The following is a 108,322-nucleotide window of genomic DNA, read 5'->3' as shown; positions in this document are numbered from 1 at the left end:
ACGATCTGAAAGTTCAGCTCGCTCATCAAGCGAATGTCTTCCAGCCAGGTTTGAACGGATTTCGCGGCCACGCGTTTCCCCAAAAGTCAGTGGAACCACAATGCTAGGCCAAAGTCCGGCGGCGCTGCTGCCACCGTCGTGTCAGCAAGCTGCGCAAGCCGGCAGGTCGGCCTGGCAAAGCTTCATGCAGTTTTCGCAAATCTAGGCTATGGTCGCTTGGCCTCGCTGACAGGAGACCGAAGCGTGAGACCCAACCCAGCCGAAGACTCCAGCGAAAGCCGATTCGCCCCCAGGAGGGCTTGTTTGCAGCGGCTGCAAGCCGTGCGCCAGCACACCACCGACTTGGCCGCAGCCCTTTCGGCCGAGGACCAAGCGCTGCAGTCCATGCCCGATGCCAGCCCCTGTAAATGGCACCAAGCCCATACCAGCTGGTTTTTCGAAACCTTGGTCTTGCAAGCTTGGGCGCCCGGCTATCAGGTCTTTGACCCGGCCTTTGCGCGATTGTTCAACTCCTATTACGAATCGCTGGGCGCCCGCCATCCGCGCCCACAGCGCGGCCTGCTGAGTCGGCCCTCGCTGGCCGAAGTGCAGGCCTACCGCGCGCACATCGACCAGGCGCTGCACGATTTCATCTTGCAAGTAGAAGACGACACCTGGCACCAAGCGCAAGCGCTGCTGGAGCTGGGGCTGCAGCACGAGCAACAGCATCAGGAGTTGATCCTGACCGACATCTTGCACGCCTTCAGCCTCAACCCCCTGGCGCCGGCTTACCGAAACGCGGCCAAAGCACCCCGCCCCGAACAAGCGCTGAACTGGCTGCACCACCCCGGCGGCCTTGGCCAAATCGGCGCCCCACCGGCGGGCTTCTCTTTCGACAACGAAGGCCCTCGCCACACGATACAACTGCAGGATTTCGAGATCGCCAACCGCTTGGTGACGTGCGGCGAGTACGCCAACTTCATCGGAGACGGCGGCTATGCCAAGCCCGGACTCTGGTTGTCCGACGGCTGGGCGCTGCTGCAAAGCCAAGGCTGGCGACACCCCCTGTACTGGCGCCCCCGCGAAGCCGCGCATGCCGGTGCGGACGAGTGGCAGGTGTTTGGTCTCGGTGGCCTGCAGCCACTGGACCGCCATGCGCCCGTCATGCACCTGAGTTTTTATGAAGCCGCCGCCTATGCGGAATGGGCCGGTGCCCGCTTGCCAACCGAGGCCGAATGGGAGCTGGCCGCTGCCAAGTTCGGCGCGCAGTTGTTGGAGCTGCAAGACCAGGCTTGGCAATGGACCTACTCGGGCTATCACCCCTATCCGGGCTACCGGCCCTGGCCCGGCGCCGTGGGTGAGTACAACGGCAAATTCATGGTGGGCCAGATGGTGCTGCGCGGTGGCAGCTTGGCCACACCGCCCGGCCATGCCCGGCTGAGCTACCGCAATTTCTTCCCACCGCAGACGCGCTGGCAGTTCAGCGGCCTGCGCCTCGCCCGCGACGTCAACACCGGAACACGGCCATGAGTGCAGCCCCCAGTCTGAAGCTGATTGAACGCCAAGGCTTTGCCGAGGACCTGCATCAGGCGCTCGGCCACAGGCCACGCAGCATTTCGCCCAAATATTTTTATGACGAGGCAGGCTCGGCCCTGTTTGAGCACATCTGCCAACTGCGCGAGTACTACCCGACGCGCACCGAGTTAGCGCTGCTGCAGCGGCATGCGGTCGACATCGCCGACCTGATGGGTCCGGGCGCGCAACTGTTGGAGTACGGCGCAGGTGCGTTGAACAAGGTGCGCTGCTTGCTCACGCACATGCGTCAGCCACACAGCTTTGTGCCCATCGACATCTCCGGCCCGCACCTCTTGCAGGCCTGCACCAAGCTGCAAGCCGAGTTCCCTGGCTTGACCATTGAAGCGCAGGTGGGCGACTTCACTGGCGCGCTGCCGCTGCCCGCGGCGCCAGCGCAGGGCGCGGGCCGGCGGATCGGCTTCTTCCCCGGCTCCAGCATCGGCAACTTCAGTCCCGAACAAGCCTTGGATTTCTTACGCTTGACCGCCTCGCAACTGCGCGGCGGCAGCTTGCTCATTGGCGTCGACCTGATCAAAGACCCGGCCCTGCTGCATGCGGCTTACAACGACAGCGAAGGCGTGACCGCGCGCTTCAACCTGAACATCCTGGACCGGGCACGGCGCGAACTCGGCGCCCGATTCATAGCCGACGGCTTCAGCCACAGCGCCTTCTACAACGCCCCCATGCAACGCATCGAGATGCATTTGTTGAGCCTGCGCAAACAGGTCGTCGAGCTGCAGGGCGTGGACTATGTCTTCGAAGCCGGTGAAACGCTGCACACCGAAAACTCCTACAAGTACAGCATCGCGGGTTTCCAAGCCTTGGCCGGCAAAGCCGGCTACCGACCGGGGCCGGTCTGGACCGATGCGCAACACTGGTTCAGCCTGCATTGGTTGCATGCGCCCATGGGCTGAGGCCCAGGCTCAAGAACGCAGATAGACCTCTGCATCCAGCCGCTCCATATAGCTCTGCGGCTTCGCCACCGGCGTAAAACCAAATTGCGCATAGAGCTGTGGCGCCGTGCTGGTCACCAGCACAAAGCGGCGCAAGTCTTGCAGCTCGGGGTGCGCCATCACGGCCCCCACCAAGCGCTTGCTATAGCCCCGGCCCTGGTGCTCGGGCAGTACGAAGACATCGCAGAGATAGGCAAAGGTGGCGCCGTCGGTAATGACGCGTGCAAAGCCGACCTGGGCGCCGCTCAGGTAAGCGCCAAAACACAGGGAGCCCTGCAGCGCCCGCTGCAGCTTGGCCAGCGAGATGCCCAAGGCCCAGGTCGACTGTTCGCTCAAGAAACGATGGATCAGGGGTATGTCCAGCCGAGCGGGGTCGGTGCTGATTTCAAGAACGGCGCTCATGGACAAACGGCTTGGGAGTTGAGGACGGAGCCATGCTACTTGAGCCCTTCAGCCACCAAGCGTCGCGCCGGCTCGCCATTCGTCGCAAAGCGCTGCCCGCCGCAAGCGCTGCCCGCGAAGATTCGCAGCACAGATCAAGCATCGATCTCAACCCAAGAAGCCTCAAGCCAAACACCATGTTCACATCAATTTCTCCATCCTCCCTCGCCTGGGGCCTGCTGCTCATCGCTGGCCTTTTGGAAATCGTTTGGGCCAGCGCCATGAAGGCCTCGGAAGGCTTCACCAAGCTGCCCTACACTGCCCTCACCTTTGCCGCCGCCTGGGGCAGCTTCTGGCTGCTGGGCCTGGCCTTGAAGACCTTGCCGGTTGGCACCGCCTATGCGGTGTGGACCGGCATCGGCGCCGTGGGCGTCGCCACGCTGGGCCTGCTCTTCTTCAACGAACCCGCCAGCCTGGCACGGATCGGCTGCATCGCGCTGATCGTGATCGGCATCCTGGGTTTGAAGGCCCTCAGCGCCTGAGCTCCGCATGCCTTGGCTTTGACTCTGATCCTCCAATCGCTCGAACACCTCTTTTTGAAAGGACTTTCCATGTCGACGACCGCTCCAACCGCCATCCTGCGCAGCCTCTGCCTGGCTTCGGCCCTGGCTCTGACTCTGCCCAGCCATGCCCAAAACATTCGCGTCTTGCCCAGCGCCGAAGTGCTGGCCGGCACGCCGCTGCGCATCAGCGTCGAACAGCTCAAGCCCGGCAGCGAGTTGCGCCTGCGCGCCAGCCGCAGCTTGCCCACCTTCATGGGGCCGATGGCTTTCGAGTCCGAAGCGCGCTTCAAGGCCGATGCGAACGGCCGAGTGGACCTGACGACGCAGGCGCCCATCGCGGGCAGCTACCAAGGCGTTGATGGCCGAGGCTTGTTCTGGGCGATGCAGCCGGTGCCGAAAAACCCTGCTTCGACAGAAGCCAAGCCCGCCGCCGTCAACAGCGAACAGGTGCAGCTGCAAGCCTTTGCCCTGGATGCCGCCGGCAAAGAGAGCTTGCTCAGCGAGCAGACCTTGATCTTGCGCCGCGTCGCCAACGATGTGGAGACTCGCGCTGCGGACGCCTTTCCCGGCGCGCAGTTTGCCGTGCAGAAAGGCGGCGGCAAGCGCGCGGCTCTGATCGTGCTCGGCGGGTCGGAGGGCGGCAGCTATGTCGCCAAGAGCATGGCGCCGGAGTTGGCCTCGCAAGGCTATGCGGTGCTGGGCCTGCCCTATTACTCGCCAGCCGGCTGGAGCCCCAAAGGCCCCACGCCCGCCGAGTTGCCGTCCCTGCCCGCTTCGTTCAAGAACATCGAGCTGGAGTTGCTAGAGAAAGCCCGTGACTGGTTGGCCCAGCAACCCGAGGTGGATGCACAGCGCATCGGCGTGTACGGCATCTCCAAGGGCGCCGAGTTCGCACTGAATGCTGCTGCGCGCATGCCTTGGATCAAGGCCGTGGTCGCGGTGGTGCCCACCGATGTGGTCTGGGAAGGCTGGGGCCCCGATGTCAAAGGCCTGGACAGCGCCTCGTCCTTCAGCTGGAAGGGTCAGGCCTTGCCTTGGGTGCCCTACAAAGGCTTTGCCGAAGAGTTCGCCAAGGCGGCGACGGGCCAGCCCATCATCATCCGTCGCCCGCAAGACGCAGGCCGCGCAGCCCACCCCGAGCGCGTGCCCGCCGCACGCATCCCGGTGGAAAACTACAAAGGCCCGGTGATGCTGGTCGGCGGCAGCGACGACCAGGTGTGGGACTCCGGCGGCATGGCCCGCAATATCGAAGCCAGCCGCGCCAAGCTCGGCCTGCCCACCCTCAGCCTGGTCTACGAAGGCGCCGGCCACGCCATCAGCGGCCACGGCTACAACCCCACCACACAAAGCAACAAGGGCCCGATGAAGATGGGCGGCACGCCCGCGGCCGACGCTCATGCGCAGGGTGATTCGCACCTCAAGCTGCTGGAGTTCTTGCGCGAGAGCTTGCGTTAAGACAGCGCCCGGCCGGCGCTAAAGAAAGTATCCAGCCGCTCTGAACGGGCGGCAGCAAAGTGCCCGGAACGATCATTACTCAGCTGTTCTTGCGCGCACTTGGGCTCGCCCCGCCGCCGGGCTCATGGTGCCCGGGCTGGCTCTGGCGAGCCAGCTTCCCTCGGTGCTCACTGCGCGGGTCAGCGACGGCAAACTCGCTTCGTTCGCCGAAGCTCACTGCGCTCAAACAAGTGCCGCCAAGTCAGATGTTGAAGTGCGCTGCGCGCGCTTGACCCGCTCCGCTGCGCTCTCGGCCGGGCACAAATCGCCCGGCGGCGGGCCGAACCCAAGCGAAGCGGGTGTTCGGAGCGGTTGTGAGGGTAGTGCGTTCGCGATGCAAGCGCGCGGTAGCCCGGGCCGTTGCTGGGCGATTTGTGAGGGGCTGAGCAGCGCAGCGACTTGGGGCGCGCGCGCAGCGCGCTTCCACCTCTAGCTTGGCTCCGCATGCTTGAACGGAACGAGCGCAGCGAGTGAAGTGAGTTCGGAGCCGGCCCCAAGTTGCGAGCAGCGCAAGGCAGTCGGCCCACCGGGGCCGGCCCCCGAGCCATGAGCCCAGCGACGGCCTGGGCTGCCGTGCCTCACGCATAAAACTAACTGTCCGCTCTGGGCACATCGCTGAAACCGAGAATTTGAGAGTCAAGCCTGCCTTGGTTCGAGACCACCAGCGCTCAAGGCCAATGAACCCATAGAACGCAGCCTGAGCTCAAGGCAAGGCCGGCAGCGCCTTCAAATACGCATGCAGCTTGGCAGCAATGGCTTCACGCTCCGCAAGCGGCAAACCTTCGGGCAGCGGCGGCATGCTGGTGCCGGGCTTGAAGGCCTGCGGGGTCAGCAGCCAGATGGACCAAGTTCGGTCGTCCAGCAGCTTGGCGCGAACGGCCAAATTCAGCGGCATCTTGTCGCCGCCAAAGCCGTTGATCTGATGGCAACTCAAGCAGTACTTCTGCGCCAGCTTGGCATGTTCGCCCCAGCGCTCGGAGGCGCCCTCCCCCAGGCCGGCCGGCAGCAGCGCGGCCGGGCTGTATTCGCGCAGGCTGATCTGCGTCACCTGATAGGGCCAGAAGGAAGCGCCCTCCACCAACAAGTCGGGCGCGCCGATGTTGTCCCACACCAGGTAGTAAGGGCCGAGCGGCACGTTCTTCTCGTTCTGGCCCTTGTTGTCCACGGTGAACGGTTGCGAGACATCGGCCAAGGCGAACACCAGCGATGCCTTGTAGCGGGCAAAGCGCTCGACTGGAATGCGCGAGACATAACCGTCCAAGGCCCTGAACTCGACTTCTTGCTGAGGCTTGCTTTGCCAATCCGACCCCAGCACCTTCCGCAGCACCTGCTCGGCCGGATAGCCGCGGTAGATGCGCCGCACCGGCGGCTCGCCTTTGACGCTCAGATGCGGCTCGACCACCTCCACCCGCTGCGGTGCGGTGCCCAATGATCGCTGCAGCGCCCCCGGCTCGGGCAGGGTTTGTGCCGCACAGGCACTGGCCATCATCCAAGCCATGGTTAAGAAATACCACGGCCTCATGCCATGTTGGAGCAATCCACTCTCGATTCGATGGGACACCATGCCAACCTCCGCAGCTCAGCAGCTCTGAGCGGCTTGATTGCAGCACAAGCAGGCCAGCGCCGATAGCGGACTTGCGCCAAGCGCCTCACCTCACCTCACCTCACCTCACCGCACCTCACCTCTGCTCTGCTCTGCTCAGGACAGCAAGCTGGGCACCAAACTGATCCATCGCTTGAGAGCGTGGCGGTAATCGCTGCGCTCGTAAAAGCCCAGCGACTGGGCCTCGCCCATGTTGCTGCCCCCTAGCATGAGCAACAGGTACAGCGCCACTCGGAAGAATTGTTAGCTGCGACTGTTGGCACGCGGGTAGGATCAGGCGCTGCGGCCTCTGATTTTTAGCCTAGGAGTCAAGTCCATGATCGACATCCACTGGGATTCTCGTTATGAGATCGGACACCCCCGCATCGATCATGAACACCAGGTGTTTGTCGATCTCATCCGCGCAGTCTCGCGCGAAGCTCTGCATCCCGTCGCACCGGAACGAGCAAGCCGGTTGCTGCAGGAGGTGAAAAAGTACGCCGAGTTTCACTTCGTCAGCGAAGAGAACATCATGATGGACGCGGATTACCCGGATACCGAAAGCCACCGAGAACAGCATGCTCAGCTGCTTTTTCAACTCGACGAGCGGCTGCACCGGGTGAGATTGGGTAGCCTGGATTTGCAAGCCGTGGCTGAATTCATGTTCCACTGGTTTGCGCTGCACACCACGCAGGAGGACAAAAAAATCGCGGACTTTCTGGCGACGCGTCCCGCGCCAAGCAGCCCTCGCTGACGCGATGTTGCCGCCGGAGTTTGCGCAGTCCGTCCTGGACGCGGTGTCCGCGCAGATCGCGGTCGTCGCCCACAGCGGTGAAATCATCGCCGTCAACGCTGCTTGGGCAGCCTCGGCACTGAAGAACGGTCCTCATCCGGCGTCGGGCAGCGGCATAGGCATCGGCAGCAACTACCTGGAGGTCTGTCGTGTGGCGCTGGCCCACGGCGCGACCGATGCGGCCCTTGCACTTGAAGGCATCCAGTCGGTTTTGAGCGGCAAGCTGACTTGTTTCGTTCACGAGTACCCCTGCCATTTCGGCATTGAGCAGCACTGGTTCTCGATGCGCGTGACGCCAATGCCGATGAATCAGGGGGTGGTGGTGGCGCATGAGGACATCACCGCTCGTTGCTTGGCGGAGGCGCGGCTTAAACGCTCACATGAGCAACTCGAGGCGAGGGTACGCGAAAGAACCCAGGCCCTGGAGATCAGCCATGAGCAACTGCGGGTGGCTGCCATGGCCTTCAACAACACCGTGGAGGCCGTGGTGATCAGCGACCGAGAGCACAAGATCGTTCGGGTCAACGGTGCATTCCTCCGCCTGACGGGCTATGGGCTCGAGGAGGTTTTGGGCAGGAGTGCTCGCCTCTACAGTTCGGATCGCCAAGGCGAAGACTTCTATCGATCGCGCCAATCCACCTTAGACGAAACCGGCAGTTGGCAAGGCGAGATTTGGAACATTCGCAAGAATGGGGAGATCTTTCCTGCTTGGGAAAGCCTCAGCGCCAGCCGCAACGCCAATGGCCAGATCACGCACTACGTCAGCGTGTTCTCCGACATCAGCACGGTCAAGCGCGCGGAAGAGCGGCTGGTCTTCCTCGCCCATCATGATCCGCTCACCGGCCTCGCCAATCGACTGCTCTTCAGTGCCCGGCTGGAACAGTCTCTGGAGCGCGCGCGACGCCACGGCTCCACCCTGGCGCTGATGTTCATCGATATGGACAACTTCAAGCTCGTCAATGACAGCTTGGGGCATGAAGTGGGAGATCACTACCTGAGGACGGTGGGGCAACGCCTGCAAAGCCATCTGCGTGCTGAGGACACCGTGGCTCGACTCGGCGGTGACGAGTTTGGTGTGATCACCGAAGGCTTCAGCGACAACGCCGATGTGATTGGGCTCGCGGACGAGCTGGTGAGCTTGCTGGCCCAGGAAATGCACATTGCAGGCCACGAGGTCGCCTCGTCAGCCAGCATAGGCATCAGCTTGTTCCCGGATGATGCGGACTCCACCGACACGCTGATGAAGGCCGCCGACGCGGCGATGTACCTCGCCAAAGCGGAGGGACGCAACACGGTGCGCTTTTTTCATGCCGATTTGAGAGCTCGTGCGCTCCAGCGCCTGGAGATGGAAAGCCGCCTGCGCCACGCGGTAGAGCGGCAAGAGTTGCTGCTGCATTACCAGCCGCTGGTGGACCTGGCGTCCGGCGAATGCATGGGCATGGAAGCCCTGCTGCGCTGGAACTCGCCTGATTACGGCTTGCTCTATCCCGACAGCTTCATCCCCATGGCCGAAGAATCCCGCCAGATCATCCCCATTGGGATCTGGGTGGCGGAACAGGCCTTGCGGGACTTGACTCATTGGCGCACGCTCGGGCTTGATCACCTGGAGTTGGCCATCAACGTCTCCTGGCGCCAATTCAACGACTCGCACTTTGTGGACCGTTTGAATGAGATGCTGGCCGCTCAGGGCGTGAGGGCCTCCCAACTCAAGCTCAACATCGAGGTGACGGAAAGCACCTTGCAGAGCAGCGTACAAGCGGTACGTGAACTGGAACGAGCGCGCCAAGCAGGCGTGCACGTGCTGATCGATGACTTCGGGACCGGCTACTCCTCGCTTGGCCAACTGATGCACATGCCGGTGGACGGCGTGAAGATCGATCGGCTCTTTCTCCGCGATGCCACGCAAGACCAGCGCAGCCGCGCCATCATTCATTCCGTCTTGACCTTGGCGCAGGGTTTGGGACTGAGCGTGGTGGCCGAGGGCATAGAAACTCCAGAGCAAGCAGCCCTCCTGAAAGATCAAGGTTGTCGTTACGGACAAGGTTTTCTGTTTGGTGCAGCCATGCCGGCATCCGAGGTGCCCTCTGCAGTCCTCGCACGTGCCAAGGCGGCCGGCATCGGACCCACAGCGCGATCATCCGTCTAGACTGGGAATTCGCGAGGTATCAGCAGGTAAAACTCTCAGGCCAGCAAGCTGGGCACCAGGCCGGTCCAGCGTTTGAAAGAACGCCGGAAATTGCTGCGGTCATGAAAACCCAGTTGCATCGCCACCACCTCGTTGCTGCGCCCTTGCAGCAACAGCAGGTAGAGCGCCACATGGGTGCGAACCTGATCCAGCTGCGCCTGATAGTGGGTGCCATGCTGGGCCAGATGGCGCTTTAGCGTGGCGCTGCTGACGCCGAAGCTGGCGGCTGCTTCTTCGAGACTGGGGGCTTGCCGGTAGCGCGGCAGCAGGTAGTCGTACAAGGCGGCCAGCAGTCCGCGTTGACGGGAGGCCGCTTCTGCCCCTTGCGCCAGGGCTTGCACGGCCATGCTGCCTGGCACGCCGCGCGGCCAGGGCTTGCGGGCCCAAGCCATGGGCAGGCGCATCGCATCCAACTGGCAGTCAAACTGCAAGTCCGCCCCCAGGTAGACGGCATGCTGGGAAAGATCGCGCGGCCGGGTTCGGTTGAAGCTGTAACGCCAGGGCAGACGCTCGCCGCCAAGCCATTGGCACAAGGCGGTCACCGCGCTCATCTGCATGTCGACGATAAAGCTGCGCTGCGCCGGCGCGAGCCCGCAAGCCTCGGTCCACAGCAGGATCAGTTCGTCGCCATGGTGCAGCAGGCGCGGGGTCAACAGGGGCGACAGGCGGGCGGCATGATCCACCAGCAATCGCAAGGCCTGTTGCAGGTCCAGCGCCTGCGACAGCGCGTGGCTGGGCAAGCCATAGTGACCCGGAAGGCTGAGCTGACCCAAGACGAAGGGGACATCCGCCGCCTGCAACTGGCGCTGCAGTTCGGCCAGCAAACCCAGCAATTGCTGAGGGCTCACGGGGGCCGCCGCAGTCACACCCACCGCCTGCTGCAAGACCGCCGGCTCCAGCCCTCGGCTGCGGGCGAACTCCAGCACCAAGACGGGCCAATGCTCCCAGGCCAAGCAACGCGTCCCCAGCTGATAGGGCTCCAGCGTGTTGTGCGCCGGTGCATTGGGGATGAGCGCCTGAATCGCCGTCTGCAAGACCTGATCGAGGCCCGCATCGGTGGGCGAGCATGCACTCATGCGCCGCCTCCCGACAGGCGCTGGGTCAGGTGTAGCAGTTGCTCCTCGGCCGGCTGGCGCTCATCCAGCAAGGCCCAGGCGCTGAGCGCAGGCAGTTGCAGGCGTTGGCCGCTGCGGCTGTGGTGGGCCAGGCTGCTCAGCGCCTGGCGCAGATGCGCGGCCTGCTGGCGCGCGCCTTCGGCATCGGCGTTCGGCATCAAGACGCAGAAGCGATCGGCCGCATAACGACACAGCAAGTCCTCGGGATGGAGGTTCAGCAGCAAGAGATGGCTGGCGGCCTGCAACAAGCGATCGGCCTCTGCCCAACCGAGCTCGCGAGCGACCCGATCAAACCCATCCAACCGCAGCATCACCAAAGCGCCCGATCGATGCATGCGTTGTTCCAAACAGATCTGCGCCTCCAGATAGCCGGCGTCCCCGAGCTGGGTGATGCCGTCCATGCTGCGATGCTCGCGGAACAGGCGCTCCCGTTTGAGCAGTTGCTCGGTCAGGGCTTTTTGCTCCTGCCGCCAGTGATGCAGGCCCAAGGTCAGCAACAGAGTCCCGCAGGGCACCAGCGTTGATTCCAACCAGTTGTCCCAGTAAACACTTTTGGGCAGCTGCCAGAACTCATCCAGGGTGTCGACCCACTCGCCCAAGAAGATGGCGGCCAAAGCCAGACACAAAAGGTCGGTCACCCGGCCGGCCGGCCGGCTCAGGCGCAGCTGAATCAACCAAACGAAGGCCATAACAGTCATGCCGCCCTCACCCGCGATATCGACCCAGCGCCAATGCGATGCCGGCTTCAACTCACCCCAGGTCGCAAAAGCCCAGGTCAGCACGGCCGCCAGCAAGGCCAGAAAATGACCAAAGTAGTTCATGCCCAGCACCGGCACCAAGGGGCTGGGTTGCCAAGCTTTGAAGACAGCGAAAACGGAAGAGGTTTGCATCGGTGTGAATGCTAGGGAGTGAATGTGACAGGCGTTGTCACAAAGCGCGGTTTGTGGCGCGATGGGGTTCGAAAAGCTCACGCAACAGCAGCGGCCTGCGCTCATTGGTCCCCTGTGCCTGCGGCAGCCGGCCTTGTCACGCAAGCGCCATATGGCCTGCCTAAGGTGCAACCCCATGGCCTGAGTCGGCAAACGCCGGACAGGCCGGCGCCGCGCAAACGGCGCTCATCGTGCCAACCCTCTCCTCTCCAATCCACCGAGCCCTCCTCCCATGACCTCGCACTTCAAAACGTCCAAGCCTTTACGTCTGAGCGCCCTCAGCCTGTGCCTGTTGAGCGCCTTTGCCGCACCTGTCTTGGCGCAAAGCAAGCCAGAGCCCGCCAACAAGGACGCCAGCAATAAAGCGGCCGCCCCCACCAAGACCCTGGACGCGGTGGTCGTGTCCGGCCAGGCGGCCAGCCTGCGCAGCGCCCTCGACAAGCAACAAGGCGCCCAAGGCGTGATCAATGTGGTGCACGCCGACGGCATCGGTCAACTGCCGGATACCAATGCTGCCGAAGCCCTGGCTCGCATCCCCGGGGTCTCGGTCGAGCGCGACCAAGGCGAGGGCCGCTTCATCCGTGTGCGTGGCTTGGGGCCCGACTTGAACGCCGTCAGCATCAACGGCACCCTGGTGCCTTCGGCCGAGGGCGACCGTCGCGCCGTGGGTCTGGATGTGGTGCCGGCCGGCCTGATCCGCTCGCTGGTGGTGACCAAAACCGCCACGCCCGATCAAGATGCCAACTCGCTGGGCGGCGCGATCGAGGTCAACACCCTGTCGGCGTTTGACCAGCCCGGGCGCTTCCTGACCGTGTCGGCAGGCGTCAATCATTCCCGCTTGACCGGCAAGTCGGGACCCACCGCCGCCTTGATCTACAGCGATCGCTTCTTCACCAACACCCTGGGCGTGGCCGTGGCGCTGAACTCGGATGAGCGCAGCTTCGGTTCCAACAACGTCGAGACCGGCGGCGAATGGGAGCTGGGCGGCGCGCAGCCCGGCCTGAGCGAGGTGGAACGCCGCAGCTACACCATCCGCCGCGAACGCCGCGGCGGCGCCCTGAATCTGGACCTGCGTCCCGATGCGAATCAAAGTTACTACCTGCGCAGCTTCAGCAGCCGCTTCACCGACACCGAAACCCGCCAGGCCCAGGTGCTGGCTTTCTCCTCGGCACTGACCGAAGGCAGCAAGGGCTCGGCCAAAGCCGCGCGCACACTGAAGGCGCGCGAAGAGGTGTCGCAGATCGACTCGATCAGCCTGGGCGGCGAGCGCCGCTTTGGCGACTGGAAGCTCTTGGCCGCGGTGGGCGCCGGGCGCGCCAGCGAAGACAAGCCCGACACCTTGTCGGGCGCCACCTACAAGAACTCCAGCGCCTTCAATGACGTCTCCTTCAGCAACAGCCAGCAACCGCTGATCAGCGGCCCAGCCGGCATGGCGAGTGCCTCGGGCTTCACGCTGGACAAGGTCAAGATGGAAAAGAGCTTGGCCACCGATCGCGAGCGCAACCTGAAGCTGGACCTGCTGCATGAGTTGAACGCCCAAGGCATGGACATCGAACTGAAGGCCGGCATCAAGTTGGCGCGTCGCCAGAAGGACAATGACACGCAGGTCTGGAGTTATGGATCCAAGGCGCTGGGCAAGACGCCCTACGCCTTCAGCAAGGACAAGCTGGCCATGTCCGCCGTGGTGGCCGAGGGTTCGCCGCGTTATCCCTGGGGCGATCTGGGCCCGAACCTGAGTGAAGCCGCCGTGCGCAACTTGATTGCCTCGCTCAAGCCCAGCGAGTTCCTGGCGGCCAGCGACTCCGCCGTCAACGACTTCAAGATCCGCGAGAACAGCGACGCGGCCTACCTGCAAGCAACCTTTGAGATGAAGTCCACCCAGGTCATCACCGGCCTGCGTCACGAGAAGCTCAGCCTGAAGGCCGAAGGCAGCGGCGACAAAGATGGTCAGCTGAGCAGCAAGTCCACCCGCTCGAGCAGCCATCACTGGCTGCCCGCCCTGCTGCTGCGCCATGATTTGATGTCGAGCACGCAGCTGCGCGGCGCCTACACCCAGTCGCTGGTGCGGCCCACATTCGGCCAGCTGTCCCCGGGCTTTGTGATCGAAGACGAGGACGCCGAGTTCGGCAACCCCGATCTCAAACCATGGCGTTCCAAGAACCTCGACTTCGGCATCGAGCACCGCATCGACCGCGATGGCGCCGTCTCCGCCTATGCCTTCCACAAGGACATCAAGGACTTCGTCTACCGCAGCAATTTGGCGGGCCAAGGCGCTTGGGTCGGCTTTGACTCGGCCCTGACCTATGCCAACGGTGACAAGGCCAAGGTCAGCGGCCTGGAACTGTCTTACAGCCAGGCGCTGCGCCGTCTGCCGGCACCGCTGAACGGTTTGATCGTCGGCGCCAATGCCACGCTGGTGTCCTCAGAGGCCACGATCGGCGGCTTCAGCGGCGGCAAATGGCAGCAACGCAAGCTCGCCCTGCCCAGCCAATCCGACCGCAGCTACAACTTCAGCCTGGGCTGGGAAGGCTACGGCTTCAGCGCCCGCGCGGCGGCCAATTACAAGTCGGCCTATCTGCTCGAGGTGGGCGATGTGCTGAATGCAAGCAAAGACATGTGGGTGGACGCCCAGACCCAGGTGGATTTCTCGCTGCGCTATGACATCAGCCCCAAGCTGCAACTCAGCTTTGAAGCCTTGAACCTGCGTGACACGCCCTACTACGTCTACGCTGGGCGCCAGGCCCTGAACTCGCAATACGAACAATATGGCCGCAGCTACAAGCTGGGTCTGAAGCTGGTGGTGTTCTGATGACTCGCTCCATTCACTCCTTGTGCCGCATCGCCGGCGCGGCGCTCAGCCTGGGCCTGCTGCTCGGCGCATCCGCCCAGGCCTCCGGCGCCAACACCGCGGCCCCGGCCACACAGGGCGCGCCTGCCAACAGCTTCAAGCTCGACAAGGCCGGCCTGCACCTGCTGGACCGCCAGGGTCGCGAGTTGGACCGCCTCAAGCTGCGCGCCAAGCGCTGGGATCAGCGCGGTGCCGGACCGGGCCAGCCCGAGTCGGTGGCGGTGTTGCTGGATGCCGACCGAGGCCGTCCGGTGCTGGTGCGCTCACAGGGTCAGGTCTTGCGCGCCCACGATCTGCCCGAGCCGGGCTTCCAGGTGGAGGCCTTGTGCCTGCATCGGGACCCCCAAGGCCTGCTGCATCTGTTCTTGCTCGGCGAGGAAGGCTTGAGCGAGCAATGGCTGATCACCGAGCGCGAGACGCGGGTCCTGCGCCGTCTTTCGACCGCCCTGGCGCCCGAATCCTGTCAGGTGGATGACGCCCGCCAGGTGCTGCAGGTCCAGGAGCCCGGCGTTGGCCACTGGGAGTACAGCACCGAGGTCGAGGATAAGCCGCAGCGCCGTTTGGTGAAGGTGAGCAAAGCCAGCACCGCCAAAGCGGCAGCGCCCAAACGCTACGACTGGCCGGTCTTGCCAGCCAGCGCCCAGACCGATCCGGTGGCACGCTTTGGCGATGCCGCCGACGATCCGGCCATTTGGGTCCACCCGCAAGACGGCAGCCTCAGCCGGGTGCTGGGCACCAATAAGAAGCAAGGCCTGCTGGTCTACGATCTGCAAGGGCGCGAGTTGCAACTGCTGGACGTTGGCCGCATCAACAATGTCGATGTGCGCCAAGGCATCCAAACCGGCGGCCGCAACCGCGATTTGGCGCTGGCGACACAAAGAGACGAAAACTCGCTGCTGCTTTTTGACATCGATGCGCAGGGCAAGGTCTCCGAGTTGGCCCGCCTGCCAACCGATCTGAAGGAGATTTACGGTGTCTGCCTGGGCCGCACCCCCGACGGGCAATTGGACGCCTTCCCGAACGACAAGGATGGTCGGGTTCAGCATTACCGGATCGAGCTCAACGCCCAAGGCCAATGGCAGGCCCGCCTGCTGCGCGCCTTCAAGCTGGCCAGCCAGCCCGAGGGATGCGTGGTGCATGAAGCGGAGCAGCGCTTGTTCGTTGGCGAAGAGAAGCACGGGATTTGGGCACTCGACGCGCGCGCCGACATTCCGGCCAAGCCTCAGATGGTGATGCCGGTGGGCAGCGCCTTGCAGGCCGATGTAGAGGGCTTGGCCATTTATCAAGGCCGGGACGGCAAGCCCAGCTATCTGGTGGCCTCTTCACAAGGCAATCACAGCTATCTGGTGCTGGACGCGCGCCCTCCCTTCGCCTTGCGCGGTGGCTTCCGCATCGGCATCAATGCCGGGCTAGGCATTGACGGCGCCTCGGAAACCGATGGTCTGGAAGTCAGCTCGGCAGACTTGGGCGGGCCCTACCGCCAAGGCCTGCTGGTCGTGCAAGACGGGCACAAACGCCTGCCCGATGGGCCGCAGAACTTCAAGTACCTGCCTTGGGCCGATGTGGCTCGGGCCTTGAAGCTGGACTGAGGAAGCCCGCCCCCAAGAGCCGGCCGCGATGAGCACGCGGTCGGCTCGCCGAGGGGCCTACCGGGCGGCGGCTGGCGTGAAACGCAGCTCGCTGCGGGTCTGCGCCATCACCTCCTCGGCCGCCAGGTATTGCCGGCGGTACTGCCCCGCGGCATGCATGCGCGCCTGATCGGCGTAGTGCGGGTCACCGTAAACACCGCTTTGCCCCACCGGGTTGATGCCCAGGCCCTTGGCCGGATCGGCCAGGTCGATGATGCGACGGGTGGACGGGCCGTAAATCACCGCCCAAGGCGCCGGACCGAGACGGGCCGCCATATTGTTGGGCGTCTCATGGCTGCCGGGCGCGGCAAAGGGGCCGACATTGAAAACCTTGTCGAGCGGCTTTTGCAGGCCCAGCGGATGCCCATGGGTCACCGTGTGTGCAACACCCCAGCGCCATTGCTTCGCATCCTTGCCCAAGCTGCTGCGCAGATGGTTCAGGGCCAGGCTCCAGGCCTCAGCCACCAGCTGGGCCTGGGTTTCTACAGCCGGCGTGCCGCGCTTGTCCCACCACGGTGAGGCGGGATCGGCCATCAGGCGTGGCACCGCATGGTCCAAGCTGCGGGTGCTGCGCAAATTGTCAAACGCCTTCTCGCCCAACTCATCCTGCAGGGCCAGCTTCAAAAGCTCGAACAGAAACTGCTGAAACAGCACCGGCGCACGGGCGTCGCTGCTGTAGGCGCCGTTCCAGGCCACCAGCTCGGCCAACAAGGCGCGGTCTTCATCGCTGAAGCGCTGGGCGTCGCTGAGGGCCGACTTCAGCAAGGGCAAGAGCGGCTTGAGCACCCGCTGGCTGTAGCCGTTACGCACATCCAGTTGCAGGGCGCGGGTGTTGGCGGGCGACCAGCGGATCGACGGATCACGCAACAAAGAGTCGATCCGCTCCGCCCGGTCCCACAGGTTGTAATAGCCCGGCACCGGCTCGGCCATGGCCGGCTGGTGATTGGCCGAAAGGATGTAGCCCCGCGCGGGATTTTCTTCCTGCGGGTTCTTCTCGAACGGCAACCAGCCGAGCTTGTCGGCCTCGCCGCTGGCGCCGTCCAAGATCAAGTTGGGATTCACGCCGGCCGGGCGAATCGGCAACTTGGCCGCAGCCCACCAGCCGATATCGCCGGCCGCATTGGCCCACACCACATTCAAGCCCGGCGCATGGATCTGCCGTGTGGCCGCGCGCGCGGCCGCCAAGGTATCGGCCCGGTTGAGAGCGTAGAACGCCTCCAACACCGGGTTCTCGGTTTCCAGGAATCCCCACCACAGGGCAATCGGCGTCTCGCCCACCGACCCCGCCAAGGCATCATTGATGATGGGGCCGTGGGGCGAGCGGCGCAGCTTCAAGACGATCGGCTCGCCGCCCTTGACTTCGATCGTTTCTTCCCGACTTTGCAGCGCCACCCATTGCCCGCCACTGGGGGTCTTTTGCCACACCTCATTGGCATTGGCCGGATTCAGCTTTTCGGCCACCAGATCAACATCGTCATTCTGAAACATGGTCAGGCTCCAGGCGAATTGCTGGTTATGCCCGATCAAGGCGAGCGGGTTGAGCGCCTGGAAATGGCCATACAGCTCGAAGCCCGGCGCCTTCAGATGCGCCTCGTACCAGACCGCCGGGGTGGCGAACTGAATGTGCGGGTCACCCGCCAGCAGGGGCTTGCCACTGACCGTGCGCGAACCCGAAACGGCCCAGGCATTGCTGCCCTCAAACAGCGGCTGGCCAGCCGCTTCCAGCGCGCTGTGGCTTAGCTCGGCCAGGCGGCCCAGGTCTTGCCAGTCGCCGGGGCGCAGGTTCTGGCGCAAGACGCCATCGGGCCGCCAGGCTTCGTCAAAAATCTTCAGATACGCAGGGCCAAGTTGGTCGCGGATCTTGGTCAACGCAGGCTCGGTGCGAAACCCGGCCGCGAAGCTATAGGCCAGATAGCCCCCGATGCTGACCGTGTCGGCCGGCGTAAACGGCCGCTTGGGGATGCCCAGGATCTGAAACTCCAGCGGCGCCGGGCGCGTCGCCTGGTACTGGTTGACACCGTCGATATAGGCCAGCAAAGCCCGCTTCGCCGGCGTGTCCACGGCCGCAAACTCGCGCGCCACATAGGCATCGGCATGCGCGCGGATGCCCAGGGTACGAAACAGCCGATCAATCTCCACCAGCTTGGGGCCGAGAATGGCCGCCAACTCGCCACGCGACAAGCGCCGCAACATCTCCATCTGGAACAAGCGGTCTTGGGCGTGGACATAGCCCAGCGCACGGTAGAGATCCGATTCGTTCTGCGCCTCGATATGGGGCACGCCCCATTCGTCATAACGTACCGACACCGCGGCTTGCAGGCCCTGCAGCGGCAAGTCACCCGAGCGCACGGGGCGCAGCGAGCGCAAATGCCAGGTCAAAACCGCTGCCAACACGCCGGCGCTGACCAGCAGGACCACGCCGCTGCGCAGCGCCCACTTCTTGACTTTCGATGGCTTGTTCATCATTCGGCAGTCTCCGACAAAGCAGCCCAGTTGCGACGGGCCAGCAGCAGCAAGACCACAGCGGCCGCCAGCGGCACCGCATAGATCAAACCTTGGGCCAAGGCCTGCAGAGCCGGCGTCGCCCAGCTACCCAAAGAACTCAAATACTTGCGCAGATAGAGCAGCAAGAGCAAGGGCGCCAGCCACAGGCAAACGCGGCGCAGCGAGGCCCCGGCTTGTGCGCCCAAGACCTCACGGCCAGCCAGCATGAAGAGCGCCGCCACCACAAAGACCAAGGTGAAGAAGGTGTTGAAGATGGCTTGGGCCGAGCCGGTTTCGGCGCGCCAGGTCCAAAACGGCAACCAGGCCAAACACAGCAAGCCCAGCACCAGGGCGCTGCGGCTGGCGCGGCCGGCGGCACGGGCATCGCCTATTTGTTCGGCCTCGCTGCCAGGCTTTTTCATCCAAGGCAACAGGGCCAGGCCGAGCAAACCGAACACCGCATCCACCGCCAGCGTGACCGGATAACCCCAAGCTTCAATGGCCAGGCCCTGCCAGGTGGCGGTGTAGGCAATCGCCACATTCATCAAGGCCATATAGGCCGTGAACTGGGTGGCGGCCACGCGGGGGTTGGTCACATCCATGAACAAGGCCGAGCGCACGCCGTACATCAGGCCCAGGAAGATATTGAAGCTGATGGTGGCCACCCAAAGCGCCGTCACCAAAGTCTGCGGCACCGCTGGCCCGCCGCTGCCGGGTTGGCGCGGCATCACATAGCCCGCTTTCAACAACTCCGCCATCAAATAGAGAACCGGCAAGCTCATCAAGGCGATAAAGATGGTCAGCACGCGGCGGCGCCCAAAGCGGTCCGACAAGATTCCGCCAATCACCATGGCCACCGCGCTGGACACGGTGGAAGCCAGTTGCAGCCAGGCCACTTGGTCGTCGTTCAGGCCCAGTTCCACCGAGAGATTGGACTGCAGAGCCAAACTCAAAGACATGGCGCCCGCCGGCAACAAGGCAAAGAAGACGCCGACAAAGGCACCACGCGTGCCCAGGAAGGAGCGGAACGCGGCCACGGCGAAGTCGCGCATGTCGGCGCCGGCCTGCCTCAAACCTGAACCGGCTTTCTTGGCCGTTTCGGCGCTGGCTTGAACCAAGGCCTCTTTCATCGGCAGCACCACCAAACCGGTCACCGCCAAGATGCACAAAGCCACAAAGATGAAGCTGGACTGGAAGCCCAGATACGGCATCAAGAACAAAACGCCGCTGCCGCCCACCGCCTGGCCAATGGCCGCGCCGGCAAACATCAGGCCATTGGCGAGGCCCCGCTCGTTCTCCTTCAAGACATTGCAGGCCAGGGAATCAATCGCCACGTCTTGAATGGCCGCAAAGCTGTTGTGCAGCAAGAGAATGGCGGTGAACAAGGCCAGTTGTTCAGGCAGCTTGAGGAAGACCAGCACCGCCAAGGTGGCGGCCATCATCAGCTGGGTGCCAATGATCCAGGCACGCCGATGGCCGAAGCGCTGCGAGCGGAACACATCCACCAGCGGGCCAAACGCCCACTTGAAAGCCCAGGGCAGATAAAAGGCCGCCACAAAAGCGCCAATCTCGGCCGGCCCCACGCCCATGCGGCGCAGTTGGGTGGCCACCGCCGTAGCGGCAAAACCGAGCGGTATGCCCTCGGTCATGTACAAAAAGAAAAAGGCCGACAAGCGGCCATTCTTTGTGCCCAGCAGATTGGGAAGATTCATCGGGTACCTAATGCGCCGGTGCTGCGCCATCTTTGCTCTTGGTTGCTGGAATTATCAGGGGCAGGGCCGGGGCAATGGACAGGCGGTTTACCCGGTCTGGGCGGCAGCAAAGCGGTGGCGCTGGGCCGTGGAGAGCTGGCGCGGGGCAGGCGCTGAAGCCCCGCCGCATGAGTCGTTTGATCGTTTGCGTCAAAAGCTGTATAAATATACAGTTAGTCGACTACCCAATTTTCAACTCAAAACGGACTTGCGTCCGTCAATCCCATCATGCTCGACCACATGACCTTCCGCGTGACGGACATCGCCCGCGCCAAAGCTTTCTACAGCGCAGCCCTCGCACCCTTGGGCTACAGCCTGACCTTCGAGGGCCACTATGGTTCCAACATCGTCGGATTTGCTTACCCTGACGCGGCCGAGCCCGAGGGCAAGAAGGCCGACGTCTGGTTCATCGACGGCCCCTCCCCCTACGGCGGGCCGCCCGCTACCACCGGCTGCCATCTGGCCTGGCGCGCCCAAAGCCGCGCCCAGGTCGATGCCTTCTACCAAGCCGCCCTGGCCGCCGGCGGCCGCGACAACGGCGCCCCGGGTCTGCGCCCCGACTACCACCCCAACTACTACGGCGCCTTCGTCATCGACCCCGAGGGCAACAATGTCGAGGCGGTCTGCCATTTGGCGGAGTGAGAGCTTGGCGGCGTTGCCGCCATCGATAACGCGCGGAGAGCCGCCGAAAGGCGTCCGTCGCCGTAATGGCTTACTGCCGCGCAGCCGGCCGCAAGCTGGAGAGAGTCTCCACGCGCTTGAGCAGTTCGCGGTCGTTCCAGGGCTTTTTGAAGATGCCATAGAGGCCTTGGACCTGGTGGACGCGGGCTTGCATCTCGTCATGGCCGGTGATGGCAATGATGGGCAGGTCCTCGGTGGCCAGGCTGCCCTGCACATCGGCAATCAGCTCAAAGCCGTCTTTATTGGGCATTTCCAGGTCGGTCACCATGACGGAGAAGTGCTGTTCTGCCAGACGCTCCAACGCCTCCAGCCCGTCCTTGGCCAGGGTGACACGGTAGCCCGCGGCTTCAAACAGCTTACCCAGCTTGGCACGGGCCACGGCCGAGTCGTCGACCAGCAGCACTGCCACAGGCGCTGGTGTCGGCGCGGGAGGCTCCGGAACGATCGGTGCCGCCGGTGCTAGCGGCGCTGAAGGTGCAGATGCTGGTGCCGGTGCGGGCTGCGGCGTCGTGGCCGGGGCTTGGGCGGCATCGCGGTGCAGCTTGCCGTCGTCACCCTCGTCCCCGCGACGGGTGCTGATCAGGAACACAACGATGGCCAGCGGTACCGCTATCAGGAGCGGCAGCAGGTAAGGGCCCAACAAGTCCGGCAGGTCAGAAAACATGGTGATCGGTCTCCAGCCCTGGGGTATCGCATGACCCGCAGGGGATCCAGCAATCTAACACCATGGCCCAAGGTCAAAAAACGAAAAAGCCGGCGCTAGGCCGGCTTGTCCCGAGGAGGCCGCAGCAGCGACCTCCTTGCCAGGCATCTGGACTCAGCGGTCGCTGCTGCCCACAAACTTGTAGGCCAGGGCGCCGATGATGGCGCCGATCACCGGCGCGACCCAGAACAGCCACAGCTGCTCCACCGCCCAGCCACCGACGTACATCGCCACAGCCGTGCTGCGGGCCGGATTGACCGAGGTGTTGGTGACAGGAATGCTGATGAGGTGAATCAGCGTCAGGCACAGGCCGATGGCGATGGGCGCAAAACCGGCCGGTGCGCGCTTGTCGGTCGCACCGAGGATGACGATCAAGAAGAAAGCCGTCAACACCACTTCAATGATCAGCGCCGACTGCATGGAGAACTTGCCCGGCGAATGCTCGCCGAAGCCGTTGGAGGCGAAGCCGCCGGCCAGATCAAAACCAGCCTTGCCGCTGGCGATCAGGTAGAGCACACCACCGGCGGCCAGGCCACCCAGCACTTGGGCCACGATATAGGGCAACAACTTGGACGCCGGGAAACGGCCGCCCACAAACAGACCCACCGACACTGCCGGGTTGAAGTGGCCGCCCGAAATATGGCCCACGGCATAGGCCATGGTCAACACGGTCAGGCCGAAGGCCAGGGACACACCGACGAACCCAATGCCCAGTTCAGGAAAGGCGGCAGCCAGCACGGCACTTCCACACCCCCCCAAAACCAACCAGAACGTCCCCAGAAACTCTGCGCCAAGTGCTTTCAATTTTTTCACCTCTCTGAATGTTGCTATCGACCCGGCCATCCTCTAACGCCGGATTGGGGCGCCATCATGCCGGAGAAATATGTCACGCCCAACACGGGCTACCCCCTAGTAAAGTAGCGTCCCGCAGTACCTAGAGGTGCAATTTTCGAGACCTGTAAACACGCATCCAGCGGCGGGCGACGATTCGGCACACTGCGCCGGCGCCTAAAGCGGGGATCACGAGTCCACGCTGGCGAGGTCCAAACCTGACGACTCATTCACAGGGAGAAACCGACATGGACAGACCCAGCAGCCAGCCCCATCCAAGGCCCACACCCGTCCGAGGCCGCAACCCAAGGCGCGCCGCCTCCGGCGCCCTGGCACTCACTTTGCTCTCCGGCCTGGCACTCAGCGCCTGCGGCGGCAGCAACTTCATCGACGAGTTTGTCGAAGACACAATTTGCGGCGTCACCAATTGCAAAGAGTCCGAGACCTTGAAGGTGGAAGACATCAGCCCCCGCTACAAGGTCACGCAAGACAATGGCGTGGTGAAGATTGACGCCCGACTGAGCCAGAGCGCCAATCTGATCACCGTGGTGCGCCCCAGCGGCTCCGACCGCATGTCGGCCAGCATCGGTGCGCTGCGCGTCGATCTCACCGACATCAGTGGCCGGCGCAGCGACTACAGCGCCAAGATTGCAGATGCCAGCGAGGAGCCGGTGGTCACCATCAACTTCCACCGCGGCGCGGAGGTCTACCCCAGCACCGTCACGATGCCCAAGCCCTTCAGCGTGCAGTCACCCACCGGTACGCCGCTGATTGCCCGCTCGACCGGGCAGTTCAAGGTGCAGATGACCCAACTGCCCAGCTCGAAAATGTCGCTGCTGGTCGCGGCGCAATGCAGGCGCGCCGACGGCAGCAGCTTCGAGAGCAAAGGCGAGCCAATGGGGGTGGCGCTGGATGGAGCCGCCTATCGCATCAGCACGCTGGATCTGGACTTGGCACTCAACCGAGCCAGCAAAGGCGTCGATCCGGCAACCCCCAACACTTCGCTGGTGCAAAGCTGCGACCTGAACTTCCAGTGGACCCTGAACAACGTGGGCAGCATGGCGCCAGGCCTGAATCGCTACGGCAGCATCGTGGCGAGCCGCAGCGCCGCGCACAAAGCCAGCTACGACGCCCGGCTCTGACCTCGGCTCTGAGTGCGGTTCACCGCCGCCGCTCAGAGCCCCGCGCCTGCGCCACCTGCAAGGCCGAATGCGGCAGCGGCGACTCGGGATTGGCAATCTCGGCGTCTGCTGCGTGTTGAATCCGAGTCCGAGTCCAAGGCTCAGCTGAACAAGCCCGTCGGCATGTAGGCCTCTCGCTATTGGCGTTCAGGGGCTCAAACTTACAAGGCCAGAGGAAAACTTCTGGTGGAGGCCGCGCTACAGTCTCACCGCCGCACTCTCCTCCCCTTTTCTGACCGCCTCCTGCCAGCGCCAACGCATGTCCGACTCCCCCTCTCTCAGCCGCAATCCTTGGGCCTGGGTGCCTTCGCTCTATTTCGCGCAAGGCTTGCCTTATGTGGTGGTGATGACGCTGTCGGTCATCATGTACAAGAACCTGGGGCTATCGAACACCGACATCGCGCTCTACACCAGCTGGCTGTATCTGCCCTGGGTGATCAAGCCGCTGTGGTCGCCACTGGTGGAGCTGTTCCACACCAAGCGCGCCTGGATCTGGGCCTTGCAGTTCTTGATTGGCGTGGCGCTGGCCATGGTGGCGCTGACCATTCCGGGCCCTAAGGCCTTTCAAATGACGCTGGCGGTGTTTTGGCTGATGGCCTTTGCCTCCGCCTCCCACGATATTGCGGCCGACGGCTTTTATCTGCTGGCCCTGCCGCAGCGCAGCCAAGCCGCTTTTGTTGGCGTGCGCTCGACCTTCTATCGCCTCGCCAATATTGGCGGGCAAGGCGGCTTGGTCTATCTGGCGGGCGAACTGCAAGAACGCACCGGCAGCGTGGAGACGGCATGGTCGCTGGTGTTCGGCCTGATGGCGGCCGCCTTCGTCATGTTGGGTTTCTTCCATCTGGCCCTGCTGCCCAAGCCCAAAGCCGATGTGCCCGGACCTGGGCGACGAGCCGCGGGCGGCTTGGTCGCCGAGTTTCTAGGGGTCTTTGGCGATTTCTTCCGCAAGCCCGGCATCGCCATCTGCATCGGATTCTTGCTGCTCTACCGCTTTCCCGAGGCTCAGCTGCTGAAGCTGGCCACCCCGTTTCTTTTGGACGGCAGCGCGCAAGGGGGCTTGGCCCTGTCGACCAAACAAGTGGGGATTGCTTATGGCACGGTCGGCTTGATCGCACTGACGCTGGGGGGCCTGCTGGGCGGATGGATCATCTCGCGCGTCGGGCTGAAAAAGGCGCTTTGGCCATTGGTGATGGCCATGCATGTGCCCAACATCATTTTCTTGTTCTTGGCCATGGCCCAGCCATCCAATCTGTGGCTGATCAGCGCCGGCATGGCGGTGGAGCAATTTGGCTACGGCCTGGGCTTCACGGCCTACCTGATGGTCATGATCTGGATCGCCGACGGCCCCCACAAGACCGCCCACTACGCGATTTGTACCGGCTTCATGGCCTTGGGCATGATGCTGCCCGGCATGTGGAGCGGCTGGCTGCAGCAGCAGTTGGGCTACACCTTGTTTTTTGCCTGGGTGCTGCTGGCCACGCTGCCCTCGCTGGCGATCACGGCGCTGATCAAGGTGCCCGAAGACTTTGGCAAAAAGGCTGAGGAAGCATGATGTTCGCGCGACGTGGGTTCTTGATCGGCACGGGCGGCGCGCTTGGCCTGGCAGCCTGCAGCGTCCCGACCTGGCTTCCCTCGCGGCCGCCGAACGGCCCATCCACCGGCACCTTCAGCGGCTCCGTGCGTTTGAAACCAGCGCACGAACTGGCTGTGCAGGCCCCCTCGGCGCCGCGGGAGTTCCGCGCCGCTTGGGTGGCCACGGTGGCCAACATCGACTGGCCCAGCCGCAAAGGACTGAGCAGCGAAGCGCAGCAGGCCGAGGCCATCGCCCTGCTGAACCAAGCCCAAGCCCTCAAGCTCAACGCCATCGTTCTGCAGATACGCACCAGCGCCGACGCGCTCTACCACTCGCGGCTGGAGCCCTGGAGTGAGTACCTCAGCGGCAGCCAAGGCCAGGCGCCCGAGCCTTTTTATGACCCGCTGAGCTTCTGGGTCGAGCAAGCCCATCAACGCGGCCTGGAGTTGCACGCCTGGTTCAACCCCTTCCGCGCCCGCCAAAGCCAGGCGACCTCTAGCCCCGACGCCAGCCACCTCAGCCGCAGCCAGCCGCAATGGGTCAAGCGCTATGGCGATCAACTCTGGATCGACCCGGGGGAGCCCGCTGCCGCCGAGCACACGCTGGCCGTGATCCAAGATGTGCTGCAGCGCTATGACATCGATGCGGTGCACATCGACGATTACTTCTACCCCTACCCGGTGCAAGACCCGCAAAGCAAGCAGGAGCTGGACTTCCCCGACGAGCCTTCTTGGCAACGCTATGTGCAAGCCGGCGGTCTTCTCAAACGGCACGACTGGCGGCGCCAGAACGTCGATCAATTGGTGCAGCGCATGGCTCAGCTGATTCGATCCACCAAGCCCGGTGTGCGCTTTGGCATCAGCCCCTTCGGCCTGGGCAAGCCCGCGCTGCGCCCGGTGGGCATTGCCGGCTTCAGCCAGTATGACAAGCTGTATGCGGATGTGGAACGCTGGTTGGCCGAAGGCTGGCTGGACTATCTGGCGCCCCAGCTCTACTGGCCGATTGCGCAGAAAGCCCAGGCCTTTGAGGTCCTGCGCGACTACTGGCAGGCGCAGAACCCGCAGCAGCGCCATATCTGGCCGGGCTTATTCACCAGCAAAATCACCGACAAGCCGGACAGTTGGCCCAGCGAGGAAATCTTGAACCAGATCGCGCTGAGCCGGGAGCTGCGCCCCAGCAACCCCAGCATCGGCCATCTGCACTTCAGCATGGTGGCGCTGAAGCAAAACCGGCGCGGCCTTGCCGATGCCTTGCATGCCGGCCCCTACGCAAACCCGGCACTGGTGCCGCCAACACCCTGGCTTGCCGAAGCCGGCGAGCAAACCTTAGAGCCCGCGCCTGAGGTTCAGTTGCTTCTTGCCGACCCTGTCGAAAGTTACACCATGCGCTTGAAGAGCAACAGCAGCAACAAGAGCGGGCTGCAACGCTACGCGGTCTGGCTGCGTTATGCCGGCTCGGGCTGGGTCTTCCGAAGCGGGTCAGAGCTCTTGATTGCCGCCCAAGGGCTGGAAGTCATGGTCGTTTCAGCACTCGACCGCATCGGACGCGAAGGACCGCGCAGCGCCTACACGCTGGCCTGAAGAGCGCAGCAGGATCCGAATTGCGAGAAAACCCTTAAGGCCTTTCCGCAGTTCGTCGCCGATTTCAGCTTCTCATCTCACAAAAGCCGGCGTTGGTCTTACGGCACTTGGTTCGTGCCAAAGCAACTCCTATTCTGAACCCAGATCAGCACTGTTTCACGCCAAACAAAGGGAGCGGAAGCGGTTGCATCTTGGCCCGATGAACACTAGGAGTAACTTATGAACCGCACGTCTTTTTCCAAGCTCGCAATTGCCGCCATTTTGCCCATGACTTTGTGCATGGGTGTCGCCCACGCCGAGTCACCCGTGACCATGAAACGGGTCGAAGTGGCCGGGCAATCGAACCCCGATATCGCCAAGCTGAATGTCTCCAACGCCTGCCCCGGTATCGAGCAAGCCATGAAAGAAGCCTTGACCCCGGTCTGGACTAAACACACCCAGCCTGGCTTGGTCAATGTGCAGTTCCGCCTGCAGGGCGACATGGTCAACTCGGTTGCGGCACGAGGCGGCCCCGATGTCTACCGCCAGCCCATTCGCACCGCCATGCGCCGCTTGAGCTGCACCGACGATAGCGGCAACAACCAGCTCTACGCCTTTGAACTTCACTTCAAAGAGAACGGCAACAGCGCCGGGGTGGAGACGGTTGCGATGCTGAGCAAGTAATCCTTTACTGCTGCGTTAAGACAACCACTGCAGCCATCGCCCATGCGGTTGCGACCAAGCCAGGGCGCGCTGTTGCAGCGTGCCCGACTTCGCCCACTGCAAGGTCCACAGCGTTGAGGCCGTCGCACCTTCAGCCAGGTCGGGCAATTCAAGCCCGGCCGGCCGCAGCTGCGGCGACTCGGCGCTGAGCCAAAACAGAGCGCCTTGTCGCATCAGCGCAGCAAGGCGCTGACGCATCAGGACCAAGGCCTCCTGCTCGACATAGTGCAGCACCCAACTGTTGAACAAGACGGGTTGCAGGCCGGCCGGCAAGGCTTGCAGCCAGTGTTCCAAGGCATCCAAGCAGTCGGCCGCCTCCACCACCGGACGCTGCTGCAAACGCGCCAACGCTACGGCCTGTTGCAAGCGCGATGCACGCTCGCGATCATGCGGCCAGAGACAAGCGGCCAGCCAGCGCACGGCGCTCTCGTCTTGCACATCGATGGGCGCGGGGTCCGCACCCATACGCTCGACCACCCGCCATGGGTGGGCAGGCATCGGCTTTGCGGAACCCAGCCACTGGCATTGAATCCAGGGCCGATGCGGCGCCGGTGCAGCACCCGCCTCAAAGCTGCCGGCGGCGGACTCATAGCGGTAGCAATACTCATCAAGACCCAGGTTCAAGCCGGCACTGCTGCCGAAGTCAAACAAGGCCAGGTCGGGCCGGCCACTCAGGGCTGCGATGTGTTGCAAGGCCGGCCACAGCACGGCGCAACGGCCGATCTCATTGGTCTGCGTGCTGCGCGTGCGCAGATGCGCCATCAGCGCAGCTCGCTCGTGCCGGGTGAAGTCCAAAAGCACAGCGGGCAATTCGGCATCCGGCATGCGTTGCCCACCGACGCTGGGGAAATAGGCCGCCAGCGCATGATCAACGCCGGCCAAGACCCGCTCGTGCAGGGCGGCCAGCAAGAGATTGGGACGAGCCTGAGTCGGCGGAGCATGGTCCAACAAGGCCAAGAGTTCGGCCGAGTCGGCCACCATCAAACAGAGCGCCGCATAGAGCGGATCCTGGGGGCATTCCAGATGAGCAAAGTGTCGAAACTCTTGGGCTCGAGGCGAATTCAGCAGGGCTTGGGCTTTCATGACGGCAAGCCTAGCGGCAGCGGCGCCCGCAAAATGTCGGACAGCCGACAATTGACGAAGAATGACGATAAGCGAGCCGCAACTAGAACTGCGCCAAGTACTGCTGGGAAACTTCCCAACGCTGAACTTGGCGAACGATGCATTGGCGCGAGTCGCGCCCTTGGTCCCCGTGCGCCAGTTCGCCACCGGTCGTACCTTGTTTGCCCAAGGTCAGAAGCCCCGGGCCTTTTATGCCGTGGTCTCTGGCGAGATCGAAGCGCGCTTGACCGGCCCTAACGGTGAAGTCTCCAGCCTCGAGCATGTGCAGTTTCCGCGACTGTTCGGTCTGGCGGCTTTTGCCTCAGACCAGCCCTCCAGCTACGAGGCATTGGCAAGACAGCCGAGCCGGGTCTTGGTGTTTGGCCCGGGGGCTTACACCCTGCTGATGGACGAGGTACCGGGCTTTGCGCGTGCGCTGCTTGGCGAGTTCGCGCAACGCTATGGAGGTACTTTGCGTCTGCTGGAGGCTTCACGCCATCGCTCGGCTGGCGAGCGCTTCAGTCTGGCGTTGACGCAGTTGATGAGGGAGCGCGCGGAAGGCCCGCCCGACGCCGAGGGTTGGCAGACCTTGCGCTCCAGTCAGGCCGAGTTGGCCGCGCTCGCCAGCCTTTCCCGGCAGACCACCAATCAAATGCTGGGCGCGGCGGTCGCTGAAGGCTACATCCGCTTGGGCTACCGCCGCATCTGGGTCAGGGCGACAGCGATGGGGCCGAGGCGCTGAAGCCGGCGTCGGTTCAGGCCCCCGGCGCCTTCAAGGCCGCTTCAATATCCCCACGCAGCTTCTGCGGCTCATCATTCGGCGCATAACGCTTGATCACCTGACCATCTCGGCCGACCAGGAACTTGGTGAAGTTCCACTTGATGCCCTGGGTGCCCAAGATGCCGGGGGCCTCGCCCTTCAACCATTGCCACAAGGGGTGCGCCTCGGCGCCATTGACCTGCACCTTGGCCATCATCGGGAAGCTGACGCCGTAGTTCAGTTCGCAGAACGAAGAGATCTCTTCATTGCTGCCCGGGTCCTGACCGCCAAACTCATTGCTGGGGAAGCCCACCACCACCAAACCCTGCTCGGCATAGTCCTTCCACAGCTGCTCCAGGCCCTTGAACTGCGGCGTGAAGCCACAGGCGCTGGCGGTATTGACGATCAGCAAGACCTTGCCGCGCTGGCTGGACAAGTCGGCCGGCTGGCCCTGGATTGAAACCGCTTGAAAGTCGTAGACACTTTTCGCCATATCGGATGCTCCAGATAGTCCTTTGAGATCAGGCAGCGATGGTAGCCCCCTGCGCGTTTTTCTGCCGCTCTAGGGCCGCCAGCAGCGCCGCAGCCAGAATGCAGACGCCGCCCAAGCCGGTCTTCAGGTCTAGATGGCCGCCACCGAGCCAGATCGCCGAGACCGCAGCCACCGGCACCTCGGTCAACATCACGATGGCAGTCACATTGGCCGGCAGTCGCCCGGCGCCATATTGCAGCGACAGGTTCGACAGAAAGAACAGCACCGCCATACCGGCCAGGGGCAAGAACCAGATCGCCCCCGGCAGGCTGGGCCACGCGACCTGGCCGAATCCTGCCATCAAGGTCGCCGACACACCCGCCACCAGCACGCCACCGCTGAACATGGCCAGTGCACGCGCATGAGCCCCCCGGTGCGCCTCGCGGCGCAGCATCACATTGTTCAAGGCGAAGGTGAAACCGCCCAGCAGGCCCAGACCGTCAGCCAGGCTGGATGGCCAGGGCAGCCCCCCGCCTTCGGGCGCCAGCACGATGGCGGCACCACTGAGCGCCAACACCATACGCAGGCCCGCCAGTGCGGTCAGTCGCTCACCCAGGATCAGGCGCGCCAACAACACCGCCCACAGGGGCATCAGATAGAACAGCAGCACCACGCGCACCACGTCGCCGAGCGCGACCCCCCAGTTGAACGCCGTATTGGTCACGCCGGCGGCCAGCATGATCAGCCACAGTGAGGGCGTCGCCAAAAACTCACGCCAGGCCCGCCACTGGCTCATGCTGATCACCAGCAGGGACAGGATGTACAAGGTGACGGTGGTCCACAAGGGATGCAAGCCGGCATCTGCGAACTGCCTGAACGGCCACCAGGAGAGCCCCCAAACCAGGGCATTGAACATCAGGGCAAGAACGGGCATAGGCATTGAGAGGCCGGGCAAGAGCGGAACAGGATGCGCAGCGCCTGCGCCAAGAAGAAGGACTCGTCCTCCGTTTGTGACAAAGCCGCGAGGCTCAACCATGAGCCACTTGGCGCAGCGCTGGCAAGTTCGCTGCGGCGCGGGCAAGACCTGACCCCATACAGGCGCAGATAAAGCGCAACGGATCGGCAAAATCCCAGGGTTTATAGCATGGTGAAAACTGACGACCCAGGACTACAAGGCTCAGTTTTGAGATAGGCTTGCGCGGCGCGCGAACGCAAGTTCCGCATTGGTTTTCGCACGGCTTCCGCAACGCTTGTCGCTTTTTGCAAAAAAGGGAGAGTCTCTCTTGGATCATCTGGCCTGCTTTACCCCGGAGGACCTGGCGTCCGCGCCGGCACCCGACCTGAGCAACTTCCGCTGGCGCCTGCTGGCACAGGGAGATTCCTGGTTTTCAACGGCAGCCGCGAAACTGAATGCGCATGCCAATTTGCTGCAAGAAATGGTGTTCAAACAGCCCGTTTGCGCCATCAATTGCGCCGGATCCGGCGAAGCGCTGAGCCATATGGTGGATCTGGAGTCCGCCCCCGACTTCGTGCGCCTGCTCAGCAGCGACGAAGCGCCCACCTGGGACGGCATTCTCTTGTCGGTCGGTGGCAATGACTTGATTGCGGCCGCGCAAACCCCGGCGCACACCGCCGATGGGCAAGATGTGCCGCTGCACCTGCGACTGCTGCGCCGACAAACCGAGTGGGGTCCACCTTCGGCTGGGGTCGCGCGTTACTTCTCAGAGCCGGGCTGGGCCACCTACAGCGACTATTTGCGCACCAATGTGCGGCACCTGCTGACGCTGCGCGACCAAGGGCCCTCGGCCGGCAAGCCGGTCTTCATGCACTGCTACGCCGTGCCCATGCCACGCCCCGCCGGCGCTGAAGACGCCGGGTTCGGTGCCAGCGGCCCCTGGCTCTACCCGGCCTTGAAGGCCTGCGCCCTGCCCGCGGCCGATTGGGCGGCGGTCAGCCGACTGATGGTCTTCCATCTGGCCTTGTTGCTCAAGAGCATGGCGGCCGACAAGGAGCAGTTCCCCGGCTTGCATGTGTTCGACTCCACCGCCGTGCCTTTGGCACCGGCCACCCCGGGCTCCAGCGGCAGCAGCGGCGACTGGCACAACGAGATCCACTTGAACCACAGCGGCTGCTTCAAAATCGCCCGCGCCTGGTCAGAGAACATCGAAGATGTGCTGAATGGCGTCAAACATGTCGAACCCAGCAGCGGCCGCCGTAAGGGCTGAACGATCCCCAGCGACGCAAGAATGAAAACGGCGGGAGGCTTGAAAAGCTCTCCCGCCGTTTTTTCATTCAAACCGCGACCCGCTCAATGGCAATCGTCACAGCGGGCCAAGGCCTGCAACCGCTCCACTTCAGCGCCGTGGTGTTTCAGATTGCTCTGGTGCCAGCGGTAGACCCAGTACATGGTCAGGGCCACGATCAGGCCGAAGATGGCAATCGCCGTGAAGGTGGAGAAACCAAATTTCGCCATGCCGGTGTAGAGCGCGCCCAGCCCCAGGATGCAAGCCTGCTCATTGAAGTTTTGCACCGCGATGGAGCGGCCCGCGCCCATCAGGTTGTGGCCGCGGTGCTGCAACAGGGCATTCATCGGCACCACCAAGAAACCACCGATCAGGCCCAAGACCACCAAGAAGGGCACCGCCACCCAAACATTGGTCACCAGATTGAGGCCGACCACCAAAACACCGATGCCGATGCCCAAGGGGATCACCTTGGTGGCCCCATCCAGCCGCATGATGGAAGCCGCAATCACCGCACCGGCCACCGTGCCAATCGCCACCACGCCCGCCAAATTGGACGCCTGAGTGGTCGTGTAGCCCAAGGCCACGGCCGCCCAGGGGAAGACGATGATGCGCATATTGCCGGACACACCCCAGAACAGCGTGGTCGTCGCGAGCGAGATCTGGCCCAGCTTGTCTTTCCACAGGCGTGAGTTGCAATCGGCAAAGTCACGCACCAGACCGACCAGCCCATGGCCCAGCGGCTGCAGCGGCGCATCGGTGCGGGGAATGTAGAGATTGAAGATCGCCGCGACGATGTACAGGAGGACGATGCTGGCGATCGCGGCCTCCGGCGGCGTGTTGATGCCGGTATCAATAAAGGGCAAATCCAGTCCCAGCAGCAAAGGTGCCAGATGCGGGCCAACCAATTGGCCGCCGAGCAAGATGCCCAGAACGACGGAAGCAATCGTCAAGCCTTCCATCCAACCATTGGCCTTGACCAGTTGCGAGGGCGGCAGCAACTCCGTCAAGATGCCGTACTTGGCGGGCGAATACGCCGCGGCCCCAAAACCCACCACCGCATAGGCCAACAGCGGATGGGTGCCAAAGAGCATCATCAAACAGCCGGCAATCTTGATCAAGTTCGAATAGAACATGACCTTGCCCTTGGGGATCGCATCGGCAAAAGCCCCCACAAAGGGCGCCAACACCACGTAAAACAAGGCAAACATCGGCGCAAGTGCCGGAATCTGCCAGGCCGGCGAGCCGGTGCTCTTGAGCAGTTCGATCGCTCCGACCAGCAAAGCCTGATCAGCCAGCGAGCTGAAGAACTGCGCTGACATGATGGTGGAAAAGCCTTTTTTCATGAACCCAATCGATACTGCGAGAGATTCGCGCCGGCACCCTTGCGGGGGCTGCTGGAGACCGGGCTCACAACAAGCGCTGCGCCGGGTTTATAGCATGCAGGGCTTGCGCGGGTTTGGCTGAAGTCACGCCAGTGCCCCAGGGCGGTGCCACAATTCGGCCCATGCCACGTCCTATTGAAGCCCTGATCCACGTTCCCAACCTGGCCCACAACCTGGCCCGCGCGCGCGCTTGCGCACCGGATGCGCAGGTCTGGGCCGTCGTCAAGGCGAATGCCTACGGCCATGGGATCGAGAATGTTTACGAAGGCCTGCGCGCCGCCGATGGCTTTGCGCTGTTGGACCTGGACGAAGCGCAGCGCATCCGCGCGCTTGGCTGGCGCGGCCCGATTCTGCTGCTGGAAGGCTGCTTCGAAACCCGCGACCTGGAACTCTGCTCGCGGCTCAAGCTCTGGCATGCGGTGCATTGCGAACAGCAGATCGACTGGCTGGCCATGCACAAAACGCACGAGCCGCACCGCGTGTTCCTCAAATTGAACAGCGGCATGAACCGGCTCGGCTTTGCGCCGCAGGCCTTCCGCGCCGCCTGGACCCGGCTGAACGCCCTGCCCCAGGTTGACGAAATCTCGCTGATGACGCATTTCTCGGACGCCGACTCGCTGCGCTTCGGCAAAGATGGCATCCAGCACCAGTTGGACATCTTCAACCAGGTCTGCGCCGACCTGCCCGGCGAACGCACGGTGTCGAACAGCGCCGCCACCCTGCGCCACACGGCGCGTGTGAACAGCGACTGGGTGCGCGCCGGCATCATGACTTACGGTGGCGTGCCCGACTACCCGGAGCATGGCCCCGAGCATTGGGACCTGCGCCCCGGCATGACGCTGCGCTCCAAGATCATTGGCATCCAGCATCTGCAGCCCGGAGACACCGTGGGCTACGGCAGCAGCTTTACCGCCAGCAAGCCCATGCGCATCGGCATCGTCGCCTGCGGTTATGCCGACGGCTACCCGCGCCATGTGCCCAGCGGCTCACCGATCCTGGTGGACGGCCAACGCACCACCACCGTCGGACGGGTGTCGATGGATATGTTGGCGGTCGATCTGAGCGCCCTGCCCGCCAGCGCCGGCTTTGGCAGCGAGGTGACGCTTTGGGGCCGCGGCCCCAAGGGTCAGGTCTTGCCCATCGATGAGGTGGCCCAGGCCGCCGGCACCATCGGCTATGAGCTGATGTGCGCGCTGGCCAAGCGGGTGCCGGTGATCGTCGAGCCGATCGCCGGATGAGCCTCAGGGGCCTGACGCCCACCCGACCAAGGGCCTGAGCGGTGAACCTGCACTGGACCCCGGCCGACTGGGAGCTGGACTTCAGCTTCATCCGCGCCAGCGGCCCGGGCGGGCAAAACGTCAACAAGGTCTCCAGCGCGGTGCATCTGCGCTTTGACATCCGGCGCTCGACGCTGCCACCGGTCATCAAGGAGCGTTTGCTGGCCCTGTCGGATCAGCGCCTGACCTTGGACGGGGTGATCGTCATCAAGGCCCAGGAATCACGCAGCCAGGAGGCCAACCGCGCCGACGCGGTCAGCCGCCTGGTCGAACTGGTGCAAAGCGTGGCCCACACGCCGAAAGCCCGCCGCGCGACCAAGCCGACCTGGGGATCCAAGATGCGCCGACTGGAGGGCAAGGCGATCCGCAGCCATGTCAAAGCCGGACGCGGCCGAGTCAGTGAGTGAGTCAGAGACCAACACTCCAGGGAATACCCTGATCTGAACCGACCATGCTGCCCCTGCTGCAGTTCATCGCAGACGGTTGGCGTCACTGCTCTGCGATCGGCACACTTGCCTGCAAGACAGACCTGTTTCCCCTGTCGGCAAGGAGTCCCTATGTCATTCAGCACCGAATTCGAACGTCTGGCCGAGTTGCATCAACGCGGCCACCTGAGCGATGAGGAATTCAGCCGCGCCAAGGCCCGTTTGCTGGGAGAAGCCGCCGATGCGGGCTCGCAAGCCGGCACAGCGAACGCGCCTCGACCCACCGGTCTGGGTGGCGCGCTGAACGGCTTGCAGCGCAGCCGCGAAGACCGCTGGCTGGGCGGCGTCTGCGGTGGGCTGAGTGAGATCAGCGGCACGGCCTCATGGATCTGGCGCCTGATCTTCGTCCTCTTGCTGCCCTGCCATGGCATCAGCCTGGTGGTCTACGCGCTGCTCTGGGCCTTGGTGCCAACGCGGGCGCTGCCAAGGGTGCAGATTCCGAACTGAGGCCTGCTGATGCGCATCAGCTTCGCTGCCCCCCTGATGCATCCGGCTTCAAACGCTGGGGCTCAGGGGGCTGGGGTCGGGCGGACGAACTTCTCCACATCCTTGCTGGCAATCGCCTGCGCGATACGCTGGCTCAGATTCAACACCGACAGCGCGGCCTGTTCTGGATTGGGCACCCCTCGTCCCGCCAACTCTCTGGCCAGAATCGCCTCCAAGGGATCATCCCCGCAGTAGTCGGTGTGCATGGCGCAGCGCATGGCCCAGCGCAAACTGTCGCGGTCCTGGCAGCGGTTCTCAAGAATGCAGGGGACGAAATCCTCGGCGACGGAAATCTCTGCACTTGAGCCAGAAAAAGTCGATTCGTCCTTGCGGTAAGGGTAGCGCTGGCCTTCAAACCACTGGCCCTGAACCGACAGCTGAAACAGTCGAAAGACTGAAGACTCGGAGGGGAAGTCCAAGATGTTTTTGATGACTTTGCGCTGCTCTTCGACCGAAAGGTCGATCAAGTGAACTTTGGGATTGGCGGCCGCCAGATAGGGGTCTTTCTGCGCGGCGCCGTCTTTGAGCAGCTCCGTCAAGAACGGTTTCAACACGGGCTTGCCGAACTCGCTATCGAGCATTTGATTGCAGCTGGCCTGCAAGCGGCTGTGCGCCATCTCACTGCGCTGCTGCAATTGCTGTTGATGCGGGCCTTGCGCAGCGTTCCTGATCTCGGGTCGCTGACTCAACTGACTGGAGAACTCGCATACCTCGCCCAAGCGCTGCGCGACCCAAAAGCCACCTTGCTCCGGCATGGCCCTGGCCAAGGTCCAGATGGGCCGCAAACTTTCGCCCGCTTTCACTTGCAAAGCCCGCAAACCCGGCTGACCGGCAAACAATTCGCGCCACTGTCGCGTTTGGGCGTCCGTCACGGTCTGTACCGCCGAGGCAGGGCGCGAGACGGGCTCAGCGATGCGGGTCGAGGCTATGGAAGGCTCGGGCGCCGCCTGAAGGGGCTCCGCCTGGACAGCCGGCTCGGTCACGAACGATCGATCCACGACCCAAACCGCACCCAAGACAAGCGCACACATGGCGCCCCAAGCAAGTGACCCGTTTCGCATCCAAGACATAAGCCCCCCTATGTTTAGCAAGGCCTGTACCGGCCCTATCGAAATGTTCCTCAGCCGCCAACAGAACAAGCCACGAGCCTGAGTTGGGCGCGGCTCCTACAGCTTACCCCTTGCCCACTTGACTCGGCCAAAAGCCAGCTTCTGGCGGCAGCACTATCAAGCAACACTCTAAACGGCACGGCCTCATTCACAGTGGGGTCAGACATCATCTCACAGCTCAAGAACAAGCAAGGCTTGACCAGGGATCTCGCGTTCCCGCGTTAGCATGGCAACGGGCGCCCAAGCCCGTGGCCCACACCGTCAACCCAGACCGAGCCCGCTGCATGAACTCATGGCTCAGCGCCTTTCGTCAACAGTCGCTTTCCCGCCAACTGCTCACGCAGTTGAGCGCCTTGGTTGTTTTGATGCTTTTGTCATTGGCCGGGATTGCCTATGTCTTGATTGCGCGCTTGGCCGATCAAACGGTGCCGCCCATCATGCAGCGCAGCGTCGCTTCGCAGGCGGCCGAACAGGGGCGTAGCTTTTTGCAGGCGCAGGACAGCGTCAAGCGGCTGGCCCAGGAATGGTTGCACCGCATCGACTTGCCCAAGGATGCGGAGATTGAGCAGCGCTTCCAGCAATTGTTCGAGCGTCAGGCCGATGGCCTGTGGCGCATCAAGCCCGAGCAGATTGACACGCAGCGTGCGCCGACCTTCTACCTGCAGCACGGCAGTTCGGGGCCTGATGCCTCGGTACGCCGTCGCGCCGTGGTGAGCTATCAACTGCTGGCCGAACAAGGCCCGGCCCTGGTGCCGCCCTACTTCTCGGCCTACACGGACTTTGTCGAAAAAGGCCTGATGGTCTTCTCCCCAGGCATTGACTGGGGCAAGGGCGCCACAACGGCGACCGACAACTTCAACTACCCGACCATGACCGGATCCGATCCGGTGCGCAACCCAAGGCGCCAGGTGTTTTGGACCCCGGTCTACTTTGACGACGAAGCCAAGGCCTGGATGGTGTCGGTGATCCAGCCCCTGGACTGGCGGGGCCGATGGGTCGGCACCCTGGGGCACGACATCACCATCGACGGCATGCTCAAGCAAATCGCCGAGGCCAAGGCCCCCTTGGATGCAATCTCCATGATCATCAGCCGCGATGGCCATTTGATCGCGCATCCCGAGTTGCGCGAACGCATCGCGGCGGCTCAGGGTCAGTTGTCGCTGATGGAATTGAAGGACCCGCTGCTGAGTGCGGCCTATGCGCTGATCAGCCAAGCCGAGGCTGGAACCTACAGCGCGCGCACGGCCGATGGGCGCTATCAGTTGGTCTGGGCGCCGATCCAGGGGCCCGGTTGGTGGTCGGTCCAGGTCTTGCCGCAGTCGAAGGTCGAGGCCTTGCTTGAGCAGTTGGTCGGCATCATGTTGGCGCTGGGCGGCGGCACGCTGATATTGACCTTGTGGCTCTTGCGCGGCGTGATTCGCCGGCGTCTGCAGCAGCCCTTGAATGCGGTCACGGTGTCCACCGAGGCTTTGGCTGTGCGCGTGCTGCGAGGCGAGGAGCCCGAGGCGCTGCCGCCACAGTCCTCCCGCGACCTGCACCGTTTGAATCAGGCGTTTGACACCATGGCCGCCGAACTGGCCGCCCACCGCCGCCAGGAACAAGCCGCTCTGCGCGCCCTAGAAGCTGAGGTCAAGGAGCGCCGGCAGGCCGAGGAAGAGGTGCGGCTGCTGAACATCTCCCTCGAAGCCCGGGTTCGGGAACGTACGGCGGCGCTGCAGCAGGCGCAAGAAGAACTGGTCCAGCGGGAGACGCTGGCGGGACTGGGCTCCCTGGTGGCGGGCGTTTCGCATGAGCTGAACACGCCCATCGGCAATGCCTTGATGGCCACCGACACCGCTGTCGGCGCCGTGGGCCAAGCCCGTTTGATGCTAGACGGGGGACCGGTGCGCCGCAGCGAGCTGCTTGCAGCGCTGGACACGGCGGCGGCCTCGCTGGACTTGGCGCTCGGCAATGTTCGCCGCAGCGCCGGCTTGGTGCAGGATTTCAAGCAAGTGGCGGTGGACAGCTCCAGCCTGCAACGACGACCTTTTGGGCTCAAGCAAGTCACCGAGGAAGTGGTGCACCTGCTGCACTTTGCGCTCAAGGCCCAGCAGCATGAGGTGCTGATCGAGTTGCCCGAAGACCTCAAGCTGGACAGCTATCCCGGCCCTTTTGGTCAGGTCCTGACCAATCTGGTGCAAAACTCTGCGGTGCATGGCTTTGAGGGTCAGCCCGGGGGACGTATCGAGATTCGCTTGCAAGCCGCTGATGCCGAGCGGGTGGTGATCACCATCAGCGACAACGGCCAAGGCATTCCGCCCGAGCATTTGGATCAGGTGTTCAAGCCCTTCTTCACCACACGCTTTGGCCAGGGCGGCAGCGGCCTGGGCTTGCATCTGGTCTACCACATGGTGCGCAATGTGCTGGGCGGCGAGATCGACTTGCAAAGCACACTCGGTGTCGGCACCACGTTCACGCTGACCCTGCCACGCACGGCGCCCAAGGACGCCACCCCTTGAATCAACTGGGGCGGGTCGCCCAATAGATGCTGCCCAGGCACAAGCCCATGCCGGCCACCGACAGCAGGCTGGGCACCCAGCCCTCCAAGGTAGCCGAGATCCCCAAAGCGATGACAGGAATGACCACGCCGGTCAGCGCGGCGCGGGCCGGCCCTTGCAACTGGGCCAGTTTGAAATAGAGCACGAAGGCCATCACCGAGCCGAACACCGCCAGGTACAGCAGGCTCAAGACATAGGGCGCGCGCCAATCAAAGTGCAGTCCCTGGCCGCTGAGCAGCGACATCAAGAGCAGAAACGCCGAGCCATAGCCCATGCTCCAGGCCAGGATGGGCACCAAGGCCAGGCCGCGACGGGTCAGCGTCAAGGTCAGCACATTGCCGATGCAGGCCGCCAAGACCGCCAGCAGGCCCAAACTCAAGCCCAGGGCCGCCGATGGCCGCGCCCCGGTCGCGGCAATCTCGGGCCAAAAAATCATCACGACGCCCAGCACCCCACCGCTGGCGGCCAGCAAAAAGCGACGCGTCACTTTCTGCCCGAAAAACACCCGACCGCTCAGCGCATTGCCAAACACCATCAAACAGAACAAGACCGCCACCAAACCCGAAGGAATGTGGCGCTCGGCCTCATAGACCGAGTAGTAGTTGCCGCTGTACTGCACGATGCCGGTGGCCAGCATCAAGAGATGGGCCGAGGCGGGCATCTTCATCGACTCGCGCCGCCACAGGGCCAGCCCCAGCAAGAGCAAGGCCGCGATGGCAAAACGCCAAGCCACTGAGTTAAGCACCGGCACCCCGCTGTCCAGTTGGTACAGGATCACATGCCAGGTGCTGGCCCAGATCAGCGTTGGGCCCCAGAACAGCCAGCGAGTAGAAATGGTGGGCATAAAAAACAAAAAACGCCTGTCTCAGGCGTTTGTCAGAGAAAAGAAGAAAAGCCGCTGCGGCGGGAACTCGAATGCCGCTTCAGCCTAACAGGCTCAGGCCATAGGCCCAAAAGACATAGGCTGCTGAGGCCAAGAGGGCAGCGAAGGTCATGGCCATGCCAGCGATGCGGAAGTTGTAGTTCTCGCGCGGCTGGCTGACGCCGTAAGCATGCGAGCAGCGGCCCAGCAGCAAGAGCGAACACAAGCCCAGCATCGCCCAAGCCGGCGCCCCCAGGCTCTCGGCAAAAAACAAGAGCAAGAGCGTGAGGGGCACATATTCAGCAAAGTTCGAGTGCACCCGCACCGCGCGCAGCATTTCGCTATTGCCCGCATCGCCGAGACCGATCTTCAGCCGATGCCGCAAGCGCAGCGTTCGCACACTGAGAGCGAAAAACAGCAAGGCCAAAATGGCTGCAAACAAGGGAACGATGGGCATGAGGATCTGTCCTTGAACCAAGGGGGCCAGCAATTCAGACGCCACGTTTGAAAGTGGCCAGCAATTCAGACGCCACGTTTGAAAGTAGCCAGCAAGGCGCCGGCGGCAACAAAAAGGGCGCCAAAGGTCCGGTTCATCATCTGGATGTGATGGCTGGAGCGCAGCGCCGACAAGACCCGCGCGGCCAAGGCCGTGTAGCCTGCCATCACCACCAAGTCGGTGAAGCAGAGTGTGGCGGCAATCACCAGATACTGCTGCGTCAAGTCGCCCTGGAGGTTCAGGAACTGCGGCACCACGGCCAAGAGGAAGACCGTGCCCTTGGGATTGACCGCATTGATCATCCAGCCGCGCAGCACCAGCTGCCGGCGGCTGACTTGGCGCGACTCATCATGGGCCGCCACCATCGGCGTGGCCGGGGCGCGCCACTGCTGAATGCCCAAGTAAACGAGATAGGCCACGCCCAGCCATTTGACGATGGCAAAACCCAGGCTGGAGGTGGCGATCAAAGCGCCCAAACCGGCGCCCACCAAGACGATCTGGGTCAGGATGCCCAGGATCAAACCAAAAGTGGTGAAGTAGCCGCGCTTGAAACCATGGTTCAGGCCCGAGCTCATGGCCGCAATGGCCCCCGCGCCAGGGGACAGGCTGATGGCCCAGGCGGCGGCGAAAAAGGCCAGCCAAGTTGAGAACTGCATGCGATTGACTCCGACCGCTCCACAAAGAGCTGCGAGCATTGTCTCTTGTCCCCCTTCACAGCGCATGGCCAGGGGCAATCAGCCGGCTTCGGCGAGTTGGCCGGGGCGGAGTCGGCAAGAGCCATGGACAATCGCCCCATGGCCAAAGAAAAATCGATCTACACCTGCTCTGACTGTGGCGGCATCAGCCCCAAATGGCTGGGCAAATGCCCCAGTTGCGGCGCCTGGAACACCTTGGTGGAAGGCATTGCCGAAGCGCCCGGCGCCGGCGGCAAAAACAACCGCTACCAGGCCTTGGCCAAAAGCCAGCCGGTCGCCACGCTGAGCGAGATCGAGGCCACCGACTTTGAACGCACCCCCACCGGCCAAGAAGAACTGGACCGGGTGCTGGGCGGCGGCATCGTCGCCGGCGGCGTGGTGCTGATCGGCGGCGACCCCGGCATCGGCAAGTCCACACTGCTGCTGCAGGCGATTGAAGACCTCTCGCACAAGCTGCCGGTGCTCTATGTGACCGGCGAAGAATCGGGCGCGCAGATCGCCATGCGCTCGCGGCGCCTGGGCTTGGCGGGCAACAAGGTGCGGGTGCTGGCCGAGATCAGCCTGGAAAAAATCCTCGCCACGCTGGAGGCCGAGAAGCCGGCGTTTTGCGTCATCGACTCGATCCAGACCCTCTACTCCGAGCATCTGAACTCGGCCCCCGGCTCGGTGGCCCAGGTGCGCGAATGCGCGGCCCAGTTGACCCGCACCGCCAAGGCCAGCGGCTGTTCTATCGTGCTGGTCGGTCATGTCACCAAAGAAGGTGCGATTGCCGGCCCGCGGGTGCTGGAGCACATCGTTGACACGGTGCTGTACTTTGAGGGCGACACGCACAGCAGCTTCCGACTGGTGCGGGCGATCAAGAACCGCTTCGGCGCGGTCAATGAAATCGGCGTCTTCGCCATGACCGAAAAAGGTCTGAAGGGCGTGGCCAACCCCAGTGCCATCTTTTTGAGCACCCATGGCGAGCCGGTGCCCGGCAGTTGCGTGCTGGTGACGCTGGAAGGCACGCGGCCGATGCTGGTGGAGTTGCAAGCCCTGGTGGACAGCGGTGGGCCCAGTCCGCGCCGCCTCTCGGTGGGCCTGGACCGGGACCGTCTGGCCATGTTGCTGGCGGTGCTGCATCGCCACGCCGGCGTGGCCACCATGGACCAAGATGTGTTCATCAATGCGGTGGGCGGGGTGCGCATCAGCGAGCCGGCAGCCGACTTGGCGGTGCTGCTGGCCATTCAAGGTTCGCTGCGCGGACGCGCGCTGCCCAAGGGCTTTATTGCCTTTGGAGAAATCGGCTTGGCCGGAGAGATTCGGCCGGCACCGCGTGGGCAAGAGCGACTGAAAGAAGCCGCCAAGCTGGGCTTCTCCGTCGCCATCGTGCCCAAAGCCAATGCGCCCAAGAAACCGATCGAGGGCCTGACCGTGCATGCGGTCGAACGGATTGAAGAAGCCATGGAAATGGCGAGAGGTCTTTGATGAGCAGCCACAACACCACCACACACCCCGGCCTCGCGCCCTTGTTCGAGACCCCGTATTACGCGGTGATCTTCACCAGCCAGCGCAACTCGGTGGCACTCGGTTACGCCGAGACCGCCGATCGCATGGTGACCCTGGCGGCCCAACAGCCGGGTTACCTCGGCGTTGAAAGCACGCGCGGTGCCGATGGCCTGGGCATCACCGTTTCTTACTGGCGCAGCCTGCAAGACATTGCCGCCTGGCGCCGCGAAGGGCAGCACCAAACGGCCCGCGACCAGGGCCGCGCCGATTGGTATGAGCATTACGCGCTGCGCATCGCCAAGGTCGAACGCAACTACGGCTGGGACCATCTGGACGGCAGCGCCGACCCCCTGTTGCGAGCAGGCAGTTAGCATTCGCCCCCATGAATACTTGGATTGGTAGTGCGCTGGCCCTGGCCGCGCTGATTTCGGGCGGCCTGCTGTATGGCTGGAAGGGCGTGATCCTGGCGCTGACCATCGTGGTCTTTTGGCTGCTGCTGCAGTTCGCCAAGCTGATGCGCATCATGCGCATGGCCTCAGACGCCCCGGTCGGCCATATCGAAAGCGCGGTGATGCTGAACGCCAAGCTGCAAGCGGGCATGAAGCTGATCGACTTGCTGCCGCTGACCCGCAGCCTGGGCCGCAAACTCAGCGATGCGCCCGAGACCTATGGCTGGATCGACCCCGGCGGCATTCAGGTCGAGGTGGTGATGGCCGGCGGCAAGGTGCAGAGCTGGAGCCTGGTGCGACCCGAGTCCTTCAGCGATGCGGAGACCGAAGCCAATACCGAGACCATGACTCGGCCGGTCGAGTCGGCCTGAGCCTTCGGCAAGTTCAACGCGCCGAGCGGCGCCGCGCCAGAAAGCCGATCACGGCCAAACCGGCCAGCATCAGGCCATAGGTCTGCGGCTCCGGCACGGCCGACACCGAATACTGAGCCGCATTCGACGAACTGCCCAGGTTGAAGGTGAACGTGTCGAGATTGCTACCCGCGTTGATCTTGTAGAAGGCCGTGCCCTGGTCTTGCCCGCCACCCTTGTGGATGCCCAGATAGCTCACGCCGTTCAGCGGCGTATTGAAGTTGAAGACGCTGTTGCCGTTCAGGTTCTCGATCTTTTCAACCCAGACGCCACCGGTTCCGGCCAGGCCCAGGGCCGTGAGATAGCCGTCCACCGCGAGTTGGTCTGTGGGGTTGCCGTTGATCAGATTGCCCGAAAAGTAACCGCTGCAGCCCAAAAAGGTCACGCCGGACAGGTCGCCGGCCCCACAAGCAGTCATCTGGCTTGCAGCCGGTTTGGCCGCTACCGAGAGACTGATCGACATCAACAAAATGGCCGAAGCAGCAAATTGTTGGCTGCGTGTTAGGGCGGGGATCTTCATGTCAGCACTCCTCTGGGATGAGACATGGCCACTCGTTTGGGCCGGAAGCTTCAAACCTAGCCATGACTCCACTATGAGCGGCCGGCGCACAACTGTGGCCCGCCGACACCCCCGCGCCTGAGGGATCGCCGGCGTGCAAAAGTCGCAACTCTCGGAAGCCCTAGCGCCCAATGCCCCAGATGTCACGAAGTGGCGCCCCGCTAGAATCGCCAGCCAGGAAGCGCCACCTGGCGCCGGGATGCGCCCTGCACCCGAAACCCTTGAGCACAAGCATTGAGATAGGCAAGGAGAGCCCCATGTCCCTGGACGACCGCGACGGCAAGATTTGGATGGACGGCGAACTGGTGGAATGGCGCGACGCCAAGATCCATGTGCTGAGCCACACCCTGCACTATGGCTGCGGCGCCTTCGAGGGCGTGCGCGCCTACAACACCGCCAACGGCACGGCCATCTTCCGCCTGCGCGAGCACACCGAGCGGCTGTTCAACAGCGCCAAGATCCTGCGCATGAAGATCCCCTTCACGCTGGAAGAGGTGATGCAGGCCCAGAAGACGGTGGTGCGCGAGAACAAGCTCGAGAGCTGCTACCTGCGCCCGCTGACCTGGATCGGCGACAAGAAGCTCGGCGTCAGCCCCAAGGGCAACACCATCCACCTGATGGTGGCGGCCTGGGCCTGGGGCGCCTACCTGGGCGAGGAGGGCCTGAAGCGCGGCATCCGCGTCAAGACCAGCAGCTACACCCGCCACCACGTCAACATCACGATGACGCAGGCCAAGGCAGTGAGCAACTACACCAACTCCATCCTGGCCAATATGGAAGCCACGGACGATGGCTACGACGAAGCCATGCTGCTGGACGCCTCGGGCTTTGTGTCCGAAGGCGCGGGCGAAAACCTGTTCGTGATCAAGAACGGCGTGGTCTACACCCCCGATCTGTCGGCTGGTGCGCTGAACGGCATCACCCGCAACACCATCTTCCACATCTGCCAGGACCTGGGCCTGAAACTGGTGGAAAAGCGCATCACCCGCGATGAGGTCTATATCTGCGACGAGGCCTTCTTCACCGGCACCGCTGCCGAAGTCACGCCGATCCGTGAGCTGGACCGCATCGAGCTGGGCTCCGGTTCGCGCGGCCCCATCACCGAAAAAATTCAGACCGCGTTCTTTGACATCGTCAATGGCCGCAACCCCAAGTACGCACACTGGCTGACCCTGGTCTGAGACCGCTTCAGCATCTGCCCTAGCCCGCAAAGAAAGCCCAAGATGAGCAATACCCAATCTGTTGTTGAAGTCACCGCCGCCGACGTGCAAGGCCCTGGCGTTGTGGCCTGCCCCAACCCCAAGATGAGCTTGTGGAGCAGCCACCCCAAGGTCTTCATCGACGTCACCCACGAAGGCGGCGGCAAGTGCCCCTACTGTGGCACCGTCTATCAGCTCAAGGCCGGCGAAGTGCTGCACAGCCACCACTGAAATGCAGCGCAGCAAAGCCCAAGCCGCCGCTCTGCTGTCCTCGCCCGAGGACACGGAAGCGCAGTTTTACGAAGCGCTGCAGCAGGCCGATTTGAGTCGGCTGATGGCCATCTGGGCCGAGGACGAGGAGATTTCCTGCGTCCACCCCGGCGGGCCTCGCGTGGTGGGCATGGGCGCGATTCGCGCGGCCTTTGAAGTGGTGTTTGCGCAAGGCGCTATTGCGGTCACGCCTGAGCGGGTGCGTCGCATCCACACCGGCGAAACCGCCATCCATCAGGTGCTGGAGCGCGTCATCGTCGAAGGTGCGGACGGCCAGCAAAGCGCCTGGGTGATTGCCACCAACGTGTATCTGAAGACCGCCTTTGGCTGGCGCATGGTGGTGCACCATGCCAGCCCCGGCACCGCCCACGACATCCAAGAAGTGGTGGAAGAGCCGGCCACCTTGCATTGATTCTTTCGGGGCGCTGATGGCGCCTCGCGCCCTCCCCGCATGCAGCGATCCGCCCGAGTGATGCAGTACCAAGCCCCCCGTTGGTTGCCCGGCGGCCATGCGCAAACCATCTGGCCCGCGCTGTTCTCTCGCCATAACGGCGGGCCTGCGCTGAGCTTCCGGCGCGAGCGCTGGGACACGCCGGATGGCGACTTTGTCGACGTCGACTGGCTGGACTACCCCGACCAAGGCGAGGTCGAGCGGCCCTTGCTGGTGCTCTTCCACGGCCTGGAGGGCAGCTCCGAAAGCCATTCCTCTCAAGCCTTTGCCACGGTGGCGCGCTCGCGCGGCTGGGCCTTTGCGCTGCCACATTTCCGCGGCTGCTCGGGCGAGCTGAATTTGGCGCCGCGCGCCTATCACTCAGGCGACTTTGAAGAAGTGGGCTGGATGCTGGCGCGCTTCAAAGCGTTGCACAGCGGCCCGCTGCTTGCCGCCGGTGTTTCGCTAGGCGGCAATGCGCTGCTGCGTTGGGCGCAAGAACACGGGCAAAGCGCCTCGGCCACCGCCCGCGCCATCTGCTCGATCTGCTCGCCGGTGGACCTGGCGGCGGCCGGCCACGCCATCGGCAGCGGCGTCAACCGCTTGTTCTACACCCGCATGTTCCTCAAGACCATGGTGCCCAAGGCGCTGAAAAAGCTGGAGCAGCATCCGGGCCTCTTCGACGGCGATCGCCTACGCGCGGCGCGCGATCTCTATGAGTTCGACAATCTCTTCACCGCGCCGCTGCATGGTTTTCGTAACACCGAAGACTATTGGAGCCGCGCCTCGGCCAAGCCGCACCTGAAGCGCATCCGCATGCCGGCCCTGGTGCTGAACGCCCGCAACGACCCCTTTGTGCCGGCCGACTGCCTGCCGCGCCCCCAGGACGTCAGCCCCTACGTGACCTTGTGGCAACCGGCGCATGGCGGCCATGTTGGCTTTGCCCAAGGGCGCCCGCCCGGCCATGTTTTTGGCATGCCCGAGCAGGTTTGCGACTGGCTGGCGCGCTCGCTCTGAAGCGTCACCCCCCTACACTGCGCACATGGATGCAATCGTCGAAGCGGCCCTGAAGAAATGGCCGAATGTGCCGCACTGCTATGGCTGGCTGGCCTTGGATGCAAGAGGCGACTGGTATATGCGCGACGATCGCATTCAAGCGGCCGGCCCCTTCCCGCAAGTCAAGGGCAGCCGCATCACCCACGAGAAACTGCGCCAATTCATTGAGCGCAATTACGCGGTGGACGAGCGCGGTGCCTGGTTTTTCCAGAACGGCCCGCAGCGGGTTTACTTGCAGCTGGAGGCAGCGCCCTGGGTCTGGCGGGTCGATGCCGCCGCCCTGCAGCCGGCCGGCAGCGTGCAAAGCCACACCGGCCTGAGCACCACCGTCAACGCCAGTTGGCTGGATGAGCAAGACCGCCTGTTCCTGAGCACACCGCTGGGCCTAGGCTTGGTGCACAGCCTGGACATGGACTGGGCGGCCCAGGCCGTCGAGCAAGGCTTGTGGTCGCCTGAGTTCTGCCCCCACGCCGAGCTGTTGCAGCGTTATGGCGTGTGCTTGGTCCCGGAGGCAGGCCGCTGACCGCTCGGCCCGGTATTTGCGCCGCTGGCCATGAAAGCGGGCGACAGGCGGCGGGCGGCTGGGCACAGTGAGGCCCGTCGACACCCAAGCCTCCTGAAACTTCCTGCTCGCATGACCATGCCCCAATTTGCCCTCGCCCTCTTCGCTGCCCTGAGTTGTTTGAATGTTGCCTGCACGGCCACACCCGAAGCCCCCGCCGCCACGCAAGTTGCCGCCAGGGCCACGGCCAGCCAAGCCGACTACCGCCCCGCCCTGTGGTCGGTCGAGCACCAGGGCCGGCGCTCCTGGTTGTTCGGCGCCCTGCCCTGGAGCGAGCCCGGCATCAGCGCACTGCCCGCTCCGGTGCAAGAAGCGCTGAGCCAAAGCGATCAGCTGGCCAGCGAGCTGCGCATGCCGGTTTCTCCCACCGAAGTTGCGCCCCTGCTGGCGGCGCTGCGCAAACCCGGCGCCTCCTTCCGCGCCGGCCTGCCCGCCGAACTGGGCACCGAGTTGGATCAGATGTGCCAGCAGCAAAGCCTGCCCTGCAGCGCGCTGGACAGCCTGCCGCCCTTCTTCGTGGTGGCCGCCCTGCACAAGCTGATGGCCCAGAAAGCCGGCCTGCAAAACCAGGAACCACAGAGCAGCATGGGCCTGGTGCACCGCGCCATGAAGGACAAGCCCTTGCTGGAGCTGGAAGGCTTGCAGGCCGGCTTCCAACTGCTGCAATCCATCCCCGAAGCTGACCAGCAGGCCCTGCTGCGCCGCCTGCTCGTCAGCCAGGGCCAGGACAGCGTGCAGAGCTATGCCGCCTGGCGCCGCGGCGATATGGCGGCCCTGCAGGCCAAGCTCGAGAGCTCGGCCTTCACGCCCGCCACCCGCGAGCGCGTCCAGCGCCAGCGCGACCAGGCCTGGAGCCTCAAGATCGCCCAGCGCCTGCGCGAAGGCCAGCGCCTGTTTGTGGCCGTGGCGCCCGGCCATCTGGGCAGCGAGGGCCTGCCGACCCTGCTGCAAGCCCAGGGCTTCAAGGTGGAACGTGTCGCGTACTGAAACCACGCATACCGCTGCCTCGTCGGCCTGGCCGAGCTGGCGCCAGACCGGCCTTTTGCTGTCCTTGTGCGGGCTGCAGGCGCTGTTGATCCTGCTGATTCAACTCGCCCTCTTCGGTGACACGGGCTTGCGCGTGAGCACGGTGCAGCGCGTCGGCCTGATGGCCCTGCTGCGCTGCGGCCTGCTCTGGCTGCTGGTCTGGCAAGCGCGACCGGCGCAGACCTGGGCGCGCCGCCTGCCCCTGTTGGGCGCACTGGCCGCCATCGACGCCCTGTGCATCCACACCCTGAGCCAACAGCTCGGCAGTGGCGTGCCCCTGGACCCCCAAGCCCTGAAACTGAGCCAGGAGCAACTGCGCTGGATCAGCCAGGGCGGCAGCTGGGTGGTGGCCCTGGCCCAGTACCTGTTGTTCAGCCTCGCCTGGCAAAGCCATTTGGACCGGCGCCAGCGCGCCGCCCTGGAGCAAGAAGCCCGCGCAGCCCAGCTGCAAGCCCTGCAGAACCAGCTCAAGCCACACTTTCTGTTCAACGCCATGAATACGGTGCGCGGCCTGATCTTCGAGAACCCCGAGCGCGCCGCCCATTTGCTGACCGAGCTGTCCACCCTCTTGCGCGCCAGCCTGGAGCAAAGCGGCAGCCTCTGCCGCCTCGACGAAGAATGGCAGCTCTGCCAGCGCTATCTCGCCCTCGAAAGCAGCCGCCTGGAAGCGCGCTTGCAGCTGGACCTCACGCTGCCGTCCGAGCTGATGGCCCAGCGCCTGCCGCGCTTTGCCCTGCTGGGCCTGTGCGAAAACGCGATCAAACATGGCATCGGGGCGCGCCGCGAGGGTGGCTGCCTGCGCATCCACGCGGCGCACGAGGCGGGCAGCCCGGTCTGGTGCTTGCGGCTTGAAAATCCCTTGGCGCAGCAAGTCAGCACGGCCACGGCGCCCGGCTTGGGCAGTGGCCTGGCGCATCTGCGCGAGAGCCTGCGGCTGCAGCTGGGCGCGTCAGCAGAGCTGCAGGCCGGACCGAAGGCCTCGGGCCAGTACCGGGTCGAACTGCGACTGCCCTGGCAGGACGGCGCAAGGCCATGACCCTGTTGAAGCCCCCTCCCTTGCGCCTGCTGCTGGTGGACGACGAGCGCCTGGCTCGGGCCGAGCTGCGCCGCCTGCTGGCCGCCCACACCGATGTCGAGGTGGTGAGTGAAGCGAGCAACGGCGAGGAAGCCCTGACCCTGCAAGCCGAGTTGCAGCCCGACGCCCTGCTGCTCGATGTGCAGATGCCCGAGCAAGACGGCCTGGCCGTGGCCCGCGCCCTGGACGCCCGGGCACGAATCATCTTCTGCACCGCGCATGCCAGCTTTGCGGTCGAGGCCTTTGACCTCAATGCGCTGGACTATCTGGTCAAACCAGTCGCGGCCGAGCGCCTGGCCCAGGCTCTGGAACGCCTGCGCGCCGAGCTAGCGCAGCGCCACAGCCCCTACCTGCCCGACGAGCACCGCGTGCTGCTGCGTCGCGGCGAACAGATGGCCCTGATCCGCCTGGGCGACATCGCCCTGATCGAAAGCCGCGACAACTATCTGGAACTGCACACGCCGCAGGGCGTCTTCCTGCTGCCCGGCAGCCTCACGCGTTTGCTGCCGCGCCTGGACCCGCAGCGCTACCAGCAGATCAACCGCCAAGCCCTGTTGCGCCTGGATGCCATCGCAAAGCTGCAACACAGCGCCGAAGCAGGCTTGCAGTTGCAACTGCACAGCGGTCAGTGGCTCGCGGTATCGCGTCGGCAAAGCCAGGCGCTGCGGCAGCGCTTCAGTTTGGGGGACTGAGCCGGTCGCCGCTGCGCTCAGCGCGCAAATTCCGCAGCTCAACGCCTCGGGCTGCCAGTCATCCCTCGGCCACTGCAGATCGCCCCTGCTCGCTCTTAATATGCGCGCATGAGCCACGAGCCCGAACCCACTTCAGCATCCGAGGCCCTGCTGCAACTGCGGCAAGCCAGCAAAAGCTATCAGCGCGGCGAACACCGCATCACGGCTTTACAGGACTTTTCGCTGCAACTGCATCCCGGCGAGATGGTCGGGCTGCTCGGCCCCAATGGCTCGGGCAAAACCACATTGATCAAGCTCTTGACCGGCTTGTGCAAGGCCGATGGCGGGCAGATGGCTTGGCGCCAGGGCCCCTGGATGGCAGCGGGAGAGCCTGGCCGCCACTTGCGCGAGATCGGCGCCTTGCTGGAGGGGCGCGGGGCGGCTTATGAGCGCCTGACCACCCTGGAAAATGCACGTTACTTCTGCGGCTTGCGTGAGGCTCGTTTCGACCCCGCGCATTTCAAGTCTTTGGCCAGCTTGCTTGATCTGCCCGATGTCCATGCCCCGGTGCGGCAACTCTCGACCGGCAACAAGCTGCGGGCCTCATTGCTGAGCGCCTTGATCCACAAACCGACGCTGGCCTTGCTGGATGAGCCCACCCTGGGCCTGGACCTGGACGGCGTGGAGCGCTTGCAAGCCTTGCTGCGGCATGGCGCGGCGCAGGGCATGAGCTTTCTGCTCAGCTCCCATGATCTGCATTTCATCGAGCGCTTGTGCGGCCGCATCGTCTGCATCCGCCAGGGGCAAAAAGTCTTCGATGGGCCGCGCCAACGCTTTGTTCAGCAGGAGCACCACTACCAGCTGCGCCTGCAAGCGGGCAGCGCCGGCCTGCCCGCTCTACCCGCCTGGCTGAGCGGCCGCCAGTGGCTGACTCAAGCCGAGGGCTTTGGCCTGCTCCCGCTGAAAGACCACGCCGAGGCCTGCGCTCTGCTCGATGCGTGGCGCGCCGAGTTGCCGGCCTGCAAGGCGATCGAACTGCGCCCCATTGATTTGCGCGAACACTATCTGCGCCTGCTGGAGTCACCGCCACAGAGCCTGGAGGAGGCACCAACATGAGCACGCCCTGGATCGCTCACCTCGTCAACGAAATGCGTCGCAGCCTCTGGCTGGCCCGCCGCTACTGGGTCGAGACCCTGCTCGGCCTGGGCTTTATGTTGTCCTTGTTCGGCGGGCTCTTGCTCGCGGTGCTGAAGGCCAGCGGCCAAAGTCTGGATCAGGGCGGCGCAGACGGGCTGATCGTTGGCTTCGCGGTCTGGCTGTTTGCCAGCTCGGCCACGCACGGCATTTGCAAAGACATTCAGGAAGAAACCGAGCAACGCACGCTGGAGCAGCTGAGTCTGGCGCCCCTGCCCTTGCGCAGCCTCCTGGGCTTGCGCTGCGCCTTGTCGCTGATGAGCAGCTTGTTGTTGACCGCCTTGACGCTGGCCCTGATCGTTTGGCTCACCGAAGGGCGGGTTCAATTCAGCGTCGAGGTTCTCGCCATGGCCTTGGCGGGCGCACCGGCCCTGGTCGGCGTGAGCTTCGCGCTGGCAGGCGCCATGTTGATGGTCAAACGGGGTGAATTGCTGATGGTGGCCAGCTACCCGGTGGTGATGGGCCTGGTGGCCTTGCCGGCCTACCCGCTCAACGCCTGGGCGCTGCTCCCTTATGCGCTCAGCGCCGCCACGGCGCGCGCCACCACCACGGGGGCCCACGCGGACTGGATCACCTGGGGCATCGTCGCCCTGAACAGCCTCGTCTACCTCGCGCTTGGCAGCGCCTTGTTCCAGCTTTTGCTGGCGCGGGCGCGAAAAATGGGGGTGCTGGGGCATTTCTGATTCGCTCAGACCCGCTGTTCCGCTTCAGCTAGCGCAGCCGGTACTGCGGTTTGTCGCGCAGTTGGCCGATCGCCTCCCACCAAGCCTCGATCTGAGTCTGGCGCTCGGCGGAAAGCCCGGGACGGGTACCCAGATAAAAGTCTCGGCTCAAGAGGGGTATCGGCGAGACTTTCAGTTCCAGTTGGGACTGTTCTGCCATATCGGCCATATAGGCCTGCGCCTCTTCCTGCAGCACCACGGCGATATCGATGCGCTGAGCCGCCAGTTTGCGAAACAGCTGCGGCACATCAAAGGCCGATTCATCGACACGCAGCCCCAGCGCCGTCAGGGCATCGGTGGCCACGCGGAAGCTGGCGCGCGTCCCCACCAAGAGCTTGCTCGGGTCGCCGCCTTGCAGCGTTTGGCCGTCCCATTCCAAGAGCGAATCCTTGCGCTTGATCCAAACCAGTTGCGCGCTGACGATGCGCCGACTGGCATCGACCACCGTCCCTCGCATCGGGAACTGAAACTCAGCCCTATTGCTCTCGGTGGCGGACAACGGCAGGGCGTCGGACTGGCCCTGAAGCATTCGCAAACGACAGCGCTTGGCAGGATAGACCTCGAAGGCCACGGTCAAACCGACCTGCTTGGCCGCATCCAGCATCAAGCGTTCGGCAAGGCCGGGCCGCTTCTCATCCAGGCTGATCAAGGGCGGAACCGGACCTGGCCCCAAGCAAACCCGCCAATGCCGGCTGGGCGGCGGAGCCGTCGACGGGCTGGGCTGGGCGGCAGCCAATTGACTCCCCAGCAGCAACAAGACCGCGCCCAGCGTCTTGTGCTGGCGCCTATCCGCTGCAAGCCTGTACTTCAAACTCCACATACGCGGAGCATAAGGCCCCAAGCGCCTGGCTTCAGGTGAAAAAAAACCGACCCCTGCGGGTCGGTTTCCTTGAATCAAGCGCCAGCCTGATCAGTTGGCCGCGGAAGCCGCAGCGGCAGGCGCCTTGGGCTCATCGAACTTGGCGCCGCCATGATTGGCCATGTAGACCACGGCGCGAGTGATCTCAAAGTCGCTGAAGTCGCCGCCGCCTTGGGCACCCATGGCGCCCTTGCCCTTCAGGGCGGAATTCACCAGCGCTTCAAGGCCGGTCTTCACGCGCGGGCCCCAGGAGGCCAGATCATCCAGCTTCGGTGCGCCGGCAGCGCCGGTCGCATGGCAAGCCGCGCATTGCGCTTGGTAGACCTGCTCGCCGGTCTTCAAGGTGGCGGCGTTGTTCAGATCCTTCAACTCGATCGCACCCACGGGTTGAATACGGGCCGCCACGGCCATCTCTTCCAAAGCCTGGGTGCCCGCCGAAGGCTTGGGCGCGCTGGTCACAAAGTTGGCCAGCAAGATGATGACGATGGTTGGCACCACGAAAGCGAAGAACACGGCCCAGGCCAATTGCTTAGGCGTCTTGATCGGGCCCTCATGAGCCTCGTCATGTGCGTGATCGTGCGCGTGGGCTTGGTCTTGGTTTGCGCTCATGAAATCCTCGTTGGCGTGTCGTCAGGGAGATGGCAGACAGATGGGCTGTGCCCCGCACAAACGCAGGGCGCAAAACCGACAGATTATATCTAGCCCAAGGGGCCGCTTGACTCAGGGGCGTTGGCGCTTTACCACCCGTGTTTCAAGTTCTGCTGGCCGGTAGTCGGGGAGAACCCTGCATCCCGGCCCAAATTGCGACTCCAAACGCTTGCAGCGCTCGGCAACTGCGGCCGGTGAAGGCTTCATCTCCGCCTCAGCCCCCGCTTGCGCCCAGGCCAACAGCGCCTCCAACAGAGCCGGATAAATGGGATCGCTCAGATAGCTGTGGTCCTTGTCATCGCTGAACACCTGCACCAAGCGCGCACCTTGACCGGCCTGGTTCATGGTCTTGCGGAACTGCGACTCCAACTCGACAAAAGCGATCGGATCGTGGACACCATGAATCGTCAGCACCGGCACGCCAATCCGGCCATCGGGATCGCTGTCCAGACCGAACTGCCGCACCGCTTGTGGATCCGCCGGATAGCGGGCCACGCTCGCATTCAAGGCCCGGTCGTCGTCCGAGCCGGTATAAACAGCGCCCACATTGCCCCAGGGGCTGAGCCCTCCGGTCCGTTTCTGAACCACGTCCTGAAAATGCCAGGTCGCCCAATTCAGATGACCCTGCACCGAGCTTTCAGGAATGCGGTTCACATCAAGCAGGGTCTTCAGCCGTTGGCGCTGCGCGGGCGTGCGCCGCTCGGCCGCTTGACGCAGGCCCAAGCAAGCATCGGCGCGCTCGGCCAAATCGGCACGGCTCAGTGTCGAATCCGGCGGCAAGCCCATCCAGAGCGGGTACTGCGGCTCATCCGGCTTGGGATGATTGGCGCACAAGGCCTGATAGACCACGCGCAGATCGAGCCTGAAGTCATACGAGCGCGTGCCGCCACCCAGCACGCCATTGCTGAGCAGCACCGCATCGAAGGCCGGCTTGGCGGCACCCGGCGCCGCATACATCTCAGCCGCCTTGGCCGCCACGCTGGCACCCCAGGACTGGCCGTGCAGAACCGTCGTCTTCGGCTGCGCCACATGCTGAACAAAGAGGCGCCGCAGTCGCTCGGTGTCTTCCGCGGCAGCGCGCACGGCGACACCCCCTTGCCGAAAAGTCGATCCCGCCCAGGCATGCCCGGCCCTGACCATGATGGCCCAGCGTTTCAAGTCCTCCGCGCTGCGTTCCGGCTTGGGCGGACCCAGCTCCGGCCCGCCATGGGCATGCAAGACCAAGACACCGCTCCAGACCTTGGGCATGGCGATCCAGTAGAAGGCGCCCGCCGAATCTTGGCCCGACAAACAACGCGTTTCAGGCGGCAGCCCCGCAGGACAGGTTTGCGGCAATGGCGCCTGCTCTTGCGTCGCCCCTTCCTTGCCGAGATGGCTGCATGCCGTCAGCAAGCTCAGGGCCACGGCCACGCTTGCGCCAGCACAAAGCCGCAAGCAAGCTACGAGGCCAGGCCTCTTGCATAACGCGGACTTACTTGACAACGCTTGCATCGCCACTCCTCTTGCTGCCTGCACTGTACGGCAGCCCATGAAGTCCAAGCCGAACACCGTCTAACTCATGGCGCGGCCGGGTTAGAATGCCGCTCCAACACGGCGACCGTGGTGAAGTGGATATCATTGGGCCCTCCGAAGGCTTAGGCGCAAGTTCGATTCTTGCCGGTCGCACCAGATTCGTGAATCAGGATGGTTCACAAAGCAAAAAGCCCCTCAGTCAATGAATGACTGAGGGGCTTTTTGTTTTTCGCGTGGAGCGACCGGGTCCGGCGACCTGAGCCGCCGCTCAGGGCATCGCGACCAAAGGAATCAGGGCCCCGGGACAACGTATCACCTGCGCCGCCAAGCGGTGCCCCTGGCGGGCCGACTGCTCAACGGATTTGCCGCACAAACGCGCATAAAGATAGGCCGCAGCGAAGGCATCGCCGGCGGCGGTGCTGTCCACCACCTCGGTCACAGCTTCGGTGGGCACTTGCTGCCAAACCGCCTGCTGCCCACTCGCCCGCAGCAGCGCAGGCTCGGCACCGCGCTTGATCACCAGCTCGGGACAGGGCAAATCCTTGGCGCGCTCAAGTGCCGCGTTAGAGTCATGCTGCAGCGCCCACAAGGCTGCATGGTCATCCAAGGACACCAGGGCCAGGCTGGCGCTGCGAAATGCCTGATCCAGCACGAGCCGGGCCTGCTCCACACTCTCCCACAGGCTGGGTCGGTAGTTGCTGTCGAACACCACCCAGGCGCCCTGAGCGCGGCGCTGGGCCATCAAGGCCAGCAGGCGCTCGCGCCCGGCCGGCGGCAGGATAGCCAGGCTGATGCCGCTGAGGTAGAGCACTTGGCAATGCTCGGCCTGCGCCTCAAAGGGCGTTGGGCTCGGCTGATCAAAATAGGAACGTGCGGCACTGGCCTGACGCCAATAGTGAAAGCTGCGCTCGCCGCGTGCGTCCACTTCGATTTGGTAGAGGCCAGGCAGACGGCCGGGCAAGCGGCGCACCTGATCCAGGCACAGGCCTTCGGCCTGCCAGCGGCTCAGCAGACCGGCGCTGAGGCTGTCTTCGCCCAGGGCGGTGGCGTAATGCACCCGCAAACGGCCTTGGCCGCAGCGCGCCAGATACACCGCCGTGTTCAGGGTGTCGCCGCCAAAGCCCTGCCGAACCGCGCCAAAAGCCGGCCCGCTGAGTTCCAGCATGCATTCACCAAACACGGCCACATCGATCGCGCTTGCCTGCGCGAGATCCAAGAGCACGGGCTTGGGCAAAGGCGCGCCGCTCATGACAGCGAGGGGCTGGCGGACAGGCATTCACCGGACTCGGCATCGAACACCAACAGCCCCGAGGCGGGCAATTGGATCGCCAGGCCCTGACCGATTTGACAGTCCGGCCATCCGGGCTGGCGCAACAACAAGCGCTGCTCGCCCCACTGCAAATGCAGCAAGCAATCGGCGCCCAAGGGTTCAGACAGTCGCAGCAAGGCATGCAGCCGCAGCGCCTCGGGCGTGCTTGGCTGGGCCGCATCACTGAGCCGCAGCAGCTCGGGGCGCCAGGCCAGCAGCAAGGAGCGGCCGATCAAGCGCTGGGCCGGCGGCAGCGTGCCGGGCGCGGGCGTCCAGTCCTGCGCTTCGGCGCCAGCGGGCTGCAGGCTCAGGCTCCCATCTGCACGCCAGCGCGCCGGCAGCAGGTTCAGGCCGGCATGCGCCATGAACTGCGCGACAAAGAGATTGACCGGCCGCTGATAGACCTCTTGCGGCGTGCCCATTTGCTGCAGCCGACCGGCGCGCATCACCGCCAGGCGCTGGCCCAAGGTCATCGCCTCGACCTGATCATGCGTCACATAGATAGCGCTGCGGCCGAGCTTTTGGTGCAGCAGCTTGATCTCACCGCGCATCTCGGTGCGCAGCTGCGCATCCAAATTGGACAGGGGCTCGTCAAACAAGAACATCTGCGGATGCCGGGCCAGCGCCCGCCCCATGGCGACGCGCTGCCGCTGGCCGCCGGACAGCTGCGCGGGCCGGCGCTCCAGCAGTGGCTGCAGCTGCAGCAGCTTGGCGACTTCAAGCACACGCTCGCTGCGCTTGGCCTTGTTCCAGCCCTGCATTTCCAATGGGAAACCCAGGTTCTCGGCCACCGTCATATGCGGGTAGAGCGCATAGTTCTGGAACACCATGGCCACGTCGCGCTCGCGCGGGCCCAGGGCGTCGATGCGCCGCCCATTCAGATGAATCTCGCCGGCATCGGCTTGCTGTAGGCCCGCTACCAGGCTCAGCAGCGAAGACTTGCCGCAGCCCGAGGGGCCGACCAGGGTCAACATCTCACCGGCAGCCAGCGTGATGTCAACGCCGTCAATCACCGCTTGCTGGCCATGCTTTTTGTGCAGGCCGCTGATGCGCAAGCCCTCGTCCCGGTGAATCACGCTTGCATCCATTTCAACCACGCCCCATTCCTTGTTGCATTCCAGGCTCTCAAACCTTCAACCCTTGACCGCACCGGCCACCAGCCCACGCGTGAAATGCCGCCCGGCAAGCAAATACACCAGCAGCGTCGGCCCGGCCGCCAGCAAGGCCGCGGCCATTTCGAGCGAGTAGGCGCGGGCGCCGGTTTCGGTTTGCGCCGCCAGCTGCGCCAGCGCCGCCGTGATCGGGCGCGCATCTTCGGGGCCAAACACCAAGCCAAACAGGTACTCGTTCCAGATGGTGGTGAACTGCAGGATCAGCACCACCACAAAAATCGGCTTGGACAGCGGCAACACCAGGCGCCAAAGCAGTTGCCAGAACGAGGCGCCATCCAGCCGGGCTGCTTGCAGCAACTCATCCGGGAAGGCCAGGAAATGGTTGCGGAAGAACAGCGCCAGCGGCAGGCTGTAGATCACATGGATCAGCACCAAGAGCGGCAGCGAACGGGTCAGCCCGAGCTGCGCCATCGTGATTGCGAGTGGCAACAGATAGACCTTGATCGGCAAGAAGAAGGCCAAAACCAGCAAAAGCCCCACCCAGCGCTCACCGCGAAAGCGGTACTTGCACAGCACAAAGCCATTCACCGCCGCCAACAAGGCCGACAGTAAAACCGTCGGCACCGCCATCAACAAGCTGGCACCAAAGCTGCCGTGCAGCAATTGCCAGGCCTGGCGCCAGCTCGCCCAGGTCGGGTTCTGGGGCAAGCTCAAGAAGCTGCCCTGCTGCAACTCCTGCGCGCCCTTGAGGCTGTTGGAGAACATCAGCAGCAGCGGCGTCGCCATCATCAAGGCTAGGCTGAAGGCGAGCAAATAAGGGATCGCGCGCCTCATGCCGACGCCTCCTTACGCACGCGGCTTCGCCCAATGGCGTAGGGCAACGCGATCGACAGCACCATCATCACCATCACCATGGCGCTGGCCGCACCCAGGCCCAAGCGGCTGCGCTCGAAGGCCATCTGGAACATATAAAACGCCGGCAACTCGCTGCTCTGCCCCGGCCCGCCCTCGGTCAACACCACCACCAGATCAAAGGTCTTGATCGCCGCCGGCAACAGAATCAATAACGCTGACAAGAGGCTGGGCCACAGCTGCGGCAGCAAGACCCTGCGGTACAGGGTCCAGCCGGAGGCGCCGTCGAGCCGCGCCGCATGCACCAGCGACTCATCAATGCCGCGCAGCCCGGCCAAAAAGATCGCCATCACAAAGCCGCTGATCTGCCAGACCGCCGCCACCACCAGCGCGTAGATGGCCATGTCTTCCTGCGCCAGCCAGTCCCAACGGAACTCGGTCCAGCCGAGTCGCCGCACGCCCTCGGCCACACCCTGCTCCGGGTCCATCAGCCAGCGCCAGGCGCTGCCGGTGACGACCATGGACAAAGCCATCGGATGCAAGAAGACCCAGCGCAACAAACCCTCGGCGCGCAGCCTTTGATCGAGCAGCACCGCCATGCCCAGGCCGATCAGCAGCGGCAGCACGACAAAGCACAGGCCGAAGCGCAGCAGATTCCACAGCGAGGCCAACCAGCGCGGGTCGTCCAGCAGGCGTCGGTATTGCTGCAAGCCGACAAACTCGTGGCTGGGCATCATGCCGGAGCGGGTCAGCGACAGCCAGCCGGTCCAGAGCAAAAAGCCGTAAAAGAACAAGGCCCCCAGCACCAGCAAGGGCAGCAGGCAAGCCAGCGCCCAGCGGCGCTCCATGCCCTGCGGGTTCACGCGCCATGGCCAACGCAGCTTCATCGCTTGTGCCCTCGGCGCAGGGCAGTAGCCAACACAGCAGCGCAAGCAATAAACGGACGGTTCAAAAGTGGCATCGAGTTCACCGGTTTAGTCTTTGCTGAGCAGGGCCTGGATCAAGCGCTTTTGCGCCTGCGCCGAGCTCATGCGATCACTGGCCCAATAGGCCGACAGCGTGTCGCGCAGCCCGCCATACGCGCCTTCACCCATGCGAGCGCTGAGGGCCAGAACCAGTTGGCCGCGCGTTTCTCCGCTGCGAAAGTCGGCCGCCGAGCGCAGCGCGCAGGCGTTGAAGCCGTCCAGCGCCGTGTCCCGCTTGACGGGGATGCCGCCCTTGATGCGCGCCAGCTGACTGGCGACCTTGGGCTCCAGCAGCAGGCTCGCCAGTCGCCGCTGTGACACCTGGGCCTCAGGCCCGCTGGCAAAGAAAATCAGCCGATCAAATTCGAAGTAATGCAGCGTGCCGTGGCCCGGCGCGGGCGTGCAGTCATAGTCTTGGCCCGCCGTCCAGCCGGCCTTTTGAAACTCGCCATTGGCCCAGTCGCCGGTCATCTGAAAGGCGGCCCGGCCTTGCAAGAGCAGCGCGGTCGCCGCCGCCCAATCGCGGCTGACCTGGCCCGCGTCGGTATAGCTCTTGAGGCGGCGATACTCCTCCAGCAGCGCCCGCATCTGCGCGCTCTGCAGCAATTGCAGATCGGCCTGCACCAAGGCCTTGTCGAAGAACTCTGGCCCGGCCCGGCCCAGCACCACATCCACGAACAGGCTCAACTTCTGCCCCGCCGAGCTGCCCAAGGCCAGCGGCAAAACGCCGCGCTGCTGCAGCAAGGTGGCGGTCTGGTGAAACTCATCCCAGTCGCGCGGCACGGTCAGGCCATGAGTCCGCAAGACCCGCAAGTTAGACCACATCACGTTCAAGCGGTGCACACTCAGCGGCACCGCCACCGGGCGCTGCTCGTGTTGCAACTCGGTCGCCACCGCGCGCGGCAATTGCCCGACCGCCACCGCCACCGCCGGCCCCAGGTCGGCCAGCGGCACCGCCTCGGCCCAGACCCGCACCGACTTGTCGGTCTGCGCCACAGCCGGCGCCTGGCCCGCCAAGAAGCGTGTCTTCAGCACCGTCATTGCGTTCGAGCCGCCCGCCACCGGCGAGGTCTTCAAGGGGATGCCGGCCGCATGGGCCTGCTCGCGCAGGGCGGTGGCCATGGCAGCCTCGCTGCCGGCCGTCCACCAATGCAGCAACTCAATCTCCTTGGCCGAAACGGCACTGGCCGAGCAGGCCAGCAGCCACGCCCCTAACGCTCTGAAACCACGCCTCATGCCCCCTCCCCATGCGCTGCCATCCGCGCATCCAGCCGCTGTTGAAGCGCGTTCACCGGAGCGGGCACCATTTCGTCCAACAAGGTCGCCGACGCATGCAACAGCCGCTGCGCCTGGGCCGCCTCGGCCAGCGAGAGCGGCGCCTCGCTGCGCCAAAGCATCAAGCCCAGCTGGGCCAAGGCCTCCAGCCGCGCAAGCCAAGCGGCCCCCAGCGGCAGCTGGCCCCAAGTCGGCAACGCCAACAGCAACGCGTGCAAGGCCTGCTGCCAAGCCTCGGCGTTATCCCCAAGGTCCAGCATCAGCGGGCTCTCGGCCGGCAAGGCGTCTGCCAATTGGTTCAGTGGCTCCTGCTGGGTGTAGCGACCCCGTGCTTTCTTGGCGTGTTGCCTGGCATAGCCGGCCCCCGGCTCCAGCCACAGAGCCGCTGCACGCAAGGGCTCCACGCCCTGGGGCGCCAGGCGATTCAGCAAGAGGCCTTGAGGGTCGGTGGGCACGCGGCCGCAGTCTTGCATCCATTGCCAGCCGCCTGCCAAGCGCAGGGCCAAGGTCTGCGCGTGTCGCCCCTCGACGTCGGGATCGCTCCACAAACGCTCGGCCACCGCCAGCAAGGCGGTGCCGGTACGCAGCGGCAGTTGCGGCGCCTCGATCAACTCGGACCACAGCGCAGCCTCACCCCCCAAGACCCCTGAAGGCTGGCCTCCTGGCAGCGCTGGCGTGGCTGCCGGCCATTCATCGGGCGCGCAGTCGGCCAGCGCCTGCCACTGGCAGGGCACACGCACATTGCCTTGCCGCAGCCAACCTTCGGCGGGCTGACTCGGCTCCGCGGCAGCGCCCAAGGCCGGCCCCCACAGCTCCAACTCGCCCAGATCGCTGTCGACGCGCAGCCGCCATTGGTGCAAGGTGTCGGGCACAAGTTGCGGCGCCAGACCTTCAGACAAGCTGCCGCTGGAGCGCAGCCACAAGCGTGGCGCCCCACCGGCTTCGTCAAGCCAGAGCTTGCCTTGCAGATCCCAGGTGCCGAGCCGCGCGCTCAGCACATAAGCCGAGCCTTCAGCGGGTGCAGCCACCTGGTCAGAAGGCTGCGGGCGCGCCCGCCAGCGCCAAGCCACCGGGTGGATCTGATCCAGGTAATAGCCGGCGCTGCGCAAACGCCCGACCGCGGCCGCAGGCTGAAAGCGCAGCGCACCCTCGCCCCGCCAGGCTTGCAAGACGCTGCCTTCGGGCAGGCTCGCATCCTCGCCATCTATGGGCTCGCCCATCTCGTCCCAAGCCACCAAGCGTCTGTCATGGCGGCGCAGCACGGCACCCAGCTCGGCCAGGTAATGCGCCTGTAGGTGCGCCACCGTGCAGCCTTGCGCCTGCGCGAGCGCCAGCCAGGCCTGCGGCGCCAACTCGTCGCCGCCCAGGTGTAAATAGCGGTCCGGGAACACCTGGGCCCACTCGCCCACCAACCCATCCAAAAAGGAATAGAGCCCTTCCTTGAGCGGATTCACCGCACAAGGAAAGACACCGAAACCGCTTTGCGCCCCTTGAGGCCTGGGCTCACAGACCAGCTCGGGGTAAGCCAGGGCCAAGGCCCAGCAATGCCCCGGCAGATCCACCTCCGGCACGACGCGGATGCCGCGCGCCGTCGCCTCGCGCACCAGGGTCTCGGCCTGACGCAAGGTGTAACAGACCCCGCCGCCACCGATCTGGTGCAAACGCGGGAAACGCTCGGACTCCAGCCGCCAGCCCTGGTCGTCCGTCAAATGCCAATGCAGCACGTTCAGCCGCGCAGCCGCCATGCTGTCGAGCAGGCCTAGCAGCGCATCAAAAGGCAAGGGGCGGCGCACCACGTCCACCATCAGGCCGCGCCAGGGGTAGCGCGGCGCGTCGCTCAGCAGCATGGCCGGCAGGTGCGTGAGACCGGCTTGGCGTGCCGCATGCAGGCATTGCGACAGGGCATGCAAGCCGTGGCTAAGGCCAACGCTAGCGGGCGCCTGCAAGTGCACCCGCTGCTCACTCAACTCAAGCTGAAAGGACTCATCCTCGCCCAGCGGGGGAGGCGCCGCGACGCTACTGGACAGCCATGCCCCCGAGAGCTGCAGCCGCGCCAGGCCTGCCTGAGACCCAGCCGCAGCCGGCAGCAAGCTCAGCGCCAGGCCGCGCCATGGTTCGGGCAGATCCTCCAGGCCCTGCAGCCCCTGCACGCTCGGCCCCAGCCCCGGCAGCGCCGTCATCGAGGCGGGCGGGAAGAGCAGGCGGTCTTGCAGCCAGGTGCAAGACGGCTCGGCGGCGTTCAATGGAAAACTCGTGACAGGCGACATGGCGCCATCATCTGGCCGCTCACCTTGCGCGAACATCAAGGGAAGCTAAAGCTTGTCTTAAGCGGGTTCGCTTGACCCGACAGGCTTGTAGGCAATCACCTCGATTTCCACCTTGGCCGCGATCATCAGTCGCGCCTCGACGGTCGAGCGCGCCGGTTTCGGGCCGGGGAAGTAGGACATATAGACGCGGTTGAAAGCGCCAAAATCACGCGCGTCCTCCAGCCAGATGGTGGTCTTGATGACATCGGCCAGCGTCGCGCCGGCGAGCTCCAAGGCGGCTTGCACATTGGCCATCACCTGCTGGGTTTGGGCTTCAATCCCGCCCTCCGCCACCACGCCTTGCGCATCGACGGGCACCTGACCCGACACATAGACGAAGTCGCCGGCGCGCACCGCCGGCGACAGCGGCCGAGGCTGACGGTCACTGGCCGTGGGTTCGCCGCCCAAAAATTGGATGCGTTCATTGCGCATGACTAGACACTCAAGTTGACTGAAGGGTTCGCAGTCTGGCGGCGTCGGCCTCTCAGGGCAAGCCTGCCCTTTAGATGATCTTGAGACTGGGCTGCGATCATGGGCGCATGCAAACAGAACAACACCATCCCCGCCACGAATGGTTAGGCCCCTGGCTGAAAGGCTATCCGGCCAAACAGCCGCCGATTCGACGCAGCGACATCGCCCAACAGGGCTGGACCCTGCAGGGCCAAGACCTGCCGCTGCCCTTGGCCGTGATTCGGCAAGCGGCGCTGGACCACAACCTGGCCTGGATGCAAAACTTTGCGCAGCAGCAGGGCGTGGCGCTGGCACCGCATGGCAAAACGACCATGAGCCCGCAGCTCTTTGAGCGCCAGCTGCAGGCCGGCGCCTGGGGCTTGACCTTTGCCACGGTCTACCAGCTTCGCCAAGGCCTGGCGGCCGGCGCGCGCAGGGTCTTGCTGGCCAACCAAGTGTTCAGTGCACACGATCTGTCGACGCTGTTGGCGCTGCGGCGCGAGCATGGCGGGGCGCAAGCGATAGAGATGGCTTTCTTTGTGGACTCGCAGGCGCAGCTGGACCTGATCGAAAGCCATTGGGCGCTGCTGGGCGCGACCGCCGCCGGGGAGGCACGGCTGGATGTGCTGATCGAGCTGGGCAGCTCGCGCTGCGGTGTGCGCCACAGCGCCGACGCGCTGGCCCTGGCACAGCGCCTGCGCAAGCACCCGGCCTTGCGCCTGCGCGGCGTGGCCTTTTACGAAGGGCTGGAGGCCAGCGGCGACAGCGGCAAGGATCAGGCGCTGCTGAAGGGCTGGCAAGAGCGGGTCGAGGCGCTGCTGGCGCAGATCGAGCAGGCCGGCTTGATCGAGACAGAAGCGCTGCCGCTGTGGGTCAGCGGTGGCGGCTCGGCGGTGTTTGACCTGGTGGCGCCGGTGCTGCGCGGCGATGCGCAGTCCCCGCCGCGAGCGTGGCCGCGCCTGGGTTTGCTGCGGCCCGGCTGTTATGTTTGCCACGACCACGGCTTGTACGAGCGGATGCGCCTGCCCATGGACGAACGCTTGGCCGCAAGCGCCCTGGGCCGCGCCACGCTGCAAGCGGCGCTGGAGGTCTGGACAGAAGTGCTGTCCTGCCCCGAGCCGGGTTTGGCGCTGCTCAATGCGGGGCGTCGCGATGTGTCTTTCGACCAAGGCTGGCCGCTGCCGGTTTGGCACAGCACCAGAACTAATGCGCCAGGTCAACGCACACGTCCGCAGGGCTGGCTGATCAGCGGCTTGAACGATCAACACGCTTATCTGCGCTGGGACCCGGCTCAGAGCAGCGGGCCGGCGGTCGGTGATTTGGTGGCGCTGGGCCCCTCGCATCCCTGCTCCACCTTCGATAAATGGTCTTGGATGCCGGTGGTGGATCAAGACGACCGGGTGGTGGACGCCATCACAACCCAGTTCGGTTGAGCGAGCGACCATGAGCGCTTCTTGCTTGCTTCGCCATGGCCGCATCGTGGACGGCAGCGGCGATACGCCCGCTTTCCATGCCGATCTGCTGATCCAGGACGGCCGCATTGCCGCCATCGGCGCGGACCTGCACCGCGATCTCGACCCGCAACTGCCGCGCGTCGATTGCCAAGGCTTGGTGCTGGCCCCGGGTTTCATTGACGCCCACAGCCACGACGATGCCGCTCTGATCGTCATGCCGGACATGCCCTTCAAACTGAGCCAGGGCGTCACCACGGTGGTGGTGGGCAGCTGCGGCATCTCGCTGGTGCCGCTGTGCACCGAAAGCCCGGCGCCACCGATGAATTTGCTGGCGAAGTCCGAATTCCGATTCGCAGACTTTGGCGCATGGCGGGAGGCGGTGGATGCGGCCCGGCCGGCCGTCAACGCCGTCGGCCTGATCGGCCACACCGCGCTGCGCATGCGCTGCATGCAAGACCTGAGCCGCCCGGCCAGCGCCAGCGAGCGCGAGGCGATGTGCGCGCTGCTGGATAGCGCCATGCAGCAAGGTGCTGCCGGCCTGTCATCCGGCACCTTTTACGCGCCGGCCTCCGCCGCCGATGCGGCCGAGTTGCTGGCGCTTGCCCAAGTAGCGGCGCGCCACGGCGGTGTCTATGCGGTGCATCTGCGAGACGAGATGGCGGGCGTGTTGAGCGCCATCCAGGAGGCTGCCGATTGCGCGCATGAGGCGGGGCTGCCGCTGATCATCTCGCACCACAAATGCGCCGGGCGGGCGCAGTGGGGGCGCAGCCTGCAGACCCTGGCCTTGATCGAACGCCTGTCGCAGCGCCAGGCGCTGGGCCTGGACGTCTATCCTTACCTAGCCGGCTCCACCGTCTTGCGCGAAGACCTGGCCGACGGGCTCACCCCCATCAAGCTGACCTGGAGCGAGGCCCATCCCGAGCTGGCCGGCCAGTGGCTGGCCGACATCGCAAAGCGCTGGCACTGCAGCGAGCCCGAAGCCGTGCGCCAGTTGCAACCGGGCGGCGCCTGCTACTTCCAGATGCATGACGAGGATGTGAACCGCATCCTGACTCATCCGCTCGCCATGATTGGCTCCGACGGTCTGCCGCATGACCGCTTCCCCCACCCCCGACTCTGGGGCAGCTTCCCGCGCGTTTGGGCCCATTACGGGCGCGAGAAAGGGCTGCTGACGCTGGAGCAGGCGGTCCACAAGATGACAGGTCTGACGGCCCAGCGTTTTCACCTGCAAGACCGCGGCTTGTTGCGGGTGGGCGCTGCGGCCGACATTGTTCTGTTCGACCCGGATCGGCTGAGCGACGAGGCCGACTATGAAAATCCGACTCGTGTAAGCAGTGGCTTGGAGGCGGTGTGGGTGAACGGCGAGTTAGCATGGGTGAATGGAGCGCCGGTCGTGCGCGCAGGCCGGGTTCTGTGTCCTCCGCGGTGATGGCACAACTCAAAGCTGCGACTGACTGGCCTAACAGACAAACGGGTGAGCGCCAAGTACCCGAAGCAGTCGCTCGCCCCCCTTTTCGGAAGCCGGTACGCAAAGCTTGCACACGCATCTTCTCGGGCGACAAGCGGACAGGATAGCGATCGAAGACTTGATCCCTGCCGCATCAAGGGGATGAAGACACCAGCCTAGTTGGCGAGACGCCTAACGCCTATTTTGATTGACTGCTGCTCTTCATTAGACTATTCGAACCGTTCAACAAGGTCGTAAGCCAAAGATGCCCAGCCTCAGAACCAAGCTGATGATCGCTATCGCCGGAGGCGCTCTGCTATTCGCTGGATACAAGGCGTGGCCTGAACGGTCCGAACAATCCACCGGCACGGCTGTGCAGCCACCAACGCTTGCGCCACCGGCATTGAGCGCCTCATCGGCTGCGGGTCAAAATGTTGCCGCCACGCGAGCGATGCCATTTGCAAGTTCCGCGCCTATGCCAGCCTCAATCACAGCGGTATCGCCTAGCATCGGCTCTGAAGGTTACGGGCCTCATATTGAGCGCGCCCATCAGGGCGATGACCCGAAGGCGGCTTGGCAGGCTGTCACTTGGCTGAATAAATGCGCCAGTCATTCTCAGGTGGAAGAAGCCTGGCAGGCGACCTTGGATCGCGGACTCCTCCCCAAAGACGCAGCGGCCATGTTGGCGGAACAACTCGCGAAACACCGAGCTGAAACTGGCCGGTGCCAGACCGTTGTCGCAGCTCATCAAGCACTGCTACCGGACTTGGCCTTGAAAGCGATGCGCGGCAATATTCCCGGAGCTGCTGCGGCCTATGCTGGCGGACGCAACTTGGGCCAACTTGATCCGGCCTTGCAGACCGAACTGCAAAGCGCGATCCGCGATGACGCGCAGGCGGGCGACATGCAGACACTGTTCAGTTCGTTCAGTTCCGATGAAAAATGGGGGCTTGGCTACACCGAACGTCTGGGCCATATGGCCGCCTGGATTGCCTTGCAGCCGCCCGGACACGGCCAAGCGGTCATCGAAGGGCAAGTCCAAAGTGGGCGCCTCAAGATGAAACCTCCCAGCGCAACCGAGTTGGCTGACGCAATGCTGCTCGCGCAAAAAATCTACGAGACCGCTGGCAAGGCTCGCAAGCCGTCTGGGGCGTAGGCCGGTAGGAAATCGGGGATCGCGGTAGCGCGCTGAGGGTCAGGTCTTGAATACAAAGGCAAGACCTGACCCTCAAACCATCAAGGTGCTAGGTGCATGCGCGCTGCGCAGCACCCACCGAGGCGACGCGCAGCGAGCCGTGTTCTTTGGAGTTCCCCTTCTGCTTGGGCGAGGCGCGCAGAATTTGCCGGGCGTCGCGCAGCGACTTCAAGCACTGATTTCGCGCCCCTTGTCTGAACGAAGCGTAGCGCAGTGAGTTGGGCGCGGCCCGGAAAATTCGAGCATCCGAGCGGACCCGCAGGGCCATGCGGCAGGGGCGGCTTCTTTGCCTTCTTTCTTGGCCGCCCAAGAAAGAAGGTCGGCCACCGGGCCGAACACCCGGCATCGTGCCGGTAGAGCGCAGCTGACCTAAAGGAACCTGCGCCGGGCCGTTGCGAGCGGGCAGAGGGTCAAGTCCTTAATCGTTAACCTCCGGTAAACGCAGAGGTTCGAAGAAAATGGCAGGGACTTGAGCAGCGGAGCTTGAGGGGCAGGTCTTGCCTGTCCTGCTTCGCGCAGCGAAAGCCCCCTTACCCGCTTGCGCAGTCGCTCACTTGCAAAGGGTGGCCGGGCTTTGAAGCAGGCTGGGCTAGCTGCGCTTGCGACGCAGCCAGGCAAGCATCACCAATCCGCCCGCCATCAGCGCATAGCTGCCGGGTTCCGGAACTTGGGTCACCGGTACCGTCGTGAAGGCCTCAGCCCAGATCTCTACCTTGGAGTCGTACTGAAAGCTGCTGAGGTTGGTCAGCGCCAACTGGCTGCCCTTAACAAAATCCAGCGCGCCAGTCTGTCCGACCCCCAATTTCACGGCCACGTAATTGGTCTGCCCCAACCAAGCGTTATTCAGTTCATCCCAACGCCGGAAGTCGACACGAGCAAAGCTATCTCCGGCATCTTGTGCCTTGGCGGTTTGGACATGGGACTCGCCGCTGAATACCAACAAACTGTTCGGCGTCAGGCTGTAATTCACGGTGAGAGAAGCCTTGCTGTCGGCCCTGCCATTGCCACTCACCGCATTGGCATACAGGTTCAGGTCAAGCCAAGCGCCCCCAACCGACGTGATCGAGGCCTCCGCGCTGGCGCCGGCATGCACCGACTGCACATGGCCAGTCAGGGTCCGAAACTCCTTGTAGGCCGCACCTCCAAACCCTGCGAGGCCGTGACCCGCGATCGACGTGAAACTGACTGCGGCCGTGATGCCGTCCGCCAAGTCTAGATCGATCACTTGGTAGTTCAAGCGGGTCAGCGTGGCGCTCGCACTAGCAGTATCTGCACTGGCACTCGTGGCCATCCCAAGCATCGCCGCCGCCGCGACGAAAGGCCGCCAAGCGCGCGGAGCCGTCGGGCGGCGTCGGCGCCAGATGGCGAGCAGCCCCAGACCGGCGACCATCAAAGCATAGCTGCCTGGCTCCGGCACCGCCGCCGTTGGCACTTGGGCGCTTGCATTGCTTGAAAATTGCAGCCAGCTGGTTTTTGAGTCGGCGCCGAAGTTCGGGAGAGAGAGTTCAAGTTGTTTGCTAAGGCTGCCTCCGCCCGCTGAATCCCACGGAGCATGAAGAGAGGCCGAAACAAGTGTCCCGGTTTGACCCTCGGGTGTGTGATCCCAGTACTGCAGTGCAGCCCCCGCCAGGCTCGAGCCGGCAGGCTGACCCTTGGTGGTCGCAAGTTCGGCAGTGGCGCTGAACACCAACAAGGTATTGGGCGTGACCGTGTAATTCAACGTCAGAAAGATGTCGGCCGAGATCTCCGCATTGCTGCTGCTGGCCGCCGCATTGAGAGCCCAATCCAGCCCTCCACTGCCTGTGGAGGTGCTCGACGTGCTTGCCGAACGGCCATGGCTGGACACCTGCGCGGCCCCAGGGGGCATAGAGACACTGCTTTCCAACACCCACTCACCGCTACCAAATTGCTGCCGGCTTCGAATCAAACCGACGCCACTGAGCGACAGGAAGCTGATCGAGGCACTGATCCCGTCGGTCGGGTCCAGATCGAAAACCTGCACTTTCAGGCCCGAAAGCGATGCGCTGGCACCGCCGGTATCGGCCTGCACAAAGCTAGCCACTGCCGCAAGCATTGCCGCGGCAAACAATCGAGGAAGTTGGCGCATGTTCCCCCCTTGAGGACATATCTACTTCAGGCTCCCATAACGACAAATTACAGGAGAGAAAGCGAGGCCTGTTTCAGTGCAAAAAACACCGCACCCTGCTTTGGAGAGTTACCAGGCCATCACAACCCTAACGCTCCATTAACACGAGCAATGCTAACGTCACACTCGCTCTCAGTGCCAAGTGTTTGTACTGATGCCAATCGCCCTACAGGCTCCTGCCGATCGACCACTGCTGCGCGGCCAACACCGCAGGCTGTATGACCTAACTCCAAGCTTCCACTTGTAGGCTGCCGCCACGCTGAGCGACACAAGATCGGCACACATTCGGCGCTGAGTACACACTCGCATCTGTCTCTCTTGGCTGGAACCGAGAGTCAAGTCTTGAACATAAGCCAGGACCTACCCGCGACTCTGCTGTTGGCATTGACAGTTATGCAACACCAGCGCGCTCAGCGAGAGCCTTTAGATTGCGCAGCGTGACCGAAGGGTGCAAGGAGCATGCGCACAGCGCAGCACCCATCGAGGCGACGCGCAGCGAGCCGTGTTCTTTGGAAGTCCCCTTCTGCATGGGCGAGGAGCGCAGAGTTTGCCGGGCGTCGCGGAGCGACTTCATGCACTGATTTCGCGCCCCTTGTCTGAACGAAGCGTAGCGAAGTGAGTTGGGCGCGGCCCGGCAAATTCGAGCATCCGAGCGGACCCGCAGGGCCATGCGGCAGGGGCGGCTTCTTTGCCTTCTTTCTTGGCCGCCCAAGAAAGAAGGTCGGCCGCCGGGCCGAACTCCCGGCATCGTGCGGGTAGAGCCCTGGAGGCAAGATTGGCGGCCTTCCTGCCGAAGCTTGCTTTAGAGCTACCCCGCAAGCGGCAAATTGCCACCGCTGCCAGCCAAGCGCGGAAAGCGCACCCGTACCCGCAGCCCCACACCGTCCGGCCCCGGCTCCAGACTCACCGTAGCGCCATGCTGGGCGGCGGCGCGGTCAACAATGGCCAGCCCCAGGCCGCTGCCCTGTTGTTGCTGGTCAGGGATGCGGTAGAAACGCTCGAAGACCTTTTTGTGCAACTCACTCGGGATGCCCGGGCCTCGATCCAGCACCTCAATCGTCACGGCGTCGGCCGCATCAACAAGGCTGACGGTAACGCAGCTGCCCACCGGCGAGTACTTGATGGCGTTGTCCACCAGGTTGTCGACCATGGCGCCCACCGACTCGCGGTTGACCCGCAAACGACATTCCTCTGGCGCTTGCAACTCCAGCTCAACACCGCAACTCAGGGCGGGCGGCGTGGCCAGCATCAGACGGTCGCTAACCAGGGCCACCAGATCATGGTCGAGTACGGACAAGTCTTGAGAATCGGCCCCCGACCGCGCCAGCGCCAGCAACTGATGCACCGTGTGGGTGGCGCGGCTGACGCTTTGATGCAAATGCTGAGCCGCTTCGTCACGCCGCACCGGGTCTGCACCGCGGTGCACCGCTTCAGCACAAAGCTTGACGGCAGCCAGCGGGGTCTTGAGCTCATGGGCGGCGTCCAGCAGAAACTCGCGCTCGCGGTCCAGGCGCTGCTGCAGCCGGCCCATCAGCGAGTTCACCGCGTTGACCAAAGGCGCCAGCTCCACATAGGGTGAATCGGGCAGCGGCGAGAGGTCGCTGGCCGAGCGTTGCGAAATTTGCTGGCCGATGCGCTGCAGCGGCGCAAAGCCCAGACGGAACAACAGCCACACCGGCAGGGCCAAGAACGGCAAACCATAGAGCAAGGGCCGTGCGTAGTAGCTGAAGCCGGCCATGCTGAAGTGCCAGTCGCCGGGTTTCTCTTGCCAGCGGCGCACGATCAACCCTTGGTCGGGATCGCTGGTCTCGGTATAGAGCCAGCGCTCATCGCTGGCGTATTCACTCTCGTTGGGCGGCAGGCGATCGCGGCCGCTCAGGTCGGGGTCGCGGCGCAGCAGCAGTTGATCACCCTGCCAGACTTGCAGCAAAAAGAAGGGCGGGCGATGGCCCTTGCGTCGCCACTCGGTGATGTGAAGGGTTTGCAGCTGCTGGACGGCCGCATTCAAGCCTTCCAGATCAAGGCCGTCCTGGAGGTACTTGCGGCTTTGCATCAAGGCCAGGTCGGCCCAAAGCATGTTCTCGGCCTGACCGTTGCGGCTTTGTAGCAGTTCGATATCGATCAGCTCGCGTGTGATCAGCGCCGTCCAGGTCAGCAGCATCACAGCGAACACCGCCCACAGACTGCGCTTCACCAAGGAGCGGTGAGCGGCCGGGCCGGCGGCAAGAAACTTCATACCGTCAGTCCTTTTGCTCGACCATGTAGCCAATGCCACGCACGGTGCGGATATAGCCTTCGCCGACTTTGCGGCGCAGGTTGGAGATGTGCACATCGAGACTGCGCCCATCGGTCTGGTTCAGTGCCGTGCTTTCTAGATGGCGCCGCGTCACCACGCGGTCATGAAGCTTGAGCAGGGTCAGCAGGATCGAGAACTCGGTGCGCGACAGGTTGATGCGCTCACCGCCGCGACGCAGGATCATGCGTTGCTCGTCCAGCACCAAATCTCGGATCTGCCACTGAAAGGGCGTGTCCTCATCGCCGTCGATGCCCGCACGCCTGGCCACCGCGCGCAGCCGGGCCAGCAACTCGGGGCCGGCAAAGGGCTTGACCAGGTAGTCGTCGGCGCCACTGTCCAAGCCGTTGAGCCGGTCTTCGATGCTGTCCCGCGCGGTGATCACGAGCAAGGGCAGCTTCTTGTCACCATGCCGCAGATGGCGCAACAGCTCCATGCCATTGCCATCGGGCAGGCCCAGGTCGAGGATGACCGCGTCAAAGCGTTGCTCCGAGGTCCAGAAGCGCGCGTCGGCAACGCGCCGCAACCAAATCACATCGTGTGCAGCCTCCTGGAGCAGCGCCTGCACCGCCCGGCCCAGCTCCAAATCATCTTCAATCAAACAGATACGCATAGCTCCGACTCTAGCAACGGACGCCTACCTCGGGTCTACCCCATCGTTAAGGTGGCCTTAACAGTCTCTTTGGGGACCGTGTAGGTGCCCCGTTGGATAGTCCCTTCGCTGCTTCCGCAATCTAGTTTTCAGCGCCATGACGATCCCCATGAACAAGTACTTTTTGTCGATGCTCACTGCCGCCTCACTCTGCGGCAGCGTAGCCGCTCAGGCTGCGGCACCTTCGACTGCGGGTGAACCCTTCCTGCCCAGTCGGGCGCAGTTCGACATCCTGTTCCCTGATCGCATCCCTTTCTACACCTACGAAGGCTTCACCGAAGCCGTGCGCCTGACGCCGGGCTTTGCAGACTGGGGCACTGAGGCGCAAAAGCGCCAGGAGATGGCCGCCTTCCTCGGCCAGATTGCCCATGAAAGCGACCAGCTGCGCGCCCAGCGCGAGTACAAGAAACAAAACTGGGACAACTACTGCCGCCTCAGCGACCCCTTTGGCTGCGCCAACGGCCAGCAGTACTACGGCCGCGGCCCGATCCAGCTGAGCTGGAACTACCAATACAAGCGAGCCGGCGACGCGCTGGGCCTGGACCTCTGGGCCGACCCCGACCGCGTGGCCCGCGACTCTACCGTCGCCTGGCGCACCGCGCTGTGGTACTGGATGACGCAGCCGGGCGAGTCCACGCAGACCTCGCATGCCGCTTTGCGAGCCGGGGCCGGCTTTGGCGCCACCACCCGCGCCATCAACGGACCCTTGGAATGCGACAAGCCGAGCGACCCGGATGCGCTGCGCAAGAACAACCGTCGCGCCGATTTTTATAAACACGCCAGTCAGTTGTTCGGCGTCCCCCTTCTTCACCCACTTGGGTGCTGATTCATAACGGAGAAAAACCATGAGAGACAGGACAGTGAAGTACGGCCGCACGGCCATCGCCGCCGCCACCTTGTTGGCATTGAGTTTGCCCGCGCAGGCGCAACAAGCGCCCGCCGCGGCCGCCAGTAAAGAGACCACCAAGCAGTTGGACACCGTGGTGGTCACCGGCATTCGCGCCAGCTTGCAAAAAGCCTTGGACGCCAAGCGCAATGCCGATTCCATCGTCGATGCCATCACGGCTGAAGACATCGGCAAACTGCCCTCCACCAATGTGGCCGAGGCGATCACCACGATTCCCGGCGTGACCATCGACAAGGCCTTCGGCCAGGGCGAGAAGGTCTCCATCCTCGGCACCGACCCGGCCCTCAACCGCACCTTTCTCAATGGCCAGACCGTGGCCTCGGCCGATTGGTTCATCACCGACCAGCCGGGCCGCACTTTCAACTATTCCCTGCTGGCACCCCAACTCGTCAGCAAGGTCGAGGTCTACAAATCGCCGGAAGCCTGGCTGGATGAAGGCTCGATCGGCGGCTCGGTCAATATCGTGACCCGCAAGCCCCTGGAAATGAGCAAGCCGCTCACCCTGGCCGGCTCGGTGAGCTATCTGCACAACAGCCGCATCGGCAAGGGCAAGCCCACGCTCTCGGGTGTTGTGGGCTGGCGCAACGAGTCCAAGACGCTGGGCGTGATCCTCTCGGCACAGCGCTCCGAAGAGCAAGTCCGTCGTGACGGTATTGAGTCCTACGGCACGGTCACGGGCAAGAACTACATCGACGGCAACGGCGGTGGCGGCTCCATCAACAACCTACCGACCGACTGGTCCGTCCCCGCCAACCCGGACGGCAGCCAACCGAAGAAGCCCGCCTCCTGCGTCGGCAGCTGCGCCACCACGCTGCTGGCCAACCCGAGCGCCGTAGGCCCCAACTCCATCAGCGCGCACTACTTCGAGCAGACGCGCGAGCGCGACACGCTTTCGCTGTCACTGCAGGCCCGCGCCACCGACAAGCTGGACTTCGAGTTCAACGCCCTCGACGTGAAGGCCGGCTACGACAACCGCAGCCACTCGATGTTCGCCTTCCAGGGCAATGCCTGGAACGGTCTCATGAAGATGACCGACCTGGCCGTGGATGGCGGCGTTATCACCAAGGGCACGTTCAAGAACGCGCTGATGGTGTATGACCTGATCGACCGCAAGGCGACGGTGGACACCAACGCCTACGACTTCAAGGCCAACTTCAAGGATGACCGCTGGTTTGCCTCCTTCCACGCCGGCAACTCCAAGGCCACGGGCGGCACCAAGTTGCAGGTCTTCGGCGAGTTCCTGAACTGGACCGACTACAACTACGACATCAGCAGCGGCACACCCAGGCTGGCCATCACTGGGGCCAACCCGCTGAAGGACCCGAGCGCCTTCCAGATCGACGGCGGCTGGGGCGCAGACCCCACCAAGCCCACCTGGAACCCCGGCTGGGGCGGCAACATCGTCTTCAAGCCGACGGAGGACAAGGAACAGTTCGCGCAGGTGGACGGCGGCCTGAAGTTCAACGACTCGGCGGTTCACCAGCTCCGCTTCGGCATCAAGCAACGCAAGCACAACACCTCGCAGACGATGGGCGGTGTGTCGCTGGCCTCAGTGAAGGGCTATGGCGACGCCAAGGCCAGCCAGTTCTCGCCCAATCCGCTGCCAAGCAACTACCTCAGCGGCTTCGGCAACGTCGGCGACCTGAGCAACCGCTTCACCATCGACGGTGAAGCGCTGGCTGGCTACATCACCAGCGGCAAGTGGCTGGCACCCTGGCAGAAGATGCCCGTGCCGAGCACCTTCGGTGACCCATCCTTCGCTGCCAACACCTGGAAGGTCGCCGAGAACGTCAATGCCGCCTATGTGCAAGCCGACTTTGCCCTGGACCGCCTGCGCGGCAACGTCGGTCTGCGTCAGGTGCAAACCGAGAGCACCAGCTCGAGCTTCGCCTGCACCGTCAACAAAGCCCCCTGCCCGGCCGACAAGTACGCCCCGGTAAGCGTGACCAAGAAGTACAACAACACCTTGCCGAACCTGAATGTCGTGTATGACCTGAACGACAAGGTGGTGCTGCGTGGCTCGGCCGCCCAGGTGATGTCTCGCCCGAACTACGGCGATATGTCCAGCTATCTGTGGATCGGCGACCAAACCCTGACCGGCGGTGGCGGCAACCCCGATCTGAAGCCGTACAAGTCGACCAATCTGGACTTCTCGGCCGAGTGGTACTTCGCCAAGAACTCCATCGTCGCCGGGACCTTGTTCCACAAGAAGGTCGATGACTACATTCTGGTCACCACCCGCAAGGAGACCCATTTCAACCAGAACCAGAATAAGCCGACCGAGTACGACATCTCGCGCCCCAGCAATGCCGGCAGCGCCACGATCAAGGGTTTCGCCCTGGCTTACCAAACCCAATTTGGTTACGGTCTAGGTCTGCTGACCAACTACACCCATGCCGATGCCAAGGCCTCGAACGGCAGCCGTCTGCCCTTCAACTCCAAGCATCAGCTGACGGTCAGCCCCTTCTTCGAGAACGACACCTGGAGTGCCCGCGCCACCTACTCCTACCGCTCCAAGTACTACACGCAGGCGGACCGCGGCAACTTCCTGGTCACGGATGACTACGCCTCGGTCGATGCCAACCTCACCTACAAGATCAGCGACCAGCTGAGCGTGAGTCTGGACGGCATGAACCTGCTGGACAGCGAGTACCGTTCCTATGCGGAAGTTCCAGGTGTGGCCAACACCGAGAAGCTGACCCGCGGCATCTACAAGACCGGCCGCCGCTATATGGCCACGCTGCGTTTCAACTACTGATGCGGGCCTGAGCTCGTAAAGCAAAGCGTTTGACCCCCTCCAAGCCCAGCGGGCCGTGGAGGGCTTGAAGCGGGCCAAGCAGGCACAGGATGCACTGCGAGACCCGCTTCTTTTTTTGCCCGCGCCACTTGTGGCCGAGTGATACTGCGTCGCGCTGATCTTCACCCCACGCTTCCAACCGATCGCTCTCGTGTCTCATGACCTCAACCCCCTTCACGCTCGGCAACGCCGGGTGCTGCTGCTGATGGCAGCACTTGGGCCTGTTGCGCCCCTTTCGCCTTTGCAGGCGCTTGCGGCCTCGGCGCCGGGAAGTCAATCCTTCACCGTCCACGTCGGCAGTTATGCCCCGCAGGGCGAAGGCATCTACAGCTTCCGGGCCGATGTGCAAACAGGGCGGCTGCAGCCGCTGGGCCTCACCGCCAACCCGCACAGCCCCAGCTGGCTGCAAGCCGACCCGGCGCGGCCGGGCCTGCTGTATGCCGCCAACGAGGGCGGCCACAGCGTGCATGTCTATCGCCAACAGGCCGACGGGCGGCTCCAATTGCTGCAAGCCTTGCCCAGCGGTGGGCAAGGCCCGGTGCACCTCAGCCTGCACCCCAGCGCGCCCTTCGCCTTCGTCGCCCACTACGGCAGCGCCGAACTGGCCGTCCTGCGTCGCGCCGCCGATGGCCAGCTCAGCCCAGTCGGCCTGCACCCCAGTTGCAGCAAGACTGTGAACGAGGACTGCCGACCCGGGCCGCAACGCGCCGTCTCAGCGCCACCCGGCAGCTGGGCCATCAGCGGCCACGATGCCCCGCATATGCACATGGCCTTGAGCACGCCGGACGGGCGCTATGTGCTGGCCAGCGATCTGGGCCGCGACCGCCTGGCGGTCTGGCCTTTCGATGCCCGCAGCGGCAGCCTCGGTTCGAGGCAAGACCTGGCCCTGAGTGCAGGCGCCGGGCCGCGCCATTTTGTTTTCCATCCCCGCGATCCGGCTCAGCTGTATCTGCTCAACGAAGAGGCCTCCACGCTGGTCTTCTTGCGGATGGATCCACAAACCGGCCGCCTGGAGGCACGCGGCGAGTTCAGCAGCCTGCCGGAAGGCTTTGTGGGCACCAATTTCGCTTCCGACCTGTGGGCTTCGCCCGATGGGAGGTTTCTCTACGCGCTGAATCGATTGCACGACAGCATCGCCATCTTCACCCTGGCGGCCGACGGCACGCCCAAGCTGCTGGCGCATGAATGGACGCGCGGCTCTTACCCGCGCAGCGCCCGCCCCTGCCCCTGCGGCCGCTGGCTCTACGTCTGCAACCAACGCAGCGACCATGTCGCCATCTTCGCGCTCGATGCCAAGAGCGGCCTGCCGCGCTTCAGCGGTGCCTATGCCGCGGTCCCCAGCCCGACGAGCGCCGAAATGCTGGGCTGATCAGGCTTGAGTTTTTCATACCTATACTCTCGCCCGGCGCCAGTCCCGCAGTTTCCGACTACAGGTGCTCAACACAAACAAAAGCCCCGGGGATCTGTTTCTCACGGGCATCGCTCGGAGAGAACGATATGTGGCGGACTGGATGCATGAGAGCGCTGGCTATGGCGCTGGTATTGGCGCTTAGCTCATTCGCGGGGGTGGCGCAGCTGCCGGCCGCAAGATTGGCTTCGCCGCCCGGCACGGCGGGAACGACGGGCACGCCAGGAGCAGCGCAGCAGGCGCTGATGCAAGACCTCGAGAAAATCCGTCACGACACCGGTGTACCGGCCTTAGGCGTGGCCGTGGTCGATGAAACCGGCGCCGTGTGGGCCTTCGGCCTCGGGCATCCCAAGCGAGGTCAAGCCTTGAAGTCCTCGGAACACACGCTGTTCAGGATCGGCTCCATTTCAAAGACCTTTGCCGCGCTGGCGGTGATGAAGTTGGTGGAGCAAGGGCGGCTGGACCTCCAGGCCCCGCTGAAGACGCTGGCGCCAGAGATCGTCTTTGACAACCCATGGGAAGCCACGCACCCGCTGCGTTTGGTGCATCTGCTGGAGCACAGCTCGGGCTGGGAGGACTTCCACAGTTCTGAAGCTGCCTTCGCCGCGCCGGACGACATGAGTCTGAAGGCGGCACTCGCCTTTCGACCTGCCACTCGCACCTCCCGCTGGATGCCGGGCACGCGCAGCAGCTACAGCAATGTCGGCACCTTGGCCGTCGCGTATGTGGTGGAAAAAGTGAGCGGGCGTCGCTATGAGGACTATGTCAAAGAGGCGGTGCTGCAGCCGCTGGGCATGCAGGACAGCGGCTTCTTCAAGAATGAGGCCTACGTCCAACGCGGCGCGGAACTCTATGCGCTTGGGGCGCCGGACCAAGCCCTGCCCTACTGGCAGATGCTGGACCGGCCTGCCGGCGCCATGCACGCTTCCGCCGCAGACATGGGGCGGCTGCTCCAGATGCTGCTGCAGCGGGGCGAACTGAGCGGGCAGGCGCTGCTGTCGCCCGCATCCATTGAGCGCATGCAAACGCCGGCCACGACCTTGGCGGCTGCGCAGGGTTTGCGCGTCGGGCAGGGGCTCGGGCATGAAAGCTCCGGGTTTGCGGGCAGTGCTCGTTTGTTTCAAGGCCACGACGGCGCGGTCATGGGCGGCATCAGTCGCCTGGTCTACGAACCCACGGTCGGACGCGGTTATGTGCTGATGCAGAGCAATGACGACTTCTCCGCCTTCTTTCGACTTTCACGGCGGCTCCACGAACACCTGTTGTCGGGCCTGACGCCGCCCTCGCAAGCGCCGGTGCAAGCGCTGCCGGCTTCGATGCGCGATCTTGAGGGCTGGTACCGGCACATCACGCCACGCCGGGAACTGACGCGATTCACCGAAGATGTGATGGATCTCTCCCAGTTCGAAGTGCTGGACGACGGCCTGCGCCAAACCTTCCTGCTCGGCGGGGAGCAGCGCTTCCAGGCGCGCGGTGGCGCCTTGTTGGTGGATCAAAGCACGGGCCTGCCCATGCTGGCGCGGGTGCAAGATCCTCTGGTGGGCGATGCGATCCAGATTGGCGCCAATACCTACCAACGCATTTCTGCGGGGTGGGTCTACGGCTTGATCGTCATGGGCTTGGCTTGGGCCGTGCTCTTGCCCATCCAAGCCGCTTGCATGGTGCGTGATGCCTGGCGTGCGCGGCGCGGGCTGGGCGCGCCATGGCGCCTGTCACGCGCGCTGCTGGTGATTGGGGCGACATGCCTGCTGGCGGCGCTGATGGCCGGCTTGGTGTTCGGACATGGAGACGCGGACTTTGGGCGTATCACGGCGACCTCACTGACCGTCTTTGCTGGCAGCCTTTTGTTCGCACTCTTCACCCTGGCGGCTGGCGCCCGGCTGTTCTGGGAGCTTCGTCGCGAACGCCAGACGTCCAAGCCTCGCTCGGGTGGTCTGTTGATTTTCTGGACGCTCCTGCAGGGGGGCGTCTTGGTCTATTTGTTGGCGTATGGCATGGTTGGCGTGCGAACCTGGGTGTGAAGCGCCTCGCGGCCATGAGCCAGCCGTGAGCCTGCAGTTCAAGCTTGACCCGTCGCGCCACCTGCAGCCACTGCGGCGGGCGCATCCACCGGCGCCTTGGCCGGCGCGGCAAACCAAGCGGTCTTGGGTACGAACTTGGGCTCGGCCGGGTCGCCCAGGTAATGTGGCGACATGATCTGCACACCGTACTCATTGAACACGTCTTGGATATTGGCGTGCAGCGCACTCAAGACTTCGGCGCGCGGCCGCGGCTGGTGGGGCACGGCCTGGCAAACCAAGCGGTACTCGGGGTAGAAGTCCGACAAAGCGGTTTGAAACACCTGTGCCGATGGGGTGCTCAGCACACCCGGCGTGCGGTGGGCGGCTTCTATCAGCATCGCTTCCACCTGCCGCCACGGGGTGTCATAACCAATCGTGACCGTGGTGTCGACGATAAAGCCCGGCCCCTTGACGGTGCGCGAGTAGTTCTTGGTCACCGAGCCCATCACCAAGGAGTTGGGCAGCGTCAATTCCTCGCCCAGACCGGTGCGGATGCGGGTGGTGAACATGCCCAGCTCGGTGATGGTGCCCTCGTGGTCGAGGATGCGCACAAACTCGCCGACACGAATGGTGCGCGAGAACATCAAGATCAACCCGCTGGCCCCTTGCCCCACAAGGCTGGACGCGCCCAACGAAATCATCAAGCCCAGCAAGACCGACACGCCCTTGAACGCCTCGCTGCCCGAGCCGGGCAGATAGGGGTAGGCCATCACCAAGGCGAAGATCCAGATACCGGTGCTGATCAGGCGGCGCGAGGGCCGCACCGTGTCCTGATCCAGCCAGCCCAGCGAACCCTCGCCGCGCTCGATGCGGTTGAACACCGGCGTTAGCACATTGATCACGCCGCGTGCTAGCAAGAAAATCAACAGGGCCACGAACAGATCCGGCAAGGCCTTCAGGATGCTCACTCCGATGCCGCCCACCACCTGGAACAGATAGCCGCTGAGCTGCTCTCCCCAGGGCCGGGTGTAGGGAAACTGGCTCAGCACATAGCCTAGGAACTGATAGCTCAGCAGGATCAACAAGGTCCAACTGATGCCGCGCACCAAGCCGCGTGCCAGCATCCAAACCTTCTCGCGCTGAAACAGCTGCATGCCCGCTACCGAGATGGCCTCGGTGCGATGGCTGACGCGCTTGGCCAAGCTCAGGCTGGCCACCCGCTGCCCGCGCAGCACCAAGGTCATCAACACGGCGTAGAGCAGACTGGCCACGGCCGTGTGGACCAGGGCTTGCAAAAGGCGGGACTCATCGCGGCTCTCACGCGTGTCCGCAATCACCAACTCCAGTTGGCGCTTCGCCTCTGCGGCGGTTTGCTCCAGCGTCGCGCCGCTGGCCGCATCCACGTCATCGGGTATGAGGATCAAGGCCATCTCGCCATCCAACATCAGGACGCGACCTTGCCCATCTTTGTTGATCGTGACCACCCCCGCGCCGGATCGTGCCAACACTTCGTTCATGTACAGATGGGTGCGGCGCGCCCGCTCGGCCGGGCTGACACCCAGGAAAGTGGCCCTGAACACCGCCACCTTGCGGTTGAAGATCACCACCGGCGCCTCCGCTGGTGCGGCATTCGGGACCGAGGATGCCGCGGCGACGTGGGCCTGAACCTGGCCTGGTGCGGGTGCCGTTGCAGGTGCGGCCTGCAGCAAGCCGGGCGACATCACGCCCAGCAGCAGCCCGCAGAGCATCAAAAACCACGTGACGGGGCGGAACAGGCCGCCCAGCAAGATGGGGCCGTCCACCCCCAGCCGCGACGACGCATAACGGAAAAACACAGGGCACATAGAGCATCACCAAAGCCAGACGCAATGGCGAGCATAGCGCCGTCTGAGTCAAGGCCCCGGCCAGCGCCCCGGGGCTGCGCTCAATGCAACACAGACCCCTTGTCACTGCTGCGCCGCCCCCATAAGGGCGTATCGTCTGCGGCCAAGTCCGCGCCACCCATGCAGCCGGATGCAGCGACCTCGGCGGGCTCCAGCACGTGCTTTGCATCGAGCGATGCTCCGGCTTGGGGGCCTGCGTCCGTTTCGCGCAAGCGGACATAGGCAGCCAGCAAGCGTTCGCTATACAGCGTCCAGGCCTGCTGCAAACCCAGCAGCTCAGCATCCAAACGTTCGCTGGCAGCCTCGCTCAGCGGCATCTTGTCGGCACGGATGCGCGAGAGCAGGTCTTGCGCCTGCAGCATGGCCGACTCGATCGGCCGACTGACGGCCCGGCGCATCAGCCGCACCGAAGCTTCTCTTGAACCGGCCGAGCTCAGCAAACCGGTCACGACTCGCCCATACGGCGTCTGGGCGGCAATCGACTCGGCGCGCCGGCGGGCATGAATCAGCTCCGCCAGCAAGGCACTGGTCCACGGGTCGCCTGAAAGCTTGAGCAGCTCGGCAATCTCGGCTCTCGGGAACAAGGCTTCGGCACCCAGACGAGCAAACTCGCTGCGCTGATTCAACAAGGCCAGCACGGTCTCGATACGCGCGTCACACGCGACAGAGCTTGGCGGAAACGGATCAAACATGAGTTCTCCTTGCGGTTCAGAGCTGTGCTCTACGGCCATGAGTCGATGCTAGGCAGGGGCCCCTGAAGCGACCATGTCCGAGCGAGACAAGGGTTTGTCCGGAGAAGACATTCGGGGCCACGCCCCGACTAAGATCACCGTTACGCACCTTCAACCGTTGGAGTCGATCCCAATTGCTTGCCTCCCCTCGACAGCGCGACGGCTTGGCCAGCGGCCTGCTGCTGCCGCTGCATCAAGCGCTGCGCGTTCACGGCATTGATGCCGATGGCCTGCTCAGGCAGGCCCGCATCGAACCTGGCCAGTTGCTGGACTCCCGCGCCCGCATCAGCCAGGCCAGCTCGCTGCAGTTCTGGCGTTTGGCCGAGCAGGCCTATGCGCCCGCGAGCGACTTGGCTGTGGCCACGGCGCAGCAGTTCAGCCTGCGCGCGCTGGGCGTGCTGGGCATGGCGTGGCTGGCCAGCACCAGCTTGCGCGAAGCCATCCGCCGCTTGGTGCGTTACTACGATCTGGTCAGCTCGGTGGCGCTGCTGTCCACCCAGCAAGAAGGCGACTTGTTGTGGCTGCAGTACCGAGCGGCGCCGGCGGTTTTGCCAGTTACGCATGATGCGTGGGTCGGCGTGATCACGGCGCTGTGCCGCAGGTCGCACCCCGATGTCCAAGCGGCTTGGTTTCAGCCGGCCGGCATTCGGCTGGCGCATCCAGGCAATGCAGGCACCGAGGCGCTGATGAACTACCTTGCAAGCCCGGTTCAGACCGGCGCGGAGTTCACCGGCGTGGCCTTCACGGCGGAGCAACTCGACGCCCCCTTGCCCGGCGGCCACCCCGGCCTGGCGCTGAACGCCGAGAAGATTCTGGCCGCCACCCGCGCCGCGCTGCAAAGCGGCGACACCAGCAGCCAGGTGCGCGCGCATTTGCTGGACATGCTGCCCTCAGGCGATGTTTCACGCGCCGCGGTAGCGCGCCGCATGCATCTGACCGAGCGCACCCTGCAGCGCCGGCTGGAGGCCGAGCAATTCGGCTTCGCCGAGCTGCTGCAGCAGACCCGGCTGGAGCTGGCGCAAAACCTCTTGCGCGACCCCGAGCACGATGTGCAAGACGTGGCCTTCATTCTGGGCTTTGCGGAGATCTCCAGCTTCACCCGCGCCTTTCGCCGCTGGACCGGCCAGGCGCCCAGCAGTTGGCGCGAAAGCCAGCAGGCGCCCATGCACTGAGCCAGCGCGATTTGGGCAAGTCTCGTACAGTCGCGCCCAGCCCTTTAGCCCTGTGATGACCCATCGCCCAACAAACCCGCCGACTTCGCTGAACTGACAAATCCCCATGAGCAATACCGCAGCGCCCTACACCCCTCCCAAAGTTTGGGTCTGGAACAAAGCCAATGGCGGCCAGTTCGCCAGCATCAACCGGCCCATTGCGGGCGCCACCCACGAGAAAGAGCTGCCGGTGGGGCGCCATCCATTGCAGCTTTATTCCATGGCCACGCCCAATGGCGTCAAGGTCACCGTGATGCTGGAGGAGTTGCTGTCGCTGGGGCATGCCGGCGCGGAATACGACGCCTGGATGATCCGCATCGGCGAAGGCGATCAGTTCGGCAGCGGCTTTGTCCAAGCCAACCCTAACTCCAAGATTCCGGTGCTGGTGGACCATAGCGGTGCCGCACCGCTGCGGGTGTTTGAGTCGGGCGCCATTCTTTTGCATCTGGCCGAGAAGTTCGACGCCTTGCTGCCCAAAGATTTGGCCGGGCGGACCGAGTGCCTTTCGTGGTTGTTCTGGCAGATGGCCAGCGCGCCCTATCTGGGCGGCGGCTTCGGGCACTTTTACGTCTATGCGCCCGAGAAGTTCGAGTACGCCATCGACCGTTTTGCCATGGAGGCCAAGCGTCAGCTCGATGTGCTGGATCAACGATTGGCGCAGTCGGCCTATCTGGCCGGTGAGGACTACAGCATTGCCGACATCGCCGTCTGGCCCTGGTATGGCGCGCTGGCCTTGGGCCAAATCTACGGCAACGCGGCCGAGTTTTTGCAGACGCAGGACTACGTTCATTTGCAGCGCTGGGCCCAGCAGATCGCCGCGCGGCCGGCGGTGCAGCGCAGGCGCATGGTCAACCGCTCTTGGGGCGAATTGGTAGAGCAACTGCATGAGCGCCACGAAGCCAGCGACTTCGACACGCAAACGCAGGACAAACTGCAAGCCGGCGTTTGAAAAGGCGGCCGCTAAGGCTCAACTGAAGCCAAGATCGGTTCAATGATCGGCGCCCTACCAAGAAGAGTCGGCCGTCTTGTCCTCGGCATCGGCAGCAAAGTGCCCAAAGCCGATGTTCCATGGGCTTCAGCAATAGGCTGGGTGCTGCAATCCAGATTTCGCGATCCAATGGCCGCTACCTGCCAAAGTTAAACGCGTTATAAGCCGGCTCAACGTCCGTCCTGCCCGCTGATGGTTAATGCCGGCCTGCACCCAATGGCCCTCAGCGCGTGACGCCGATGCCAGCGAGCAGAGGCCAGGGAGCAGACTCGCAAAGGCGGCAAGACGGGGCCGCCAGAAGTGGCCAAAACGGACTGATTCAAAACCAGCTTCTGCGCAGGAAGTAGGTCAAGCAAGAGCCACAAGACCCACACTTATCCACAGCCGAGCTTCAATAGTCGGCACGTTCGCTTGGCTCAAAATTCAAGCGGCACGGTGACTCAAAATTCGGGCGGCGCCAACAATAAACGCGATCAGACTCACTTGGCCTCCGCACTGAGGACATAGCAACGGAAAAACCTCGTAGATCCGCGCAATCAACGCCGCCCACAGGTAGCGCGCCGGTGAGCAAGCTTGGCTGCAACGAGTTCAGTTTGGCGGGCTTGGGCGGGACTCCCACTGCCGCCTCCGCCGCCAATGACTGGCGCATCGACGACAGTTTCGTCGGCCGGAAGTTGCGCCTGCGCCATGGCCACGGCGGCCGCTCGGAGCGGTGAGTTTGGTGCCAGCACGCCGTAGTAGCGGTGCCGGTGGATGCGAGGCGGCTGGATCAGGGCGGCGATGCGATCGATGCTCTCTAGCGGCGTGAGGATCAGATCGCCATGTTTACCGCCCGACTGACGTTTCGGGCAGTGGTAGACCAGATCAGCGCCACCCATGTGACGCCGCTCCTTGGCGAAGGGTGGCCGAGCGCAATAGCGCAACAGGCGCTCCAACCCAGCGAGGTCCGCAGGGGCAATGCATACGGCGGCATCAACCGAAAAGCCACTGAGCTGGCAGGCCAGCATGTCCGAGGCATCACCCGTGTGGAGTTGGTAGGGGGCAATTCACGCCCCGAGTGGGCACCATCCTAAACCTGTTGGGTTGCCTCCGCCTTTGACCCATCTGTATTCAAGAGTGCCTCCTGGGCAGTATTTTTCTTGGATTTCAATTTCGGCGTTAGTGCTTTGCGGTGTGGAGTAGTGCCATTTGATGTAGCCGCTTAGTTTTCCATTTCGATGATACGAAATGGTGGTGAGTATTCTACCGGCATCCCATTCAGATACACTATCTAGTTGGCCATTCCAGTCTAGGTTGTATAGTTTTTCGTAGCCGTGTACGAGATTGTTTTTGACTTCATATTCTCTGTAAAGGGTTCCGGCTATGTAGTCATAAGCATGAATAGGAGCCCCATTCTGATAAATAGTTTTGCCTTGTATTTTGTTTTGGCTTGTTGCGTTGCATTCGAATCCTTTTCGCTCACCATCCAATACGGTCTTGTCTCTATCGCCTCCCATGACAAAGTACTCTTCAGTTTTCACCCATGACTGGCCGGCGGGGGCTCTATCGAATCCACTGCAGTAGGATATTTGCTTCCCAATTGGATAGTAGATGCCGCCGATAAGTATTTGGCAGTTTTTGTGGCTTGATGGCGGGGCGCCTTCTGGTGTCCATGCAGTTGTGCAGACCATTTCTGGTTTGGTAACTTTGGCATTGAAGTCAAAACTACGCTCTCCCTTTGAAAGGCGCATAACGAACGATGCCTCTGATGTGAGGTTTTGAATACTTGGCGTGATTTTGATGGATGGGCTACTGTTGTTTTGAGCGGTGATGATGACGGCATTGTTGTTGCCGCCTACGCCCCAAGGGGTCGAAGCTGTAAATCCAGTCAGGTCGAGGGGTACCGAGCGTGGTTGAGTCAATAAATCAATTTGGGCAGCGGCTTTTTTTAATATTTGCAGATCGGTGATGGTTAAGAGCTTGTTGATTGTGACTTTAATGGGTTGAACGGCGTTTGTTATTGATGCGGGAGGCATTAGCTTTCCCTTGAGTGAGATACTGTGCTCTTGATTGTTGGTAAAGCTTTTGGTGATGTTGTAGGTGGTGGATTGAGCAGTTAGTTGTTGTGCGCGCATGTTCAGGCTTAAGGGATCTAAGCTCACGTCGCTGTCGTCAATCTCTTTGACTGATTCTTGGTCGTAACATGCCGTTCCAATAAGATTGTTATACGCTTGTTTTGTTAAATCTAGACCGATGATTACCGACGTGAGCCCTAATGGCACAGTCACAAAGGGAAGCCAGGGCATTGCTAAAGCGGTGGGAACGGTTGCACCAAGGAGATACCCTCCTGTTATGGTTGCGGAAAGACCGTTTGCAAGGGTTGTTAATTGGGCTTTGCAAGCAGAAGGAAGGGTGATTTGTACGTTTTTTAAACCCGAAAAAGCCTTGTTTAAATTGCTGGGCACAGCCAAGCTTTGGCTTATTGCTTGATCGTTAATTGATTTAATGAAATTGGCGGCAAACCTGATTTCAGCGGGCGATCTTTTGGCCAGTTCTGCATTGGCGTCTGCGCTCATTTTTTCAAGTTCTGCGGCCATGATTAAAGAATCGCTGTCGCCTAGATTTTTGAGACGATTGGATTCTTGTTTGAGGCCATCAATGAATTTATTGATGATTTCAGTAGGATTGTTTTTGGGGTTGGGTGCGGTGATGGTGATGTTTTGAGCATATTTTTCACCATCAATTCCAAAGACAATGGTGTGTTGGCCTTCGGGCAACGGGGGGAGTACCAAGCTCAAAGTGTTGTTGTCTACCGTGGCCGCAACTGGTTGGCCTGTGCTGGTTTGGGCTTGTATGGTTTGATTGGCGTAAGCTTTTGGCAAGTTTAATGTTTTGATTTCGCCTGGTTCTGTGTTGATGCTTACTGTGCTTGCCAAATCTCGGCAATCCACTTGAATCACAATGTTGTTTTGTATGTTATTGGTGTTGGAGCTGGTCAAGCAATGTTGCTTGTTCGGCTGGCCAATAAAATCAAATTGAAAGCTACCGCCTTGGCTGACCGTGGCGATTTGTTGCGTGTCGTTATTGCTAATGGTGAGAGTCTGTGAATTTGGCAGTCGAATGTTGTAGCTTCCCCCAGACAAACCAGAGGTTTGAATGCTCACTGTGTGCTGTGGTGTGGGGGTGTTTGTGTTTTCCGCCCCATCTCCGCCCCCACAAGCAGAAAGCATTACCGCGCTGGCAATGGCGGTGGCACGAAAAATGGTGTTGATTTGAAAAAAATTGGACATGTTGATCCTGTAGAGGTGTTGAGGTTGGTCAGCGTGAAAACACCCCCGTCGCAGCGCTTGGCTTGCGACAAGGGGCTGGTTTTCTGCTTGAATAAAAGCTCGCAAATACAGGTTCATACGGAGCCGTTAGATACTCTTCGCAGCCACCAACGCAGGAGTAGGGTCGCCCGCCGCAGTCAATAGGCCGCAACTGATTTGGGGGAATATATTGATTTCACGCTTGTAATGCATCACCCGTTCGGGTGACTTGTCTGCTTAGTTTGCCCCCTCGCCCATCCGCCACGAATGTGGGGAGTGAGGCAACGCTAGTGTTTCCCATTGCCATCAAACAGTTACCGTGCCAATTGAAGTTTGGCCGTGCAAGGTGCGTCCGGGGTATTCCCGGATTTTCCGGGCGCATTGATTTCAGGACAGTCGGAGCAGCCGGGCGCGGTCGGTTCGGGGGAGGACGAAAGTGGGCATGTCGCATGCTGCGGTAGGGGACGCCGAACTTGAACTGTCTCAGCTACTCAATCTTGTATATCAGGCGGCACTCGAGCCGCAGGACTGGCCAGCGGCTCTACAGAAGGCTGCCCACTGGTTAGGCGCAAAGCGATCACTGCTGTTTACGCCCGCCCAGGGTTTGGGCGAAGCGGGCTTCTTCTATGCCCACGGGGTCAGCGCCGAGGAGATGGCGATTTGGAATTCGCGCTTCGTCGGCACCGACTTCTGGAGCGGCCGGGTCCTTGAGCGGCAACTGGGCTTCGAGGGATCAATCTTCCGGGATAGCGACCTGTCCACCCGCAGTGAGTTGCTCGACTCGGACTACTACCGTGAGCACCTCGTTCGAATGGATATGGCCTGGCTGATGTCGGCCGTGGTGTTGGCACCCAAGGATGCCAGTCTGCCGTTGGTGGCCCTGTCAAATTACCGGGGATTGGATGCCGATTCCGGCTTCGATGATCAGCAGCGTGACCGGCTGGCCCTGTTGCTGCCGCATTTGTCGCGCTCCCTGGGTGTGATGCTGCGCCTTCGACAGGCAGAGACGCGCGCAGCCGCTAGCGCTTTGGCGCTCGACAGCTTGAGCTGTGGCGTGGCGCTGCTGGACGGCCAGGGGCGCGTGGTGCATACCAACCGACGTATCGAGAGCATCTGCCGTGCTGCGGACGGGATGCGCCTCGAAGCGGGACAGCTTCGCTTGGACGACGCAGACAGCCAGCGCGCTTGGACGGGGGCACTGCACCAGACTCTGGCAGAGACCGGCAGCGTCGGGCATTTCTCCGACCACTTGAGGGTGACGCGTAGTTCTGGCGGTGCTGAAGCGTATCTTCTGCAGCTTTCTCGGCTGCCCGAGAACAGCCGCTTCGGGTCGCTGCCTGCGCAAGCACGCGTGATCGTCTTCATCACCGATACTGAACAGGGGCAGACGCCCACTGCCCAGACGCTGATCCGCCTGTATGGCCTTAGCACGGCCGAGGCCCGCACAGCACTGGCCCTGGCCGACGGGGCTCGCCTTTCCGATGTGGCGAGCAAGCTCGTGCTTAGTGTCAATACCGTGAAGACTCAACTCAAGCAGATCTACGCCAAGATGGGCTGCGAGAGCCGGGCAGATTTCGCGAGGTTGATGCTAAGCCTCGGGGCGGTTAACTCAGTGGCTGCGCGTTAGCCAGCCCATACTCCAAAGTCGGCTACTGAGGCAGAGAAACGCGTTCCGCGGCGTAAACGCCAACCGTTCTGCGGTATTGAATTGTGATGCAACTATCTACACACGCGAAAGCGGTCCGGTTTGGCGCTTGCGCTGCAGCTGAGCAGCCGGTGCTATGGGGTACGGCCTACCAACGTCAGCGAAGCTCTGGCCGTTGGTAGGCGTTGCAGTCGATCAGTCGCCTACGCGCGCATACCTCGATCAGCCTTCCCGTGTCGGGCTTTCTCGCGCAATGAGTGACTCCAGTGGGCACTTTGCTGCAGTTCAGTTTAGGTTTTCGAAGGGCCGTGAGTGTCGTCAGTATCAACGGCCAAGCCCGCCACCAAGTGATCAATCCACACCCGCAGCTTAGGCGCCTGGTAGCGCTGCGAGGGGTAGAGCAGCCAGAGCATGCCGGCGTAGTCGGTGAGGTGCTCCCAGTCGTCCAAGACCGGCAATAGCGCCCCGCTGCGCAAGGCCGCGCGAGCGCAAAACTCCGGCAAGCTGGCGATGCCCAGATCGGCCAGCGCTCCTTCCAGGCGCATCTCGCTGTGGTTGGCCACATAGCGCCCGCTGACCCGTACCGTTGGTTCCTCCGCCCCACGGCGAAAGCGCCAATGGCGGTCGCGCTCGTCTTCACCGAGATAGAGGCAGGCATGGGCCGCGAGTTCGCGAGGGTGCGCGGGCCCGCCGCCATGCGCAGCCAAGTAAGCCGGGCTGGCGCACAGCAGATGGCGCAGCTTGAACAAGGGGCGCCCGGCCAAGCCCGGCGGCGGCGTGTCGGTGACGCGAATGGCCAGATCGATGGATTCATCGAACAAGTCGAGCGCGCGGTCGGTCACCACCATTTGCAGATCGACCTGCGGGTAGCGGCGCAGAAAAGCTGGCACCAAGGGGTGCACCAGCTGCCGCGCAATCGCCTTGGGGCAGCTGATCCGCAACAAACCCTGCGGCTCGGCCGAGGCGGTATCGCTCAGCGCCAGCACCTCGCGCGCCGCCGCCAACATCGCTTGGCAGCGGAGGTGCGCGGCCTGGCCGGCTTCGGTCAGGCGCAGCTTGCGGGTGCTGCGTTCCAGCAGCCGCACCCGGAGCAAGGCCTCCAGCCGCGCAATCTGGCGGCTCACCGCCGAGGGGCTGAGCCCCATTTTTCGCGCCGCCGCCGAGAAGCTGCCGGCCTCCACCACACAGGCAAAAGCCGCCATATCCGGCAGGCTGTCAAAGGCCTCATTGATGCTCATGGCGCACAAATGCTATTCCGAATCGGTGGATTATCAATCTCAGCACTCAACTGAACAATGGCAGCCCATCGCCTCTTTCTCTTCAGCTTCTGATTCCGCCCCGCCATGAGCCATTCCCTGAGTCTTCCCGACACTGCATCCCGCACCCCCAGCCGAGGCATGATGCGCCTGGCAGACCTGATGCTCTTGCTGGTGGCCCTGGTCTGGGGTACCAGCTATGGCGTGGCCAAGAGTGCGCTGCAGTTCTACCCGGTGCTGGGTTTTCTGGCTTTGCGCTTTGTGTTGACCTTTGGCCTGCTGCTGCCCAGCCTTTTGCGCTGCACACCCGCACAGCGCCGCGATGCATTGCGCAGCGGCCTGCCGCTGGGCCTGCTGATGCTGAGCATCTTTCTGTGCGAGACCTTTGGCCTGGCGCTGACCCTGGCCAGCAATGCGGCCTTTCTGATCAGTCTTTGCGTGGTCTTCACCCCCTTTGTGGAATGGGGACTGCTGAAGCGCCGGCCGGCGCGAGCGATGTTCGGCTTTGCGGCCGTGTCCCTGCTGGGCGCCGCGCTGCTGAGCGGCGGCCTGCAAGGTCAGCTCGGCCTGGGCGACGGCTTGATGCTGGCGGCCGCCCTGCTGCGCGCACTGACGGTGTGCATGACCTCGCGGCTGACGCAGGCCAGCAGCGCCCCGGCACTGGCATTGACGGCCGTGCAGTCAGCGGTGATCGGCTTTGGCAGTTTGGCGCTGGCCTTGGCCCAGGCACTGAGTTCCGCGCCTCAGGGCGTTTCACTGTTGCCCCTGCCCAGCCAGCCCGCTTTCTGGTGGGCCACCGTCTATTTGGTCCTGGGCTGCACGGTGTTCGCCTTCTTCGCCCAAAACTGGGCGCTCAAGCACAGCACGCCAAGCCGCTTCGCCCTGTTGACCAGCAGCGAGCCAGCCTTCGGCGCCTTGTTTGCCGTGCTGGCCTTGGGCGAGACGCTCAGCCCGCTGGCCTGGCTGGGCGGCGGATTGATCGTGCTGGCCGCGCTGTGGACCAGCGCCCGTCGAAGCTGAAGCCTAGACCGGCACCAAAGGCGGGCCCGAAACACGCACCAAATCAAGGCGGCACCCCGAAGCGCCCCAAATAGGCGCAAGCTGGCGAGCCTAGAGTCGCAGCCGCCTAGCAAAAGCGGGCACAGAGCTTGCGTGGTTCAGCTCAAACCTAGCCGACGGAGACCGCCCCATCATGCATGCGCTGACCCTCCCCGCCCCCGGGCACCACGACGAGATGCTGCTCGCCAGTGGTGCACTGCGGCCGCACTACCAGCAGTTCGCCAACTGGCTGCATGCCCAAACCCCCGAGGCCTTGGCCAAGAAGCGAGCCGAGGCTGACCTGTTGTTCCACCGCGTCGGCATCACCTTTGCCGTCTATGGCGATGAAGCCGGGGCCGAGCGACTGATTCCTTTTGACACCGTGCCCCGCATCGTGCCGGCCGAAGAGTGGAGGATGCTGGAAGCCGGCTTGCGCCAGCGCGTCAATGCGCTGAACCGCTTCTTGTGGGACATCTATCACGAGCATGAGATCGTCAAGGCCGGCCTGGTGCCCGCCGAGCAAGTCTTTGCCAATGCGCAGTACCAACCGGCCATGCAAGGCCTGGATCTGCCGCACGGCATCTACGCCCACATCACCGGCGTGGACCTGATCCGCCATTCGGACGGCGGCTACTACGTGCTGGAAGACAATTTGCGCGTGCCCAGCGGCGTCAGCTATATGCTGGAAAACCGCAAGATGATGATGCGCTTGTTTCCGGAGTTATTCGCGAAATATGCGGTCGCGCCGGTGGCCCACTACCCCACCCTGCTGCTGAACACTTTGCGCCACGCCAGCCTGGCCGAAACACCAAATGTGGTGGTGCTCACCCCCGGGCCCTTCAACAGCGCCTATTTCGAACATGCCTTCCTGGCCCAGCAAATGGGCGTGGAGCTGGTTGAAGGGCAAGACCTGTTCGTCAAAGACGAGTTCTTGTACATGCGCACCACGGTGGGGCCGAAGCGGGTGGATGTGATCTACCGCCGCATCGACGACGCCTTCTTGGACCCACTCGCCTTCCGCGCAGACTCGATGCTAGGCGTACCCGGCCTGCTCTCGGTCTACAAGCAAGGCCATGTGATCTTGGCCAATGCCATCGGCACCGGCGTGGCGGATGACAAGTCCATCTACCCCTATGTGCCGGACATGATTCGCTTCTACCTCGGCGAAGAACCCATCCTGCACAACGTGCCAACCTGGCAATGCCGCAAGCCGGCCGATCTGGACCATGTGCTGAACCACATGGCCGAGTTGGTGGTGAAGGAAGTGCATGGCGCCGGCGGCTACGGCATGTTGGTCGGGCCGGCCTCCACCGCAGCCGAGGTCGAAGACTTCAAAGCCCGGGTGCGCGCCAACCCCAGCAACTACATCGCCCAGCCGACGCTGTGCCTGAGCAGCTGCCCCACCTTTGTGGAAAACGGCATCGCCCCGCGCCACATCGATCTGCGCCCCTTTGTGCTGAGCGGCCGCGAGGTCAGCATGGTGGCCGGCGGCCTGACCCGTGTGGCGCTGAAACAAGGCTCCCTGGTGGTGAACTCCTCGCAAGGCGGCGGCACCAAAGACACCTGGATTTTGGAGGCTTGAGATGCTATCTAGGACTGCTGCGCAGCTCTATTGGATGAGCCGTTATGTGGAGCGCGCCGAGAACTTGGTGCGCATGTTGGACGTGACGCATTCGCTGTCTTTGCTGCCGCAGTCGCGCGGCGCGATGACCGAGTTGGCGGCGCCACTGGCCGTGACCGGCACACTGGAGGCCTTTGCGGCCAGCCAGCACACGCTGGAGGCCGAGACGCTGTTCAACTTCATGGCGCTGGACTTGAGCAACCCCGCCTCCGTGCTGAGTTGCCTGCGCTCGGCGCGTGAGAACGCGCACGCGGTGCGCGGGCAGATCACCACCGAGATGTGGGAGGCCATCAACAGCACCTGGCTGGAGGGGCGCGAGTTCCCCAAGCGCGGCATCGCCAGCGTTTCCAGCTTCTTTGACTGGGTGAAAGAGCGCTCGCATTTGTTTCGGGGCGCCACTTACGGCACGCTGCAGCGCAATGACGCGTATTGCTTCATTCGGCTGGGCACCTTTGTTGAGCGGGCCGACAACACCGCCCGATTGCTGGATGTGAAGTCGCAGCTGATCGAGCCGGCGGTGCCCAGCCTCGCGCCGGTGGACATGCCCCACGAAAGCGCGCCGGACTTTTACGCCTGGAGCGCGCTCTTGCGCTCGCTTTCGGCTTTTGAGGCCTATCACGCGGTCTATCGCGACAGCTTGGATGGCCGCCGCGTCACCGAGTTGTTGATCCTGCGCCCCGATGTGCCGCGCAGCTTGCGCGCCTGCTGCGATGAGATCCGTGGCATCCTGCCGCTGATCGAGGCACGGCCGGGTGCGCTCGACGCGGGGCGCGAGGTCAAGCAATTGGCCGGGCGCCTGTCCTTGCGGCTGGAGTACGGTGCGGTTGATGAGATCCTCAGCACCGGCCTGCACCGCTGGTTGACCGGCTTTTTGGATGACGCGGCCCAGCTCAGCGACGCGATACGCGCCGCCTATCTGGAAGCGAACTGAAATTCAACACCCCTAACCGGTCATTCAAGTGCATCTCAACATCGCCCACGAAACGGTTTACCGCTACGCCAGCCCGGTCAAGCGCAGTACCCAGTACCTGCGACTGACGCCCAGCGATGGCCCCAGCCAAAAGGTATTGAGTTGGGCCTTGAGCTTGCCAGCCCAGACCAGCCGCTGCTTGGATGCCTATGGCAATGTCATGCATGTGCTGACCCTGGATGAGCCGCATCTGGAGATCCATTTGCATGCGCGCGGCGTTGTCGAAACCCACGACGGGCCGCCGCAGCTGGAGGCCTCGCAGCAGCAGTTTCCGCCGGCGGTGTTTCTGCGCGACTCCCCGTTGACCCAGGCCGATGCGGCCCTGCGCGCCTTTGCCGAAGCGCATGCCAGCGCCGTGGCGGCTGACGCTTGGCAAGGTCTGTTGGGCCTGATGCATGCGCTGGCAGAACACATGCCTTACACGCCCGGCGAAACCGATGCCGCCACGCCGGCCGCACAGGCCTTTGCTTCGCGGTTGGGCGTGTGCCAGGACCATGCCCAGGTCTTCGCCACCTGCGCGCGGCTGCTGGGCCTGCCGACCCGCTATGTGTCGGGCTATCTGGCGGCCGACTTCGAGCATGTGGCCAGCCACGCCTGGGCCGAGACCTGGTTGCCCGAGCAGAACGGGCGCCCGGCGGGCTGGCTGGGCTTTGATGTGTCCAACCAATGTCTGGCCGATGGGCGCTATGTGAAGCTGGCCATAGGAGCCGACTATCTGGACGCCTGCCCGGTGCGCGGCATGCGCTTGGGCGGCGGGCTGGAGGCGATGCGTGCGGTGGTGCAAGTCTCGGTGGCTCAGGTCTTGCCCGATCAGTGAGGCTGCGTCCACAGCAGATAATCTCGCTCAGCCCCAGCTTTAGCCCGACTCCTCGCCATGACTTATTGCGTTGCCATGCGTCTCGACGCCGGCCTGCTCTTCGCCTCCGACTCGCGCACCAATGCCGGGGTCGACCACATCGCCACCTTCCGCAAGATGAGCGTGTTTGAGCGAGAGGGCGAGCGACTGATCGTCTTGCTCAGCGCCGGCAATCTGGCCACCACCCAAAGCGTCATCAGCCTGCTGCGACAAAGGCTGGAACATGAAGGCGAGCACCTGCTGAACCGCAGCTCCATGTATGACGTGGCCGAACTGGTGGGCCGCACCGTCAAGGAAATCGTCGCCCGCGACGCGAACGCACAGTCGCTCGGCCAGGGCGTGGATTTCGGCGGCAACTTCATTGTGGGCGGCCAGATCCGAGGCGAGGAGCCACGACTCTTTCATGTCTATGCCCAAGGCAACTTCATCGAAGCCTGCGATGACACGCCTTACTTTCAAATTGGCGAATCCAAGTACGGCAAGCCCATCATCGACCGCGTCATCAACACCGGCACCTCGCTGAAGGAAGCCGCCAAATGCACGCTGATCTCTTTTGACTCGACCATTCGCAGCAATCTCTCGGTCGGCCTGCCCATCGACATGCTGCTCTACCGCGCCGACAGCTTCGCCAAGGCCGAGCCGCACCGCATCACCGCCGACGACCCCTACTTCAACAAGCTGCGCCGCGGCTGGGGCGAGGGGCTGAAGCGCGTCTTCGCCAAGCTGCCGGACGACGACTGGTTCAGCTGATGCAGGCCGCAGCCTCGACCCGCGCCGTCAAGGCCGCAGCCCTGAAGCTGCGGGTCGATATCAGCATTGAGCAGGGCTTTGAGCAGATTCTGCGCAACTGCCTGCAGCAAATTCGCGCCAATGAAGACGGACTGCGCGAAGGCTTCGACCCCGAGTTTGTGCACCAAGTACGCGTCGGCATCCGGCGGCTGCGCTCGGCCCTGCTGCTGTTCCAGGACTGGATTGAATGTCCCCCATCTTTGACGCAAGAGATCGTCTGGATTGCTCAAGCCCTGGCCGCCGCACGTGACGCTGAGGTCTTGGCCTCAAGCACGCTGCCCGCGCTCATGCAGGCGTGCCCGCAAGAGCACCGCTTGTTGGCTCTACAACAGGCGGCCAGCGCCCACGCGCAGCAGCTGCGCGTGGAAGCGGCCGCCACCCTGGCCTCCGAGCGCTACACCGCCTTGATGCAAGCGCTGGAGCAATGGCTGGACCAACAAGCTTGGCGAAGCGGCCAGGACGGTCGCCTGCAACAAGCGCTGGTCCCTGCTGCGGCCCGGCTCTTGGAGAAGCGTCGCCGACAGGTACGCAAACGGGGCCAGCAAGCCCAGCAGCAGCAGCAGCTGCTGCCCGCAGACGCTTCAGAAACGGCCACGTTTGAAGCCTTGCATCGCTTGCGCATTGCCATCAAGAAACTGCGTTATGCCAAGGAATTCTTCCTCAGCCTGAAAACGCGCCGGCAAGCCAAGGCGCAAGCCTTGAGCCGCTTGATTCAGGCGCAGGACCTGCTGGGCCAGTTGAATGATGGACACATGGCCGAACAGCAACTGCACAACTTGGCCCAAGACAGCCACAAATTGCGCCGCGCGGCGGACTTTGCTCGCGGCTATCTGCGCGCCCAAAGCCTGCAACTTCAGGCGCAGATCCAAGCTCTGGAACAAACCCGAAAGAACTGACTTTGCTGCAGTGCACAATAGGCCTATAGCAATCAAGCTCGGGAGCCTGCATGCGTCGCGTCGTTTTCAACCAAAAAGGTGGGGTCGGCAAGTCCACCATCACCAGCAATCTGGCCGCCATCGCCGCCCACCAGGGCCAGCGCACCTTGCTGGTGGACCTGGACCGGCAAGGCAATTCGACCCGCTATTTGCTGGGCGACGCCGCCGACGAAGCCGGGCCCGGCGCGGCCGAGTTTTTTGAGACCACGCTGAAGTTCAGCGTCAGGGCGCCGAAGACCAGCGACTTCATTGTCGAAACCCCCTGGGAGAACCTGCACGTGATGCCGGCCGGCCCGGCGCTCGATGAGTTACACAGCAAGCTGGAGAGCCGCTACAAGATCTACAAGCTGCGCGACGCCTTGATCGAGCTGGGCGAAGACTATGACGAGATCTGGATCGACACCCCGCCCTCGCTGAACTTTTACACCCGCTCGGCCCTGATCGCCGCCGAGGCCTGCCTGATCCCCTTCGACTGCGATGACTTCTCGCGTCGGGCGCTGTATGAGCTGATCGAGAACGTCAACGAGATCCAGGCCGATCACAACAAAGACCTGGTGGTGGGCGGCATTGTGGTCAACCAGTTCCAGGCCCGCGCCGCCTTGCCGCAGCGCACGGTGCAAGCCTTGATCGACGAGGGCCTGCCGGTGCTAACGCCTTATTTGAGCGCCAGCGTGAAGGTCAAAGAATCGCATGAGCTGGCGCGGCCGATGATTCACCTCGACCCCAAGCACAAGCTGAGCCAGGAGTTCGTAGCCTTGTATCAAGCGCTGAGCTGACCCCCAAGGCTCAGGCATTCTGGGCCGCCCCTGCTTGGATGGGGGGCATCACGCAATTGCGTCCCTGACGCTTGGCGGCCCGAAGTTGCACATCGGCCGCGTGAATCAAGGCCTCCAAGCTCGGCTGCCCCGCCAGCTCGGCCACACCGATGCTCGCAGCGACCACAGGGGCCACATTGTTCAAGAGCGGGCGCTTGGATTCGATGGCCCGGCGGATGCGCTCCGCCAGCGCGCAGGCCTGATCGAGGCGGGTTTCGGGCAGCAGCAACACAAACTCCTCGCCGCCCCAGCGTGCCAACAGATCGCCACTGCGGCTCTGCTGCGCCAGCACCTCGGCCACTTGAATCAGCGCCCGGTCGCCCGCTTGGTGACCGCCATGCTCATTGATCTTCTTGAAGTGGTCCAGGTCCAGCATCAACAGACTCAGCGGCCGCTGATTGCGCTGGGCACTGCTCCAGACCGAGTCCGACAGTTCCCAAAATGCACGCCGGTTGTGCAGGCCGGTCAAGGGGTCCAGCCGTGACAGCTGCTCGGCCTTCAGTGCGGCACGCTGCTGATCACGCACCCAATGGGCCAGCGCCAAGACCAGCAAGGTGGCCTCGATCACGATGCCGACTTCCAAGGCATGAAAGGTCCAGGTCCGGTAGGGCATCCAGCCGCCGACCGACAAGGCCGTGATCGCCGTCCCCACCATGCCGCACACGGCCGCCATCAAGAAATAGCGCCCAGCCAGCCGGCCTTGTCGCAAGGTCAGCGCCCCCAGCGCAACCATGATCACGGTGAACAGGACCACAAAGGAAAACGCCACATAAGTGGCCGCCACATGCAGGCCGGCCAAGAAGAGCAGGCCCAAGATGATCAAAGCCGTGCCACAGAACCAGCGCACCAGCCTCAAGCCCCTGGGCAGATGCTCAGCCAAGGCCAAAAAACGCGAGGCGAACAGCAGACCGCCGCAGCCGAACAAGACCATCAGCAGCAAGATGACATGCTTCTGTATCAGCGCTGATTTCGGCCACAGCCAAGCATAGCCATGCCCGGTATAGGCCATGTTCACGGCGATGATGGAGAGCAGGTAGAGCGCATAGAACAAATAGCTCCGCTCCCTGAGCCCCAGGTAAATCATCAGGTTGTAGGCACACAGCGCCAGCAAGAAGCCATACAGAAAGCCATAGCCATAGCTCAGCTGGCGCTCGATCTCTTGAGCCTGGGCCGGCGTCATCAGGGTGATGGGCAGCAACAAGGGGTCGTTGGAGGCCAGCCGCAGATACAACTCGCTGCGTCCGGGCTCGAACTGCAAGGGCAGGACAAAACCCTGCACCGGCTTCAATCCCTGAGCGGGGACTTGTTCATCCCCAAGCAAGGCCTGCTGAAGCAACTGCCCTTCGGGCCTGAGGACATAGACCTCCAGCCGGTCCAGCCAGGTCGTGCCGACCTGCAGGTGCAAGTTCCGCACCTGGGCCTGTGGGTTGTCCACGCTCAAGCGCAACCAGACCGACCGCGCCCCCAAGCCAAAGCTGAGATGCTGCTGGGTGCTGGGGCTGAACTGCGCGGCACGCGCCTGTTGCAAATCCAAAGGACGGCCAGGCTCTTCCTTCAAGACCTCGACCTGTTGCCCGAGTGGAATCGGCGCTTGCAGGGCTGCGTCGTTCAAGACCAGCGGGTTGGCGGCGAGCTTGCCACTGGCCAAAAGCAGCAAGATGCAACATATCCAAGCCCATCTGACTTGGAACCATCGACAAAGAAACGCTGAGTGTTGGAGCATTGTTTGGACACACCTCGTGACTTGAGTCTAAACCGCATCGCCTCATCCCGAACGCAGGGACTGGCTTGCCCTTCAAGTCCTTGTGTCAAGTTCACGGCGCCCGTGCCGATAGAGATGAAGATCAAGTTGGACCGGTTCTGACAGATCCCTGCTTCAAGGAGTAAAGCTCATGCCGCTTGACGTACTTGTCTTTGCCTGCGGCCGCAGGCTCTGCGGGCTGATGATCCTCTTGCTGCCCACTTTGGCCTTCGCCGCTCGCCCATTGTCCAGCGATGATGCCTCGACCGCCGATCCCGGCAGTTGCCAGCTCGAAGGCTGGGGCGAAAAGTCCGGTGGCAACCGCGCTTGGGTACTGGCTCCCGCCTGCGGCGTGGCAGGAGGCTGGGAGATCGGCTTCGACGCCACCTATCTGCGGCCCCAGGACGAGTTCCGCGGCGATGCCGGTGTCGCCGTCAAATGGGTGCCCAAGTCCTGGTCGATGTTGACCCCGGCCGGCACCGTCAATTTCGGCCTCAAGCTGGGCGTGAGCTATGAACGGCCGGTCGACAGCGGCTGGCGGCGCAGCGGTCAGGGCCTGCTGGGACTGGCGACCCTGGTCGTCAACGAAGACTTTGCCTTGCACGCCAATCTGGGCCCCCACCAGGAGAGAGCCACGGGCCAGGTCGGCACCGCCCTGAATTTGGCGCTGGTTTGGGTGCCCCATCCGGCGGGGCTGGTGTTCGCCGAGGTGCAGACCAATGACCGGCGCGCCATGATGGGCCCGACTCAGCGCACCGTGGGCGGCTTGTGGTGGGTGGCGCCGGACAAATTAGGCCTGAGTTTGACGGCCAGTCGCCCGGTCGGCAGCAGCGAAACCCAGTGGACGCTGGGCTTTGGCTGGTACGGCCTGAGTGCTTGGACGAACGCGCCCTGAGTTCGGCCGCCACGCTCAAGTTTTCGTGATCAAACGCACAAACTGGGGCGAACCCGCCCCCTGGGGCAAGGGTGGCGCCACCGGCCCTAAAGTTTTAAGCTGGCGCCATTGTTGTTGATGCCGAGTCTCTGATTTGGCCCCTCGACCTCTCTCTTCTACCCTCATCAAGGCAGTTTTCACCATGAAGCAACGCATCTCTTCCTTCGCTCTCTTGGCCCTTGGCTTGCTGGGAGCCAGCGCCCACGCTGCAGCGCCGGTGGCCGAGTCGGCCGAGATCAAGGCCTTGCGCGGCGAATGCGCCAGCAAGTACAGCGCCAGCTACGCCCAGGCCGATGCCGCCAAGTCGGCAGACAGCGCCGAGTACACCTTTGTGTATCACAAGGGTCAGTACAAAGGTGAGCATGTGGCCGGCCAAGAACTGGCTTGCACCGAGCAGCAATATGCCGCTTATCTGAACACGGTGGACATGGACCGCGTGATGGGCGCTTACCCCACCGCCGCTGGCCGCCCCAGCGTCAAGGCGCCGCGCCTGCCACGCACGCCCTCGGCGGGCAAGTAATTCGCCGCGCCCGGAAGCTCTGGGCTGAAGCGTACAAAAGGCCTGACAGCGTCCGCGCTGTCAGGCCTTTTCTCTTGATGCAGCAGTCAAACTCTCAGAGCGGGCCGTCGACCCGCATCGAGTAGTCCACCGCCCGCACATCCTTGGTCAGTCGACCAATCGAGATGCGATCGACACCGGTGGCGGCAATCCAGCGCAGCTGATCCAGGGCCACACCGCCGGACACTTCCAACAAAGCACGGCCCGCGGTCAAAGCCACCGCCTCGCGCATCATGGGTTCGGTGAAGTTATCCAAAAGCACGCTGACGGCGCCGGCGTTCAGCGCTTCTTGCAGCTCGGCAATGGACTCGACTTCCACCTGAATGTCCACACCCGCATTCAAGGCCTGCGCTGCCTTCAGGGCTGCGCTGACACCACCGGCCGCAGCGATATGGTTCTCCTTGATCAAGATGCCGTGGTACAGGGCCAGGCGCTGATTGGCACCGCCCCCAACCCGCACCGCGTACTTTTGCGCCAGGCGCAGGCCGGGAAGGGTCTTGCGGGTGTCCAGCACCGCGCAGCCTCGCGGGTTGCTGCTGGCGCCCTCGATCGCCTTCACATGGGCATGCGTCAGGGTCGCGGTGGCGGACAGTAACTGCAGAAAATTCAGCGCCGGCCGCTCGGCCGACAAAAGCAAACGGCCATCCGCCTCGATGCGACAGACCACGGTGTCGGCTGCCATCTCGGCACCTTCGGCGTAGAGCCACTCGATGCGGCTGCTGGGGTCCAAGGCAGCAAAAACACCCTCGAACCATTCGCGCCCGCAGAGCACCGCCGCCTCGCGCACCCGTACATGAGCTTTCACCTGGCGCCCGGCCGGCACCAGCTGGGCGGTCCAGTCGCACACGCCCACATCCTCGAACAAGGCGTCGCGGATATTGCGTTGGCGGGCTTCGGCGAGGGTTTCGTTATGGTCAAACATGGCGGCTGATAGAGAGATCTAAGCCGCCAGTTTAGAACCTGGCGCGCTTCAATCTGGCGCGCCTATGCTGAGGCTCAAAGCCGGCAGGCCGTCGATATGCCCAGTGATGATGTCGCCAGGCACGACCGGGCCGACGCCTTCGGGCGTGCCGGTGTAGATCAGATCGCCCGGATGCAGGTGATAAAACTGCGAGAGATTGGCCACGATCTCGGGCACGCTCCAGATCATGTCGGCCAGATCGCCACGCTGCTTCGACACGCCATTGACGGCCAAGGTGATGCTGCCCTTGTCCATGAGGCCGGTCTCACTGGCCCGCACCAGCTCGGTGATGATGGCCGACTGATCGAAGCCCTTGGCCGTGTCCCAAGGGCGGCCGTTGGCTTTGGCATCGGCTTGCAGATCGCGCCGGGTCATGTCCAGGCCGGCACCGAAGCCCCAGACCGCGGCCCGCGCCACCTCGGGCGTGACCTTGAAGACCGGCGCGCCGATGGCGATCACCAACTCCATCTCGTAGTGGTAGTTCTTGGTCGCGGGCGGGTAGGCCACCGTGGAGCCCGAGGGCACCAGGGCCGTGGCCGGCTTGCTGAAGTAGAACGGCGGCTCGCGGTCGGGGTCCGAGCCCATCTCGCGCGCATGGGCCGCATAGTTGCGGCCCACACAGAAGATGCGCGACACCGCATAGCGGGCGCTGCTGCCGCGCACCGCCACGCTGGGCTGAGCGGGCAAGGGGAAGATGTATTCGCTCATCGCAAGGTCCTGCCAAAAGAGGGTTTGGAGCGGAGAAATCACGCAAATGCAGAGCATACGGCCAAGGTTGGCGGCAAGGCCTTGCTGCCGCTGCGAGTGCCTGAATTTTGCAGAAGCACCCACAATCGTTTAGGGTGGCGACCATGTCTTTGCTCCACCTTACTCATTTGCCCACGCCCAGCCCGCTGCGGCAAGCTTCGCCTTCGAGCGCCAACGAGACTCGTTGGGCCCTTTTTTTACTCACCGCCTCGCTGCTCTTGGGACTGGGCGGCTGCGCCAGTCGGAGCCCGCAGACCTCGACCTTGCCCGCCCCGAGCCGGCCCAGTTCCTGGCCCGAGAGAGACGGCCCCGAAGCGGTGATTCCGCCCAATCTGCACCAGGTGCCCGACGCCATCCCAAAGCTGGAGCCGATCCGCAAGGGCGGGCCCAACAAGCCCTATGAGGTGCTGGGCCAGCGCTACGCGCCCATCACCGAAGACAAGCCCTTGGTCGAACGTGGCCTGGCCTCTTGGTATGGCCGCAAGTTTCATGGGCGCTCGACCAGCAGCGGCGAGATCTACAACATGTATGCGATGACCGCAGCCCACCCGACCATGCCGATTCCGAGCTATGCCCGGGTGCGCAACCCAGCCAATGGGCGCGAGATTTTGGTTCGCATCAATGACCGCGGCCCCTTCCATTCCAAGCGCGTCATCGACCTCAGCTACACCGCCGCCTTGAAACTGGACATCTTGCGCGGCGTCACCCCGGTCGAGGTGGAGCGCATCACCTTTGAAGACATTCGCACGGGCGCCTGGCAGCGCGGCAAGAGCTTGGAGCCGGCGCAGCCTGACACGCCCGTTTTTGCCGCCGCAGAAGCCGAAGGCGCCGCGCAGCGGGAAAGCACGGCACTGATCGCCTCGAGCAGCGAAACGGCCCGCCCGATTGCCGTGGTGACCGTCCCGCGTCACGCCGCACCGGGCTTCTGGGTTCAGCTTGGTGCTTACAGCAAGCTGGATGGGGCCGAATCTTTCAGGCAGCAATTGCTGAAGGAATTGGACTGGATGGCGCCGCTGCTGGCCGTGTTCAAGGACGGCGGCTTGCATCGCTTGCAAGCTGGCCCCTACAGCTCTCGCGATGACGCGCGCCAGGCAGCCGAGCGAGTGAGACTGGCCCTGAACCTGACGCCGGTGGTGGTGGAGCGGCGCTAGCTAGCGACCACCGCCCACGTCAATCAGGCTGCCCACCGTGTAGCTTGACGCATCGGACAGCAACCAAAGCACCGCCTGAGCCACCTCTTCTGCCGTGCCCATGCGCCGTATAGGCAGGCCAGCCACGGCATCATCAAGCAAATGATCCATGCCTCCCGAGGCATGGATCTCGGTATCGATGATGCCGGGCCGCACGCCATTGACCCGGATGCCTTCGCCAATCAGCTCACGCGCCAAGCCCAAGGTCAGGGTGTCAATCGCACCCTTGCTGGCGGCATAGTCCACATAGATGCCGGGCGAACCCAAATGCGCGGCCCGCGAGGACATATTGACAATCACGCCGCCCGCGCCGCCATGCCGGGTGCTCATGCGCTTGACCGCTTCGCGCGCGCACAAGAGGCTGCCGATCACATTCACCCCGAAGACCTGCTGCCACCGGGCCACGCTCATCTCCTCCAGCCGCGCCAAGGGCGCGACCACGCCGGCGTTGTTGACCAAGCCGGCCAGCTTGCCGTCATGCTTGTCAATTTCCGCAAACATCGCCTGCACCTGCACTTCATCGGAGACATCGGCCTGCACGACAAAGGCATGGCGCCCTTTCGCCCGCGCCTGTTCGGCCACCGATTCAGCGGCGTCACGGTCCCGGCTGTAGTTGACCGCGAGGTCCCAGCCGGCTTTGGCGCAAAGCAGGCTGATGGCGGCGCCGATGCCTCGCCCACCGCCCGTGATCAGAAGAATGTTCGGTTTCATGTGAGTCCCATTGTGTCCGCCCCAGGCCTGGGCGATCATGAGGGTCAGATCATGCCTTGCCTCTTTGTGACCTCACCTGACCCTATCCGCTGCGCTTGCCCATGGATGCGTTTGATACCGGCACCTTGACCACCGTCACGGCGGTGATCAACGGCTTCATGGCCCTGGTTTGGTTGCTGTTGGTGCATGCCTTTCGTATCGCGCCGGCGGCCGGCCGCTTGCTGGCCGGCGCCTATGTGATGTTCATCCCGGGGCTTTTGTGCTTGAGCTGTTTGGCTTGGTGGCCGGGCTGGCTGGGCGGCTGGCCACAGGCAATGAGTAATTTGGCCGGGTTCACCCTGATGAGTTTGGGGGTCAGGCGGCTGATGCGGCTGAATCAAAGAAACGCCGATGTGCTGCTGATTTCAGCCGTCGCCGCCCTGGCGGTACTGCTCGCCGCGCTGCTGGGATCCTTCCGCTGGGGCATGTTGGCTTTGTCTTTGTCCACCGGCCTGCTGTTCCTGCTCTGCTCGCGCGATGTGCTGAGTGGCAGCCGCGCCGGCCAGCCCGCTTGGGTCACGGCCTTGCTGGCCATGCCCTTCATGCTGACCAGCCTCTTGCTGCTGGCGCGTGCGGCGACTTTCGCTTGGTGGCCTGAAACCAGCAGCCTCTTCATGCCGCGAGAGCCCGCCAGCGCGGGCATGGCCTGGCTCTATCTGCTCTTGACCCTCTTGATCGCGCTGGGCTTGGTCAGTGTGGTCGTGACCCGGCTGATCGGGCGCATCCAACACATGATCTTGCGCGACCCGCTCACCGATGCCTTGAATCGGCGCGCCTTCGGTGTCGAGTTGCGGCACTTGCAGGCTCAGATCGAGCGCGGGCATCAACACAGCCTGGTGATGATCGACGTCGATCATTTCAAGCAGATCAATGACAGGCTCGGCCACGCCGCCGGGGATGCGGCGCTCTTGCATCTGGTGGCGGTGCTGCGCGCCAATATGCGCGAGCTGGACCAATTGGGCCGTCTGGGCGGCGAGGAGTTTTGCCTCTTGCTGCCGCACACCACGCTGGCCGATGCCAGCCGGGTGGCCCAGCGCATGTGCGAAGCCTTGCGACGCCAGCCCTTCGGCTGGAAAGAGGAGCCGGTCGCCATGACGGCCAGCTTCGGGGTGGCCGCCTGCCAGCCCGACGATCCGCAGGGCGAAGCGACTTTGGCCATGGCGGACTGGCTGCTCTACCGCGCCAAGTCGGAGGGCCGCAACCGCATCTGCGTGGCCGAGGCCGGCGCCCTGCTGGGCAAGATGGTGAAGCCATGAACGCAGGCTCGGAACCCCTGACCCTGTTGGCGGCCATCATGCTGGTGTTCTTCATCGCCAGCCTGGCCTGGGGTCTGCTGGCGAGCGCCGCGCAGGTGGAGCCGCGCATGTGCCAATGCCTGGCCTTGGTGAACGCCTTGTTGGCGGGCTCTTTGGCCGCCCATGGCTTGCGCGGCCATGCCCCCGCTTTGCTGACCTATTGGGGCTCGGATGTGATGGGCATTGCCGCCATCGCCCTGTTGCGCGCCAGCATGCCGGCGCTGAACGCGCCCCGCCTGGCGTGGCGCAGCGCCCTGGCGGTGCTGCTGCCGGCAGCCTTGGTATTGGCCCTGCTGCCCTACCAGGGCGATATGCGCTGGACCTCGCGGCTGATCTTCTTCTGCATGACCGTGTTGACGGTGATGGCCAGCGCGGATGCCTGGCAGCAGTTGCGCATCCACGTGAACCGCAAACTGGCCACGGTGCTGACCGGGCCGCTGTTCTTCATCAGCGCCATGATGCTGGCGCGCCTGCTGGAGTCGCTGCTATGGCCGGGGCAAACCACCGATGTGCTGGGCAGTGGCGACTTCAACCTGGCTTGGCTATGGTCCACGCTGGTCATGAACTTGGTGGTGAATGCCACCATGGGCTTGCTGGTGATGACCAAGCTGATTCTGCGCATCCAGCAACTGACCCGCCGAGACCCCTTGACCGAGGTGCTGAACCGGCGCGCGCTGAGCGAGGCCATCGAGGTCGAGCACACCCGCCTGCAACGCGGCCACAGCTATGAGATGCCAGCGCCGACGATGTGCTGCGCCGCGCTGACCAAGGCATGTACAAGGCCAAGGCGCAGGGCCGCAATCTGGTACAGGCCACCGAGGCCTGAAAGCCCCCGGCCTATTTGCTGGTCGGCATCACGAATTCGGCCCCCTTGGCCACGCTGGCGGGCCAGCGCTGCATGATGCTTTTTTGCTTGGTGTAGAACCGCACGCCCTCTTCGCCGTAGGCGTGCATATCGCCGAACAAGCTCTTCTTCCAGCCGCCAAAACCATGCCAGGCCATGGGCACAGGAATGGGCACATTGATGCCCACCATGCCCACTTGCACGCGGCGTGCGAACTCGCGGGCCACATTGCCGTCGCTGGTGTAGCAGGCCACGCCGTTGCCGTACTCATGGTCGTTGACCAATTGCACCGCCGCTGCGAAGTCCGGCACGCGCACGCAGGCCAAGACCGGGCCGAAGATCTCTTCCTTGTAGATGCGCATGCTGGGCGTTACATGGTCGAAGAGCGTGCCGCCGGTGAAGAAGCCGTCCTCGTAAGCCGCTACCTTGTGGCCACGCCCATCGACCAGCAACTGCGCGCCTTCTTCAACGCCGATGCCGATATAGCCTTCGATGCGGACGCGTGCCTCGCGGGTGACGATGGGGCCCATTTCGGCGTCGAGCTCCATACCGTTCTTGATCTTCAAAGCGCGTGCCCGCTCGGCCAGCTTGGGCACGATCTGGTCGGCCACATCGCCGACCAAGACCGCCACCGAGATCGCCATGCAGCGCTCACCGGCAGAGCCGTAGGCGGCGCCGATCAAGGCATCCACCGTCTGTTCAATATCGGCATCGGGCATCACCACCATATGGTTTTTGGCGCCACCCAAGGCCTGCACCCGCTTGCCCATGGCGGCGCCGGTTTGGTAGATGTACTGGGCGATCGGGGTGGAACCGACAAAGCTCAGCGCCTTCACATCCGGGTGATGCAGCAAGCCGTCCACCGCGAGTTTGTCGCCTTGCAGCACATTGAAAATGCCGTCCGGTAGACCGGCCTGCTTGAACAGCTCCGCCACAAACAGGCTTGGCGATGGGTCACGCTCGCTGGGCTTCAGGATGAAGGCATTGCCGGTCGCAATCGCCAAGGGCGCCATCCACATCGGCACCATGAAGGGGAAGTTGAAGGGCGTGATGCCAGCCACCACGCCGAGCGGCTGGCGCAGCGTCCAGTTGTCCATGCCGGCCGACACCTGTTCGGTGAAGTCGCCCTTGAGCAAATGCGGGGCGCCGCAGGCGAATT

93 protein-coding genes, 1 tRNA gene and 1 pseudogene are annotated in these 108,322 nt (G+C 63.6%); 55 read left to right on the top strand and 40 right to left on the bottom strand.

Annotated features, from left to right (window positions below; translation table 11 throughout):
• The first annotated feature begins 303 nt into the window (after nt 1-303).
• Both egtB and egtD read left to right on the top strand, forming a co-directional pair.
• A complete protein-coding gene (gene egtB / locus ACOVRJ_RS20930) occupies nt 304-1,509 on the top strand; it encodes an ergothioneine biosynthesis protein EgtB (protein ID WP_422045755.1) in 1,206 nt (401 codons plus the stop codon).
• Nucleotides 1,506-2,468, top strand: a complete 963-nt coding sequence (gene egtD / locus ACOVRJ_RS20925) for an L-histidine N(alpha)-methyltransferase (RefSeq protein ID WP_422045752.1) — start codon at nt 1,506-1,508, stop codon at nt 2,466-2,468. Before egtB ends, egtD begins: the two co-directional genes overlap by 4 nt.
• Nucleotides 2,469-2,477: 9 nt before the next feature.
• Here the strand turns inward: egtD and ACOVRJ_RS20920 are convergent, their stop codons facing one another.
• A complete protein-coding gene (locus ACOVRJ_RS20920; protein ID WP_422045751.1) occupies nt 2,478-2,909 on the bottom strand; it encodes a GNAT family N-acetyltransferase in 432 nt (143 codons plus the stop codon).
• Between the two features lie 176 nt (nt 2,910-3,085).
• Here ACOVRJ_RS20920 and ACOVRJ_RS20915 point away from each other — a divergent pair, with 176 nt between their 5' ends.
• Entirely contained in the window at nt 3,086-3,430 is a 345-nt protein-coding gene (locus tag ACOVRJ_RS20915; protein ID WP_422045750.1) for a DMT family transporter, read from the top strand.
• 69 nt (nt 3,431-3,499) lie between these two features.
• On the top strand, nt 3,500-4,906 hold the full coding sequence (locus ACOVRJ_RS20910) for an acyl-CoA thioester hydrolase/BAAT C-terminal domain-containing protein (protein WP_422045749.1): 1,407 nt from the start codon (nt 3,500-3,502) through the stop codon (nt 4,904-4,906).
• A gap of 742 nt (nt 4,907-5,648) precedes the next feature.
• Here the strand turns inward: ACOVRJ_RS20910 and ACOVRJ_RS20905 are convergent.
• Nucleotides 5,649-6,443, bottom strand: a complete 795-nt coding sequence (locus tag ACOVRJ_RS20905; protein ID WP_422045748.1) for a hypothetical protein — start codon at nt 6,441-6,443, stop codon at nt 5,649-5,651.
• Nucleotides 6,444-6,864: 421 nt separating this feature from the next.
• Here ACOVRJ_RS20905 and ACOVRJ_RS20900 point away from each other — a divergent pair, with 421 nt between their 5' ends.
• Nucleotides 6,865-7,281 (top strand): bacteriohemerythrin, encoded by a 417-nt coding sequence (locus tag ACOVRJ_RS20900; RefSeq protein ID WP_422045747.1) that lies wholly within the window; start codon nt 6,865-6,867, stop codon nt 7,279-7,281.
• Between the two features lie 4 nt (nt 7,282-7,285).
• Nucleotides 7,286-9,466 (top strand): putative bifunctional diguanylate cyclase/phosphodiesterase, encoded by a 2,181-nt coding sequence (locus ACOVRJ_RS20895; RefSeq protein ID WP_422045746.1) that lies wholly within the window; start codon nt 7,286-7,288, stop codon nt 9,464-9,466.
• A 35-nt stretch (nt 9,467-9,501) separates the two neighbouring features.
• Here ACOVRJ_RS20895 and ACOVRJ_RS20890 read toward each other — a convergent pair whose 3' ends face one another.
• Complete coding sequence (locus ACOVRJ_RS20890; RefSeq protein WP_422045745.1) at nt 9,502-10,581, bottom strand: AraC family transcriptional regulator ligand-binding domain-containing protein; 1,080 nt, start codon at nt 10,579-10,581, stop codon at nt 9,502-9,504.
• Nucleotides 10,578-11,510, bottom strand: a complete 933-nt coding sequence (locus tag ACOVRJ_RS20885) for a GGDEF domain-containing protein (RefSeq protein WP_422045744.1) — start codon at nt 11,508-11,510, stop codon at nt 10,578-10,580. The genes ACOVRJ_RS20890 and ACOVRJ_RS20885 overlap by 4 nt, the downstream gene beginning before the upstream one ends.
• A 271-nt stretch (nt 11,511-11,781) precedes the next feature.
• On the opposite strand from ACOVRJ_RS20885, the gene ACOVRJ_RS20880 reads away from it, so the two are divergent.
• Both ACOVRJ_RS20880 and ACOVRJ_RS20875 read left to right on the top strand, forming a co-directional pair.
• A complete protein-coding gene (locus tag ACOVRJ_RS20880) occupies nt 11,782-14,358 on the top strand; it encodes a TonB-dependent receptor (protein ID WP_422045743.1) in 2,577 nt (858 codons plus the stop codon).
• Complete coding sequence (locus ACOVRJ_RS20875) at nt 14,358-15,986, top strand: phytase (RefSeq protein WP_422045742.1); 1,629 nt, start codon at nt 14,358-14,360, stop codon at nt 15,984-15,986. Before ACOVRJ_RS20880 ends, ACOVRJ_RS20875 begins: the two co-directional genes overlap by 1 nt.
• Nucleotides 15,987-16,043: 57 nt before the next feature.
• On the opposite strand, the gene ACOVRJ_RS20870 is transcribed toward ACOVRJ_RS20875, so the two are convergent.
• Together ACOVRJ_RS20870 and ACOVRJ_RS20865 are read right to left on the bottom strand one after the other, a co-directional pair.
• Complete coding sequence (locus ACOVRJ_RS20870; protein WP_422045741.1) at nt 16,044-18,491, bottom strand: penicillin acylase family protein; 2,448 nt, start codon at nt 18,489-18,491, stop codon at nt 16,044-16,046.
• Entirely contained in the window at nt 18,488-20,221 is a 1,734-nt protein-coding gene (locus tag ACOVRJ_RS20865; protein ID WP_422045740.1) for an MFS transporter, read from the bottom strand. Before ACOVRJ_RS20865 ends, ACOVRJ_RS20870 begins: the two co-directional genes overlap by 4 nt.
• Before the next feature lie 267 nt (nt 20,222-20,488).
• On the opposite strand from ACOVRJ_RS20865, the gene ACOVRJ_RS20860 reads away from it, so the two are divergent.
• Nucleotides 20,489-20,902, top strand: a complete 414-nt coding sequence (locus ACOVRJ_RS20860) for a VOC family protein (RefSeq protein WP_422045739.1) — start codon at nt 20,489-20,491, stop codon at nt 20,900-20,902.
• A 70-nt stretch (nt 20,903-20,972) separates the two neighbouring features.
• Here ACOVRJ_RS20860 and ACOVRJ_RS20855 read toward each other — a convergent pair whose 3' ends face one another.
• Both ACOVRJ_RS20855 and aqpZ read right to left on the bottom strand, forming a co-directional pair.
• Nucleotides 20,973-21,605 (bottom strand): response regulator, encoded by a 633-nt coding sequence (locus tag ACOVRJ_RS20855; protein WP_422045738.1) that lies wholly within the window; start codon nt 21,603-21,605, stop codon nt 20,973-20,975.
• Between the two features lie 153 nt (nt 21,606-21,758).
• Entirely contained in the window at nt 21,759-22,457 is a 699-nt protein-coding gene (gene aqpZ / locus ACOVRJ_RS20850; RefSeq protein WP_422045737.1) for an aquaporin Z, read from the bottom strand.
• A 266-nt stretch (nt 22,458-22,723) separates the two neighbouring features.
• On the opposite strand from aqpZ, the gene ACOVRJ_RS20845 reads away from it, so the two are divergent.
• The 4 genes from ACOVRJ_RS20845 (at nt 22,724) to ACOVRJ_RS20830 (ending at nt 27,472) form a co-directional block, all read left to right on the top strand.
• The gene (locus tag ACOVRJ_RS20845; protein WP_422045736.1) at nt 22,724-23,617 is read left to right on the top strand and encodes a hypothetical protein; all 894 of its coding nucleotides are present in this window, start codon (nt 22,724-22,726) and stop codon (nt 23,615-23,617) included.
• A 298-nt stretch (nt 23,618-23,915) separates the two neighbouring features.
• Nucleotides 23,916-25,208 carry an MFS transporter gene (locus ACOVRJ_RS20840; RefSeq protein WP_422045735.1) on the top strand — a complete coding sequence of 431 codons (1,293 nt, stop codon included), beginning with the start codon at nt 23,916-23,918 and terminating at the stop codon, nt 25,206-25,208.
• Nucleotides 25,208-26,809 carry a glycoside hydrolase family 10 protein gene (locus tag ACOVRJ_RS20835; RefSeq protein WP_422045734.1) on the top strand — a complete coding sequence of 534 codons (1,602 nt, stop codon included), beginning with the start codon at nt 25,208-25,210 and terminating at the stop codon, nt 26,807-26,809. The genes ACOVRJ_RS20840 and ACOVRJ_RS20835 overlap by 1 nt, the downstream gene beginning before the upstream one ends.
• Before the next feature lie 219 nt (nt 26,810-27,028).
• Complete coding sequence (locus ACOVRJ_RS20830; protein ID WP_422045733.1) at nt 27,029-27,472, top strand: hypothetical protein; 444 nt, start codon at nt 27,029-27,031, stop codon at nt 27,470-27,472.
• A gap of 15 nt (nt 27,473-27,487) precedes the next feature.
• On the opposite strand, the gene ACOVRJ_RS20825 is transcribed toward ACOVRJ_RS20830, so the two are convergent.
• Nucleotides 27,488-28,594, bottom strand: a complete 1,107-nt coding sequence (locus ACOVRJ_RS20825) for a DUF2332 domain-containing protein (protein WP_422045732.1) — start codon at nt 28,592-28,594, stop codon at nt 27,488-27,490.
• Between the two features lie 61 nt (nt 28,595-28,655).
• Between ACOVRJ_RS20825 and ACOVRJ_RS20820 the strand changes: the two genes are divergently transcribed.
• Entirely contained in the window at nt 28,656-29,354 is a 699-nt protein-coding gene (locus ACOVRJ_RS20820; RefSeq protein ID WP_422045731.1) for a Crp/Fnr family transcriptional regulator, read from the top strand.
• A 13-nt stretch (nt 29,355-29,367) separates the two neighbouring features.
• Here ACOVRJ_RS20820 and ACOVRJ_RS20815 read toward each other — a convergent pair whose 3' ends face one another.
• Together ACOVRJ_RS20815 and ACOVRJ_RS20810 are read right to left on the bottom strand one after the other, a co-directional pair.
• Nucleotides 29,368-29,865, bottom strand: coding sequence for a glutathione peroxidase (locus ACOVRJ_RS20815; protein WP_422045730.1), 498 nt, complete (start codon nt 29,863-29,865; stop codon nt 29,368-29,370).
• Nucleotides 29,866-29,893: 28 nt separating this feature from the next.
• Nucleotides 29,894-30,778, bottom strand: coding sequence for a DMT family transporter (locus ACOVRJ_RS20810; RefSeq protein ID WP_422045729.1), 885 nt, complete (start codon nt 30,776-30,778; stop codon nt 29,894-29,896).
• A 349-nt stretch (nt 30,779-31,127) separates the two neighbouring features.
• On the opposite strand from ACOVRJ_RS20810, the gene ACOVRJ_RS20805 reads away from it, so the two are divergent.
• Nucleotides 31,128-32,069, top strand: a complete 942-nt coding sequence (locus ACOVRJ_RS20805) for a hypothetical protein (protein ID WP_422045728.1) — start codon at nt 31,128-31,130, stop codon at nt 32,067-32,069.
• An 83-nt stretch (nt 32,070-32,152) separates the two neighbouring features.
• On the opposite strand, the gene lplT is transcribed toward ACOVRJ_RS20805, so the two are convergent.
• Nucleotides 32,153-33,433 carry a lysophospholipid transporter LplT gene (lplT, locus tag ACOVRJ_RS20800; RefSeq protein ID WP_422045727.1) on the bottom strand — a complete coding sequence of 427 codons (1,281 nt, stop codon included), beginning with the start codon at nt 33,431-33,433 and terminating at the stop codon, nt 32,153-32,155.
• A 161-nt stretch (nt 33,434-33,594) separates the two neighbouring features.
• On the opposite strand from lplT, the gene alr reads away from it, so the two are divergent.
• The 3 genes from alr to ACOVRJ_RS20785 all read left to right on the top strand — a co-directional run bounded on the left by alr (nt 33,595) and on the right by ACOVRJ_RS20785 (nt 35,681).
• Entirely contained in the window at nt 33,595-34,710 is a 1,116-nt protein-coding gene (gene alr / locus ACOVRJ_RS20795; RefSeq protein ID WP_422045726.1) for an alanine racemase, read from the top strand.
• A gap of 41 nt (nt 34,711-34,751) precedes the next feature.
• A complete protein-coding gene (gene arfB / locus ACOVRJ_RS20790; protein WP_422045725.1) occupies nt 34,752-35,156 on the top strand; it encodes an alternative ribosome rescue aminoacyl-tRNA hydrolase ArfB in 405 nt (134 codons plus the stop codon).
• 150 nt (nt 35,157-35,306) lie between these two features.
• Entirely contained in the window at nt 35,307-35,681 is a 375-nt protein-coding gene (locus ACOVRJ_RS20785; RefSeq protein ID WP_422045724.1) for a PspC domain-containing protein, read from the top strand.
• A 62-nt stretch (nt 35,682-35,743) separates the two neighbouring features.
• On the opposite strand, the gene ACOVRJ_RS20780 is transcribed toward ACOVRJ_RS20785, so the two are convergent.
• Nucleotides 35,744-36,592 (bottom strand): hypothetical protein, encoded by an 849-nt coding sequence (locus tag ACOVRJ_RS20780; RefSeq protein WP_422045723.1) that lies wholly within the window; start codon nt 36,590-36,592, stop codon nt 35,744-35,746.
• 521 nt (nt 36,593-37,113) lie between these two features.
• On the opposite strand from ACOVRJ_RS20780, the gene ACOVRJ_RS20775 reads away from it, so the two are divergent.
• Nucleotides 37,114-39,327, top strand: coding sequence for a sensor histidine kinase (locus tag ACOVRJ_RS20775; RefSeq protein ID WP_422045722.1), 2,214 nt, complete (start codon nt 37,114-37,116; stop codon nt 39,325-39,327).
• A 1-nt stretch (nt 39,328) separates the two neighbouring features.
• On the opposite strand, the gene ACOVRJ_RS20770 is transcribed toward ACOVRJ_RS20775, so the two are convergent.
• The 3 genes from ACOVRJ_RS20770 to ACOVRJ_RS20760 all read right to left on the bottom strand — a co-directional run bounded on the left by ACOVRJ_RS20770 (nt 39,329) and on the right by ACOVRJ_RS20760 (nt 41,380).
• Nucleotides 39,329-40,210: a DMT family transporter gene (locus ACOVRJ_RS20770; protein WP_422045721.1), complete on the bottom strand. Its 882-nt coding sequence runs from the start codon at nt 40,208-40,210 to the stop codon at nt 39,329-39,331.
• A 79-nt stretch (nt 40,211-40,289) separates the two neighbouring features.
• On the bottom strand, nt 40,290-40,685 hold the full coding sequence (locus ACOVRJ_RS20765) for an MAPEG family protein (RefSeq protein WP_422045720.1): 396 nt from the start codon (nt 40,683-40,685) through the stop codon (nt 40,290-40,292).
• A gap of 65 nt (nt 40,686-40,750) precedes the next feature.
• Complete coding sequence (locus ACOVRJ_RS20760) at nt 40,751-41,380, bottom strand: LysE family transporter (RefSeq protein ID WP_422045719.1); 630 nt, start codon at nt 41,378-41,380, stop codon at nt 40,751-40,753.
• A gap of 138 nt (nt 41,381-41,518) precedes the next feature.
• Between ACOVRJ_RS20760 and radA the strand changes: the two genes are divergently transcribed.
• The 3 genes from radA to ACOVRJ_RS20745 are packed head-to-tail and all read left to right on the top strand — an operon-like array spanning nt 41,519 to nt 43,727.
• Entirely contained in the window at nt 41,519-42,886 is a 1,368-nt protein-coding gene (gene radA, locus ACOVRJ_RS20755) for a DNA repair protein RadA (protein ID WP_422045718.1), read from the top strand.
• Nucleotides 42,886-43,278: an antibiotic biosynthesis monooxygenase family protein gene (locus ACOVRJ_RS20750; protein WP_422045717.1), complete on the top strand. Its 393-nt coding sequence runs from the start codon at nt 42,886-42,888 to the stop codon at nt 43,276-43,278. Before radA ends, ACOVRJ_RS20750 begins: the two co-directional genes overlap by 1 nt.
• A gap of 11 nt (nt 43,279-43,289) precedes the next feature.
• Nucleotides 43,290-43,727 carry a hypothetical protein gene (locus tag ACOVRJ_RS20745; RefSeq protein ID WP_422045716.1) on the top strand — a complete coding sequence of 146 codons (438 nt, stop codon included), beginning with the start codon at nt 43,290-43,292 and terminating at the stop codon, nt 43,725-43,727.
• A 13-nt stretch (nt 43,728-43,740) separates the two neighbouring features.
• On the opposite strand, the pseudogene ACOVRJ_RS20740 reads toward ACOVRJ_RS20745, so the two are convergent.
• Nucleotides 43,741-43,836, bottom strand: a pseudogene (locus tag ACOVRJ_RS20740) (FxDxF family PEP-CTERM protein); the annotation flags it as partial.
• A 746-nt stretch (nt 43,837-44,582) separates the two neighbouring features.
• On the opposite strand from ACOVRJ_RS20740, the gene ACOVRJ_RS20735 reads away from it, so the two are divergent.
• From ACOVRJ_RS20735 to ACOVRJ_RS20690, 10 genes are all read left to right on the top strand, one after another.
• A complete protein-coding gene (locus tag ACOVRJ_RS20735) occupies nt 44,583-45,506 on the top strand; it encodes a branched-chain amino acid transaminase (RefSeq protein WP_422045715.1) in 924 nt (307 codons plus the stop codon).
• 42 nt (nt 45,507-45,548) lie between these two features.
• On the top strand, nt 45,549-45,755 hold the full coding sequence (locus tag ACOVRJ_RS20730) for a zinc-finger domain-containing protein (protein WP_263538719.1): 207 nt from the start codon (nt 45,549-45,551) through the stop codon (nt 45,753-45,755).
• 1 nt (nt 45,756) lies between these two features.
• On the top strand, nt 45,757-46,206 hold the full coding sequence (locus tag ACOVRJ_RS20725; RefSeq protein ID WP_263538718.1) for a YybH family protein: 450 nt from the start codon (nt 45,757-45,759) through the stop codon (nt 46,204-46,206).
• 39 nt (nt 46,207-46,245) lie between these two features.
• Nucleotides 46,246-47,241, top strand: a complete 996-nt coding sequence (locus ACOVRJ_RS20720; protein WP_422045714.1) for a YheT family hydrolase — start codon at nt 46,246-46,248, stop codon at nt 47,239-47,241.
• 25 nt (nt 47,242-47,266) lie between these two features.
• Nucleotides 47,267-47,803, top strand: coding sequence for a DUF2946 family protein (locus tag ACOVRJ_RS20715; protein ID WP_422045713.1), 537 nt, complete (start codon nt 47,267-47,269; stop codon nt 47,801-47,803).
• 117 nt (nt 47,804-47,920) lie between these two features.
• Nucleotides 47,921-48,829 (top strand): TraB/GumN family protein, encoded by a 909-nt coding sequence (locus tag ACOVRJ_RS20710; protein ID WP_422045712.1) that lies wholly within the window; start codon nt 47,921-47,923, stop codon nt 48,827-48,829.
• Nucleotides 48,816-49,904: a sensor histidine kinase gene (locus ACOVRJ_RS20705; protein WP_422045711.1), complete on the top strand. Its 1,089-nt coding sequence runs from the start codon at nt 48,816-48,818 to the stop codon at nt 49,902-49,904. Before ACOVRJ_RS20710 ends, ACOVRJ_RS20705 begins: the two co-directional genes overlap by 14 nt.
• Nucleotides 49,901-50,635: a LytR/AlgR family response regulator transcription factor gene (locus ACOVRJ_RS20700; protein WP_422045710.1), complete on the top strand. Its 735-nt coding sequence runs from the start codon at nt 49,901-49,903 to the stop codon at nt 50,633-50,635. Before ACOVRJ_RS20705 ends, ACOVRJ_RS20700 begins: the two co-directional genes overlap by 4 nt.
• A 108-nt stretch (nt 50,636-50,743) precedes the next feature.
• Complete coding sequence (locus ACOVRJ_RS20695) at nt 50,744-51,730, top strand: ABC transporter ATP-binding protein (protein WP_422045709.1); 987 nt, start codon at nt 50,744-50,746, stop codon at nt 51,728-51,730.
• Nucleotides 51,727-52,491, top strand: coding sequence for a hypothetical protein (locus ACOVRJ_RS20690; RefSeq protein WP_422045708.1), 765 nt, complete (start codon nt 51,727-51,729; stop codon nt 52,489-52,491). Before ACOVRJ_RS20695 ends, ACOVRJ_RS20690 begins: the two co-directional genes overlap by 4 nt.
• A 28-nt stretch (nt 52,492-52,519) precedes the next feature.
• On the opposite strand, the gene ACOVRJ_RS20685 is transcribed toward ACOVRJ_RS20690, so the two are convergent.
• The 3 genes from ACOVRJ_RS20685 to ACOVRJ_RS20675 all read right to left on the bottom strand — a co-directional run bounded on the left by ACOVRJ_RS20685 (nt 52,520) and on the right by ACOVRJ_RS20675 (nt 55,447).
• Entirely contained in the window at nt 52,520-53,350 is an 831-nt protein-coding gene (locus ACOVRJ_RS20685) for a hypothetical protein (RefSeq protein ID WP_422045707.1), read from the bottom strand.
• A 90-nt stretch (nt 53,351-53,440) separates the two neighbouring features.
• The gene (locus ACOVRJ_RS20680) at nt 53,441-53,998 is read right to left on the bottom strand and encodes a c-type cytochrome (protein WP_422045706.1); all 558 of its coding nucleotides are present in this window, start codon (nt 53,996-53,998) and stop codon (nt 53,441-53,443) included.
• Nucleotides 53,999-54,109: 111 nt separating this feature from the next.
• A complete protein-coding gene (locus ACOVRJ_RS20675; protein ID WP_422045705.1) occupies nt 54,110-55,447 on the bottom strand; it encodes a hypothetical protein in 1,338 nt (445 codons plus the stop codon).
• 183 nt (nt 55,448-55,630) lie between these two features.
• Between ACOVRJ_RS20675 and ACOVRJ_RS20670 the strand changes: the two genes are divergently transcribed.
• Nucleotides 55,631-55,705 (top strand) — tRNA-Arg (locus ACOVRJ_RS20670).
• A gap of 112 nt (nt 55,706-55,817) precedes the next feature.
• Here the strand turns inward: ACOVRJ_RS20670 and ACOVRJ_RS20665 are convergent.
• From ACOVRJ_RS20665 to ACOVRJ_RS20635, 7 genes are all read right to left on the bottom strand, one after another.
• Nucleotides 55,818-56,798 carry a sugar kinase gene (locus ACOVRJ_RS20665; RefSeq protein WP_422045704.1) on the bottom strand — a complete coding sequence of 327 codons (981 nt, stop codon included), beginning with the start codon at nt 56,796-56,798 and terminating at the stop codon, nt 55,818-55,820.
• Nucleotides 56,795-57,946, bottom strand: a complete 1,152-nt coding sequence (locus tag ACOVRJ_RS20660; protein WP_422045754.1) for an ABC transporter ATP-binding protein — start codon at nt 57,944-57,946, stop codon at nt 56,795-56,797. Before ACOVRJ_RS20660 ends, ACOVRJ_RS20665 begins: the two co-directional genes overlap by 4 nt.
• 45 nt (nt 57,947-57,991) lie before the next feature.
• Nucleotides 57,992-58,804, bottom strand: a complete 813-nt coding sequence (locus tag ACOVRJ_RS20655) for a carbohydrate ABC transporter permease (protein ID WP_422045703.1) — start codon at nt 58,802-58,804, stop codon at nt 57,992-57,994.
• Entirely contained in the window at nt 58,801-59,709 is a 909-nt protein-coding gene (locus tag ACOVRJ_RS20650; RefSeq protein WP_422045702.1) for a carbohydrate ABC transporter permease, read from the bottom strand. Before ACOVRJ_RS20650 ends, ACOVRJ_RS20655 begins: the two co-directional genes overlap by 4 nt.
• A gap of 87 nt (nt 59,710-59,796) precedes the next feature.
• A complete protein-coding gene (locus ACOVRJ_RS20645; protein ID WP_422045701.1) occupies nt 59,797-61,023 on the bottom strand; it encodes an ABC transporter substrate-binding protein in 1,227 nt (408 codons plus the stop codon).
• Nucleotides 61,020-63,329, bottom strand: coding sequence for a family 20 glycosylhydrolase (locus ACOVRJ_RS20640; RefSeq protein WP_422045700.1), 2,310 nt, complete (start codon nt 63,327-63,329; stop codon nt 61,020-61,022). Before ACOVRJ_RS20640 ends, ACOVRJ_RS20645 begins: the two co-directional genes overlap by 4 nt.
• A 57-nt stretch (nt 63,330-63,386) precedes the next feature.
• On the bottom strand, nt 63,387-63,800 hold the full coding sequence (locus ACOVRJ_RS20635) for a RidA family protein (protein ID WP_422045699.1): 414 nt from the start codon (nt 63,798-63,800) through the stop codon (nt 63,387-63,389).
• Between the two features lie 107 nt (nt 63,801-63,907).
• Between ACOVRJ_RS20635 and ACOVRJ_RS20630 the strand changes: the two genes are divergently transcribed.
• From ACOVRJ_RS20630 to ACOVRJ_RS20620, 3 genes are all read left to right on the top strand, one after another.
• Nucleotides 63,908-65,251, top strand: coding sequence for an alanine racemase (locus tag ACOVRJ_RS20630; RefSeq protein ID WP_422045698.1), 1,344 nt, complete (start codon nt 63,908-63,910; stop codon nt 65,249-65,251).
• A gap of 10 nt (nt 65,252-65,261) precedes the next feature.
• Complete coding sequence (locus ACOVRJ_RS20625; protein WP_422045697.1) at nt 65,262-66,701, top strand: N-acyl-D-amino-acid deacylase family protein; 1,440 nt, start codon at nt 65,262-65,264, stop codon at nt 66,699-66,701.
• 784 nt (nt 66,702-67,485) lie between these two features.
• Nucleotides 67,486-67,875 (top strand): hypothetical protein, encoded by a 390-nt coding sequence (locus tag ACOVRJ_RS20620; RefSeq protein WP_422045696.1) that lies wholly within the window; start codon nt 67,486-67,488, stop codon nt 67,873-67,875.
• 628 nt (nt 67,876-68,503) lie between these two features.
• On the opposite strand, the gene ACOVRJ_RS20615 is transcribed toward ACOVRJ_RS20620, so the two are convergent.
• The 3 genes from ACOVRJ_RS20615 to ACOVRJ_RS20605 form a co-directional block, all read right to left on the bottom strand.
• A complete protein-coding gene (locus ACOVRJ_RS20615) occupies nt 68,504-70,021 on the bottom strand; it encodes a PEP-CTERM sorting domain-containing protein (RefSeq protein ID WP_422045695.1) in 1,518 nt (505 codons plus the stop codon).
• An 847-nt stretch (nt 70,022-70,868) separates the two neighbouring features.
• Nucleotides 70,869-72,296, bottom strand: coding sequence for a sensor histidine kinase (locus ACOVRJ_RS20610; protein ID WP_422045694.1), 1,428 nt, complete (start codon nt 72,294-72,296; stop codon nt 70,869-70,871).
• Between the two features lie 4 nt (nt 72,297-72,300).
• A complete protein-coding gene (locus tag ACOVRJ_RS20605; protein WP_422045693.1) occupies nt 72,301-72,966 on the bottom strand; it encodes a response regulator transcription factor in 666 nt (221 codons plus the stop codon).
• Between the two features lie 148 nt (nt 72,967-73,114).
• On the opposite strand from ACOVRJ_RS20605, the gene ACOVRJ_RS20600 reads away from it, so the two are divergent.
• The 4 genes from ACOVRJ_RS20600 (at nt 73,115) to ACOVRJ_RS20585 (ending at nt 80,138) form a co-directional block, all read left to right on the top strand.
• On the top strand, nt 73,115-73,831 hold the full coding sequence (locus ACOVRJ_RS20600; RefSeq protein ID WP_422045692.1) for a chitinase: 717 nt from the start codon (nt 73,115-73,117) through the stop codon (nt 73,829-73,831).
• A 19-nt stretch (nt 73,832-73,850) separates the two neighbouring features.
• Complete coding sequence (locus tag ACOVRJ_RS20595) at nt 73,851-76,670, top strand: TonB-dependent receptor (protein WP_422045691.1); 2,820 nt, start codon at nt 73,851-73,853, stop codon at nt 76,668-76,670.
• 190 nt (nt 76,671-76,860) lie between these two features.
• Complete coding sequence (locus ACOVRJ_RS20590) at nt 76,861-78,078, top strand: lactonase family protein (protein WP_422045690.1); 1,218 nt, start codon at nt 76,861-76,863, stop codon at nt 78,076-78,078.
• A gap of 146 nt (nt 78,079-78,224) precedes the next feature.
• The gene (locus tag ACOVRJ_RS20585; protein WP_422045689.1) at nt 78,225-80,138 is read left to right on the top strand and encodes a serine hydrolase domain-containing protein; all 1,914 of its coding nucleotides are present in this window, start codon (nt 78,225-78,227) and stop codon (nt 80,136-80,138) included.
• Between the two features lie 38 nt (nt 80,139-80,176).
• Here the strand turns inward: ACOVRJ_RS20585 and ACOVRJ_RS20580 are convergent, their stop codons facing one another.
• Nucleotides 80,177-81,961: a mechanosensitive ion channel domain-containing protein gene (locus tag ACOVRJ_RS20580; protein WP_422045688.1), complete on the bottom strand. Its 1,785-nt coding sequence runs from the start codon at nt 81,959-81,961 to the stop codon at nt 80,177-80,179.
• 80 nt (nt 81,962-82,041) lie between these two features.
• The gene (locus ACOVRJ_RS20575; RefSeq protein WP_422045687.1) at nt 82,042-82,692 is read right to left on the bottom strand and encodes a hypothetical protein; all 651 of its coding nucleotides are present in this window, start codon (nt 82,690-82,692) and stop codon (nt 82,042-82,044) included.
• A gap of 173 nt (nt 82,693-82,865) precedes the next feature.
• On the opposite strand from ACOVRJ_RS20575, the gene ACOVRJ_RS20570 reads away from it, so the two are divergent.
• Nucleotides 82,866-83,903 carry an AraC family transcriptional regulator ligand-binding domain-containing protein gene (locus ACOVRJ_RS20570; RefSeq protein WP_422045686.1) on the top strand — a complete coding sequence of 346 codons (1,038 nt, stop codon included), beginning with the start codon at nt 82,866-82,868 and terminating at the stop codon, nt 83,901-83,903.
• Between the two features lie 106 nt (nt 83,904-84,009).
• The gene (gene yghU / locus ACOVRJ_RS20565) at nt 84,010-84,891 is read left to right on the top strand and encodes a glutathione-dependent disulfide-bond oxidoreductase (RefSeq protein ID WP_422045685.1); all 882 of its coding nucleotides are present in this window, start codon (nt 84,010-84,012) and stop codon (nt 84,889-84,891) included.
• Between the two features lie 575 nt (nt 84,892-85,466).
• On the opposite strand, the gene ACOVRJ_RS20560 is transcribed toward yghU, so the two are convergent.
• Nucleotides 85,467-85,937 carry a transposase gene (locus ACOVRJ_RS20560; RefSeq protein ID WP_422045684.1) on the bottom strand — a complete coding sequence of 157 codons (471 nt, stop codon included), beginning with the start codon at nt 85,935-85,937 and terminating at the stop codon, nt 85,467-85,469.
• 39 nt (nt 85,938-85,976) lie between these two features.
• A complete protein-coding gene (locus ACOVRJ_RS20555; RefSeq protein ID WP_422045683.1) occupies nt 85,977-88,316 on the bottom strand; it encodes a hypothetical protein in 2,340 nt (779 codons plus the stop codon).
• A 343-nt stretch (nt 88,317-88,659) separates the two neighbouring features.
• On the opposite strand from ACOVRJ_RS20555, the gene ACOVRJ_RS20550 reads away from it, so the two are divergent.
• The gene (locus ACOVRJ_RS20550; protein WP_422045753.1) at nt 88,660-89,844 is read left to right on the top strand and encodes a helix-turn-helix transcriptional regulator; all 1,185 of its coding nucleotides are present in this window, start codon (nt 88,660-88,662) and stop codon (nt 89,842-89,844) included.
• A gap of 308 nt (nt 89,845-90,152) precedes the next feature.
• Here the strand turns inward: ACOVRJ_RS20550 and ACOVRJ_RS20545 are convergent, their stop codons facing one another.
• On the bottom strand, nt 90,153-91,100 hold the full coding sequence (locus tag ACOVRJ_RS20545; RefSeq protein WP_422045682.1) for a LysR family transcriptional regulator: 948 nt from the start codon (nt 91,098-91,100) through the stop codon (nt 90,153-90,155).
• 105 nt (nt 91,101-91,205) lie between these two features.
• Between ACOVRJ_RS20545 and ACOVRJ_RS20540 the strand changes: the two genes are divergently transcribed.
• From ACOVRJ_RS20540 to ACOVRJ_RS20510, 7 genes are all read left to right on the top strand, one after another.
• A complete protein-coding gene (locus ACOVRJ_RS20540; protein WP_422045681.1) occupies nt 91,206-92,138 on the top strand; it encodes a DMT family transporter in 933 nt (310 codons plus the stop codon).
• A gap of 172 nt (nt 92,139-92,310) precedes the next feature.
• A complete protein-coding gene (locus tag ACOVRJ_RS20535) occupies nt 92,311-93,738 on the top strand; it encodes a circularly permuted type 2 ATP-grasp protein (protein WP_422045680.1) in 1,428 nt (475 codons plus the stop codon).
• A 1-nt stretch (nt 93,739) separates the two neighbouring features.
• A complete protein-coding gene (locus ACOVRJ_RS20530) occupies nt 93,740-94,708 on the top strand; it encodes an alpha-E domain-containing protein (protein ID WP_422045679.1) in 969 nt (322 codons plus the stop codon).
• Nucleotides 94,709-94,736: 28 nt separating this feature from the next.
• The gene (locus tag ACOVRJ_RS20525; protein WP_422045678.1) at nt 94,737-95,564 is read left to right on the top strand and encodes a transglutaminase family protein; all 828 of its coding nucleotides are present in this window, start codon (nt 94,737-94,739) and stop codon (nt 95,562-95,564) included.
• 75 nt (nt 95,565-95,639) lie between these two features.
• Complete coding sequence (locus ACOVRJ_RS20520) at nt 95,640-96,353, top strand: peptidase (RefSeq protein WP_422045677.1); 714 nt, start codon at nt 95,640-95,642, stop codon at nt 96,351-96,353.
• A complete protein-coding gene (locus ACOVRJ_RS20515) occupies nt 96,353-97,288 on the top strand; it encodes a CHAD domain-containing protein (RefSeq protein ID WP_422045676.1) in 936 nt (311 codons plus the stop codon). Before ACOVRJ_RS20520 ends, ACOVRJ_RS20515 begins: the two co-directional genes overlap by 1 nt.
• 50 nt (nt 97,289-97,338) lie before the next feature.
• Complete coding sequence (locus ACOVRJ_RS20510; RefSeq protein WP_422045675.1) at nt 97,339-98,103, top strand: ParA family protein; 765 nt, start codon at nt 97,339-97,341, stop codon at nt 98,101-98,103.
• A gap of 10 nt (nt 98,104-98,113) precedes the next feature.
• Here the strand turns inward: ACOVRJ_RS20510 and ACOVRJ_RS20505 are convergent, their stop codons facing one another.
• On the bottom strand, nt 98,114-99,799 hold the full coding sequence (locus ACOVRJ_RS20505) for a sensor domain-containing diguanylate cyclase (RefSeq protein ID WP_422045674.1): 1,686 nt from the start codon (nt 99,797-99,799) through the stop codon (nt 98,114-98,116).
• A gap of 235 nt (nt 99,800-100,034) precedes the next feature.
• Here ACOVRJ_RS20505 and ACOVRJ_RS20500 point away from each other — a divergent pair, with 235 nt between their 5' ends.
• Nucleotides 100,035-100,778 carry a hypothetical protein gene (locus ACOVRJ_RS20500; protein WP_422045673.1) on the top strand — a complete coding sequence of 248 codons (744 nt, stop codon included), beginning with the start codon at nt 100,035-100,037 and terminating at the stop codon, nt 100,776-100,778.
• Nucleotides 100,779-100,959: 181 nt separating this feature from the next.
• Complete coding sequence (locus ACOVRJ_RS20495; protein ID WP_422045672.1) at nt 100,960-101,337, top strand: hypothetical protein; 378 nt, start codon at nt 100,960-100,962, stop codon at nt 101,335-101,337.
• A gap of 94 nt (nt 101,338-101,431) precedes the next feature.
• Here the strand turns inward: ACOVRJ_RS20495 and nadC are convergent, their stop codons facing one another.
• Together nadC and ACOVRJ_RS20485 are read right to left on the bottom strand one after the other, a co-directional pair.
• On the bottom strand, nt 101,432-102,298 hold the full coding sequence (gene nadC, locus ACOVRJ_RS20490; RefSeq protein WP_422045671.1) for a carboxylating nicotinate-nucleotide diphosphorylase: 867 nt from the start codon (nt 102,296-102,298) through the stop codon (nt 101,432-101,434).
• A gap of 48 nt (nt 102,299-102,346) precedes the next feature.
• Nucleotides 102,347-103,045 carry a fumarylacetoacetate hydrolase family protein gene (locus ACOVRJ_RS20485; RefSeq protein WP_422045670.1) on the bottom strand — a complete coding sequence of 233 codons (699 nt, stop codon included), beginning with the start codon at nt 103,043-103,045 and terminating at the stop codon, nt 102,347-102,349.
• Between the two features lie 143 nt (nt 103,046-103,188).
• Between ACOVRJ_RS20485 and ACOVRJ_RS20480 the strand changes: the two genes are divergently transcribed.
• Nucleotides 103,189-104,235 carry a septal ring lytic transglycosylase RlpA family protein gene (locus ACOVRJ_RS20480; protein ID WP_422045669.1) on the top strand — a complete coding sequence of 349 codons (1,047 nt, stop codon included), beginning with the start codon at nt 103,189-103,191 and terminating at the stop codon, nt 104,233-104,235.
• On the opposite strand, the gene ACOVRJ_RS20475 is transcribed toward ACOVRJ_RS20480, so the two are convergent.
• Nucleotides 104,236-104,985 (bottom strand): SDR family oxidoreductase, encoded by a 750-nt coding sequence (locus tag ACOVRJ_RS20475; RefSeq protein ID WP_422045668.1) that lies wholly within the window; start codon nt 104,983-104,985, stop codon nt 104,236-104,238. It abuts the gene before it with no gap.
• A 101-nt stretch (nt 104,986-105,086) separates the two neighbouring features.
• Here ACOVRJ_RS20475 and ACOVRJ_RS20470 point away from each other — a divergent pair, with 101 nt between their 5' ends.
• Both ACOVRJ_RS20470 and ACOVRJ_RS20465 read left to right on the top strand, forming a co-directional pair.
• Entirely contained in the window at nt 105,087-106,280 is a 1,194-nt protein-coding gene (locus ACOVRJ_RS20470; RefSeq protein ID WP_422045667.1) for a GGDEF domain-containing protein, read from the top strand.
• Nucleotides 106,277-107,221: a hypothetical protein gene (locus tag ACOVRJ_RS20465; RefSeq protein ID WP_422045666.1), complete on the top strand. Its 945-nt coding sequence runs from the start codon at nt 106,277-106,279 to the stop codon at nt 107,219-107,221. The genes ACOVRJ_RS20470 and ACOVRJ_RS20465 overlap by 4 nt, the downstream gene beginning before the upstream one ends.
• Here ACOVRJ_RS20465 and ACOVRJ_RS20460 read toward each other — a convergent pair.
• On the bottom strand, nt 107,157-108,322 hold a 1,166-nt coding region (locus tag ACOVRJ_RS20460), incomplete at its 5' end, for a CoA-acylating methylmalonate-semialdehyde dehydrogenase (protein WP_422045665.1). The genes ACOVRJ_RS20465 and ACOVRJ_RS20460 overlap by 65 nt on opposite strands.

This window comes from Roseateles sp. (assembly GCF_049240545.1).
GTDB lineage: Bacteria > Pseudomonadota > Gammaproteobacteria > Burkholderiales > Burkholderiaceae_C > Paucibacter_A.
Note: the sequence above shows the minus strand (reverse complement) of the source record. Positions and strands in the feature narration are given on the sequence as shown.

Excerpts from the sequence above, each read along its gene's own strand:
- egtD (WP_422045752.1), top strand. The coding sequence starts at position 1,506 with ATGAGTGCAGCCCCCAGTCTGAAGCTGATTGAACGCCAAGGCTTTGCC.
- ACOVRJ_RS20920 (WP_422045751.1), bottom strand. The coding sequence starts at position 2,909 with ATGAGCGCCGTTCTTGAAATCAGCACCGACCCCGCTCGGCTGGACATA.
- ACOVRJ_RS20915 (WP_422045750.1), top strand. The coding sequence starts at position 3,086 with ATGTTCACATCAATTTCTCCATCCTCCCTCGCCTGGGGCCTGCTGCTC.
- ACOVRJ_RS20910 (WP_422045749.1), top strand. The coding sequence starts at position 3,500 with ATGTCGACGACCGCTCCAACCGCCATCCTGCGCAGCCTCTGCCTGGCT.
- ACOVRJ_RS20905 (WP_422045748.1), bottom strand. The coding sequence starts at position 6,443 with ATGGCTTGGATGATGGCCAGTGCCTGTGCGGCACAAACCCTGCCCGAG.
- ACOVRJ_RS20900 (WP_422045747.1), top strand. The coding sequence starts at position 6,865 with ATGATCGACATCCACTGGGATTCTCGTTATGAGATCGGACACCCCCGC.
- ACOVRJ_RS20895 (WP_422045746.1), top strand. The coding sequence starts at position 7,286 with ATGTTGCCGCCGGAGTTTGCGCAGTCCGTCCTGGACGCGGTGTCCGCG.
- ACOVRJ_RS20890 (WP_422045745.1), bottom strand. The coding sequence starts at position 10,581 with ATGAGTGCATGCTCGCCCACCGATGCGGGCCTCGATCAGGTCTTGCAG.
- ACOVRJ_RS20885 (WP_422045744.1), bottom strand. The coding sequence starts at position 11,510 with ATGCAAACCTCTTCCGTTTTCGCTGTCTTCAAAGCTTGGCAACCCAGC.
- ACOVRJ_RS20880 (WP_422045743.1), top strand. The coding sequence starts at position 11,782 with ATGACCTCGCACTTCAAAACGTCCAAGCCTTTACGTCTGAGCGCCCTC.
- ACOVRJ_RS20875 (WP_422045742.1), top strand. The coding sequence starts at position 14,358 with ATGACTCGCTCCATTCACTCCTTGTGCCGCATCGCCGGCGCGGCGCTC.
- ACOVRJ_RS20870 (WP_422045741.1), bottom strand. The coding sequence starts at position 18,491 with ATGATGAACAAGCCATCGAAAGTCAAGAAGTGGGCGCTGCGCAGCGGC.
- ACOVRJ_RS20865 (WP_422045740.1), bottom strand. The coding sequence starts at position 20,221 with ATGAATCTTCCCAATCTGCTGGGCACAAAGAATGGCCGCTTGTCGGCC.
- ACOVRJ_RS20860 (WP_422045739.1), top strand. The coding sequence starts at position 20,489 with ATGCTCGACCACATGACCTTCCGCGTGACGGACATCGCCCGCGCCAAA.
- ACOVRJ_RS20855 (WP_422045738.1), bottom strand. The coding sequence starts at position 21,605 with ATGTTTTCTGACCTGCCGGACTTGTTGGGCCCTTACCTGCTGCCGCTC.
- ACOVRJ_RS20845 (WP_422045736.1), top strand. The coding sequence starts at position 22,724 with ATGGACAGACCCAGCAGCCAGCCCCATCCAAGGCCCACACCCGTCCGA.
- ACOVRJ_RS20840 (WP_422045735.1), top strand. The coding sequence starts at position 23,916 with ATGTCCGACTCCCCCTCTCTCAGCCGCAATCCTTGGGCCTGGGTGCCT.
- ACOVRJ_RS20835 (WP_422045734.1), top strand. The coding sequence starts at position 25,208 with ATGTTCGCGCGACGTGGGTTCTTGATCGGCACGGGCGGCGCGCTTGGC.
- ACOVRJ_RS20830 (WP_422045733.1), top strand. The coding sequence starts at position 27,029 with ATGAACCGCACGTCTTTTTCCAAGCTCGCAATTGCCGCCATTTTGCCC.
- ACOVRJ_RS20825 (WP_422045732.1), bottom strand. The coding sequence starts at position 28,594 with ATGAAAGCCCAAGCCCTGCTGAATTCGCCTCGAGCCCAAGAGTTTCGA.
- ACOVRJ_RS20820 (WP_422045731.1), top strand. The coding sequence starts at position 28,656 with ATGACGATAAGCGAGCCGCAACTAGAACTGCGCCAAGTACTGCTGGGA.
- ACOVRJ_RS20815 (WP_422045730.1), bottom strand. The coding sequence starts at position 29,865 with ATGGCGAAAAGTGTCTACGACTTTCAAGCGGTTTCAATCCAGGGCCAG.
- ACOVRJ_RS20810 (WP_422045729.1), bottom strand. The coding sequence starts at position 30,778 with ATGCCCGTTCTTGCCCTGATGTTCAATGCCCTGGTTTGGGGGCTCTCC.
- lplT (WP_422045727.1), bottom strand. The coding sequence starts at position 33,433 with ATGAAAAAAGGCTTTTCCACCATCATGTCAGCGCAGTTCTTCAGCTCG.
- alr (WP_422045726.1), top strand. The coding sequence starts at position 33,595 with ATGCCACGTCCTATTGAAGCCCTGATCCACGTTCCCAACCTGGCCCAC.
- ACOVRJ_RS20785 (WP_422045724.1), top strand. The coding sequence starts at position 35,307 with ATGTCATTCAGCACCGAATTCGAACGTCTGGCCGAGTTGCATCAACGC.
- ACOVRJ_RS20775 (WP_422045722.1), top strand. The coding sequence starts at position 37,114 with ATGAACTCATGGCTCAGCGCCTTTCGTCAACAGTCGCTTTCCCGCCAA.
- ACOVRJ_RS20770 (WP_422045721.1), bottom strand. The coding sequence starts at position 40,210 with ATGCCCACCATTTCTACTCGCTGGCTGTTCTGGGGCCCAACGCTGATC.
- ACOVRJ_RS20765 (WP_422045720.1), bottom strand. The coding sequence starts at position 40,685 with ATGCCCATCGTTCCCTTGTTTGCAGCCATTTTGGCCTTGCTGTTTTTC.
- ACOVRJ_RS20760 (WP_422045719.1), bottom strand. The coding sequence starts at position 41,380 with ATGCAGTTCTCAACTTGGCTGGCCTTTTTCGCCGCCGCCTGGGCCATC.
- radA (WP_422045718.1), top strand. The coding sequence starts at position 41,519 with ATGGCCAAAGAAAAATCGATCTACACCTGCTCTGACTGTGGCGGCATC.
- ACOVRJ_RS20750 (WP_422045717.1), top strand. The coding sequence starts at position 42,886 with ATGAGCAGCCACAACACCACCACACACCCCGGCCTCGCGCCCTTGTTC.
- ACOVRJ_RS20745 (WP_422045716.1), top strand. The coding sequence starts at position 43,290 with ATGAATACTTGGATTGGTAGTGCGCTGGCCCTGGCCGCGCTGATTTCG.
- ACOVRJ_RS20735 (WP_422045715.1), top strand. The coding sequence starts at position 44,583 with ATGTCCCTGGACGACCGCGACGGCAAGATTTGGATGGACGGCGAACTG.
- ACOVRJ_RS20730 (WP_263538719.1), top strand. The coding sequence starts at position 45,549 with ATGAGCAATACCCAATCTGTTGTTGAAGTCACCGCCGCCGACGTGCAA.
- ACOVRJ_RS20725 (WP_263538718.1), top strand. The coding sequence starts at position 45,757 with ATGCAGCGCAGCAAAGCCCAAGCCGCCGCTCTGCTGTCCTCGCCCGAG.
- ACOVRJ_RS20720 (WP_422045714.1), top strand. The coding sequence starts at position 46,246 with ATGCAGCGATCCGCCCGAGTGATGCAGTACCAAGCCCCCCGTTGGTTG.
- ACOVRJ_RS20715 (WP_422045713.1), top strand. The coding sequence starts at position 47,267 with ATGGATGCAATCGTCGAAGCGGCCCTGAAGAAATGGCCGAATGTGCCG.
- ACOVRJ_RS20710 (WP_422045712.1), top strand. The coding sequence starts at position 47,921 with ATGCCCCAATTTGCCCTCGCCCTCTTCGCTGCCCTGAGTTGTTTGAAT.
- ACOVRJ_RS20700 (WP_422045710.1), top strand. The coding sequence starts at position 49,901 with ATGACCCTGTTGAAGCCCCCTCCCTTGCGCCTGCTGCTGGTGGACGAC.
- ACOVRJ_RS20695 (WP_422045709.1), top strand. The coding sequence starts at position 50,744 with ATGAGCCACGAGCCCGAACCCACTTCAGCATCCGAGGCCCTGCTGCAA.
- ACOVRJ_RS20690 (WP_422045708.1), top strand. The coding sequence starts at position 51,727 with ATGAGCACGCCCTGGATCGCTCACCTCGTCAACGAAATGCGTCGCAGC.
- ACOVRJ_RS20685 (WP_422045707.1), bottom strand. The coding sequence starts at position 53,350 with ATGTGGAGTTTGAAGTACAGGCTTGCAGCGGATAGGCGCCAGCACAAG.
- ACOVRJ_RS20680 (WP_422045706.1), bottom strand. The coding sequence starts at position 53,998 with ATGAGCGCAAACCAAGACCAAGCCCACGCGCACGATCACGCACATGAC.
- ACOVRJ_RS20665 (WP_422045704.1), bottom strand. The coding sequence starts at position 56,798 with ATGAGCGGCGCGCCTTTGCCCAAGCCCGTGCTCTTGGATCTCGCGCAG.
- ACOVRJ_RS20660 (WP_422045754.1), bottom strand. The coding sequence starts at position 57,946 with ATGGATGCAAGCGTGATTCACCGGGACGAGGGCTTGCGCATCAGCGGC.
- ACOVRJ_RS20655 (WP_422045703.1), bottom strand. The coding sequence starts at position 58,804 with ATGAGGCGCGCGATCCCTTATTTGCTCGCCTTCAGCCTAGCCTTGATG.
- ACOVRJ_RS20650 (WP_422045702.1), bottom strand. The coding sequence starts at position 59,709 with ATGAAGCTGCGTTGGCCATGGCGCGTGAACCCGCAGGGCATGGAGCGC.
- ACOVRJ_RS20645 (WP_422045701.1), bottom strand. The coding sequence starts at position 61,023 with ATGAGGCGTGGTTTCAGAGCGTTAGGGGCGTGGCTGCTGGCCTGCTCG.
- ACOVRJ_RS20640 (WP_422045700.1), bottom strand. The coding sequence starts at position 63,329 with ATGTCGCCTGTCACGAGTTTTCCATTGAACGCCGCCGAGCCGTCTTGC.
- ACOVRJ_RS20635 (WP_422045699.1), bottom strand. The coding sequence starts at position 63,800 with ATGCGCAATGAACGCATCCAATTTTTGGGCGGCGAACCCACGGCCAGT.
- ACOVRJ_RS20630 (WP_422045698.1), top strand. The coding sequence starts at position 63,908 with ATGCAAACAGAACAACACCATCCCCGCCACGAATGGTTAGGCCCCTGG.
- ACOVRJ_RS20625 (WP_422045697.1), top strand. The coding sequence starts at position 65,262 with ATGAGCGCTTCTTGCTTGCTTCGCCATGGCCGCATCGTGGACGGCAGC.
- ACOVRJ_RS20615 (WP_422045695.1), bottom strand. The coding sequence starts at position 70,021 with ATGCGCCAACTTCCTCGATTGTTTGCCGCGGCAATGCTTGCGGCAGTG.
- ACOVRJ_RS20610 (WP_422045694.1), bottom strand. The coding sequence starts at position 72,296 with ATGAAGTTTCTTGCCGCCGGCCCGGCCGCTCACCGCTCCTTGGTGAAG.
- ACOVRJ_RS20605 (WP_422045693.1), bottom strand. The coding sequence starts at position 72,966 with ATGCGTATCTGTTTGATTGAAGATGATTTGGAGCTGGGCCGGGCGGTG.
- ACOVRJ_RS20600 (WP_422045692.1), top strand. The coding sequence starts at position 73,115 with ATGAACAAGTACTTTTTGTCGATGCTCACTGCCGCCTCACTCTGCGGC.
- ACOVRJ_RS20595 (WP_422045691.1), top strand. The coding sequence starts at position 73,851 with ATGAGAGACAGGACAGTGAAGTACGGCCGCACGGCCATCGCCGCCGCC.
- ACOVRJ_RS20585 (WP_422045689.1), top strand. The coding sequence starts at position 78,225 with ATGAGAGCGCTGGCTATGGCGCTGGTATTGGCGCTTAGCTCATTCGCG.
- ACOVRJ_RS20580 (WP_422045688.1), bottom strand. The coding sequence starts at position 81,961 with ATGTGCCCTGTGTTTTTCCGTTATGCGTCGTCGCGGCTGGGGGTGGAC.
- ACOVRJ_RS20575 (WP_422045687.1), bottom strand. The coding sequence starts at position 82,692 with ATGTTTGATCCGTTTCCGCCAAGCTCTGTCGCGTGTGACGCGCGTATC.
- yghU (WP_422045685.1), top strand. The coding sequence starts at position 84,010 with ATGAGCAATACCGCAGCGCCCTACACCCCTCCCAAAGTTTGGGTCTGG.
- ACOVRJ_RS20560 (WP_422045684.1), bottom strand. The coding sequence starts at position 85,937 with ATGCTGGCCTGCCAGCTCAGTGGCTTTTCGGTTGATGCCGCCGTATGC.
- ACOVRJ_RS20555 (WP_422045683.1), bottom strand. The coding sequence starts at position 88,316 with ATGAACCTGTATTTGCGAGCTTTTATTCAAGCAGAAAACCAGCCCCTT.
- ACOVRJ_RS20550 (WP_422045753.1), top strand. The coding sequence starts at position 88,660 with ATGTCGCATGCTGCGGTAGGGGACGCCGAACTTGAACTGTCTCAGCTA.
- ACOVRJ_RS20545 (WP_422045682.1), bottom strand. The coding sequence starts at position 91,100 with ATGAGCATCAATGAGGCCTTTGACAGCCTGCCGGATATGGCGGCTTTT.
- ACOVRJ_RS20540 (WP_422045681.1), top strand. The coding sequence starts at position 91,206 with ATGAGCCATTCCCTGAGTCTTCCCGACACTGCATCCCGCACCCCCAGC.
- ACOVRJ_RS20535 (WP_422045680.1), top strand. The coding sequence starts at position 92,311 with ATGCATGCGCTGACCCTCCCCGCCCCCGGGCACCACGACGAGATGCTG.
- ACOVRJ_RS20530 (WP_422045679.1), top strand. The coding sequence starts at position 93,740 with ATGCTATCTAGGACTGCTGCGCAGCTCTATTGGATGAGCCGTTATGTG.
- ACOVRJ_RS20520 (WP_422045677.1), top strand. The coding sequence starts at position 95,640 with ATGCGTCTCGACGCCGGCCTGCTCTTCGCCTCCGACTCGCGCACCAAT.
- ACOVRJ_RS20515 (WP_422045676.1), top strand. The coding sequence starts at position 96,353 with ATGCAGGCCGCAGCCTCGACCCGCGCCGTCAAGGCCGCAGCCCTGAAG.
- ACOVRJ_RS20510 (WP_422045675.1), top strand. The coding sequence starts at position 97,339 with ATGCGTCGCGTCGTTTTCAACCAAAAAGGTGGGGTCGGCAAGTCCACC.
- ACOVRJ_RS20500 (WP_422045673.1), top strand. The coding sequence starts at position 100,035 with ATGCCGCTTGACGTACTTGTCTTTGCCTGCGGCCGCAGGCTCTGCGGG.
- ACOVRJ_RS20495 (WP_422045672.1), top strand. The coding sequence starts at position 100,960 with ATGAAGCAACGCATCTCTTCCTTCGCTCTCTTGGCCCTTGGCTTGCTG.
- nadC (WP_422045671.1), bottom strand. The coding sequence starts at position 102,298 with ATGTTTGACCATAACGAAACCCTCGCCGAAGCCCGCCAACGCAATATC.
- ACOVRJ_RS20485 (WP_422045670.1), bottom strand. The coding sequence starts at position 103,045 with ATGAGCGAATACATCTTCCCCTTGCCCGCTCAGCCCAGCGTGGCGGTG.
- ACOVRJ_RS20480 (WP_422045669.1), top strand. The coding sequence starts at position 103,189 with ATGTCTTTGCTCCACCTTACTCATTTGCCCACGCCCAGCCCGCTGCGG.
- ACOVRJ_RS20475 (WP_422045668.1), bottom strand. The coding sequence starts at position 104,985 with ATGAAACCGAACATTCTTCTGATCACGGGCGGTGGGCGAGGCATCGGC.
- ACOVRJ_RS20470 (WP_422045667.1), top strand. The coding sequence starts at position 105,087 with ATGGATGCGTTTGATACCGGCACCTTGACCACCGTCACGGCGGTGATC.
- ACOVRJ_RS20465 (WP_422045666.1), top strand. The coding sequence starts at position 106,277 with ATGAACGCAGGCTCGGAACCCCTGACCCTGTTGGCGGCCATCATGCTG.